The organism is Planococcus sp. SE5232, assembly GCF_050686535.1.
GTDB lineage: Bacteria > Bacillota > Bacilli > Bacillales_A > Planococcaceae > Planococcus.
In genome coordinates this window covers 1,730,148-1,845,062 of record NZ_JBOGCP010000001.1, presented here as the reverse complement: position 1 = coordinate 1,845,062, position 114,915 = coordinate 1,730,148, and the positions used below count along the sequence as shown (strand labels likewise).

Below are 114,915 nucleotides of genomic sequence, written 5' to 3'. Positions count from 1 at the left end.
GTAGTAGCAACCCAATCCGCCATCAGCTCGATCATTGATGACACACTTACATACGTCGGCTACGATATCGATGACTTGGCCGTTAACGCAAGCTTTGAAGAAGTGATCTACCTGCTTTGGCACCAGCGCCTGCCAAAAGCGGATGAACTGGCGGAACTGAAGCAGCAATTGGCGGACAACATGGCCGTGCCACAAGCTGTGCTGGATCATTTCAAGACATATGACATCAAGAACGTCCACCCGATGGCGGCTCTTCGCACCGCGGTGTCCATGCTCGGCTTGTTCGACGAACAGGCGGAAGTGATGGAACCGGAAGCGAATTACAACAAAGCCATCAAAATCCAGGCGAAGATTTCGACGCTGGTGACGGCCTTCGGCCGCATCCGCAACGGCCAGGAACCGGTCGCACCGAAAACGGACCTGAGCTTCGCAGCCAACTTCCTGTACATGCTGTCCGGCGAATTGCCGGAAGCGATCGAAGAGGAAGCCTTCAACAAAGCCCTTGTGCTCCACGCCGACCACGAATTGAACGCTTCGACGTTCACGGCGCGTGTCGCAGTGGCGACGCTGTCTGACGTCTATTCCGGCGTGACAGCGGCCATCGGCGCATTGAAAGGCCCGCTTCACGGCGGCGCCAACGAACAAGTGATGAAGATGCTCACGGAAATCGGCTCGGTCGACAACGTAGAGAAGGTCATCACCGAAAAATTGGCGAACAAAGAGAAAATCATGGGCTTCGGCCACCGCGTCTACCGCAAGGGCGACCCGCGTGCGAAGCATCTGCGTGAAATGTCCCAGAAACTGACGAAGATCCGCGGCGAAGAAAAATGGTACGACATGTCGGTGAAAATCGACGACATCGTCACAGGCCAGAAAAACCTTCCGCCGAACGTGGATTTCTACTCGGCTTCGGTCTACCACAGCCTGAACATCGAACATGACCTGTTCACGCCGATCTTTGCGGTTTCCCGCACATCCGGCTGGCTGGCGCATATCCTTGAGCAGTACGCAGACAACCGCCTGATCCGCCCGCGCGCGGAATACATCGGGCCTGGCATGCAGACGTATGTGCCGGTTGAAGAAAGATAAAAGCTAACATATCCGTTCCATTCTTTGTAGGGACAATAGCGACTTTTCAACTTAACAACAACCCCAAAAGGCGATTCCTGTGTATACAGGAATCGCCTTTTTCATGTTCAAATGGATTATCCGCCGATATACGACATGCCGATTTTATTGCGGTTTTTCGCTGTCAATTCCGTGCGTTCGTCCGAGTAGCGGTCATCCCGGCGCTCCCAAACAGCCGAAATTTTCTCCAATAGCTCTTCATCGCTCAAGCCACTCCGTATCAACTCACGGATATCAAAATGGCCGGTAGCGAATAAACATGTATAGAATTTGCCGTCTGATGAAAGACGGGCACGTGTACAGGAGGAACAGAAGGATTCCGAAACGGAGGTGATGAATCCGACTTGAGCATTCCCTTCTTCAAAACGATAGCGCTTAGCCACCTCGCCGTAATAATCCTTATCGACAGGATCCAGCTTGTAGACTGTCTGGAGCTTCTCAAGAATCTGTTTTTTCGTTACGACTTTCTTGAAGCTCCAGCCATTATCATTGCCGACATCCATGAATTCGATGAAGCGCAGCGTAATGCCCCGCTCTTTGAAGTACGCTGTCATCGGAAGGATTTCGTGTTCATTGACATCTTTTTGGACGACCATATTCACTTTGATTTCAAAGCCAACCTGTTGGGCAAAGTCAATTTGCTTCAGGATATGCGATGGATCGACCCCTCTGCCGTTCAGCTTGCCGAAAAGCTCAGGATCAAGTGCATCCAGGCTGATGTTCAAGCGCCGCAGACCTGCATCGTAAAGTGCCTGCGCCTGATTACCCAAAAGCAGGCCATTCGTCGTCAAGCCGATATCCTCCACCCCATCCACCGACAGGATTTTCCCAACGAGTTCAGGCAATCCCCGGCGCATGAGCGGCTCACCGCCTGTCAGGCGAATCTTTTTGACCCCCATCTCCACAAAAACCTTGGTCAAACGATGGATTTCTTCAAACGACAATAATTCCTGTTTTGGCAAAAACGCATAATCATCACCGAAAACTTCTTTTGGCATGCAATAGGAACAACGGAAATTGCAGCGATCGGTAACCGAAATCCGCAGATCCCGTATTGGACGTTGAAATTGGTCCTCTATTGGTTTAATGGCCATTACGCCACCCCCTCTTTTAGTCATCGGGCTGATTCAGGTTGCGAAAAACGAGAGGATCTTCATGAATCTGTGAGGAATCAATCCACTCGGTAGTTACTTGTTCCATAAACTTCATGACGCGCAATTGGCCAGCCTCCAACTCCTGCTGCAACTGCTCTTTGACTCGAATATCCCAAATGCTGAACAACGGGATTTTTTCATCTGAATTCTTTACAGCTGTAATGTCGACGGAACTGTCTGCCAACGCCATCAGCTTAGCCGTTTCATCAGGCCCTACAAAAGGCATATCACAAGGCAGCACCACATACTTCCGGGCGCGTCTTGCAGACATTCCTGATAGGATTCCAGCTAAAGGCCCCTCTCCTGCAATCCAGTCGAGATCTGCGACGACATCCACTTCAGGCGGAAAACGCAGCATCAGCTCGGGCCTGGAAATGATGACCACATGGTCACAGACACCGGCCAACGCCTTGTATGCACGTTCATAGAACAACTCGCCTTCAACGGACGCAAAGGCTTTGGGTGAACCATACCGGCGTGATAGTCCGCCAGCCAGCAGGATGCCTACTGTCGCATTCATCCCCCGCTTACCGGTGGAATGAACGCCACGATATCTCCAGCTTCCAAAACATCCGTCGGCAATGCGTATTCTTCATTGACCGCCACGCGTGCAGCTCCTGAAAGGAAATCCGGGTATTTTTCAGTTGCCCACTGCCAAAGTTCCTCTACTGTCCGTCCAGCCATCTCCACTTGTTCCTCGGTAATTCCGGTCTGTTCCCGGAGTCCAGCAAAATAACGCAAGCTGATCATGTCAATTCCCCTTCCGGTTTTTTCTTTTGGTCGCCGATCCATTCTTCGCCGTCTTCCCATATTTCTTTTTTCCAGATTGGCACAATTTCTTTTATGCGTTCAATGGCGTATTCATTCGCCTCGTAAGCTGTTTTCCGGTGCGGTGACGAAACTGCGATGACGACCGCGATGTCGCTGATCTGCAGCTCTCCAATCCGGTGGGCAATCGCCACTTTCGTCCCTTCCCAGCGCTCTTCGATTTCTTCGCCGATCTGAGCCAGTTTCTTCTCTGCCATCGGCACATAGGCTTCATACGATAAATGCAGCGTTCGTACTCCTTTTGTCCATTCACGGACATGACCCGTAAACAAAGTGACGGCCCCCGCTTCAGGCCGCAGCACTAAATCTGCATAAGTTTGAGGATTGATCGCTTCTGTCACTATTTCATAGGCTTTCATTTCTGTCACCATCCATCCAATTAGTAAACCAAGATTGCACTTGCTTACTGTCATTCTGCAGAACCATTGGAATCTTGTCCAGTCCCAATATTTCCGGCGTGACCACTAATGCGATCTGTTTTAACTGCTGAAGCTCCACCCAATCTTCGGCTGAGCGCAGCAAAACGATTTTTTCATAATCAGCTTCTTTGAAGCCTTCCACTAATATCAAGTCCGGATTTCCCATTGATGCAAGAGCAATCAGTTCATCCAGAGTCGCTTCTTGTTTTCGCTGATGCAGTTGAACGACTCCTCCGCCATAAGCGATGGAACAATCAGCCCCTGCTTCAAATGACCGCATGCTGTCGGTTTCCGCGGCCGGCAGCTCAAGTGAACCTCCGTGGCCGTGATGCTTAATGGTAGAAACTTTTTTGCCTTTGTATTTCGCCTGTTTCAACAAATTCAATGTAAGAGTCGTTTTACCGCTGTTCTTGAAGCCGACCACCTGCAATATTTTTACAGCTGCCATTTGTCAGCCCCTTCTTCCATGCCTAGAAGCAGCACGTCGACTGCATCGCCCGATTGGAAACCGCGTGTGCCACCCGGAAGGACGATCAATGCATTGCCTCGTGCGATAGATGATACAGCATTCGACTTATTGAATCCAGCCGGTGTTGCTGTTTCCCCGTCATAAGAGGCACGGATAAAACGGGTAAATGGATTGGCTTTGGTGAAATCTTCTCCCAATACCGCTGTCGTGTGCGGCAAGTAAAGCTTGCCAGCCCCCATCATCTTCAAAAGCGCCGGACGAACAAACAGTTCAAATCCTGTGAAACAAGCGGATGGGTTGCCGGACAAACCGAACAGATAGCGGCCGTTCGCCACCGCGACGGTCGTCACACTTCCAGGGCGCATCGCCACTTTATTGAACAACACCTCGGCTCCGAGCCGTTCGTAGATGGCGGGCAGAAAATCGAAATCGCCGACGGAAACCCCTCCTGTAGTGATCAGGCAATCGGTCTCTTCGGCTGCTTGTTTGACCACTTCATAGCTTTCATCCAATCGGTCGATTGACATGCCGTACATTTTGCAGCGGAAGCCCATCCGCCTCAACTGCGCCACAATCATCGGTCCATTGCTGTTGCGTATTTTTCCAGGCACCAGTGCATCTCCAACCTCCAGTAATTCGGTTCCGGTGGACAAGATGCCCACAATCGGCTGTTTAGCCACTGATACCTGTGGATAGCCGAAAGTTGCAAGTAGCGCGATGGTTCCAGGGTTGATCAAGCTGCCGCTGTCGATGACCATTTCGTCTTGCCGAAGATCCTCCCCCTGCAAAGAAACATTTTCCAATGCTTCAAACGGCTTGCGGATGGTGATGCTGCCCGGTGACTCCACTGTCTGTTCGAACATCACGACTGCATCAGCGCCTTCTGGCAGCTGCGCTCCGGTCATGATGCGGATTGCTTCACCTGCACCCAACTTTTTGGTCGATACTTCTCCCGCTCCGATATGATCGATCACGGTGAAGGCGACCCGGTTATCTCCTGACGCTCCGCCGGAATCCACAGAACGGATTGCGTAGCCATCATAAGGAGACCGGTTGAACGGCGGCACATCACTGGAAGCAACGATCGGTTCAGCCAAGATGCGGCCATAGCTTTCTTCCAACTCCACCGTTTCAGTCCCCAGCGGAAAAGCATGATGCAATACTTTCTTGACCGCTTCGGCAACGGGAATCGGATTGCGTTTCTTAACCATTGTAGTCCATCTCCTTCAAGTTCGTTTTACTCTCCAAAAAAGCGTGAGTTTTTCCTATGTATATTTTCATGCGCCATCTGTCTGTCTTTCTCTTCTTAAGTATAGTCCTTATCGTATTAAACTTATACAAACCTAAGTAGGCTGTCAAACCGCCGTTTAGGAATAAAACAAAAAAAGCCTTGAAAAATGACGCTTTCAAGGCTGTTTCAGGAATTGTGTCCATCTTTTACTTATTGAAGGAATTGTTTCCCCATTCAATTGGCCGTTCCACTTTAATCGCTGACGACTTCAGGTGAAAGAGGTACTTTGATTTCTGCATTCTTGGCCCGGATCCGGCGGATATCGAGACGAATGACCAAAGAAATAACCAAGGCTATAACAAATAGGCCGGCGAAGAACAGCAGGCTGCTTTCATAGCTTCCGGTTTTATCCTTCATGAATGCAGCGAATAACGGTCCAGCCAGTCCCGCTGCTGCCCAGGCAGTCAGGATATAGCCGTGAATTGCTCCGAGCTGCTTGGTACCGAAAATATCTGCGATATATGCTGGAATCGAAGCGAACCCACCGCCGTAGCAAGTGTAGATAATGGCCAGCATGACTTGGAAGAAAATGGCATTGGTCGTGAATGGCAATAACGCGAATAACGCGATCTGGATCACGAAGAAGGCAGTATAGGTATTCGGGCGCCCGATATAATCGGAAATTGCAGCCCAGCCTAGACGGCCAAGGCCGTTAAAGATTCCAAGGACACCGACTAGCGCTGCGGCTTGAACAGTGGTCATGCCGATGCTGTCGATAGCCATTGGTTTTGCGGCCGATAAGATTGCGATGCCGCAAGTTACGTTGATGAACAGCATGAACCATAGATAATAAAAGCGCTTTGTTTTAACCGCTTCATTGGCTGTCAGCTGGGACAAATCGATTTTCCGTTCCGCTTTGCCACTGTTGACCTTTTCTTCAAAGCCTGCAGGCGCCCAGCCTTCTTCCGGTTTTTCCAGGTACAGAGATGACAGGACCATAATGGTTAAATAGGCAGCACCTAGAATATAAAAGGTCTGTTCCACTCCGACAGAAGTGATGAGCATTTCCATGATTGGGCTGCTGATGGCTGCAGCGAACCCAAAGCCCATGATCGCAAGACCAGTAGCTAAGCCGCGGCGGTCCGGGAACCATTTCACCAGGGTTGAAACCGGTGCAATATAGCCGATTCCAAGCCCGATTCCGCCGAGCGCTCCGTAAAAAACATAGAGCAGCGGCAAAGAGGAAGCGCTTACAGCAAACCCCGAGCCGATAATTCCAATCCCAAAGAAAAATGCGGCTACAAGTCCAGCTTTTCGCGGTCCATACTTTTCAACAAAGCTGCCGAAAAAGGCAGCAGACAATCCCAGGAACAGGATGGCGATACTGAACGTCAATTGCACTTGGCTGGTGGACCATCCAAACTGGTCGATCAATGGATTCGTAAAATTGCTCCATGCATACACAGAACCGATTGAAATATGTATCCCAACTGCAGATAACGCTATCAACCATCTGTTTTTCGGCTTCTTTTTCATCTTCCCCTAACCTCCTATTGTCGTTAATAAAAGCATATATAAAATGATTCCAGGCTTCGAAACCATTAGTTTTATTTTTTCCGGCTAATATTTGCCATGTGAAGAAGGGGGAAATTCCGGATTTAAACGTCGGAAAGATCGCTTAAATCCAGTCATCTTAATTTGGGAATATTAGGGAATATGATCATATCAGCTTACTGAATAGTAAGACGATTAGAAGCATAGCACCCATCCCTTTTTTTGTCACCTGATTTTATTTTTCATCAAACCGGAAGTTTCTTCCGTGACAATCCGCTCAGGGTGTGTATACAGATTAAACGATCCGCCGCGGATAAAGCCGACTGCCGTGATTCCCAGTTCATCAGCCAGCGTCAATGCCAATTCTGTCGGAGCCGATTTTGACAGAACGATTTCACAACCGATCTTTGCGACCTTGAGTAGAATTTCAGAAGAAATGCGACCGCTGAAAACGATGACTTTGTCCCGGACGTCGATCTTGTTCATCAAGCAATGCCCATAGATTTTGTCCAATGCGTTATGCCTGCCGATATCCATCCGCGAAACAATGATGCCGTTTGCATCACAGAGCGCCGCATTGTGGACGCCGCCCGTCTGCTTGAACATCTCCGCTGAAGCTGACATGTCATCCATCAGCTGAAAACAGTTTTGCGGTGTCAGGGTCACCCGGACATCGGACATTTTCTTGGCGATCATGGCGTCATGCGCAAAGACAAATCCCTGGCGGCTCATGCCGCAACAGGAACTGATGAACCGTTTATTCTGGAGCTGCTCGAAAAACGGATAGACTTTTTCAGCGGTAACATGAACCGTACCAGTCTTTTCATCCACCCGGATTTCCTGGATGTCCCGGTAATTGGGGATGATACGCTCAGAAACCAAAAAACCGATTGCCATCTCTTCCATGTGTTCAGGAGAACAGACGATGGTGATGAATTCCTTGCCGTTGATTTTGATGGTGGCCGGCTGTTCGACAACCACTCGGTCCTCTTTTTCAGTAAATGCCCCCTTCTCGTAGCGGAGGATTTTCCGTGTTTTATCTTGCTGCATCCGATTTGCCTCCCCCTTCGCCACTCTTATCGATTGGCCGGTCGAAAAGAAAGACAGATACTGCGATATCATCTTCAACTTTGATATCCGAAAACAGATGGACGAATTTCGCGCCGACCAGTTTCTCCATACCTTCAGGAGCAGCTGTGGCATAGACGCTCTGGATCATCCGCGTCCGTGCAGCGTGCACCATCTCCCTGCCTTCCGGTGTTCTGGCGATAAATTGTTCTGAAGGACTCAGGTTTCCATACAAAGTCGCGATGGCCATGTCATTTACAAAGATCGTCTGGATGCGCTCCGGCCCTTTACCGAAAAGGTTTTTCCGCAGCTTTCGAATGATGTCATTAAACTCATGGATCTGTCTGGACATATGGATCTTCTCCTCTTTCGGACTCGTTTTTTTGACTATTTGAACTTCTAGTTGTGCATCTCCATTTTACTGTTTATAATAATAGCATATGTTGGTCTTGCCGTACTTTGATGCGGCAGCGCTTTCACTTTACCCTATACGGTCGGATTGGTCATTTAACAAGTCCTGTTAAGACACTATTCCACTATGAAACAGATGCACTTGTCAAGTGTGCTCTTCATAGTGGATTTTTTTATTCCAAAAAGGAGGTTTTGACATGTCCATCAAAATTAACGGCTCCCCTGTCGAATTCGAACAGGGGAAAACCATTTTACAGGTGCTGAACGAAGAAAAAATTCTTCACCCGCAAATCTGTTATATGCCTGAAGTCGATCCGATCGAGACCTGCGATACGTGCATCGTCGAAGTTGACGGAAAGCTTGTCCGCGCCTGCTCGACTCCGGCAACCGCCGGAATGGAAGTTCAACTGGCTTCTCCTCGTGCCAAGGAAGCGCAGACAGAAGCCATGGACCGGATTCTCGAAAACCACTTGCTGTACTGCACAGTCTGCGACAATAACAACGGCAATTGCAAAGTCCATAATACCGTCGACATGATGGAAATCGAGCATCAAAAATATCCGTTTGAACCGAAATGTTCGGTCGACGAAGTCGACTTGACCAATCCCTTCTACCGCTACGATCCGAACCAGTGCATCGCCTGTGGCCAATGCGTAGAAGTCTGCCAGAACCTGCAGGTCAATGAAACACTGACAATGGACTGGTCGCGCGACCGGCCCATCGTCCTATGGGATGGCGGCGCCAAAATCAATGATTCTTCTTGCGTCAGCTGCGGCCAATGCGTAACCGCCTGCCCATGCAACGCCTTGATGGAAACGTCGATGCTCGGAGAAGCAGGCTTCATGACTGCCATTCCCGAAAAGATCCTGCAGCCAATGATCGATTTAGTGAAAGATGTTGAACCTGGATACAGCGGCATCATGGCGGTATCGGATGCCGAAGCGAAGATGCGTGAGACACGCACGAAAAAAACCAAAACGGTTTGTACGTTCTGCGGCGTCGGCTGTTCATTTGAAATTTGGACAAAAGACCGGGAAATCCTCAAGATCCAGCCGGTTTCAGAAGCTCCGGCAAATGCGATTTCCACATGCGTCAAAGGCAAGTTCGGCTGGGATTTCGTCAACAGCGAAGAACGCATCACCACTCCCCTGATCCGTAAAAATGGCGAGTTTGTCGAAGCCAGCTGGGAAGAGGCGCTTGATCTGGTCGCTTCGAAGTTCAAAACGATCAAAGAAGAGAACGGCAAAGATTCCATCGGCGTCATCTCGTCTTCAAAAATCACCAATGAAGACAATTACATCATCCAAAAGCTGAGCCGACAGGTATTTGAAACGAATAACGTCGACAATTGCTCGCGCTACTGCCAATCACCTGCGACGGACGGATTGTTCCGCACAGTCGGAATGGGCGGCGATGCCGGTACGATCAAAGACATCGCGAGCGCCGGACTTGTTATCATCGTAGGAGCCAATCCTGCAGAAGGCCATCCCGTATTAGCGACTCGCGTCAAACGCGCCCATAAATTGCACGGCCAGAAATTGATTGTGGCCGATATGCGGAAAAATGAAATGGCTGAACGCTCGGATATATTCATTACACCGAAACAAGGCACGGACCAGGTTTGGTTGATGGCGGTCACGAAATACATGATCGACCAGGGCTGGCACGATCAGCAATTCATCGATGACAATGTCAATTATTTCAATGACTTTAAAGAAGTGCTCGACCAATACACATTGGAATATGCCGAACAACGCAGCGGCGTGTCGAAAGAAACCCTGATCCGTACAGCTGAAATGATCCGTGATGCGGATGGCACCTGTATCCTTTGGGGAATGGGCGTCACGCAAAACACCGGCGGCTCAGATACTTCCGCAGCAATTTCCAATCTGTTGCTGGCAACAGGAAACTATCGCCGTCCGGGTGCAGGCGCTTACCCGCTTCGCGGCCATAATAACGTGCAAGGTGCCTGCGACATGGGTTCATTGCCAGGGTGGCTGCCAGGTTATCAGCATGTGACCGATGACAATGCCCGCCAGAAATTTGAACAAGCATACGGTGTGAAGATCGATGACAAGCCGGGTATGGACAATATCCAGATGCTGCAAGCCGTTGATGAAGGCATCATGAAAGCGATGTATGTGGTCGGTGAAGATATGGCTTTGGTGGATTCCAACGCCAACCATGTAGATGAGGTGTTGTCGAAACTCGACTTTTTCGTCGTGCAAGACATCTTCTTCTCGCGGACCGCACAGTATGCAGATGTCATTCTTCCCGCAGCGCCATCGCTTGAAAAAGACGGCACTTTCACCAATACAGAACGCCGCGTCCAGCGTCTATACAAAGCGCTTCCGGAACTAGGCCAGTCAAAAGCGGACTGGTGGATAGTCCAGGAAATCGCCAATCGTCTGGGTGCAGGCTGGAACTACAGCCATCCAAGTGAAATTTTTGCGGAAATGGCCAGTCTGTCTCCCTTGTTCGCGAAAGCGGATTACGCTTCTATGGAAGGCTGGAACAGCTTCCTTTGGGGCAGCCTCGAAGGAGAAAGCACGCCGCTCCTGTATGTCGATGGCTTTAATTTCCCGGATAAAAAAGCACGCTTCGCCTTATCCGATTGGGTGGAACCCGTTGTCTTCCCAGAAGAATATGATCTTCATATCAATAACGGACGCCTGTTGGAACATTTCCATGAAGGCAATATGACCGATAAATCCAGAGGCATCATTTCGAAACTGCCAGAGACCTTCGTTGAAGTATCTCCGCAACTGGCAAAAGAACGCGGGCTTGAAGACGGATCAACTGTCCGACTTGTCTCCCCTTACGGCGCATTGAAACTGCCGGTCATTGTAACCAAACGAGTGAAAGGAAACGAACTGTTCCTTCCGATGAACTCGACGAAAAAAGAAACGGCCATCAATTTCCTGACAGGCCCTGCCGTCGATCAACGGACCAATACGCCGGCCTACAAGCAGACCAAAGTCCGTATGGAAGTGCTGAAGGATCATGTTAAACGCCCGTTGCCAAAATCGAATCCGCGGGATAAGAAACGGACGCCAGTATCCGGCATTGAAGTGGAACGCAAATGGGCACGTGAAGGCTATGTGCATTTGACAGATCAACGATAGAAAGGTGATGTCCTATGGCAAGTCCAATAACGCAGATCAAGAAGAAGGAATGGACCGCTGAAGAAATCCGTCAGCAAAAGCTTTATGAACTGGAAACATTGATTGCCGAACAGGATCAGGCACTCAATAAACTGTTAGCCATCACGGGGGATTTGGACGATGCAGGCGTTCTCGATGCGATTCTAGCGATGGTCAAAGCAAAAGAAGGCATTGCTGAAGTGGTGATGGAACAAGCGACGCGTGAACCGGTGACCAATCTCATCAATAACATGATGAGTGCTGCCGGTGCATTGACGGCAATTGACCCCGCGTCAACGGGCAAACTGGCTTCAAGTGTCGTGAACGGCTTGAAAGAAGCGGAAACGCAGAATCAGAACGGCAAAAAACTCGGCGTGTTTCAGCTGTTGAAGGCCTTTAGAGATCCTGATATCAACCGCACCATCAAGTTCGGCCTTAACTTCCTGAAAGGCATGGGAAAAGGATTGGATCGTTAAGAATTTCGAAATGCATATTTATCTATAGAAACAGCCGCAGCTTTGAAGAAAGCCGCGGCTGTTTTTTACTTTCTACTGGTGAATCAAACAGCAACCTCAAAACGCCTCTATTATATAGAAGGAACTGTATAGAGTTTGTGGGTGATTCCCCTCTTCCCTCCAGCCTAAGCATAGGATTCATCTGCCGCTATTTTTGTGTTCCTTCTATATATAACTCTGTAGGTTTATTGCTCGTGTATAACAACTCTTTCCCCTACATAACTTTCTATGGGTGTTTTAGAAAATTAGATTGCAACAACCTGTCAGAATACTCGAACTCCTTTGTCGCTGAATATGTGCTTTTATCATCAAATACTCGCTTTTATCCATTTTTCAAGACAACTCTCCCTTTCTGTTATATATTAATTAACAAGAAAACAAACTGTATTAATACAGATTGTTAATTAATTTCTCAAATCAGAAAGGGATGGATGACATGACAACAAACAAACAACAACAAATCGAGGAACTGAATAAAAGCTGGGAACAGGACGAACGCTGGAACGGCATTGAACGTTCGTATACAGCTGAGGAAGTTGTAAAACTTCGCGGTTCGATCCAGATAGAACATACATTGGCGAGAAAAGGCGCTGAACGATTGTTTAAATCGATTCATGAAGAAGATTTTGTAAATGCTTTGGGTGCTCTAACTGGTAACCAGGCAGTTCAACAGGTTAAGGCAGGCTTAAAAGCAATCTACCTGAGCGGCTGGCAAGTAGCTGCAGATGCTAACTCTGCAGGCCAAATGTACCCAGACCAAAGTTTGTACCCTGTCAATTCAGTACCAGATGTAGTAAAGAAAATTAACCAAGCGCTTCAACGTGCAGATCAAATCGACGGCGTTGAAGGTACAGAAGGTTTTGACTGGTTCGCACCAATCGTAGCAGATGCTGAAGCTGGCTTTGGCGGACCGTTGAATGTCTACGAATTGATGAAAGCGATGATCGAAGCAGGCGCTGCTGGCGTACACTTTGAAGACCAATTGGCTTCCGAGAAAAAATGCGGACATTTGGGCGGCAAGGTATTGCTTCCAACTCAAAATGCGATTAGAAATTTGGTTTCTGCTCGATTGGCGTCTGATGTACTTGGCGTACCGACCATCATCATCGCGCGTACGGATGCAGATGCAGCTGACTTGATCACAAGCGACATCGATCCACGCGACCATGCCTTCATCACAGGCGAACGCACACCAGAAGGCTTCTACCGTACGAACGCTGGTATCGACCAAGCTATTGCACGCGGCCTGGCATACGCACCTTATGCGGATCTTGTCTGGTGTGAGACTTCTCACCCGAACCTGGAAGAAGCTCAACAATTCGCGGATGCGATCCATGCAGAATTCCCAGGCAAATTGCTTGCTTACAACTGCTCGCCTTCATTCAACTGGAAAGCAAAGCTTGATGAAGAAACAATTGCGAAATACCAGGTTGAACTTGGCAAGATGGGCTACAAGTTCCAGTTCGTTACACTGGCTGGCTTCCACTCATTGAACCACAGCATGTTCGAACTTGCTCACGATTACAAAGACAACGGCATGGCGGCATACTCGAAACTGCAGCAAGCTGAATTCGCCAACGAATCGAAAGGCTACACAGCAACACGTCACCAGCGTGAAGTTGGGACAAGCTACTTCGATGAGATCTCACAGATCGTATCTGGTGGAACAAGCTCAACTACAGCTATGAAGGGCTCGACTGAAACAGCTCAATTCACAACAACTAAGTAAGCGAACAATACCTGTCGATTAGCATCCATTCCTACGCCACGGCATTCAAACCAAACTAACCTATTGGAGGAGATCATTATGAAAACGACTAAAACATATGAGACACGCTCAATGAAAGAATGCCGCGAGTGCGGATGCGAAATCAAGGAGCAGCACCAGTCAATCATTTACGAATGCGAACGCTGCATGTGCAAGCAAGACGAATAGAACTTACAAAACCCACTCGGCAGATCGAGTGGGTTTTGTTTTGCCTTTTTACTTTTTAAGTGCCTTCAAGATCAGGAAATTCGGGCTTTTCATCAGCCTGCCGTATTGTTCGGGTGCCAGTTCCTTGAATAGCTGTGTGGGTTTCGGCTCTGTTACATGTTCAATTGAAAATTCAACAAGCAAATTGTTGAGGACCTCACTCAACGGCCTTCTGTAAAATGGCACATGATAGGTCTTTCCAGCTTTATTCCATTGATCGACAATCAGCTCGGTGGAAAAATACTGTGATTCCTCCAAAAGCTGAAGATCTGTCAACGGATGATGGATCGACAACAAAAAGCTCCCGCCCCGCTTCAATACCCGACTGAGTTCAGCAAAAACAGCCGGCCAGTCCTTCAAGTAATGCAGTGTCAGCGAACTGACGATAAAATCAAAGCTGTGGTCCTCAAATGGCAAGGGTTCTTCCAAGTCCAGACAGTGCACATCAGCATTTTCACCCATCAGCTTTTTAGTGGAAGCGATCATTTCAGGACTCATGTCAACGCTCGTCACTTGCGCCCCTCTGTCGGCTAATTGCCGGGAATACCAACCTGCCGAACAACCCGCGTCGAGTACACGTTGCCCGCCCAGATCAACCGGAATATGCTGCATCATTGCAGGTCTTTCATATTGCGTATTGTACAGGTTGTTCGCGTCTTCCATCGTTTCATAGACGCCTGCCAATTCGTTGAATGTCTCCAGCACTTGCTTTTTCATCGTTCATCCCCCTGAGTCATCAATTTTTCCGCTTCTTGTCTGTTGATTTTGTACAGCACATGCTTTTTCAACGGACTCTCTTGCCCCAGCTTCGGATGCTCGAACTCGCCTATTTTTGTCATTCCAATCCGCTTCATGACGGTTTCAGAGGGTTGGTTGATCACCGAAGTGAACGAATAGACTTGAGTCATGCCCAGCGGACCGAACGCATAGGTTAAACAGGCTCTCGCCCCTTCGACAGCGTAGCCCTGTTTCCAAAAGCGTTTCTCCAGCCGCCATCCGATTTCCGCTGCTCCCTGTCCTTCAATCGGCATTGTTATTTCAAGCAGCCCGATAAAGCCGATAAACACTCCATCTTCTTTCCGATCCACTGCCCACATTGTATAGCCTTTTTCCTCCATATGCGTTTCGAATCGCCCAATCAACCGGGCAGCTTCTTCTTTTGCCAACGGCTTCGGAAAATACTGCATCACTTCCGGATCCGCAGTCATAACTGCGAACGGATTCCGGTCCCTTTCTTTCCAGCACCTAAAACCCAGCCGCTGTGATTCAAAAAGATATTTTGTGCCCATTCGCTTCCCCCTTTCTTCCAGTGGTATCTCCTTTTCCTTTAATTATATTTTACCAGAAACAGTCATTTCCGAAAGCTGTACACGCCATTGTCACTTTCAAGGCTCTAATTCAGCAAAAACTCGTATTAAGTTCAAAATTTAAAAAATAAAGATTGCAAAATGCATTATTTTTTTGCATTATTATAGATAGAGATAATTATTAATGCAAAAATATTTTGCGGTAACTTTTTTCTCCTTAATTTATACCTTCATTTCCATCCTTTCAACAATTTGTTCCGTTAAAAAATACAGAGAAGATTGGGGCAATAAAAAAATGATCGTTAAAAATTTCTTCATCCACCTATCAGAAAACCAACTCTTAAATAAAGCAGCACAAAACTACGGCTTCAAGCTGGGCGCCCACAGTGTCGTAGCCGGAACCAATATCGAAGAAGCTATTGACAGCATCAAGGAATTGAATGCACAAGGCATCAGCTGCACCATCGATAATCTAGGGGAATTTGTCCACGACAAAGCAGAAGCACTGGAAGCTAAAAATCAGATCCTGGGTGTCGTGGATGCCATCCATAACCATCAAGTGGATGCGCACATTTCCTTAAAGCCGTCACAACTCGGATTGGATATCGATTATGATTTTTGCTTGGAAAACATTAAAGAAATTGTCGCTAAATCAGCCGACTATGGTATTTTCATCAATTTTGATATGGAAAACTATGCGCGCCTTCAACCTTCATTTGACTTATTGGATGAATTGTCGAAAGACTTCAATAATATTGGGACGGTCATTCAATCCTATTTCATCAGAGCTGAAGAAGATATCAAGAAATACAGCAATTACCGGTTGCGCATTGTCAAAGGCGCATACAAAGAGCCGGAAGAAGTGGCATATCAAAGCAAAGAAGAAATCGATGCCAACTTCATTGAATTGATCGAATACCACTTAGTGAATGGCAAATTCACCTCTATTGCGACACATGACCATAACGTCATCGAACATGTGAAGCAATTTGTGGTTGACCACAACATTCCAAACGAAAAATTTGAATTCCAGATGCTTTACGGCTTCCGTAAGGAAATGCAGTTGGAGCTTGCCAAACAGGGCTATAATTTCTGTACATATATTCCTTTCGGGACAGACTGGTATGGCTATTTCATGCGCAGACTGGCAGAACGTCCACAGAACTTGAACTTGGTCGTAAAGCAGGTATTCACCAAAAAGACCAATGCAGCGATTGGCATGGTTGCCGGAGCATTCCTGCTCGGCCGTCTGGTTGGGAAGAAATCGTAAGCCACATTCTGAGGTCAAATCCGCTTTGACGGAGATTACCACGGACCGATGAACCTATGAAATGAAAAAAACCTGCAGGCCTTCAAAAGGCTTGCAGGTTTTTTCAATAGGTGGATTCATTTCGGATTCTCTTTATCCATCTGCAGGATAAGTGACTGTACCATCCTTATCCACAACTGCCTCTGCTCCCCACATGCCCACTTTGTGCTCAACAATATCAACGGTTCCATTTTTTCCATCGATGATGTGCAAAACACGGTGACCATTCGCGGTCAGGTAATTGCTGATCAGCAACCGGTGGCAGCGTGCAGGGTGACGTTCCGAACAGCAGTAAGCCGTCCGTTTGACAGCTGCTTTCTCCAGCAGTTCTTCAATGCCTTCTTGAAATTCTTCCGTCAACGTATAATCCGCATAGTTGTGAAAAGACTGGTTGCGCCAGCCTGCATTGCGGTCTTCCTGTCCGTCTTTCGATTTCCGGCGTCTGCCGCCAAGTTTCGGAAGGTGTTCATAAGTGATTCCTTCAGCTTCAAGCCAGACAGGAAATTCATCTTTGGAAAACTGCGGCCATTTGCGGCTTCCTGGAAACGCCCGGACATCTCCCAGGAGTTCGATGCCCGTTTCTTTCAGCATAGCATCGAACACTTCCCGTGAGTGGCTTGAATGGCCGATGGTATAGATATCCATTTAGAAAAACCGCCTCCCCAATTCGTTCTTTCTTTCCTATTCCTTCGAATAGAAGCAATTAAACATGGAGAAGAGAGGCGATGCATCAGATTTCGATGACTTTTATCGTAGAACCGATTTCTTCCTGTGCGGAATCATGAACCCATTCATGCGGAAAATAGCCAAGTGGATTACAGATGCAGTCGATGCCTTTGTACTCCTCATGATACCGGGTGTGGATATGCCCGAAAATCAATTTTTTCACGCCATATTTTTCAGCCAGCTCCCCGACGCCCTTATTTCCCATCATGGCATTGAAGAAATCCCAAGCAGGGTCGTTTTTTACTTGGACAAAATGGGCAAATGGCACAAAATGACTGACCAGGATGATGTTCTTTTTCTGATTGGCCATCAGCCAGTTTTCCAGCTTCTTCAAATACTTTCCGGTGATTGCCGCATCATTCTCCCGCCAATGGGCATGAATTTTGTCGGGCCAAGTAGAATTGTTGAATTGCCCGGTGGAAAACTGTTCATCTGTAAACTCTTCCATACCGAATGTATAGTCGTACCACCCGCCATCACCGATTACAACCCATTCTTCGTTCAAGTCGACCGGCCCATTGCCAAGATTGCCACCAAACTGCAGCAGCTGATGATAGGCATCAAGCAGCATCCTCGTGATATACATCGTGGTTACCGTGGACGTAAAGGACCCGGGTCTTGGAAAGGCTGCTTTGCAGGCGATTTAACAGAGCCAGACTCTTTTCGGGGCCTGAAGTCATATCACCACTGATGATAAATACATCAGGTTCATGCCGATCCAGCCATTCCTGCAACAACCCGAAAACATCAGCGCCGGACCTTTTACGGTTCAAACCTTCGTGTATATCAGATAAGATGGCGATCTTCATTTGTCATTCCCCCTTCAACCGATTAACGAAAGCGTTTCATCCACTGCTCGAAATTATCAACTACTGTATCCAAGAAAGCTACAGTCGCTTCATCTGTGATATTCCCTGCTTCATCCATTTTCGTATGAACTGCACCGATATAGACTTCATTGCCGATCAGTACAGGCGATTGCAGCCCTGGCGCGAAAAGGATATCACGCAAATGCATCTGGGCTTTGACCGTCCCTAAATTGCCCATAGAAGCGCCCATGATCCACGAAGGTTTGCCGATCATCACTTTATCGACGCGCGACAGCCAATCGATGGCATTGCCCAGCACACCCGGAATGGTCGAGTTGTATTCAGGCGTCACCCACAACACAGCATCCGCTTTTTTTACAGTGGTCTTGAAATCTGTGATTTCCTTCGGCTCATTGTTCTCGATATCCTGGCTGTATAACGGCAAGACGCTCAAATCCAGGATCTTCATCTCAAAACGGCTGCCATAGCGCTTCTGGACAAACTCCGCTAATTTTCTGTTGAACGAATCTTTCCGTACGCTTCCTACGATTACTGCAACTTTCATATACTTTTCCTCCTCATTGGCTTTTATAAATATCCGCATCAGCCTCCAGTATAGACTATTCAGTCAATACTGGCAGAGAAAAAGCATTCCATAATCACGTGTCACTCCCGCGTCATTTCTTATTCCGATAAAGATACATCGTGAGCGGTGCAAAAATAGCCGTCATGATAGCCGAAACCAGCAGAACACCGGCCACTTGCTGCCAGGTTCCCGTTCCATGCATAAATCCACGGACCGCTGTTGCCAGAATTGAAATGGGGTTGCTGTTTACAAATCCCTGAAGCCACGTGGGAAGCGTATCCGGTTCCACAAAGACATTGCTGATGAAAGTCAGCGGCATCAAGACAAGGAAACTGATCATCATCAATGATTTTTCCGAACGTACGATTAAACCGAAAGTCGTCCAAATCCATGAAAGGCTGAATGAAAAAATCAGCACCAGCACAATGGCAAAGCCGACACCCCATAGACCGCCCTCCGGCCGAAAGCCAAGCATCAATCCAAGTGCAATCATAATGATAGAAGCCATCGAGTAGCGGATAACATCCACCAGCAAAGCACCGATTAAGGCAGACGGCAGCCAAATCGGCAACGTCCGGAACCTGTCAAAGATGCCTTTTCGTATGTCGTTGTTCAGATCGATTCCTGTGTACATCGTAATTTGGGCAACAGTCATGACCAGTATGCCCGGCAGAAGAAACTGCAGATAGTCAGTGGTCGAGCCTGCGATGGCACCCCCGAAAAGATACGTGAACATCAGCAGGAATATGATCGGAAATACGGTGACATCAAACATCTGTTCAGGAACATGTTTGATACGCAATAAAGCACGCGATGCAAAAGCCATCGTCGAAGACCAGGCATTCGGCGGCTCGGGCCTTGCACCTGAAGCAATCGCCTGCAGCAGCCGCTCATCGGTGCCTGTATCGGTCTCCGTCGACTCGCGTGTTTGCAGATGTACAGTCATAAGATCTCCTCCCCGGAATCTTGTTGTTGCTCAGCAGACTGGCCTGTCAACGTCAGGAACACTTCGTCAAGGCTTGGACGTCCCAGTGAAAAATCACTGACTTCAATATGCTGTCGAGCAAATTCGGCCAGTGATTCTGCTACTAGTGCAGAATCATCAGCTTGAGCTGTCAATGAGGTGGAATCCGCACCCAGGCGAACGGATGCATCCAGCTTTTCTTCAAGTATCGTTCTGGCCCGGTGCTGGTCTTCGGCATGGACAAGTTGGACATTCAAAGTGCCACGGCCGACCGATGCCTTCAACTCACTGCTGGTACCTTCTGCGATGATTTTGCCGTGATGGATCACGCCGATCTGGTCCGCCAGCTGATCGGCTTCCTCCAAGTATTGCGTTGTCAGCAAAACCGTCGTCCCCGCACGGACCAGCGCACGGATGATATCCCAGACCTGGTTGCGGCTGCGGGGGTCGAGTCCGGTAGTCGGTTCATCCAAAAACAGTAAATCCGGTGTCACCACAATACTGGCCGCAATATCGATGCGCCGACGCATCCCACCTGAATAGTTTTTCACCTGACGTTTTGCCGCATGGTCCAGTCCAAAAGCTTCTAATAATTCAATTGCCCTGACCTTTGCCTGTCTGCGTGTATAGCCCATCAACCGGGCAATCAGCATCAGGTTCTCGATACCGGTCAAATCTTCATCGATCGAGGCGTACTGTCCTGTAAGACTTATGCGCCTCCTGATGGCAGCACTGTCAGAAACCAAATCATGGCCAAAAACCCGGGCGCTGCCGGCATCAACCGGAAGCAGTGTTGCCAGCATCCGGATGGTGGTGGTTTTACCGGCTCCGTTCGGGCCAAGAAAGCCATAGACTGTCCCTTTTTGGATCGCCAGATCGACGCCATCGACCGCGCGCTCTTTGCCAAATACTTTCACCAACCCAGTCGCTTCAATGGCCCAGTCATTGCTTTGCAGGAACTTTTTGTCTTTCTTCAAAATCCTCACCTTCTTCTCTTGATTTAGGGTTACGTTATAGAATGGATTTTAAAGCGATTCCCCAGAAAAAATGATTATGTACGAACTGAATGACAGATATGCCTCTCCTCTCCACTCTACTTATTTCGTTTTCCTTTTGCCGCACCTGATTTCATATGACCTATTATACCAAACATTTGTTCTTATTAATAGTGGGAATAGTCAGTTATTTTTAAGTTAAGGGATTTTCGCAGCACTTCAACTTCTGTTACACAAAGTACCCATAACAAAAAGGCCAAATGCAAGTATTTTTGCATTTGGCCTTGAAGAAATTATTTATTAATTTGGAACGAGCGATTCATTCTGTATCGGGGCATTCTTCAACGAAATACCGACAACATCACCTGTATTAAACCGTGAGGCAAAAACCGATTCGTGGATGGTCCACGTCTCTTCCCCGACCTCTACCGTATAATGGATTTCATGGCCCTGATACTGGACAAAAGACACTACACCCTGCAGGCCATCATTTTCTGCAGACATCAGCAAAAACTGTTCCGGCCGAACAGGATAGATGCCGCTTTTCTTGAAGCTGTCTGCCACACCGAGGTCCGGCCAGACATTTTTCGGATCGATGGCCGGTACGAATCGGTCATTTTGCCATTTTCCTTTCACCAAATTGCATTTGCCGACAAACGTCGCAACGAATTCCGTCTCGGGGCGTGTATAAAGGACTTCCGGGGGCGCTATCTGCTCAATCCTGCCCTGGTTCATGACGACGATCTTATCCGCGATGGCCAGCGCTTCTCCCTGGTCATGCGTCACAAAAACGATGGAAGCTTCCGTTTCCCGGTGCAGTTTTTGGATTTCCTTGCGCATCTCCATGCGCAGCTCGACATCCAGCGCACTCAGCGGCTCGTCCATCAGCAGCAGATTCGGCAGCGGAGCAATGGCTCGCGCCAGTGCAACACGCTGCTTTTGGCCGCCTGAGAGCTCTGACGGGTAACGGTCGGCCAGCGCATCCAACCCGACCAGCTTCAATACATCTCCAATCCGCTCTTGAAGTTCTTTCTTGCCTTCCCTGATTTTATTCGGATGGTAGCTGAGCGGAAATTTGACATGTTCCGCCACTGTCATATGTGGCCACAAGGCGAACGATTGGAACACCATGCCGATATTGCGCTTTTCTGGCGGCAGCACTCGTTTTGTCGATGCCAGAATTTTATCGTCCATTTCGATGGTCCCGTCAGTCGGCCCCATAAAGCCTGCCAACAACTTCAATAAGGTCGTTTTGCCGCATCCGGAAGGACCCAGCACCGCAATAAACTCACCATCCTTGATTTCCAGATCGATCGAATGGAGTGCAGTGAATGAACCATATTTTTTTGATACATTATTCACTTTAATCATTTGGTTTTCAGCACCTTTCTGTCCCAAAGCTTGCCAAGCAGCATAAACAATCCACCACCGAGCAGAATAGCCAGTACCAATACGGTTGAAAACGCGGTGGAATAGGTGGAATAGCCCGCCTGCTCGTAGCCGAAGATCACAACACCGACCGTTTCAGAGCCGGATGACCACAACAAACTGGAGACCGTCAATTCAGTGAGCGCCATCAGAAACACCAGCAACGCCCCGCTGAGAATGCCCGGAAACAGCAATGGCAATAAAATCCGACGCCATTTCACCCAGCCGACTGCGCCTGAAGTCCTCGCCGCCTCTTCCATGGAAGGGTCTATCTGAAGAAATGCAGTATAGCTCCCTCTGACTTGCAGCACCAGGAAACGAGTGGCATAAGCGATGAATAAGATCCATACGGTGCCATAAATTCCTGGATTCCATCCCGGAACCGGCTCCAACCACATAAAGATCATACAAAGTGCAAACACCGTACCAGGCAACGCAAACGGAACGGTCATAAAAAGCTCTGCGGCTTTCGTGCTCCAGTCCGGATGTTTAAAACGCAAATACGCCATTGCCGTCCCAAGCACCAAACACACCAGCATGGTGAAAAAAGCCAACTGCAGGCTATTCGATAATGCCGATAAAGGCTTGGAATCCGTCAAAAAGACGTACTCATAATTCCGCAACGATAAATTCTCCAGATTGAATGGTACGCCGTAAGCCGAGATGAGCGATAAAGCCCCCATCGTGATCAGCGGCATCAAACTCGTTACCAACAGAAAAGTCCACAAGGAGATTTCCAACAACTTTTGCTTGCCGGCTGATAAATGGATGCGCGGCGTCGAATCACTTCTATTCGTCTCATTGACGCGGCTGCGGCGCAGCAGAAACCATTGGAATACCGTCCCGACCAACGCAATGACGCCTAGAATAACAGACAACACAGCCGCCCGCGAAAATGCGGAAGGGCCGAATCCGACAACCTGCTCGTAAATATAAGTGCTTAAGACCCGGATGTTCGCAGGTGTCCCGAGAAATGCAGGTATCCCGAAGTTATCCAGGTTCGACAGGAACGCAATCAACCCACCACTGGCAATGCCGGGTAGCGCCAAGGGCAGAACGACTTTCCATAACGCACGTTTTTTCGAAAGGCCGCTAGTTGCAGCTGCTTCTTCCAGTTCACGCGGAATTTTCCGGAATACGTTGACGGTAAACAAATATACAAGTGGATAATGCGATATTCCAAGCAGCAGGATGATTCCGCCAATGCTGTACAAGTTCGGTGCTTCCAAACTGCCTGGAAGCCAGGACAGCATCGCGTTCACCGGGCCCGAAGCGCTGAAAAATTGTGTCCAGGCCAACGTTGTAATATAGGACGGAATGATGAACGGCAGGAAGATAAAAAGCTGCATCGCCCTTTTTCCGCTCAGCTGGACATAAGCGACAATCCAGGAAAATAAGACGCCAAGCGCCAGTGCCAGGATTGTCGATCCCGCTACGATGACCAAGGTATTCTGCACCGTCTTCCAGGTCGCAGGCTCTCTCAGGATTTCCGTGTAATAGTGCAGCGTCAGCGAACCGTCATCTACAAAACTTAAAAAGACGAGCCGCAGCACCGGCAGCAGGAAAAACACGAAAATCACCAGCAGACCGATCACTTTATAGATGCTATTTTTTTGAAAAAAGAGAGAAAAAGAGGAATCCCTCTTCTTTCTCTCTTCAACCATTGGCTGTTTTGCTGTCATATCGGTAACTCCTCGCATCGAAATTCAAGTTATTCTATTGTCCAAAAATCTGTCCGAATTCCGCTTTATCTTCATCACGCGTTTCCAACAATTCAACTGCTTCTGCATCCAGAATGGTCATCTCATCCAATGTCTTCAAGCCTTCTGGTGCTTCAATACCTTCACGGATCGGTGTATAGCCCAAGTCTGAAGCCAATTGCTGGCCTTCCTCCGAAAGAATGAAATCTACAAACGCTTTGGCTGCTTCTTCATTTTCAGTATTGGCCATGATGCCCACCGGTTCTGTAATGACCGGGACGCCTTCTTCTGGATATACCAATTCGACTGGAGAACCGTCACTCTTAGCGCGTGCCGCCAAATAATCGACGATCATGCCGTAATTCTTCTCGCCTGTCGCAACGCTTTCCAGCACTGCTCCATTGCCTTGCGTAATCGTAATATCGTTGCCACGAAGTGATTCATAGAATTCCCAACCGAGGCCGTCCTGGCGCGTCATTACACCCAGGTTATAAGCGGCTGCACCGGAGTACAATGGACTTGGCATGACTGCCTGTCCGCTGGTCGCTTCATCAGTCAGGATGCTCCAGCTGGTCGGAAGATCTGTCACTTCATTGGTGTTGACGATCAGGCCTGTTGCCATAATTTTGGTGCCGGCATAAGTGCCGTCCGGATCGACGAATGCTTCGTCGATGGCTTCTGCTTCCGGCGATTCATATGCCAGCAGCAGCTCTTCTGCCTTGAAATTCTCGAAAGTCACTGAATCGGCCACCAATAGAACATCCGCTTGTATATTGCCGCCTTGGTTCTCCGCTTGGATCTTTGAGACGACTTCTTCAGTACCTGAACGGAAAATGCTGACATCCACTTCCGGATTCTGTTCTTTAAAAGCATCCACCAAAGCCTGTGCATCCGCGTCCGGCTGAGACGTATAGAAATCAAGGGTACCGGAGACACCCTCTCCATTTTCTGCAGGTGCCGTTTCCGTCGCGATGTCATCTCCGCCGCACGCTGCTAAAAATGCTGCCAGGCACAATGATGCCGAACCAAAAAAGATTTTCTTCATATCAATTCCCCCTCATTTTTGTAACGGCCTTTTGTATTTATTATGTAAAGACTCTCTATCAGTATAGGGCTGAATTATGAAGCCTTTGTTAAGCTGATATTAAGAAATATTATTTCGTGCTGGTAGAGCGCTTTCATTTCACATGATGCAGTACACACTCCTATTAATTCTGCTAGTTATTGCCTTATATAGCAACTATAATTTGTCCAGCTAGCGAGGTCAAATATAAGTTGAAGTATTATTCGGTTTACGTCTGAAATACATTTCCTGTTCCTTAGATGGCTTATCCATACTTTTCTTCCAATTAAGAAACAATGCCCGTTATTTCTCATTTCTAAAATCATACTTTTCATTAGGGAAGGTTAGTGGACACCCGTTAATCACAAGACCGAATAAGCCACGGCTGCGCCGCAATGATTGTAAAACTTCCAGCCGCTATCAAAATGCCACTTTTCATACCCAATACCCCACTAAATACAACGCTGTAAAATGAAAGAAGTTCACTTTCTTCCATTATATATATTTCCGAAATTAATATAGATGAATTTTTCACCTGTAAAAAGCACAAAAAAATAGCACCTCTTCCGCTTTTGCAGGTGTCAAACACCTTGCGGAAGGGGGCTATTTCTGTGTTTCCCACTAAAATATTAGACTACTTGACTGTTTCTTTCTTGGCGTTCAATTGAGCCGATAGCTCCTGGAACCATTCTTTATCGTCGGTAGCGAGTGCCAAATCGATCAGGAAGCCCAATTGTGCAGCGTCTTTCGTATCCGACTCCGGAATGCTTTCCACTTGGTGCACTGACATAGGAATGGTCATACCGATCATTTCTACATTATCGCTTTCCACCACCGTGACGTTCACGGCTTCTTTAAGGACATTCATGGAATCGATGAAACCGATAATCAGCTCGTCGTGGCGGGATTTGCCTTTCACCCAATCACTTGTTTTCAAAATCGTTTTATTCGTACCCATATCTATGCACCTTCTTTGTATTATTTATCAATCATTGATAGCGTTCCAAATCCATTAGTACGGCTTACTCTCCCTGTTTCCCTAAACTATCAACGGCAAACACAATCTGTAGAATTTCCAAAGCTTTTCCTTGTAGCATTTGCTTCAGCTGGTTTCATACTTGAAGGGAAATGCTGGTGACATAACCTTGAAAACTTGCTGCTAAGTCCAATTCTACGGTTCTGTATCCGCTATTACAATTTATTTGCCTCAAATTCGAGATAATTGAGATTCAGGTATATTGTGAAAATTATTAGGAGTCTCCCAGGCACATTTACTCAATGATCAAACAAATCTTTCTTTATCAAAGCAGCAAAAAACACCTCCACATTGCCATTATAAAATCAGCAGGCTGTAGAGGTGTTTTTGATTGCCTTCTTCCATTTTTTCACCATGGGATACGAAGGTCAAATCGACCAATTGACCAGCATACCCGCATGCGTCAAACCGCCGCCAAATCCATAGAGCAACAATTTATCACCGGATTTGATTTTGCCTTCCCGTACCCCTTTATCCAACGACAAAGGAATCGAAGCGGCAGACGTGTTGCCGTAATATTCAAGGCTGTAGATTGTCCGTTCCAGTGGAAGTGCATTTCTGCTGCAGATCGACTCGATAATCCGCAGATTGGCGCTGTGCGGTACAAACCAATCCACCTGATCGGTTTCAAATCCGGCCTTTTCCATCAATGCCTTCATCCCTTTTGGAACGGTATTGACCGCCCATTTGTAGACTTCGCGTCCATTTTGATTAACAAAGCCGTTTACGGCCAATTCGGTTCCGAACATGCTGGTGGAAAGATCCGTGCAGTACAGATTATGAGCCAATTCTCCATTCGTTCCCATATGGTATTCGATAAAGCTTGGTTTTTCTTCATCGTATTCCACAAGAACCGCTCCGCCACCGTCGCCAAATAAAATACAGGTCGACCGGTCGCTGTAATCCAGGATCTTGGAAAAGGTTTCTGCTCCGATCACCAAAATCTTTTTGTTCAAACCGGCTGTGATCAAGCCATTTGCCATATGAAGCCCGTAGGTAAATCCGGAGCAAGCCGCATTCAAGTCGATGGCTCCGGTGTTTTTTATGCCGAGCTTTGCCTGGACAAGCGCAGAGACACTCGGCGTCTTAAAATCGGGTGTCATCGTACAGACGATGATCATATCCACATCGTCAAGCGACTTCCCATAGCGTTCCATTAAGTTTTCGGCAGCTTTAATGCTGATATCACTGGTGAATTCAGTATCCGCAGCGATCCGACGTTCTCTTATCCCGGTTCGTTGGACAATCCACTCATCGTTGGTTTCAACTAATTCCTCTAAACGGCGATTGGTCAGCCTCTTTTCAGGTACATATGATCCGATGGCTGTAATTCTGGCTTTTGAAATGTTCATGTGTATCGCCCCTTCATGATGTTCTCGCCCTATTCTACCATCAACTATTAGTATTAGGTACTAATTTAGATGGTTTAAGAAGTTTTTTTAAAAAGATTAAGCTTTTTGTCATCAGCAGAGGATAAAAATTAAATTCTCATTTACTAAAGCAAAAGTTTAGTAATTCTTAAGCCAAATTAATAATTAGCATGTAGAAAAAAAAGCCAAAAAGTATGGTCACCAGGCACAATTTGATATTCTGCAAGCCATTCAACCGACTGTTGCCGGTCAGTCAACCTTTGCGGAAATCGGATTGGAAGCTTTCTGTTTGTACTGTGTTCAAGTAAAAACTTTATTGCAAGATCCGGTCCTCTGTTGTCACGACTTTCCTCCCTTGTTCTGTTCAACACCGGCAATCGAGGCTGATTCTTCGTATATTTCTTCTGGCTGAAAGGATATAATGGAACCTGCTACGAGAAAATTGCGAGGTGAAAAAGTTGAGAAGTGGAAATCCAAGTTTGAAAGCTGACTCATTCAAAAATTACAAAGACACTGATACCGGACGGAGAATGACCATTCAAGGCACGGTCAACAAGACATTCATTTTGCTTTTGTTGCTGCTCGTGACATTCGTCTATTCCTGGAATCAGTTCGTCGAAAGTCCGGGCAGCGTATTGCCGTTGATCCTAGTTGGAGCAATCGGAGGCCTTCTCATTGGCTTGATCACAATTTTCGTACCGAAAATTTCACCTTTTACAGCGCCGATCTATGCGCTGCTGCAGGGATTATTTCTCGGTGCGGTGTCCGCCCAGTATGAAGCCCAATACGGCGGCATTGTCTTCCAAGCTGTGCTGATCACGATTGGTGTATTGCTGAGTTTATTGCTCATTTATAAATCCGGCCTCATCAAAGTGACGCAAAACTTCAGGCTCGGCGTTGCCGCTGCCACAGGTGCCATCTTCGTGGTATACCTGATTTCTTTTGTGGGCAGATTTTTCGGTTTTGAAATCCCGCACCTCCATGAGTCGACACCGCTTGGCATTGGTATCAGTGTGGTCATTGTCATTGTTGCCGCGCTGAATCTGGTATTGGATTTCGACTTTATCGAGAATGCAGCCGAAAGGCAGGTACCGAAATACTTCGAATGGTATGGAGCATTCGGCTTGCTGGTGACATTGGTCTGGCTTTATCTCGAAATTCTCCGCCTATTGTCCAAAATACGCAGCAGATGACCAGGAACGTCCTTCGGGGCGTTTTTTTAGTTACATGACAAAAAACCGCATCCTGAAAACCGGAGCGGTTTCAGGATGCGGCTGTTTCACCTATTGTTATTTTAAAGCATTGCGTGTCTTGTCCGTTTTAATGGCGGCCTGTTTTTCCATTTTATATTCCTTGTAGCCATTGATAAACTCCTCATAAACTTCCAAATACGTTTTTGTAGTACGGTCCATTCTTTTTTCTTCCTTCATCATTACAGTCATCTCATTCATCCTCCTTGGTAGTGTTCTTCCTCATCATGGTTTGTATGCGTGCAGTCCTAAGACGTTGAGCAAAGCTTCTTTTCCTTTTTTGTTCTTCATGATTCTTCAGGGTATGAATTTCTCACTGGTGGATTCCCGGTGATAAGGCGTGATGTAAAAAAGGTCCTTCGGACTCCATTTGGATATGTGGTACAGGTTTTGGAAAACTTCTGGCGTAATTTCATAGCGCTGCAGGCCATTCGGCAACGCTTGGGCTTTATCAGGTGCCTGCTCCAGCTTCATCTCGTCGATATCAACCCATACCGTCTCAATTTCCGTCTGTTCGCCATTTTCTTTTTTGACGGAAACTTCTTTTGTCAGACGAGCAAACAGGGTGATAAAAGCCGTTTCTTCTTCAATATGCACGTCTTTGGATCTGAGAAAAAAATACTCAATCGCCTGTTCTGTCAATTGTACTTTCTGCCCCACACTCACTTCTCTCCTTTAAGCCAAGAAATAGCCCGAATTCCCCTAATTCCTTACTCTTTCTCAAGTGCGCCAAGTGCTCCGGAAAGCCGCTCAGCAAAATCTTCGAGAGGTTCCTGTGAGGCTAATCGAAGGCAATGTATCCCACGTTCCATGGACAGTTTCTGTGAATAGCTTGTCGGAAATGAAATCGGATGCCCGATAAATGCCTTCATGAAAATAGGCAGTTCCCCGTGAAGCAAATAGACTTCCGCCTGATTAAATGCTTCCCGATCATCGCTTGATAGTCGGCTAAAAACATTCAGGTCCAGTGACCAACTGACATATACGTCAGGTCTTTTCTCCACTTGGATCGTCCGTTTCTTTGCCAACTGCCAAGCACCGTCCAAGAATTCCATTTCCGAACCTAAAATTTTTTTTGCTTTCTTATTTTTTAATGCCAGTGAATCTGTTCCAATCATTTTAAACACCCCTTAAACTCTTTTCAACTAATCTTCTGGCTAATTAGACAGTGACCTCAATTACAATGATCTTTTGCTTTTAACTGCTGACGGTCTCGGAAATAAGCAACGTTGGTTTGTTGCATAAATTTTCACTCCAATAAAAAGAGAGATAAAAGTATTCTGAATATTAAATATATAATATTCAACTATATTGCTTACTAGTTCAGTTTTATTCTTCTTTAAAACTAAAAAATACAACCAAATCGCTTATTTCCAATACAATTAGACTAGTTTATACTCCAAAAGATGTAAAGCCTTTTACAATATTCTTTTAATTCAGAAAATAATAATGCTATTCTTATATATTTTATTTTTTATTTAAATGTATTAAAATTAATTTAAGTGCATGAACACTCTTATCTTTGTACTTAATGAAGGCAGTTTTCACTTTTGAAAAATGCATCACTCTAAACGAAAATTCACATGAGAAAACAGAAATAAATTACTTTGCTTCGCTCTTGTTACAGAGAGAAAGGTCTTCAATAAAATATCGACCTGAGTTTTTCAATGCAAAAAAGAGAGGATCTCCTAGCTTTGGCATCCTCTCTTTTTAAAAATCCATGATTCAGTTTGCACTTCTTCAATAATTATTACCATGAGATAAGTTTTCCATATCCGCAATGTTTTACTAAAATAAGGAAGATGCCAAATTATTTTTATTGATTTCACCTGTTTTTTTCATTTTGAGCGTCCAGCAGATTTTATCCTAAAGGCGCCTCCCCATATAATTTCCACAACAGCGGAAATTTCTGTCGCAGAGTTTCCTTACCTTCTTCCCAGTCCGGCTGATCATCATCGTCCCCTGACATCTCCCAATACAAATCCAGGTATGTGTCTTGATCCGAACCGGTCTTTTCTTCAAACGCCAAACTGGCAGCATACAGCAAATCTTCAAATTCCGGTACGTCCTCCTCCAGTTCGTCCAAATACGGAATCAAGCTTTCTGGATTGCGAATGGCTTCTACATACGCTTCTTTTCCCAGATACAGGAGCCACGCCCGGAAATAGTCGAAAGAATCATTTGAACAACTGCCCATGATGATAAAGGCTGCCGCCCATAAATCCGACGTATAGGATTTAGCATACTGTTGGTTGAAATGGGTACTAAACCGGATAATGTCCTCCACCGATTTTCTAGCCAACTTGCCAACCAGCCATTCCATCTGCTGCTCCAAACCGTCTCTTTTGTAATGCGCCATGTCCAGCAGTCCCCAAAACTGCCCTTCTGTCATCCCGCTTCCTTGCAGTTCTTCTTCCTGCTTCTCAACTTCCTGATAGCCTTTCTTCAACTTTGATTCAATCAGCCTGTTCGCTTCCTTCAGACAATGCTCTTCAGAAGAGAATTCTTTTGTGTTTACGGAGCCGCCAGTTCCGATCTTCCCGTACGAAACGATAAAAATAGTGCCTTGCGCTTTTATTTTCCAGAATTTATTGGAGTAGGCGGTAATGCAAACCAGTGATTTTTCCATTTTGAGTTCCCTCTTTTACCTGAATTTTCGTCGATGCTTTTACTCCACTTAAATGACTAATAATTTAGTATTATTACAAAAATCATTCTATTTACTTTATACTAGTACACATGGCAATTATAGATGCTCTATTCAACACTTAAGAAAGGAGGCTGGTTTTTCTTCCGATAAAAGCATTTATTTCTTCCATGATTTATTATTTTAACCCTTCACATGTACATATGTATCGAAATTCCCTTGATTTTTAGCTGTTCAGACGGTTTTACATTCAACTAAGCAGTCCAATCCACAACAAGGAGTGATTCAATGAATTTAAGATCTCTAACATTATTATTAATCGTTTCCACCATGCTTCCACTCTTCTTGGCAGCCTGTTCAAGTGAAGATTCCAGCGACGCAGAATCTTCCAGCGCTCAAGATACCCTCATTTTCGCCCGGGGCGGTGACGCAGTATCTTTAGACCCGTCAGAAGTGACGGATAACGAATCTGAAAACGTCGCTCAAAGCATCTTGGAGACATTGACGACTTTCGCGGAAGGAGAAACGGTGGTGGAACCGATGCTGGCGACCGAATGGACCGAATCGGAAGACGGCCTCACTTATACGTTTACCCTTCAAGATGGGGTTAAGTTCCATGACGGCACGGACTTCAACGCGGACGCTGTTGCCTTCAATTTTACTAGATGGATGAATGGCGGCGGAGATAAGTTCCCGATGTACGGAACCGTATTCGGCGGCTATCAAGGGGATGAAGCCCATAATATCGCAGCCGTTACTGCAGTGGATGAATCCACAGTGGAAATCAACTTGAACAATCCTCAGCCGACGCTGTTGAAGGACCTTGCGCTTACTCCCCTCTCTATTTCGAGTCCGGCAGCGATTGAAGAGGCGGGTGAAGAGTATAGAAGCAATCCGGTCGGCACAGGCCCCTTCATCTTCCAGGAATGGCAGCCGAACGAACGGATTGTTTTGGAGAAAAATGACGATTACCGGATAGATGGGCTTCCTAAACTCGAACATGTGATTTTCCGGACGATTCCGGATAATTCCTCACGCCTCAATGCACTGTTGAGCGGTGAAGTAGATCTCATTACTGGCCTGGATTCCGAGTCCTATGCACAAGTTGAAGAAGATCCGGAGCTAGAGCTGTTTTCGCGTCCTCCCCTTAACCTTGGCTATCTGGGCATGACGTTGACGCACGAGCCATTCGACGATCCGCTAGTCCGCCAGGCACTCAGTCATGCGGTGAATAAAGAGGCGATGGTCGAAGCATTCTTCGGTGAAGGGGCGATTGCTGCAAAAAATGTAATCCCTCCAGCTGTCGAAGGGTATAACGACGACATCGAACCGTATGCATATGATCCAAAAAGAGCTAAAGAGCTGCTTGCAGAAGCAGGACTCCCAGACGGTTTTGAAATGGAGCTTTATGCCATGCCTGTATCCCGCCCGTATATGCCGGACGGCGCAAAAGTGGCGGAATATCTTCAGTCCAATTTTGCGGAAATCGGCGTCGAAGCGGAAATCGTCACCTTTGAATGGGCGACCTATATCGAAAAAGCGATCAACGGTGAAGCCGACGCGTTCCTGCTCGGATGGACCGGTATGAACGGTGACGCCGATAACTTCATCTATACATTGTTACACGGAGACAATGTGGGATCGACCAACTCGACGCAATACGATAATCCCGAGCTGAATGCGATTCTGGATGAAGCAAGAACCATCACCGACCAAGAAGCACGTAATGAACTATACAGAGAAGCGCAGGTTATCCTGCACGAAGATCCACCGATCATTCCGCTCGTCCATACGTCACCGTCGCTTGCAGGCAAAGAGAACATCACAGGCTTTGATCCGCATCCGACCGGACGTGTAATTACAACGGAAATTGAATTCGAATAAGATAAATGATTAACAAACTGAATGATTTAAGATGGCCCCATTTCAAGCGATGAAGTGGGGCCATCTTTTTTTCCGAGCTACTTCCTTACCAATTTAAAAATATTCAATTATTTCATCACAGTACCTTGCATTGAACACTAGCTAATGATATATTGTTCATTAACTACTACTGTTCATTAAACAATAGTTAAGAAAGGAGAGGTGAGTCGTGAATATCCAATTTAAAAAAGGCGCACTGAATTTATGCGTACTGGTGCTGCTGGATAAACAGGACCGCTACGGCTATGAGCTGGTGCAGAAAATTTCAAACCAGATCTCCATTTCGGAAGGTGCTGTCTATCCCCTTCTTCGCCGGCTGACAAAGGAAGGCTATTTTAACACTTATTTACAGGAGTCGAGCGAAGGGCCTCCAAGGAAGTACTATTCGCTCACCGAACTCGGAAGGACATACCTGCAGGAACAACTCCGCGAATGGAAAAGCTTCACGGATGGAGTCAATAAACTAATTGAAGAGGGTGTGCAAAATGACTGAAAACCAATTTCTCCACGAACTCGAAACGGCTTTGAAACAGCTTCCGCAAGAAGAGCGCAACGATATTCTCCAAGACATCAGAGAGTATTTTGCGAACGGCAAGGCAGATGGCAAGACGGACAATGAAATCGCAGCGGAACTCGGCTCACCCGAAGCTATCGCGAACGAACTGATCGAGTCTTTTGATTTCAGCAAAACGGACTCCCCTTCAACTACCAACGATCTGACAGAAGATGAATTCGATAAAGTCGACATCCAACTCGACAATGGCACCCTGTTCATCTCACCTTCGGAAGACGGCAAAATGCATACAGAGATCACCGATAAAAGCTACCGGCAACAACTGTCCGTCGATATCCTCGACCGTACACTGGTCATTACGTTAAAAGAAGAACCAAGAAAATGGGGCATCTTCAGTTTTACGGCGAACATGAAGTCCCCGACACTCAAGGTACAGCTGCCGGATAAATTCTACGAAAGTATCGATATTGCATCAGACCATGGCAGCATCAACGGGAATCACCTCCAAAGCACGCAGATCCACGCGGAAACCGATAATGGCCGCATTACACTTGAACACATGAGCGCGGGTGAATGCGTTGTCCAATCAGACAACGGGGATATTAACTTGCAGTCCATCCAAGCCAAAAAACTGAGAGCCAAAACCGATAATGGCCAGCTCAAGCTGAAAGAGATCCAGGTAAACGAAGTGCATGCCACATCCGATAACGGCGCCATCGTCATGAAAGAAATCGAAGGGGATGTGCGCGCAAAAACCGACAACGGACGCATCCACCTTTTGACTGCCGATGTCGAGCGGAATATTGCGCTTGAAACCGACAATGGCTCCATTCTCCTTGAAACGCAGGTTGAGCCAAAAAATGCGACAATCCGGGCTGAAGTGGATTGGGGATCGGTATCCGTATTCGGCGTGAAGAACAGAAAAAGCATTTTTGGAAATGGAGATCATGTGATTGACCTGCAATCGGATAACGGCAGCATTACCGTACAATTGGCGAATTGAAAAGTCAGTTCGGCAAGGAACTGACTGTGGTACAACAATTAGTTGCAACGAGTTATAAGCTCAAACAAAAAGGACCGATTCGGTCCTTTTTGTTTGAGCTTAATTCTTTTGCTCTCTTTTTAGATCTGGTGTAAAAGGATTTCAGAACCCCTTTCCCTTAACGTGCAGTATTAGCCGTATCGCTTTATTTCAACCTAGAATTTCGATGCCGTATTTCTTTGCGGTTGCCACAAATTTGTCCATATCAAATTCAACAGGATCCGTCGGCAATTCATACTCAATTGCTGGTTCGCCCATCTCAATGAAAAATTGTTCCACTCCTGCAGGCGTGAACATAAACAGCACTTTAGCGGGCAAGGACCCTTCGACTTTAAATTTGTGCTTAATGTGGCGGGGCACATAAATAAACGTACCTGGATTTCCGATGATTGTTTTTTCCCCGACGGTGAATGTCAGTTCGCCTTCCAATACATAATACATGTCTTCTTCATTGCTTTTGACATGCAACGGCGTTTCGTACTCTGGCGGCAAGAGTCCTTCAATCAAACTGAAAACACCATTCGTTTCTTCGCCGCTTGCTTTTACTTCCATTAACGTGCCGTTAAACCAATAGGCATCCCCTTCTCCGTGTGCAAACGAAAAAGCGTTACTCATTTGCTGTACCACTTTCATCACCCTCCCCATTTTTGGAGTTTAATAAAGCATACGGCAATTTCCATACGGATCGGTAAAGAGACTCTGTATACAGGTTATCCCAACAGTTCGATGCCATATTTCTGGGAAGCTGCCATCATTTTCTCGATATCCGGCTTCAGCGTATCCGGCGGCAATTTGTGTTCATTCGCTGCCACACCTGATTCAATGTAAAATTGTTCTCCTCCAGCAGGCGTTAACAGATTCAATGTTCTAGCCGGCTCTGCGCTTACCACTTTAAACTTATGCGGCATGTTGCGCGGCGCGTGAATGATGGTTCCAACTTTTCCTGTCACCGTTTTATCGCCGATGGTGTAGATCACTTCACCTTCTAAAATATACATCGTTTCTTCTTCATTTCGATGAAGATGCAGCGGCGTTTCATAACCTGCTGGATGCACTCCTTCAATTAAGCAAAAAACATCATTTGTTTCTTCACCGGATGCTTTGATTTCCACAAGATTGCCGTCAAACCAATAGGCTTTTCCTTCTTTATGGGCAAACGAAAAAACATGATTTAATTGCGGTTCCATTTTTTCAACCCCCTAAAGTTATTTCCAGTAAACTAAGTGTCAGACTAATTTCGTCCGATAAGTTTTTTGGACATAAACCCAATAGGCAATAGGCAGTAGGCAGTAGGCAGCGCATGATAAAAGAAGCAGCAGCTTGTTTTGGTGGGTTTAATGCAATTAACTCAGTTTTCCCTCCTCTCTCTATACAATGTTTTGAAAAAAACAAAAGCCGTTCCTTCTATATATATGTATACATCCATTTTTCACTTTGCATTATACGCTCTCATAAGGTGAATTTCTATTTTTCTGTTATATATTCGACAAATAAATCAACCTTATTTCATCACTGAAAACATGAGGATTGCGTTATACCGTTTATCACCTGACTCTCGGCAAATTCACCAACGAAGTTCGAGGATGGGTTACAAGAAGATACTCAGCAGTTCGTCAGTTAAAACTTTCCATGGCTAAATTTCATCCGAGATGTTGGAGAAATGAAAACTCAGTGGGTTTTTCAACCCCACTGAGCAAAGTTTGCCTTTATGCACCGGGCCGCAATTCCTGGCGGTTCACCCACTCACGGACCGTCTCCACATATGCTTCCGGTTCTTCTATTCCCGGCATATGGGAACTGTTTTCAAACACATGGAATTCACCATCTTGAACCAGTCCCGCATAATACTCCGTCGCTTCAGGACTGGCTGCATCCAATCGGCCACATGAGAACAGGGCCGGTATTTTGATTTCAGACAAGCGCCCCATCACATTGAAGTTCTTTAACGTTCCGGTGACGGTAAAGTCAGAATCCCCCCACATAAAGTTGTAAATTTGATGATTCAGCTGTTTCATATCTTCTTCCATCTCTTTTGGCCACGGATCAACGCGGCACATATGGCGTTTATAATAAGCCATTATCGCCTGTCCATACTCTTTCGTTTCCATCGTTCGGTTCCGCTCGCTCTTTTCAATCGTCTCTTGGATTTCTTGCGGGAATTGCTTTAAGTAATTCCGCTGGTCCTGCTCCCATCTCTGCGCATCTAACACCGGTCCGGAAAAAATAACGCTGCGGACGCCTTTAGGTTTTTTGAACAAATAAGAAGCGGCCAGCATGGTCCCCCACGAATGGCCCAGCAAATGAAACTCTTTCAGTTCAAGCGCCTGAATAACTTGTTCCAACTCCTCCACAAAACGCTCCACTGTCCATAAAGCGGTATCTGTGGGGCGATCCGATTTGCCGCATCCAAGCTGGTCGTAATGGATCACCGGCCGGTCTGTTCCCAATTGGCGGAGCGGATCACTATCACTGCTTTTCGATCCCGGTCCCCCGTGCAGCACCACTAACGGGATGCCGGGGCCATTTCCGCTGATCCGGTACCAGACATTTCCCCCAGTAACAGGGATAAATCCTTCTTTGGCATTGTCCATAATTACCTTCCTCCTCTATTTGAAAGCTATATAACTACTATTTCCTTTCCCGACAAATAAACTCCTCTTTTAGAGAAATAACAGAAAGCTACGCAAATCCTTTTTTCACCGGAACTATTTTTCCACTCAAACGTACATACTGTTATCCGATTAAAGGAGGAATTCTTATGTCCAAATACTCCATTCACCAGTTTGTACAGAAAACACAGCAAGACGAAAGCGCACGTGAATTTTTTGAACTTGAGACGGATCGACTTTTGGAAGTGAACTTGAACGGCTTGGTCTGGGCTAAAGCCGGGTCCATGATTTCTTATGAAGGAAACATCAAATTTGAGCGGGAAGGCATGCTTGAGCATGGGCTGGGGAAATTCGTCAAAAAAGCCTTCAGTGGCGAAGGCGCACAGCTGATGAAGGCAAATGGAAACGGGAAACTTTATATTGCGGATCGGGGCAAGAAAATCACCATTCTGGATCTGGAAGGCGAAAGCATCTACATTAACGGAAACGACCTGCTCGCATTCCAGGACGGCCTGAATTGGGACATCAAACTCATGCGCCGCGTAGCCGGGATGATGGCAGGTGGCCTGTTCAATGTCCGCCTGGAAGGACATGGACTTGTCGCGTTCACTTCCCATTACGAGCCGCTTACTTTGCTCGTCACGCCTGACAGACCCGTGTTCACTGACCCCAACGCGACGGTCGCCTGGTCGGGCAGCCTGGAACCTGATTTCGTGACCGATATCCAGCTGAAAAGCCTGTTTGGGAGAGGCAGCGGAGAGTCGGTGCAGATGAAGTTCTCGGGGAACGGCTTTGTGGTCGTACAGCCTTTTGAGGAAGTTTATCAAGCGCAACAGAACTGATTTCAAGGTAAACGCTCCGCCAGTTATCATGGTCAGGCAACTGGCGGGCTTTTTCACTCATCATTGAATGCAAATTGTTTATAAGACGATAAAACAAAAAGGATGGGATTAGTATGAGCAATAAAGACTTATACCGAAAGTGGTTGGAAGCTTGGAACACCGATATCTCTTTAATCAATGAAATCGCACACAACGAATGTACAGTACATCAGGCAAGAACTGATGGGAAGGATTCAAAAAGACAGAGGGGTCCGGAAGCATTGAAAGATGTTGTTTTGTCAGGAACTTATTTTTTTGATGATTATCGAATGTCATTAATTGTTGAACCGATTGAAGAAGGAGCCTATATTGCTGCTCGCTGGAATTTCACGGGAAAATACAATGGGAAAATGGATGGAGTAACTGTTGATAAAGGGAAAGAGATTTCATTTGATGGTACTGATATTTTTTATATAGAAAATGAAAAAATCAAAGACTATTGGGTTTCTTCTGATGGAGTTGATTTTATGAAGCAATTAGAACTTATATAGATAATCAATTCTGTTGAACAAAAATAAAGTGAAATGAACTAACAGAACAGCTTATTGAATTTAACATTTTTTAGTGGAATCATTTTGTGATTAAGCTACTTCTAAAGTGAGATTTTTTCATAAAAAAGAAGCCAATAACTGACTCCGCTTTCTTGCTATAGTTGCTGATAAATTGACCAAAACAGAATTCAACGTAAAATCTTTTCAAGGATAGCCAGATTTTCTTGGAGAAACGAAGCATTTTTTTCAACACCTCGACGTTTGCTCCACCCTATACTATTAAAGGCATCTACAAATCGATAAAAAGGCAATACAACTTCCAAGTCAATCAGAGGTCTAATGCTGTTATAACCGTCTTGAAAAGCGTTATATAAAGTGGAATCAAAGCGTAGAAAATCACGATATAATTTAGTGAAATCAACTTCTGTTGAACCGAATCGTACACTTTCAAAGTCGATCATGCCTGAAACCTGTTCCCCATCTACAATGATGTTGGCAGGCCGAAAATCCATATGGACAAAGCTTGGACCGTCTGGAGAAGGAAGCTGGGTTTTCATGTCGTTAAATTTCTCTATGCTTTGATCATACAAATCTTTATCCAAAATCTCTCTCACGTCTTCTGCAAAACTGTAGAATTGATTCTCGATAAATTTTATCCAGTTGGAAAATTCATTTTTTATACTCGCTGTTTCTGTTTTAGCAGCCGGCTGAATGCTGTGCAGCGTAGCCTGTAAAACCCCGACTTGAAATGCAACTGCCGGTGAAGACTTCTGCGTCAATGGCTTTCCTTTCAACTCTGACAGCAAAAAAGCGCCTGGACATTCTTCATTACCCGACCAAAAGTCTAACATCTTCGGAACTAAAACTTTGCCTTCTAAGATTTTATAAGCTTCTAATTCACGTTGATATTTCAGTTTTGTATAAGGAATTTTCACATAGACATTCTTACCATTAAGCAATTCACATTTATACACCGTTGAACTAAAGGAATCTTCAACTTCATAAATTGCTGCTGTTTGGATACCGAACTGTTCGAGAACATCATTTAACATATAATCCTCTACTTTCACATCACATTATTTCGTTTTCTAATCATCATTCTTTCGTGTATCAGACCTTTATTTCACCTATATTCTGTACAAAAAGCAACCTCAAGCAAATACTCCAATTCACCTTAATTAAACTCTTCTGCCACAAATACGATGTTATTAAAATCAGGATCGGCTGTTGAAGTGAGGACAAAACTTTTAGGTCATTGTATTTACTTTGAACCCTCAAGGTTCCTTTTAGTAGATAAGTAAATACCAATAGTTTCTTTTATTGCTAAGTCTATATAATCCAATACTTGTTTCAATGTATATACTTCCAACTCTTCTTTTAAACTTTCTGCAGTGTATTCAAAATCCTGTATCGCTTCTTCTTTAAATTTCTGCAGATTCTCCGACTCGATTTCAATTATGTTGTTTTTAGGAATCGGAACATTTTTCAATTCATTCTCAAGGTTCCCACACTCAAACCATTCAATCAATTGACCGTTTAACTTCCTAAAATCGTTATGCCATCTATCAAGCAGGCCAGGATCCGCATCTACGCGGTTCTTGAAATTGTTTTTAAAATATACCTCTTTCATCCAAACATTGTCGGAAATCAAATGCGTTAAATATCATAGTGCATAGTCACTTTGAATTACTGAACGGTATTTTTCGGTGAAACGATTATAGTTCACTCGTCTTGTTCCATTCTCTAAACTTCCCTCTAAAAAATGGGATTCTGTTTTCCTTTCTCTTGTTAAAGCCGCATCCGGTGCAATTCCTCCTAAAAGGAAAGTCTGCTTATTTTCAATTGACAGATTTTTGGAAACTTGATCTGCAATGATTAAATGCATGATTCGTGATCCCAACAGGATTTCGTCCTCTCTAACTTAAAGCTATTATAATAATCCTTCTTGCAACTTGATGGTCCAAAACTACAGATCAAATTTCTTTTTGATCATTTCGGCAACTACTTCAGCGCTCAGGTTGGTGTTATCGATTCTAAAGTAATGATCCTTTTGAATTTCCCCTTCTTCAGAATTTAATCTCAAAGTGTCCATAGACATCAATAAATTTTCTTCAGATTGCTTTAGATTTCTTTTAGTTGGTTTTTGTTCCAACCTATTAGGTGTTTTATTTCGTTTAAGCCTTACTTCCACATCTGCTGACAATTCTACAAAATAGCACTGGGCTCCTTGAGCATTAAATATACTGCACATATTTTCGACCCTTTCCCAATCCTCTTTTTGGTTGAAGGCCCATACAAAAGTAAATACCATTCCATATTCATCACTTTTGGAAAAAGACCGAAATATCTCTTCGCGGAAGATGTTCGACAACCTCCACATTTCCGGACTAAACCCAAAAAAGGGTTCCAATAAATCAATGGTCATATGGTTGTGGAATAGTTTCAAGCTCGTGATTTTCGATAATTCTTGCCCTACTGTCATTTTCCCGACTGCTTGGGGACCAAATAGTAAAACAACTTTCATTTCAAGTCCCTCCTGCATTTTATTTAACATGATCACTTAATAAGAAAATAGCTAAGTAACCATTTCCAATATGTTTTGGAAGTGTTTTTCGTCGGCATTCATGCCTGTCTTTTCACTTAGACGCCGATTCAATCTAAGGATTTCAGGAATCATGGATGTGACTGTTACCAGGAGTTCATCCGACTCTCTCCTGCATCTCCACTCCTCTAATACAGATAGCTGCCTACTATTCAGGATGCTTCTTTTTCCTTCAACTTTTGACCAACTGCCATAAGAAGCATCAAAATGTTCATCCATTTCCATATACCAGCCAGAAACAACTAGCCAACGCATCCTATCCAAATTAAATTCAGCGTGAAGCATTTCCTCCCTCATCACGGCACGATACGTTTCATGAGCAAACGCAAGAATCTTCCCTTTCCAGAACTCCACTTCATCGATCGAAATTTTATAAGTGATCTCGGATGACTCTTTTATAACCGGACATATTAGGCGGTTGGGATCGTAAAGTACTTTTACTCCTTTTAGCCAGATAGACGGCATAATTTCACCCAGAGCATGATACCAGCTATCCACTTTGACAAAACAATTATAATGTGTCACCACCACAGGACCTCTCGGATTGGCATTTTCATGAAACAGCACATGGCCCCATTTCTCTGCCCTGATACATTTTTTCTCAATAAATGCATTTTTCTTCTCAGGCTTTACGATTATATGCAGGTCTATATCTGAGTAGTTGTCAAAGTTCTGTTTCGCCAAAGATCCTGCCAGGTAAATAGCGAGGACATCCACATCTGTCATTAAATCCTTCAGAGCGTTCTGCAATAGAACTTTTGGTGTTTTGGCAAAGAGGCATCTCTTTTTAACTGTCTATCTTCAGATTCCAAGCACAACAACCCATTTCTTATATTTTCTCTTGCCTTCCAACATCATACTTTCGCTATCCATTAAAAAACTCCTCTTTTTTATTTGCCATACAAGGCTCTCGCCCAGCTTGAGATTTTAAATCGTTTGCGATATGGCTTTATGTAATAACGGATACGTTCAGGCCATACTCTTTATAAAAGCAAAACTATACGCGGGAAACGATTGTTCTTTTCTCTACAACCTTTTTCAAACTTCATACTAAGCTTCAATATTAGTTTTTCTGATCCATAGTTTGCTTCGAAACATAAATTTGCCATAGAAAAACTGCATTTCCGTCGTCAGCAGTGCCAAACAACGAAAATGCAGTTCAAAATGGATTTCTTTTAAAAATCTCACATCGCTTTTTTATTAATCCATAATGGCCCAGTAGGCTGGTTTCACTTTATAATCACGTCCAAAAACAAATGGCGCGTCCACACCGACGCCATCATTGTATTCTTCAGCACGATCATTCAACCAGGTATGGTCATCTGCAATGCCCCAGAATGTGACGCTGCTGATTTTGTCATCCAGTCTTTCATATAATTCAAACAAGTCATTGTAGCGTTCTGCCTGCGCTTGGAAGCGGTCTTCAGGGATTTCGCCATAAGTTGGATAAGCCGGTCTTGGCGGCCAGCCGTAAAGACTGATATCCAATTCCGTAATTTGATTGTCCAATCCAAGGCTCGCAAACATGTTGATGGAATCCTCAGTTTCCTGAAGGGAAGGCCAGCCTAATTGAATGTGCCCCTGATGTCCTACTCCATCAATCGGTACTCCATCAGCCAATAAGTCTTTAACCAGATTGTATAAATCTGTCCGTTTTGGTTCTACTTCGGTATTGTAATCGTTGATGTAAAGCTTAGCATCTTTGCCGGCATATCTTCTGGCAGTCTCAAAAGCGACTTTGATATAATCAGTTCCCGTCAATTGGTACCATTGAGATTCTCGAAGGCCGCCTCCGTCATCGATGGTTTCATTGACCACATCCCATGAATCGATGTCATTCTTATAGCGTTTGACTATTTCTTTCACGTGCTTTTCCACACGTTTAAGAACAATTTTTTTGTTTTTCTCACGCTTCTTGGCATCCGTTTCATCAACCATCGGCTTGCCGTTATCGTCTAGGAAGAACCACTCGGGGACTTGGCTATGCCAAATTAGCGTATGGAAACGGACCTCCATGTTATTTTCTTTCGCGAACTTGACGATTTTATCTGCTTCTTCAAAATTGAATTTACCTTCTTCAGGTTGGATTGAAATCGGCTTCATCACGTTTTCAGCCACAATGCTGTTGTAATGATGCTTCAGCACTTCTCCGCTTTTGCCTTCAAGCTGAAATGGCTCGACCGCTGCGCCGATCGCAAAGGAATCCTCGTATCGTTCATGGATTGGATCAACGTCCAAAGCCGTGAGGGAATCTTCAGCATTCGCGGAACTATTCAGTCCTGCAGGTAATAAGAGGGTCAAAGCTAGACCAGTGATCATAGGTTTACGTAGAACTTTCAGCATTTCTATCTCTCCTTTTTACTTCGTTTTTTTAAAAAAGGTCTTCAGAAATCTCCACTCCTACCTCCTGTCTATCGTTTTAAGAATGCAATTCACAACGAAGAAAGCGTTTTCATTTGCAAACTTAACGTGATTATACCAATGAAATGTTAGTTTGTGCATTACATAAACTAAGTTTTCAGAGTAATTAATCAAAAGGGTTATATAGTAACGGAAAACTGAAAATGGAATTTTAAAAATCAATTGACTATATAGTTCGAAAATACTGTTATAGGAATATAAACCCACTTGATTAAGAAAATCAAAAACGACTCAAACTTTCACCATGTAATTTATGTAGACCAAACAGATTTTACAGCAAAGCGCAGCTGCCTTTCGGCCAATTTTTTTGAATGATACAGCTATAATCACCGTACACCATCCGAATTTCAATAAAAAATGGGAACTTGTTTTCAACAAGTTCCCATTTTTTATATAGAATTTAATAGTTTATTTTCAGAACCGGTTTAATGACTGACCCATTCTCCGATTCTTCAAAAGCCTTATTGATTTCATCAAATTCAAAGAATTTTACCATTCGATCGTAAGGAAATTGCCCATTCTTATAGTAAGAAATCATTTCCGGAATGAATGTTTGTGGACTTGCATCACCTTGACTAGTTCCTGTAATACTTCCGCCTTTTAATGCCAATGCTTCCAACGGGATAGAAAGGTTAAAATCAGTAACGACAGTAACTATTTTCCCAAAAGTATCCAATGAGTCGATTGCCTGTGCAATCACTATATCGACTCCGGTCGTATCAAGAACGTGCTGTACTCCTGACCCAGTAATTTCTTTAATCTTTTCTGCAACATCGACACCCTTGCCACTTTTTATAGTAGCTGTTGCACCTAACTCTTCAGCCAGTTCTAGGCGATTTTCATGAAGGTCAATTCCAATAATGTTTTTACAACCTGCAATTTTAGCAGCCATGATCGCACTTAATCCTACGGCTCCGACACCAAATACCGCAATTGAACTGCCTGCTTCTGGCTTCAGCACATTCAAAACACTACTAGCTCCGGTTTGCAGGCCACAACCTAGTGGAGCCGCCAAAGCTAAATCCATATCCTTATCAATTTTCACAACATTCCTTTGGTTGACGAGTGAGTATGTTGCAAATGAAGACTGACCAAAGAACCTGGAAACCAACGTATTGGTATCTTGATCTATGTGGCTATTGAGATTAAGTTCACCATAATACCTGCAATGTGCAGGGTGACCGCCTATGCAATTATCACATTTTCCACAACTTGCAAATGAAACAACCACATGATCCCCTTTTTGAAGTTCAGTGACTTCAGACCCGATCTCTTCAACAATTCCGGCGCCTTCGTGGCCCAGAACTGCGGGTGGATCGACCATGCCGGTGTCTCTCCCTGAAACATCTGTATGGCATATTCCGGAGGCTGCTACTTTTATTAAAACATCTCCCGAACCCAGTTCCGGCAATTCAATATCAGTGATTTCAAACGCTTGCCCCGTTTTTGGCGTGACTGCAGCTTTAATTTTCGTCATACTATCCTCTCCTTTTATAAGGTTTGTCTACGGTTAATACACATAAGCCTGAGCCCTGTTTTGTTTGTAGTATTCGCAGAAGCACAGGAATCAAGTAAAATAAGTATCAGCTCCAGCTCCTTCTCTTCCCGCCATCCTCACTATTCAAACGTTCTATAAGTTAAATACCGCATCGGTTTGCCTTTTAATAGGCCTAGGATTGTTCAATTTCATAATTATTAGATTGAGTCTCAGCAATAATAGATGATGGTATACTAACTAAAAAACATATCATTTTGAAATCGTAAATACTGGAAATTTTATTGATAAAAAGCGATACGATGGCAAGCAACAGCTGTTTTCATGAATTAGTGAAGGCTAAAAAAGTTCAAATAAATTGGTGGTGATGAACGTGTTCATGAATCATAAAACACAGATAAACACATTTTCTGATAAAGATATTTCTACTTTTTGGTTTCCAGGGCGCTGGGTCGGTGGCCTTTCCTTAATTATTGGGCCGCTCCTAACCCTTGGACATGCATTGAGAACTGTAGAAATCATTTTGACCGAGGGGGAGGGGCATGAACTACTTCTGTGAAATCATGATCTGCGAACTGTTTTTTCTTACGATTAGTCAATAGATCTCCAAGTAGAAAACACGTAATTAATCCAGGGCATCTCGGAAAGTCCAAAAAGGCGCGGACAGTTATTATTACTCTTTCATAACTAATACCGAGACATCTTTCCAACCATAAGCTACATCGTTAACTATTTTTCCTCCAAACTCGCTCGTCTTACGAAGGTATTCCTTTCCTCCGATCCGTTCATAGAAACCAAGTCCGGATTCATTTTGTTCCATTACCCACACGATTATGGAATCAATGCCTCTTTCAATAAAATGCTTCGCAATAGTTGAAACAAGTTGTCTTCCTATGCCTAATCCTCTGCACTCCGATAATAGATAAAGTGAATATAATTCTCCATTAAAATTTTCATCATCAAGACTTTTACCTGATGCAAAACCAATAATTTTTTCTGCATCATTCACTGCAACAAAAATAAAAGGATCTTCTTCACTGTTTAAAAAATCAAGCCACTTTTGTTCTGTTTTTTCATAAGATAAATTGTCCAAGTAACTGTCTGGGACTAATCCTTGATAAGTCGTCTTCCAACTATCAACGTAAACTCTTGCTATATCTTTACTATCTTCTTCATTTGCTTTTTTAATCTTCAAACTATTACCTCCAGTAATGCACAACGTAACTATTTTACCTATTTTGACGCAATATACTTGCGGAAACAAGAGCAACAACCATTTTAAGAATTGAAGTCTACGCAAAAAAGGCTCCGGATCAATTACCGGAACCTTCTTCTTCGTCCTATAAGAATGACACCTTATTTCCCTGGCAAAATCGCTTTAGCAGAAACCAACCCAGTCTCCACCAGCTCTTCCCAAAAAGCAGCGGGAATAGATGCCTTCATTGCCTGCAAATCTTCCTTGATGCGGTCCGGCCGTGTCGAACCCGTTACCACTGCTTTCACTGCAGGATGTGCTGTCGAAAACTGCAGTGCGGCATCTTTCAAGTTTACGCCGTGATTGTTTGCCACATCATTGAATCGTTCGACTCTTTTTTTGATGTCAGGCGTGATTTCCTGGTAATCGAAATAATCGCCGCCGAGCAATGCACCTGAATTGAATGCTGATCCGATTACGAGTCCGCCAGCTTTTTCCTGTGCCAGACGCATCATCCGCTCCAAGGCACGCTCGTGTTGAAGCAGCGTGTATTGCGTAGCTGACAAACTAAGGTCCGGGTGCGCCTCTTCCAATTCAAGCGCTACTTCAATCGGGGTAGTTGTGTTGACACCAAGTCCCCACGCTTTGATTACGCCTTCGTCTCTGAGGCGATCCAGCACTTTAAAAGCGCCTTTTCGCGCTTCATCGAACTTCGTGATCCATTCATCCCCGAGAAAATCAGGCGAGAGGTCATGCACAAAAACCATATCCAAACGGTCTGTTTTCAAACGTTTCAGGCTGTCTTCAATCGATTGGAGCGTACCTGCTTCCGTGTAATCCGTTTGGATCTTATTCTTGCGGCCATGCTCAAACAGCCCCTCTTTTTCTTCCTCTTCGTCCAGTATAATCCGGCCGACCTTCGAACTCAGCAGGAAATCATCGCGTTTATAGGAAGACAATACTTCACCAAGCCGAATTTCAGCCAATCCTGCTCCGTAGAACGGCGCCGTATCAAAATAGCGGATGCCTTCTTCCCATGCCGACTGGATCGTCTGCATCGCTTCGTCTTCCGGAACCGCCCTGAACATATTGCCAAGCGGCGCTGTGCCAAGTCCCAGTTTGTTTTTTATAGTCAGTTCGTTTTTCATTTATGGACACCTCTTCTGAAATAGATTTAGTACATATCATCTATAAGTATCTACCCGCTGGGAAATCGGCTAAACTGGCACAGTGCTTTTGCACGTCAAATCAAAAAATAGCCCCTGTGAGTCTTCACTTTACAGGGGCTATTCCAAAAGTTCCCTAGTTCTTTTTCATGATCCAATGACTCTACATTAGCGGACCAGATTTTTCAGAATGCTTTGCCACCCTTGGCGCTGAAGGTGCAAATCGTTTTGCCGTTCTGCCTCGAAGCGTTCTTCAATCAAGCAGCCATAAGGTTTCTCAAAGATATCGATTCGCACATTGCGCCCGTCACCCAATACAAAATACAATTTTTTGCCTGGTTCAATTTCTGTATAAGTACCCCCAAAATCAAAAGACTCACTGCCGTCCTTAGCAGCCATTTCGTAGTGAAATTCGCCTCCGATTGCTAAAGTATTTTCAGCGTTTGGACAATGCCAATCATCGCTGGCATAATTCCAAGACATAACTTTTTCAGGGGTGACAAGCTTTTCCCAAATTACCTCTGGACGATTGCGCGACTTTTCGCGAAGGGTTATGACCTTCCCTAAATCTCCACTAGTTTCAAGCCGAGTCGCCATGCGGTCAAAAGATTTTTCCCAGTTTTCCTTAAACTCTTCTGCTTGTTCTTCCGGCAAATCTTGCTCAACTTCAAAAACACATGTGCTATCTGACTGCGGGATAAATCGATAATTCTCGAAGGCCCCTGACCATTCCTGAGCCAAAGGGGAATCATAGTCATCGGCGCCATCCATCACCACGCCCACGTGCTTGATCGAAATAAACTCCGGCCATTGACTTTCTGCAATTTCTGATAACATACCATTTTCCATCCCATTTTCATCTTCCGCCACAAAACGAATAGCGCTGCCCTTAGTCCACTCCCCATAAAAGGTTGAGCCTTCAGAGAATGTTTCTGTCCAAAAACGATAATGATCCGGATCAACCACAAGTTCCCAAAGCAGTTCTGGACCAACATCAAAAGCCCGTTCAAGGTGAATTCTAATCATGATTTTCTCCCTTCTTTCTCATGGTAATTGCACATTTGGCTTTTTCATGACAACACTTCCTCAATTGTTGGTTCATTGCAGTCCAGATCTCTATTTATCATTTGCCCTATGTCAAAGAGACGTTCACTTCTATGCACCGTAAGCGGCATATCATTTCGAGAACTTGGATTTTAGTAACTTTAATTATGCTTTAAAAATGAGTGTCCGATACGATTCCTTAAGCTCAATTATACTACGGAGAAAAAATAATTTACAGACTGCTTACCCAGAATGCCTGCCGTATACAGTTACATAAGAAGGGAAGGAAAATGGTGAAGACATTCAGAAAAGGAAAAGCGATTATGATGGCTGTTGTTAAAAAGTTAAGTAATTTATAAGAAACAAAAAAGGACCTTGATTGGTCCTTTTTCATTTACGCAAAACTTTTGACATCTATTGATTGCCTTTAATCTGCTTCACGCACTTGAATTCTAGGATGAAGCCAAAACAACCTCCCTCTCTTTGTCGTCTATTTTTTGGTCTTCCTTATCCATAGACACCAATACTTTATTGAAGCGAAGGCTCCGATCAGCCATTCCCCGAATGTATTCACCAACTTCATCAATGGTGATTTTATGGGAAATCATAGATTTGAATTCAAGTTCTCCTTTCGCCATAAAATCCAAGCTGGCCTTCCATGCAATCCCTGGATAAGGAGCTGAGTAGGAATTCCAGGATCCTTGAATCTTAAGTTCTCCCCGCATAATGTGATCCATCGTTTTTTCTTCCAGGTCTATACCGGTATGAGTGATCCCTAAAAAAATCACTCTCCCTTTTTTCTTAGCTGATAAGATGGATTGTTGTTGAGTGATGGCGCTGCCTGCAGTTTCAATTACGACATCTGCACCTAATCCCGTATTTCCAATGATTTCTTCCACGGGATTACATAATTTAGCGTTGAATGTAAAGTTCGCACCGAGCTCTTGGGCCTTAACAAGCTTTTCTTCAAAAATATCCACAGCAATAATCTTAGCTGCGCCAAATATTCTGGCCCATTGTATGGTCAACTGTCCGATGGGTCCACACCCCATCACGACCACTGTCTCACCGGGTTGGATGGCAGCTTTTTGCACCCCATGATAAGCAATTGTTGCCGGTTCTATCCCAGCAGCCGTTTCAAAATCTATACGATCATCGATTTGCAGCACATGATTTTTAGGCGCTTTTACGTATTCTGCAAATGCGCCATTGCTGCCGGTACCAATAATAGTGTAATCATCGCAAAGTCCATAATTGCTTGATAAACAGTATTCACATTTATTGCATGGAATGAGCGGTGCAACTACGACGCGGTCTCCAATTGCAAGGTGGCCAACATTTGCGCCTTTCTTTTCCACTACCCCAGCGAACTCATGCCCCAATATAAGTGGATATTTCCGTGCACCATGTGACATAGCGCGTGGAACATCTGAACCGCAAATTCCACAATACTTCACTTTTATCAAGACTTCATCCTCATTTATTGAAGGGATATCTACAAGTTCGGTGTGAAATTCACCAAGTGAATGCAATACTGCCGCTTCCATCTTCCCTTCCATTAAATCCCATCCTTTTCGTCAAGGGTCTGAAAAACTATATGATTACCTCACTTCTATAGAAGCAATTATTTTCCGATTTGTCAGAAGCTCTGTTTGTCCAGGAAAGCCAAAAACGGGAGTTCCTTCTTCGCTCCAAAGTAATTGTTGTACACGGGCATGACGGTTATGGTCATACAGTGGATTGCCTTGGATTTCTTTGTAAGGGCGGGCGTGATAGACAAGCAAATCAGTTTCTCCGTCTTCTGCTACCGTAAAACTATTATGGCCAGGACCATATTCTTCGGTTTCCTTATTAGATGTAAACACAGGTTCAGTCGATTTTGTCCATGATGCTGGATCCAACAAATCACTATCAGCATCAGCCGTTAAAAGCCCCATTACATACCGGTCATCCGTCGCACTTCCCGAATAGGAAATGAATACTTTACCGGTTCTACGGATAAAAGCCGCACCTTCGTTTACAAAAAAGCCTTCCTGCTCCCATTCAAACTCTGGGGTTGATAAAAGCACCTGGTTGTTCTTTATCGACCATGGATTGCTCATTTCGGCAATGTATAAATTTGAAATGGTGTCTTCTGAAACTTTTTGGGCCCAAACCAGATACCGTTTCCCATTATGCGCAAACGTCGTCGCATCCAATGAAAAACTGTTAAAGTCCGTATTGACTTGGCCTTTTTCGCTCCATTCACCTTCAAGCGGGTTCTCATTCTCACACTCTAATACATATGGCCTGATTGCCCATATATCATCAATGTCTCCAGCGGCATAATGGATGTACCATTTTCCATCAATATAATGAATTTCCGGCGCCCATATATGCAGAGACATGATGCCTTTTTCTCGTTTGGTCCATATAACCGTTTCTTCTGCTTCCGCCAGGCCTTCAATTGACTTCGATCGCCTTAAAACAATGCGGTCATATTCGGGATAAGAACCTGTAAAATAATAATATCCGTCCGTATGTTTATAAATATAAGGATCAGCTCTTTGTTCAACGAGGGGATTAGGATATTTTAAAAGCTGTAGTTGTCCATGGACTTGGAACTTACCGGCTTCCTTGTAATAATCCGTTAAAGACTCCTCCCATTTCACTGGAACTGATGCCTTATCACCGCTTTCAAATTCCACTAGGATATTTTCAGGTAAAACTGGTTCACTCCCGATTCGGGTTGTTATAACCGGTTCTTCAATCTTCAGCATCTGCAATCGCTCCTGTTTTTATAATCTACTTCTTTTCACTTTCTAGCCAAGTAAAGATCATATTCGAGCTTTACGTTTTTACTTGTAACTTATTCAAAACTTGGGACGCTAACCAGTACCACATGCAAATAAATAAACTGATCGAGAAAAAAGGAATAATCCCTGGGTATGTGAGTGTCAGGTAGACTATTGAAAACATGACAGAATAAATGGCGATCGTATAGTGAATTTTAACCAACCCGATGATTAACGCACTTTTCAGATGTTTAAACCATTGATTTTCAAATTGAATAAACAAAGGAAATGTCCAAGCGACAATAATAAGGTAAAAAAAAGTAATGAAATAGAAACCGAAAATCGTTCCAATCCATACACCATCACCAGTGCCTTCGATAATCTTATAGTTAAGGAACAAGACCGCTCCGATTGAGGACAATGTCCATCCGATTTTGTTGGCATCTTTAAAGACTTCTTTATAATATTGCTTAAATAATTGCCTGGCAGGAATATCATGATCTCCATCAAGCCATTTCTTCATCACCCTCAAAGCTGCAGCTGTTGCCGGGAATATTCCAAGTACAACGAACCCACGGGCTGTATAGAAAAACCAGACCAAGTTTAAAACCACAAACCTGGTTACCCACTGAAGGATCGAATCTAGTGATGTGACTATCCCTTTGCCATTCATACTGCCACTCTCCAAGTTAAGAAATTCTTTCTATCCTTTAACGCCACCAACTGCCAATCCAGAAATAAAGAAGCGCTGGAAGTATATAAATAACACGACGATCGGAAGAATCGTCATGACAGACCCTGCAATCAATACATCGTAATTATTGCCGTAGGGCGTGAGCAATGTCGCAAGTCCAACCGGCAACGTAAACATACTGTCCGACCTCAAAACCAAAAGCGGCCAAAGGAAGTTATTCCAGCTGTTCAACCCTTGTAAAATCGCCATAGCCGCAAAAGACGGCAGCATCAAAGGCATCATAATTTTAAAGAAGATACCGTACTCTGTAGTCCCATCCATTCGGGCAGCGTCCATCAATTCTTTCGGCAGTCCTAATGCATATTGCCTGAAGAAGAACACAGCGATCGGTGCCACAATCAATGGTAGCATGACCGCAAAGTAGGTATCGATAAGCTGCAACGTGATCATCAATTTATATAACGGCAACATCAAAATTTCAAAAGGCACCATGATGATGAATAGCACGAGTGTGAATATGAAGTTCTTTCCTTTGAAATCATACATCGCCAATGCGTATCCCACCATCGAGGAAAAGAAGAGGGACAAGAAAATCACAAGTGACGAAACGATCAAGCTGTTGGCATACCACTGCCAGTAGGAATCGGCTTGAGTAAAAATGAAAATATAGTTGCTTAAGCTTAAATCGCCTAGATCAAACGTCAAGCTCATCCCGCTCCGCATCAAATCTGATGATGGTCGAAAAGAGGATACAATCAAACCGAAGACCGGGAAAAGGGCTATAAAAGAGATAAAGACAAAACTTAAATTGACGATCCATTTCAAGGCTTTATTTTTTTTCTTCTTCATCTATTCATCGCTCCTTTTAAAGGCTCCGGTAAGTATGAGTTGGATAAAGCTGACTGCAAAGATGATCAACATCAATACAATCCCGATAGCTGCTCCAAAGCCCATATCATTCTGTTGAATGCCTTCTTGATAGATATAGCCAATCACTGAAAGACCGATGTTGCCTGGTGAACTGGTTTCCCAGAAGACAAAGCTTTCTTCAAACATCCGGAAGCCGTTGATAATCGAAATGGTGACCACGAATATAGTAATCGGCTTCAAAAATGGCAATGTCACGTAGCGGAATTTCTTAAAGACATTGGCACCGTCAATATCTGCCGATTCGTATAATTCTTTAGGTACACTTTGCAATGCCGCCAAGAAGTATAGTACATTGACCCCCATCCAACGCCATGAAGCAAGGGTCACCATCAGGAACATCGCTGACCATGAGTTGTACCGCCAGTCGATGGCTTCCAGTCCAAAAAATGTAACAACCTGATTTGCTACTGCTGTGTCTGATTCCCCGAACATCATACGGAAAATCGTACCTGCGACAATAATTGAAGTTAGAGATGGAATGAATAAAGATGCTCTGAAAATCGTTTTAAATCTCACTAGCTTGGAATCTAAAAACACCGCTAACAGAATCGGAATGACCACTAAGATCACGACCGTAAAGATAACGTACAAAGTGGTATTTTTTAATGCTAGGAAAAACGTGGGGTTAAAAATGCGTTCATAATTGCTCAACCCGATAAATTCAACATTTCCTGGCAGTACTCGCTGGAAACTCATGATGAATGCCTGGATTGTCGGGTAAAGAGTCAATAGTAAGAAGGATAAAATAAAAGGTGAAATAAATACATAAGGTGCCACTTTTTTTGAATTTAAAAACGCCAGTTTGCTTGGCTTTTTATAAACCCGTTCACTCGGTGCTTCTTCCAGCTTATTCGTTATAGGATCGTTTACCATTTTCAATCCTCCTTTTCTGTACTCAAGATTTTTGTCCGTTCTCACTCAGTTACATAGAAAACCTATGACTGCCATACGAATATGACAGTCCAGGCTTCAATTGTACTTATTCTAATTTAATCTGACTGCCTGCTTTTTACTGCCTCTGCAGCAGCCGTCAAAGCTTCTTGAGGTGTTTGCTTCTGTTCAACCAATACATTGTATAAAACAGTGCTTTCTACTTCTTGCTGCGCACTGCTATATTCCGGTGTGTAATAAATCGGTGCAATTTCTTCGCGTATTTCTGACAGCATATCAAAGATGCCGGTATGGAAGTAATCGTAGTATTTGTTATCCGCTTTCATTTCTTCGTTATCCCAAACATCGAATCTTGGTGGATCGAACCCAAGCACTGTCCATAATTTAACGTTTGCTTCTTCAGTTAATTTTGTATAAGCAAGGAACTCTTTTGCAAGATCAGCAGATTCGCTTTGGTTCGTCACTACAGTGGCAGTACCACCGATTCCTGCTGTTCTGTTCCCGCCTTCTTCCCAAACTGGAAGAGGTCTGATCTGCATTTTACCTTCAAGGTCTGGCATATAATCAATGAATCTGCCCATATACCAGATCGGCATCATAAGAGATGCAGCTCCACCGTCGTTCATGAACCCGTAATATTCTTCAGAATGGTGGAAACCACCTGGTGCGGCTACTGCAATTTCATCTTTGTAAATCATATCTTGAAGGAATTGCAAAGTTTCAACGTTCACATCATTGTCCATGATCACTTCGCCATTTTCGTCAAAATAATTTGATTCTCTTTGGCTGATCAGTGGAAACAGAGAGAATTGCTCCGTTGTTTCAATTGTAGTCATCGATTTGCCCGTTTTCTCTGTAACTTGTTTACCAGCTTCTACATAATCGTCCCAAGTTACAATTGAATCGATATCGACGCCAGCTTCGTCCATGATTTCCTGGTTATAGTACATCACAGTAGCTCCTACATGATAGTCGATGCCATAATAATTGCCGTCTTTCTCATATAGGTTAAAACGTTCCTCAACATTATTCTTAAGTTCAGGTTCCACGTACTCATTTAAAGGCTCTAATTGAACATCACCTTTTAAGAAGTTGGAAAATTGTCTGATTTCAATATCGGCTAAATCCGGTGCCCCTGTGCCAGACTGCAAGGCCAACGACAAATTATTGTGCATTTGATCAAACGGATAAGTCTGTGCATTCAGCTTGATTGGCTTGTCAGGATTTTCTTCATTCCACTGCGTCGCAGAATCTTCGAATAGATCCATGTGCAGCTCATTGAATGTCCAAAAGCTTAATTCAGTAGCGCCTTCTATATCATCACCGACTGAAATTGCAGCATCTGCTTCACCGGCATCGCTTGAAGAGTCTCCGCCTCCACCACAAGCCGCAAGTATCAATACAAAAATCAATAGCATAAAACCAGTTAGTTTCTTCAAATTAAATCCCCCTTATGATTTTGAGTTTTGAGCATTCCCCTAAGCGCTCAAGGCTACTTCACAAATAATTTAAAAGATTAAAAAGCCACCTCCTTTAAATTCTATTTTAGTTTATTAATTCCTTTTAAACGGATTACATTCCATGAAGTCTTCGATAAATTTACTTCCAGCAGACCTTCAGTCAACGTTGCGCTTCCGTTATTGTGCGGAAAAACCGTTTGATGACTCGCTGTATTAACTGCTTTTAAGTCTTCATTTTCGAGGACTATATGTTCCACGAGCTGGTACCCATCAAAACTCTTAACATTGCAGCTTATCGGAATGGCCTCGTGTAGATGCTTATTCACCATGAAAATGGTTACTTCTTCCGCCTCTTCGTTGTATACCGCCGCACAGTCAATATACGGAACATCCGTAAAGTCCTTGCTGTCGTATTTAGGAGAGTTTAAGATCGGTTGAAGCGAGATCCCTCTTCCGAATACCGACGCATGCATATATGGATAAAAAATTGTTTGCTTCCATGAGCGGCCATTGTTTTCAGTCATGATCGGTGCGATGACATTCACTAATTGTGCGAGGCAGGCCATCTTCACTCGATCTGCATGCTGCAGGAACGTAATCAACATACTGCCAACCAATAATGAATCTTCAAAGTTATAATGGTCTTCCAGTTGTGGAGGTGCAATTGACCACGGCTCAATTTTTTGATCATTTTCTTTGGAATGGTACCAGACGTTCCACTCGTCGAAACTTAAATACATTGTTTTTTTACTCCGTTTTTTTGCCTTGATGTAATCACAAGTCGAAATGACTGTATTGATGAAATAATCCATGTCCATATTTTTGGCTAGATAGTTTGCCGGATCGTTTGAGTAGTTTCCATAGTATTGATGAAGCGAGATGTAATCGACTTCTTCGTAAGTATGGTCTAAGGTAGTTGCTTCATATTCCGGAAACGTCGGCATATCTGAACTTGAACTGCCGCACGCGACCAATTCAATAGTCGGGTCAACCAGCCGCATGGCTTTGGCAGTTTCTTTCGCTAATCTTCCATATTCGTGCGCAGTTTTTTGGCCTACTTGCCATGGCCCATCCATTTCATTTCCTAAACACCAGGTTTTGATATTGTGTGGCGCTTCGTAACCGTGCGACTTTCTTAAATCACTCCAATATGTACCACCGGGATGATTCGTATATTCAATCAGGTTCCTGGCTGCGTCAATTCCCCGTGTCCCTAAATTGACTGCCATCATCACTTCAGAGTTCGTTTTTTTAGACCAATCAGCAAATTCGTTTGTTCCCATTTCATTGGTTTCAATCGTTCGCCAAGCTAATTCTAAACGCCGTGGACGATCTTCCACCGGGCCCACGCCATCTTCCCAGTTATAGGAAGACAACATATTTCCGCCTGGATATCTGATGATCGGTACATTCAACTCTTTTACCAATTCAATAACATCCTTACGGAATCCTTGCTCATCCGCCAGCGGATGGCCGGGTTCATAAATCCCACCATATACTGCTCTTCCTAAATGTTCGATGAATGACCCATAAATGCGTTCATCCACCTTCGCAATTTGATGGCTCTTATCCAATATAACCGTCGCTTTTAACGCTTCTGCCATAGCCCATCTCTCCTTTTCATCCAAATCGCCTTACTGTTGCTTTACAATATGTCTTTTGCTGCCTTGAGAGAGCGCTTTCATTACTGCTGAAAAAATAATCGGAGAGCGCTAACTCCAACACGTTCGTATATCATGTTCAAATAATTCATCTTGTACGTACAATTAACTATAATACGAAACAAGACATTTTGCAACGGAATTTTCTGATTATTTTTAATTAAAAACAAAAAAACAGCATTTCTGTTTGATGGTATACATCAAATAGAAATACCGTTTTAAGCTCTTAAGATACGGTTATACCTTCTCCAACAATTCCAAATTTTTAGTCGAACTCCTAACGACAAGTTCTGGATCATAAATCATCGAACTGGCATTGTAATTACTGGTTTTATCATGTTTAGAATCAATAAGCGCAATAATAGCATTGGCAGCCAGCTCTCCCATTTCGCTTTTTGGATGGACTATTGAAGTTAATTTCACTTCTGATATTTCAGCCAACATCGAGTCGTCGTGTCCCACAATCGAAATATCTTCCGGAACTTTTATATTCTTGTTCCGCAATAACTCCAAAAGCATCATTGCAAGCTCGTCATTGTAGCAGACCAGGCCCGTAATGGCACCATCGCTTGATGCAAGAAGCTTCTCCAGTTCTTCCAAGGGTTTCGTCTGTTTCTCCTCTGTATTGTAGGTGATGATATGTGTTTCTCTTACGGGGATATTATTTTGGCGGTGTGCTTTTAAAAAACCTTTCATCCGCTTGATGCCTTGCCTGTCATCTGTTTTAAAACAACCGACTATGTTTTTGTGGCCGAGCTTGATCAAATGTTCCGTCTGCAAAAATCCTCCTTTTTCATCATCCATAACGATGCTGATGGGCTCTAACTCATCATAGAAAGCATTGATCATAATATACGGAATATCAAGTTGCTCTAATTTTAAATAGAAAGAGATATTGGGGTTTGAAGAGCCGCTTTTTGTCGGTTCGACAATGACGCCATCAAACTGCTGGGACAGTATTTTTTCCAAAACGCCGCGTTCCATCTCGTGAGTATTGTTTGTGCTGAAAATACTGACTTGATAGCCTTCTTCGCTTAGTTTTGACTCTGCTCCCCTGATGATGGAAGGGAAAATATAATCTGAAAGGTACGTAGTTACGATTGCGATGCTTTTTTGGGAGTTCGTATTGTCGTTGCTTTTTAGGAGGCTTCTATCTGCACAAAACGTACCTGAACCCTGTTCACGATACAGCCAACCCGCTGATACTAGATCGCCGATCGCTAATCTGACCGTATGGCGGCTCACTCCAAATTCCTTCATCAATTCACTTTCTGAACTGATTTTTTGATTGGGCGTATAGATTCCATCGATTATGCGTGATTTAACCGCCCGCTTCACCATATTGTATTTAGTCGTCATATTGTCACCTCTTTTATAGGATCCAAATTAATGGACTGAACTTATTCGTATATGTTAAACATAGCATAATTAAAACGTAAATCAAATGAAGTCTTCTTTTAAAGATAAAGACTTGCCGATGTCGATTCGGCAAGTCTTTATAAGTAAGGCATTATTTCCACACAACCTGGCCGAGCTTCAATTCATTTCTCAACTGTCTGACAGACGTGTTTTCATCAATGATCACGCATTCGATGCCGGTCATATTGGCAAATTCGTATAATTGATCTGTCGTAACTTCAAGGGAGAAAACACTATGGTGCGCTCCGCCTGCATAGATCCACGATTCAGTCGCTTCACTTAATGAAGGCTCAGGCTTCCACAGGACCTTTGCAACAGGCAAGTTTGGCGTGTCTTCAGTTGGCTGCTCTGCTAGCACTTCATTGACGACAAGACGATACCTGCCTCGCAGTTCCACTAACGAAGCAACAACTGCCTTCCCTCCTTGTCCGTCAAAAACAAGTCGGGCCGGATCTTCTTTTTCGCCGATTCCAAGCGGATGCACAATGATTTTCGGTTTATTCGCAGCAATCGTCGGACAGATTTCGAGCATATGGGAACCTAAGATCATTTCGTTTCCTGGCTCTAGATGGTACGTATAATCTTCCATAAAGGATGTTCCTTTGTTTCCTGAGACGATTTTCATCGTGCGCAACAATGCCGCGGTCTTCCAGTCGCCTTCTCCAGCAAAGCCATAGCCTTGCGCCATCAGACGCTGTGCTGCGAGTCCTGGAAGCTGTTTCATGCCATGGAGATCTTCAAAATTCGTTGTAAAGGCGTTATAATTCCGGTCAGACAGGAACTTCTTCAATCCCAATTCGATTCGGGCTTGCTCCATGATTGCTTCCCTAACCGCTCCCTGTTCTTCGGCTTCAGCAGGCAACTCATACAATTGCTCGTATTCTGCATATAAATTTTCGAGCTCTTCATCTGTGACCTTGTCCATTTCTTCAACTAAATCGCCGATCCCATAATAATCTACGGTCCACCCGAATTTAATCTGTGCTTCCACTTTATTGCCGTCTGTGACCGCGACATTCCGCATATTGTCACCAAAGCGGGCAACTCTGATGTTAAATCCTTCGGTAACTGCCACTGACGTTTTCATCCAACCGCTGATGTCATGGATGACTTGGTCCTTTTCCCAATGCCCAACGACCACTTTTCGGGCGATGTCCATTCTAGTGGCCATAAAACCGTACTCGCGATCGCCATGTGCTGATTGGTTCAAATTCATGAAGTCCATATCAATTTCCTGCCATGGAATATCCCGGTTAAACTGAGTCCCGAAATGAAGCAAAGGTTTTTGAAGTGCAGCAAGACCGGAAATCCACATTTTAGCCGGAGAAAAGGTATGCATCCACGTAATGATGCCTGCACAGTTTTCATCACTATTCGCTTCCATGATAATTTTACGGATATCATTTGAATTGGTTAGGACTGATTTGAAAACGATTTTATATGGAATATTTTTATTGCTGTCCAACCCTTCGGCAATCGCCTTTGAATTATTCTCTACTTCTTCGAGTGCCTCTTTGCCATAAAGGTGCTGACTTCCTGTTAAAAACCAAAATTCATAATCCCTGACTTCCAGCATAGTATTGCTTCCCCCTTATTATACGAATGCATTTTCTTGTTTTGCCATAAACCGAATCGCACGCATTCTTTTCATCATATCGTTTTCCCCACGCCCAAAATAATCATGGAGAATGGAATATTCCTTGTACAAACTCTCGTAAACCACCACATTCTCCGGAATCGGTGTGATGACTTTGTCTTTGATCCTTGCCATTTTACTCGTTGCTTCAAGAATCGAATCGAATCCGCCATTTGCTGAACCCGCAGCAAGCGCTCCGAACATGGCCGCACCCAAAGCCGGTGTCTGGTAGGAATCGGCAATTTTAATCACGCGATTCGTCACATCCGCATAGATTTGCATCAACAATTGATTTTTATGCGGCAAACCGCCGCAAACATAGATTTCGTTCACTGCCAGGCCATTGGCTGTAAAGGCATCGACAATTTTGCGCGTCCCAAATGCCGTCGATTCAAGCAAAGCCCGGTAAATCTCTTCAGGCTTTGTTTTTAAAGACATGCCGATCATCAACCCGCTCAGATCCGTATCGACCAATACAGACCGATTGCCGTTCCACCAGTCAAGCGCCAATAATCCCGTTTCACCCGGTCTGTACGCCACCGCTTTTTTCTCCAGTAATTGATGGAGAGTCAAGCCTTCTTGGATAGCATCGTTTTCAACGGAACTCGATACCGCGTTGTCCACAAACCACGCAAACAGATCCCCGACTGCGGGTTGCCCGGCTTCATATCCAAACAACCCGGGAATGATGCCGTCTTCAACCACGCCGCACATGCCTTCCACTTCAACTTCCTTATCCCCTAAAAGCAAAGAACAAATGGAAGTACCCATGGTCATCACGAGTTTTCCGGGTTCAGTCACGCCCATAGCCGGGACTGATACATGCGCATCCACATTTCCGACAGCTACGGCTATGCCTGCTTTTAATCCAGTGGCTTGCGCCATCGCTTCAGTCAACTCTCCAGCTTTTGTACCGATAGGAACCACGTCTCCGCGAAGTTTTGTCGCAACCAGGTTCTCCAAGCGCGGATCCAAGGCTTTGAAGAATTCGTTCGACGGGTAGCCATCCTGTTTATGCCAGATCGATTTATACCCCGCAGTGCAGCTGTTGCGAATTAAATTCCCGGTCAATTGTGAAGTTACCCAGTCTGTCGCTTCCACAAAACGGTCTGTTTTTTCATATATATCAGGAGCTTCGTTTAGAATTTGCCAGATTTTAGCGATCATCCATTCCGAGGAGATCTTTCCGCCATAACGGGCAAGGAACTTCTCTCCCCGCTGTTCCGCGATTTCATTTAATTGATTGGCTTCATCTTGTGCGGCATGATGCTTCCATAACTTCACCCAGCTATGGGGATTGTTTTTCAGTTCCGGATGATCGGACAAGGGCTCGCCCTCTGCGTCAATCGGCAGCATCGTACATGCTGTAAAGTCGATGCCGAGGCCAATGACTTGTTCAGGGTCTACTCCGGATTTCTGCAATACGTGAGGAATCGAGTTTTTCAACACCTCGATATAGTCCTGAGGATGCTGCAGCGCCCACTCATCTTCGAGCGGGATTCTCGTATTCGGCAAAATTTTGTCTATCACGCCGTGGCGGTAAGGTGTTACATGATCGGCAATTTCCTTGCCGGTTTCCAAAGAAACAAGGACAGCGCGGCCAGATTCCGTTCCATAATCGACTCCAATTGCATAATTCGTATTCATCCCATTAACCCCCTATTGTACTTTGGCCATAATATGCTGCCGCACCGTGTTTTCGTAAATAATGCTTATCCAGCAATCGCTGATCCATACTGGATACATCCGGATTCAGTTGATACGTCTGCAACGCCATTTTCGCCACTTCTTCCAACACAACCGCATTATGGACGGCTTCATTTGGGTCTTTGCCCCATGAAAACGGCGCGTGGTTATGTACGAAGACACTTGGAATTTCATTTGGATTCTTGTCTTTGAACGTCTCGATGATGACTTTGCCTGTTTCAAGTTCATAAGCTCCATTAATTTCCGCTTCCGTCATTGCCCGTGTGCAGGGAATAGTTCCATAAAAATAGTCCGCATGCGTAGTCCCCAAAGCCGGTAAACTTCTGCCGGATTGGGCCCAGCTTGTTGAGCACGGAGCATGGGTATGGACCACCCCTCCTATTTCCGGGAAATTCTGATACAAATAGATGTGCGTAGGTGTATCGGATGACGGTTTCAGATCTCCCTCTACAATATTGCCGGCTAAATCGACAACCACCATATCTTCTGCCGTCATTTCTTCATAGGAAACACCGCTTGGCTTAATGACGACAAGCCCTTCTTCCCGGCTGATACCGCTTACATTTCCCCACGTGAATGTCACCAGATTATGTTTCGGCAAGGCTAAGTTCGCTTCCAGTACTTGTTTTTTCAGATCAGTTAACATTTAGTCATCCTCCTCCATATATACGTACAAGTAGTTTATTTATTCAATATTAACCTAAGATGTACGTATAATCAATAATGTATTTGTATTTTCAGAAAATAATTTAAAGGAATACAAAAAAACAGTGTAATTTCTGGATCGCGCTGCTGAACTTGAAGATAAAAAATAGGTAGAGAATTCCCTTTAGAATCCTCTACCCAGCTTTCCACTATTAAGTTATGAATTTTTTATCGGGTGGCAGTAAGAATCCCATTCCTGTTTGTTAAGCCGTTGAATTGACTTCGATATTTTACTGAAAGCCCTTTTTTGGTATATGTAAAAGAAATTACAGATAGTAAGTCATTGAAAAAGACCTGCTGTAAAACGGCAGGTCTTAAATACACACATCATTTCAATTTTGCTAATAGGTTTCAATATCCCACGAATGCTGGATGTCCACTGCTCCTTTAAGCGTTTGTGCTACAGGACAACCTTTATCAAAGACAGACAAAGCCCGTTCTGCCGCATCTTGTTTCCCATCCGGCACTTTCACATGATAGTGGGCTGTGATTTTTGTTACTTTCAATACGCCTTCTGGAGCTTCGATTGTCCCTTGAACATTTGCATGCACTTTATCTGGTGAAGTTGGTATATGACGCGCTTCCAGCGCGCCGGATAATGTCCCGACCAGTCAACCACCGGCAGCTGCCACAAGATGATCCAGTGTTGATGGATATTCCGGATCGGTCTCAACTCCATAAAACGCTTTTACTCCTCCGTGTACACCATACAAAACAGGTTCTTCAAAATCACCAATATACGCTTCACGTATTTTATTGGCTGTATCTTTTTGGATAATGGTTATTTTCGTCAACTCGATGGGTTCACTCACTTAATCATCTCCTTTTTCAAAGAATATCAATCAACTGACTTTGCTGCAAAAGACAACCTAAATACAATTTTATATTACCCTGCACAGCCAAACAGAAAACATTCCCAATTCTGCTAAACCGAAGCACCTAGAATAGCTTGGAGAAGCTGGGTGCCGAATTCCACTGAAGCGTAATCCTTGTCTCTGGTGATCAATGAGATAAAACTTCTTCCGATGCCAGGCCGAAAAGATTTTCTGATTTTCACAATTGGTCAGTACGTCCCTCGCTGGATATTGAATTGCGGATTGGAACATAGGAGCTGGTCTTATCGACTTAACCCAGATGCTTGTCGAATTCATACAAGGTTAAATAAAACAGGTAGAGAATTCAATCAAGATTCTCTACCTGTGCTTCCCATATTAAATTACGAATTTTTTACCGGGTGATGGTAAACGTGCTCCGGGTAATCGGTAATGATGCCATCTACATTCAAATCGAATAGCCGCAAAGCTTGTTCTTGTGAACGTGAAGTGTATGGATAGATGTCCATCCCCGCTTCATGGACATCGCTAACCAGTTCATCCGTAACAATGTTCATCGTTGGGTTGAAATAATCGGCGTAAGTCGCAAATTGGGCTAATTGTTCTTCCGTTACATCTGCCCAGCTGCCACCTGTCAAAACGCCATGAGAAAGATTGGGTAAAAGCTCTTTCGATTTTTCCATGGATTTGTGGTTAAAGGATTGGATGATGATTTTATTATGATTCGGCTTACTCATATTTCGTTCGATCAATGCATCCGCCATCTTCTCTTCCACTCCCGGATAAAGTTCCGGTGCTTTCAATTCGATCAGGATACCGACTTTCCCGCGAAACGCATCCAACACTTCTTCGAAAGTGGGAACAGCCTCGCCCGCATAGGCTTCACCGAACCAGCTGCCTGCGTCCAATTGTTTAATTTCCGCTAAGGTTAAGTCACCCACTTTGCCGGTACCATTTGTTGTGCGGTTTACCGTAGTGTCGTGGATAACGACAAGCTCTCCATCTTTTGTCATTTGGACATCGATTTCGATATAGTCCGACTTCATTTCAACTCCTTTTCGGAAAGCTTCCATCGTATTCTCTGGTGCATGTCCCGAAGCTCCGCGATGTGCGATGTTCACCATTTCCTGCTGTTCCTGTTTGGATATCGTTTTGCCCGCTTCTCCCTGTTCAGCTGCAAATGCAGGCCCGGTAAAGGCTGTCAACGCTAGGCTTGCTGCTAAAATAGTCATCATTCGTTTCAACTAACCACTCCTTTTCTATTGATAACTTAAGTATAAGAAGTGAATATGTTGTAGGTATTAATAGAGCATTAAGAAAGGTTAAATAATGTAAATTAACGGAAATATTTTACTTCTTACCACATTGAAGGGATTTTAGGGGCAAAGCACTTATAGACAAACAAAAAAGGACTTTTCAAAGTCCTTTTTTGTTTTAACGATAAATATATTGTTTAATTATTTCGCTGCTGTCACATGTTGAAAATGATAGTTCAGCTTTTCTTCCATAGCATCTTTGTTTTCGGCGAATTGTTTATGGCGATGGCCATTGCCCCCTGATGGATGCGGGAACCCTGAAAGGATATTTCCAGATGCAACCAATCCTTGATCCACCAGGTAATTCAAAGCGTTCGAAACGTTTACGCCCAGCGGAATGATCAAGGCGTCACTCAAAGTCTCCAGTTCTGTCGCGAAGTTTTCTGTAAGGTATTTTTTCAATATCTCGTTCTTCAATAGATTCGGCGTTGACCCGCTGTAGTTTTTGCCATTGTGAAAAACAGGATACGCCAGAACCGAAGTCGTATGCACCAGGTGGCTGGCTTCTTCAAACAGCTCTAAACTGGTGGACAAGCCCAGATGCCCGTTCAACCCGAGTTCATCCAGCATCTTGACCAAATTCTTTCGCATGGTCCCTTCAAAACTGGAGTTGTTCTTTACTTGGCGAAGAATTTCTTCATCGTCCCTTTCTTTCCCGACTGCATCAATTACAGTCGAAAAGGATCTTTTCATCTGGTGCATGCCCGGTGTGATGCCGACAATCACCACTTTTGCCTCTTCATTTACATATTCAAACGGCGCGTAGTAAATCTCCAGTTTTTTCTTATCGTCTCGATCCAGTAAAAATGTCTCATTGATCAATGACTCGTCTGTATACGAAGATCGTATGGATTGGATGGATTCTTTGTACTGCTGGAACTTTGCGTATTTTGCGATTGTCATGGATAAAACTCCTTTTATTGAATGAAATTTAGATTTTTTGTCATTTCGTACTCTTCGATTTGATAGCCATGCTCTTCAGCAGTGGCTTCGATCCTCGTATTGATTTTAGTGATATTGTCTTCTAATTTCTTGCTTTTGATTAACTTATGTACGGCTTCCTGCACCTTTTTAATGCTCGACCAGTCGGCAACTTACAATGCTATGAGTATGCTATTTCAATTTGATATATTTCTCACTGCAGCTTTAAAACGGTATTGACAAGCATCGCAATTACCATCAACAGAAAAAAGTAATCGCTCTCTCCCTGGCAGGATTATGGGCGATTACTCCTTAAGTTAAACATTCTCATAATTTGGACGGCGGCTCTTATGCGGCATGTACTGCGCTGATCGGGTGTAACAGCACTCCGTCTTTATTATATCCATAATATAGCATACTACTTTTAAGGGAAGAAGCAGAATGCTATGAACAGAGAGAGTGAAGGTGTATTAAAGACCTTGGAGTCCGGGTCAATCTAAGTAGAGGCTATTCAACTTTTATATGAGCGACCTGATCAATTTTCGGCTTGACGTTTACACACGGTTTCCCTCCTTCTATCGTCAAAGCTGAAGATGTAGAGCGCTTAACATATATCCAAACGTTTGAAACAGCTAGCATACAAAGAAATACTTAGCCCATTGTTGAATTGATTGCGCAGTATGTTGAAGAAAGTTTAACGACCTATTTAAAAGCGATATGGTAAGTATGATGTCTTTAACTTATTTATTTTCTGGAAAAAGTCCTCACTACGGCTATATATTCGCTTAATTAAGATTTTGCGAACATATAACGTCTAAAGTTGGATAGATGCCTTTTTGTCGGAAAGTATCTCCTCTTCTTCTATTTCTAAAATGTATCCGCTCACGGCAGTGTTTCCTAAGGAGCGGGTTGATAAAATCGACTATTTCATTAATTCAAATAAATAATTAGATATCAGCTAAAATTGGATTTAGCGTAAAATTTACTATCCTTGACTTTGATCCTATCTTTACAATGGATATTAAACTAAACAAGAAATATAGGCCGTTTTCTAATGTCTCCCCCAACAAGAAAGACTATTTAGCTAAACAGCACATTGAGCAGCCCTTAAAGGATATGCCCTTCTATGTAGTAGAATATTTACGTGCAAAGAAACGAGCCTCCTATTCTGTACCCAAGTTGAGCGGCTACCTGTACGATTACTAGCGCTTCTTCAACTTGGTTACGCCAAGAAGGCTTTATGGATGTGGAAACGACTGCTGCCATCCTCTATACTGTCCTGAAATTGTTAAGAATAAAGACATGGAACTGTTTTTTGGGAGGTTGACGGAGAAAAAGATTGAGAAGCGAGAAGGCATCTTTATTACCCGCTCGGTGGATAGCACCATTTGCTCAAGTTCCTGTTCAATTATTTGACAACCGAAAGCGAGGACGACGAAGGCAAATGTTACTTCTACCGGAATGTCATTTCCAAAAACAAATCACCAATTTCCTGAATTTTTTCCAGAAGAACTATGTCTTGATTTTAACTTCCCGACACGCTGCACGATTTGGGCTCAAACGCCTTTAGGACATCGCCATCTTTTTCCCTGTTCTCCGGGAGCGGAATGCGGCTCAACGAAGTGGCTGGCCTGTTGATTCCGGTTATCGACCTGATTCACGGGTTTGTGCATGCTCTGTGCAAAGGCAATAAGCTCGATACCGTTAGCATCACCGATACCTCGATGAAAGAACTGAAGAACTACCTGGACGAACGGGAGCGGCTTTACAAACCGGACAAGAAGAATCAATTCGTTTTCTTGACAAAATACCGTAGCAAAGCCAACCCAATTTCAGTGGAGTCCATTGAGAAGCTTGTGAAGAAGTATTCGGAGCATTCATGGCGGAAACGATTGAACCCTCCTTAGCTCAGTCAATCCTTCGCTAAAGGCTTTCTGGATGAAAGTGGTTTACTTGTCGCATTGAGCGATCAGCTCGGCCATAACCCTATCGAAACCACTTTCCTCTATACAAATCTTAATAAAGAAGAGCGACGGAAGGATAATAAAGAAGAAAAACAAATAAGCTGAAGTGAGACTTCTTAGAGCGTCTCCTTCCGCTTTATACACCTGATTTACTTTGTAGAACATTTATATGATTGATGTTTGTAATTTAGCGTCCCAATGAATTTCTGGAAAGGTAAAAGCAAAATTCACGATACCTTTTTGCTTCTATCCTCTGTTATTAAGTTTCCCTACATCTATATGGCCTCTTATATTAAATAGACATTGACCAGTTTATACACAATTACTTGAGGTGTTGAATTTTTTCATCACTATTATAGGCTCTTCTCTTTATTCATTCTTAATCTTGTTCTAATGAAATATACATCTGTATTCCAAGTACCATCATTACTGTTATTGACAATATCTAAGCAATATCAAGGGAGAAGATTAACTCGACCATAATTCAATTGAGACCACATTTCTCTACACCAACCTTAATCAGGAAGAACAAAGAGCGATTCAGCGGCGTAAGAGTAATAATGTAGAAAGAAATTTGAGAAAAAAAACTATGATCAACTTGTTTGGGTGATTCTCAAAGGTTTTCTAATGATTTCACAAAGATCTATTTAAAAGTAAAAAAGCGTAAAAGTCCTTTTAGATACGGTCTTTTACGCTTTTTCGTTTTTCTCGTTACACTAATTAATTTTTATATTAATTCGTGCACCCCGATTTTCATATCGAATTTTAAAATATTTTATCTATTAACTGTTAAAGATTTCTTCTTTTTCTTCAGACGTTAAATCTCTAAAAAACACTTTATGAACCCTAAGATATTTGTGAGGTTTTGGAAAGACCTTTTCAGCCCACGTAACTGCCATAGGAGTACCTGCAGGTTGAGAATTAATACTTGAAAGAAATTCTTCATATTCCTTAATTATTTCTTCATTCAACCCCTGTAAGTCTAATCCTCTGCTATTATAATCTTTTTCGGCAAGTTCTTTTGCAGTAATAGGAGAATCTAATTCCTTGACCACTCCAAATTCAGACGGTTGTCTATTATGATTCAGTGTGACAAAATAATGAGAATCTGAACGAAGTTTACTTAAACCCTTTTTTTTATCTTTATCATCTGCAATGAAGAGAAATTCATTTTTTGGTCCATAGCAATTCAATTCAGGTTGGCTTATCGCTAATAACATCTTCTTATATTTTTTCATTCAACTCTTCCCCTTTCATATTTTTCTCTTCTTTTAATAATTTTCCAATTCTTCTTCTATATCTTTTTTTAAAGTATTCCAATCTACTTCTCTATAGTCATCACCATTATACATTACAGCATACTTCATTTGCTCTAACGATTCCATAGAGTATTCTGCATTCAAAAAATCATCCAACTCCATCGATTTAGACGAAAAATCAGGAAAGCAAAGCTCTTTTACTTTTTCTGCATATTCTCGTTTTGCCCATACCAAAGTTAAACTTTTTCCTTCAGTATTAGAAATTGTGGCATATTCCAATTTTTGAAGGCTCCATATTTCCTCGAAATCTGCTACTTTCTTAATGAAGTAAGAATATCTTTCAGTTGGTGTAAGAGCAAATACTTTATCTATCTCTTTACTAGTCACCGGCTTCTCCTTCCTACTACCTTTTTCCTCTACCGTTTCGATCATATTTGTGTTGAGTTCTATGGCTTCTAATAGTCTGTAAATCAGAGTATTTATACCCGTAGCCCTTTCTTGCCTCAAAACCTCTTCTATGAGCTAAATGATGTCCTTGTGGCACTCTGATATTTTTCCGCTTGCCTCTTTTTATCTCATTAATGTCTCTCTTTATAGCGCCTCGTAATGATTTAGAGACTTTTGGGTCATTTGCCAATTCACGTAAGCGAGCTTGTTTCCCTGTGCGCCCTTTTGCAATTCCTACAATACGCCCTACTTTTTTAAGATGCCCTACTCTTGCAAAACTGCTTCCAGATGCCCAAGCGACGGAGCCAGCCAATGCCCAGCCGCGTTTGCCTTTAGCTCTTCCTGCTTTATAGGCTTTATATCCGTCATATGCTGCAAATCCGGCGTTGACAGCCAGCCAGAAGTAATTGCCATCTGGATCTGTATACATGACTGGGTTGCTACTCGCGTAGGCATATCCGTTCTGCGTTTTTGGATCATCTGTATCTCCACCTTCTGGATCTACAGATAAAAAGACTCCTTCATTAGGCTGATAATAACGTGCAATCAGGTAGTATAACTTCGTTTCATCATCGTACCGGTAGCCTTTGTAACGGATTGGATTGGCCGCTGCCATCGAGCCGCTCTGCGACAGGATATTGCCCCATGCATCGTATGTGTAAGTTGCCACAACTGTCCCCGAGGCATTGGTCAGACCGGTGATTTCCTTCAACATGTTGTACGTGTAGTAATAATTCTGGCCGCCTTTAGACATGACCAGTGGGTAGCCTTCTGGATCATAGATGTATTCCGCAGTAATGGTTCCGGCAGCATCGGTTTCGAACAATACGTTGATGCCTTCTCCGTAATGGTAGTTGGTCGTCTGGCCGCCGGTTGCCTTGCTCGTCCGTCGTCCTTGATCATCGTACTGGTACGTGGCTACGGTGCTGCCTGCCAATGTCTTGGTGGAAATCAGTTGGTCAAATTTGTTGTAGCCGTAACTGTACTTCCCGTCTTTCGTCCGGTTACCGTTTGCATCATAACTATAAGTCAGCCCATCTACCGTCTTCAGCCGGTTATTGCCATCATAACTATAGGTAGTGTCGGTCGTCAATCCATTCTGCGTTGCAGAGCGGTTCAAGCGGTTTCCAGCTTCGTCGTACGTATACGTCTCGGTCAGTTGGGCTGCAACGATGTCCTGGAAGAGAAGCTGATTCCCCTTGTCATAGCGGAACGACTTATTTCCAGCCGATGATGTAACCGATTCAATCAGACCGATGGCATCATAGCCGAGCTTTTCCTCCAGTAGGACCGCCGTTCCTTTGACAACTTTCAACGTATCCATCTGCTGATTCGTATCGTACGTGTAGTTGGTATGCACACCGTTCACATACCGGCGTTGCAGCGGTTCGCCCGTCGGGTAATAATCATAGGCCCCGATGACCGAGCCATTCCGGTGGATCGTCTTCAGCTGGTCTGCTGAATCGAAACCGAAGCGCTGGGAGAAGGAAACAGCGTTCGAGGTCCCTTTGATGTCCGTCAACGTTTCCGTCAGGGAATAGCCGTATTCTACTTTTTGTCCTCCGTTGGTCACAGACTTAAGCTTATCCGTCACATCGTAGGTAAAACTGGTAACGGCATTGGTCTCCCCGTTCGTAATGGAGGTCATATTCCCATTCACATCGTATTTGTAATTCCATTTCAAGTAATTATTGATTCGAATATTTGTTAATTGGCCTACGGCATCGTACTCATTTTTTATGACGCTGCCATTCGGCATCGTTTCGAATTCCAAGTTGCCGAGCGCATCATAACTGAAGCTCGTCACTTGCCCCATTGGTTCCGTTCTTGACACTAACTCGTCCTGTGCATTGTAACTAAATGTTGTAGCAAATTTCCTCGGATTTTGAAGCGACTTCAAATTTCCGTTTGTGTCGTATTCATAAGACGTTCTGTTTCCATTTTCATCGATCATAGCTTTCAATTGCTCAAGTTCATTGTATTCAAAAGCGACTTTATTGCCTTTCGGATCCGTCACTTCCTTAGCATTTCCGTATTTGTCATTGATTGTAGAGGTTTTTCGGCCCAGTGCATCGGCAAACGACGTCTGGTAGTTCTGCATGGCATCGTATGCGTATTCTTCCGGTACGCCGCCAGGCGGTGTCATGCTCTTCAGGTTTCCGTAGGGCTCATAATACGTATAACTGGTCGCTTCCCCAAGCGAATTGGTTTCGGTGATCACGTCGCCATAAGCATTGTACTTATAGGTTGTTGTTCCATCCGCATCTGTGACAGTCAACGGCTGGCTAAAGTTGTTATATGTGTAGGAAACAAAATTGCCCAGCACATCCGTAGTCTTTATAAGATTTCCTTTGGTGTCATACTCGTTTACAGTCTTACTGCCGTTTGGTGCAACTTCGTTCAAAATATTGTAGTTTGCATCGTAAGTGAACGAGGATATGGATCCTAAGGGATCCTTAACGGACTTGATAATGTAGTTGTTGTTCAGCTGATAGACCGTTTCCGCTCCATTTGCATCGAATTCACTGGCAGTGAAGTTTCCAATGTCATAGGTGTAGGTCGTACTAGACGCTTTATCAGCAATCGCCGGCTGGATCACGCGCTCTAAGAATCCAGCATTATACTCGTATTGGGTCAGCTGGCTCTTAGAATCAATAATTCCTGTCAATTCCTGGTTTGCATTGTAATTATAAGTCGTCGTCGAACCCGTCGTGGCATCCGCAAAGACGGTCGAAGTCTTCAATCTTCCTTCTGGAGTATAAGTAAAGGCAAATTTTTTCACTCCGGCAAATGTACCGGATTCGATGCGGCCATTCACGTAATTAAGCGTCAAGGTCCGCCCGGTTGCATCCGTGATGCCGCTCAGTCTTCCGTTCGCATCCCGAACATAGGACACTTTGTTTTTGTTCCGGTCTTCCGCATAATCGATGGGGTAAATGCGGGAATCGACCTCCGGATTATTGATCAAATCCCGATAGACAATGCGGTTTCCGTTAAAATCAGTTAAGACAAATGCGTCTGCATTGGCTTTTGTCAGTGTCAAATACGTACCTGCAGGAGCCGTATAGGTTCCGGTCGTCGCATTGTACGTAAAGAGTTGGACGGTTCCATCACTGTCCTGGTAAATGACGTCTCGATTTGGGAATTCAGAGACGCTTTCGCTTCCGACAAAGGACCAACCGTAACCGATTGGCGAGTCTTCGACCGCTTTGGAGTTATAGGTGCGGGAGAACGAGAAGCCCGAATTCCCGCGGCCTATGACCGAAAAATCCGTCGCTTCAAGTACCAGATTTCCAGTTCCCAAGTTGACGTACCCTTGACCGTCGGAAAGTCCGTGTTCAGCATAAGACCAATAGCTTTCCAAGCCCAACCGGCTGATGGGATAGTACGTAATCGTCAGTTTCGGCGAGTAGTTGAGCATGCCGCCGGCATCGCCCGAATAGAATTTCTTATACGTTGCGAGTGTCTCGTTCGATCCTTTCAACATTAACCCGAGATTCTGAGATGGTGTATCCATCCATTTTTGGACTGTTTCCGCTTTGATTGGCCATTTAAAGAGCGGCGGTTCTGTTGCAGCGGTGTCTAACGCCCCAATGGTTTGGCTGGAAAGCAAGGTTGGAGTGTAATCGCCCCCCTTGTTTGTCCATAAGGAGCTGAGTGTACGGCGGTTCCAGGTTGCTCGGTTCTCTTCCCAAGCATTGCTTGTTTCATAAAGCTGAACAGATGTCGCTGTGTCATTCCAGACCGAAGACAGACGCAGGTTCAGCTGTGCATTCATGATTTTGGCACCGCGAGGTAGAGACCCCATGTCGAATTGGAGAAGGGAGCGGACCACGTTATTGGTGGTGCTATTCTTGTATAAACCGGCCCCTAGCTCATGATCCGCGCCGCCGGTTGTATCGGGTAACGCGCTACGGATCGTCGTGTCATTCAAAGCGTAGTTTGGCTGATACACTTTTACCGTCGGATCCAAGATCACTGGGTAAACCCGGTTCGGATCCTGCAGCCAACTCATGTCCGGTTTCAATGTCAGTGTCAATTGGTCGCCGGTTTGTTGGGCTTCCACTTTGATGGCATCGGTCCAAGCACCTTCCGGAATTGGATTCGGCAGGTTGGAGACAAATCCTTCGGGCGTCGAGGAATCCATCATGAACGGCTTTTCGATGGCGAACAGGCGGTCTTTCGTCACGGTATCGACCAAGTATAGGTACCCGTCCGAAGTCCGTTCTAATGTCATTCCCGTGATCTGAAAATCAAACGAATACGAAAGTGGCTCGGTTCCGATCGGCTTTTCTTTGAGGACGATGTCCTCTTTGATTTTGGTGTTTCCGACGGTATAGACCAGATCCGTATTCGGATAGATTTCTTCGTAGGTCACCTGGTTCTCTTCTGTTACAGCGTCAACTGCCGCGGCTTCTTTCCCTTTTTGTTTGATAGTTTCAATTTCGACGGTCTTTCCTTGCTGCTTGAGTGAAACCAATGGTTCGTCACTCGCAGTTTCTGCCGCAAAAGAAGCGTCAAAGTTGTTTTTTGCATTGTGGTGGCGGCCGCTCTGCTTCTCAACTAGTGTATTATCAATCGGCACCCATTTTTTTGTCTTTTGATCCTGCACATGGATGGGCTCCGGCGAGATTTCCATGCGGTGCGCCCCATCCTCCTGCTGGAAGACCTGCGTGGTTGCGGTGCGTTCTTCTATGAGTTCAATTTCCTTTTGAAAGGAAGCGGTTTTAGCTTTTTGGACCGGAAGCGCTTCCGATGGAGTAGTGGAGTTCGTATCCGCTTCTACAGGTTGAAGCGGTGAAACAAGGCTGATGCACATCACAATTGCCATAAGCGATAAAAAGTATTTTTTCAATTTCTTTCCTCCTTTTAATTGGTTCTAAAATAGTATATAAGACCTTCCAGAACAAAAAATAGGTATTTTTAATCATTTTGTAATATATTTGTAATCTAATCGAAATATTCCTTTTCCTTTAACCTAAAAAAAGATCAGTCCCTCTTTATTTGAGAGGAACTGATCTTTTTAAGACATAATGTCAACTTAACTTTTATACCCCTCATTCCAGAATGCTATTAAGAAGAGGCTGAATTACGGGATTTAAAAACAATGTTCATTTGTTAGATAAATTTAAGAGTAAGTTATGAGTAAGTTATGAGTAGTGGACAGTAATCACAATCGTTAATCGCTTAAAAGAGTTTTTTAATATGATCGTTAAGGTAAGATTTTTGAACATCTAGAATCTGGGAAAGAAAAGTGACCGGTTTACGTAGTTACCTTCCCTTCCTCTGTACTATTAAGTTTTGGGTTAGCTTATGTTGTCTTAGGAACAATCAGATGACAATGCATGATACTTACTTAACAGTTTTACTTCCCTAAACACAGATTGCTACGTTGGTCTTTAAAAGGAGGTAGTCAACCTGTTTTAAAACTTACTTAAAATTTGTGTAACCCAGTAATAAAACCACCCTAATCCTGCACATGCCACTCCAATTCTTACAATGAAGAAAGGCATTCTTATGATTTTTAGTATTCCACCTACCAACATGGGTATAAGCAAACATCCTATAGCCAATATTCCGAGAAACAGAGCCATTCTGTTGATGACACTGGTGTCTATTTGTGAAAAATCTATTTGCATTTTCTTAACCTCCCATTTATTAATATCGGAAGGATTATTCTACTTCTTTAACCAGATTTTTATCGAGAGTAACTTTAATTTGAAATAAATTGACGGTCAATTAAAGTTTATAGTGTGAATCCTTCTAAACTCTTTTCGATTCTTGGATAGTCCACATTAGGTGATGGAATTTCGAGTTAGGTCGTACTTAATCCTTTACAGATTCTCCATTTTCTTCGGAAGCCAGAGAATGGGTACTTCCTGATTTTCGATTCAGCAGATTTAAATGCAATTTCGTTTCTTGCTGATCAAACGAACTAAACCATCGATATTTGGACCCATCAATGATTCGATAATGCTGACTCACCAAGTTTTGTTGCATGGTAAATTCTCCTTTTTGTTTTAGGTTTTTCCACCACAATTTTCCGCCCATTGTTTTTATGGAAGCCTGCTCGATGTTATTAAAAGCAATCAGTTTGACGACTTCAAGCGGTTCATCGCCCAAGCCGTTTTGTAAGTTCTCGCTTTGTTCAAACAATGCTACGCATGTGACCAATACAGACCAAGGTATATCCACTCTTCCTTTTTCAATTTGAATCAATGTCTTTTTAGAAATCCCCAAGTATTTAGCCATTTCCTCTTGAGAAAGTTCCTGCTCTAGCCGGATTAACCGCAGTCTACTGGACACAATATTGGTTAACTCTAGTTTTTCCATCGTATGCCTCCAAGTCCAAAATCTTTTTTAGTGCAATATTACACTACACGTTTGTTTGAGACAACTTCTTTACAATTTTATAGCATTACCCGTCTTCTCCTACAATTGATGAAGTGACTAATTTTCTAAGCGAGAGTGGTATTTTATTTTACGTATCTATACAAAAAAAGAGTGGAACAAATTAGGTATTGTTAACTTCTTTTATATCTAACATTTTAAGGGAAATAAATATTTAGAATGTCTTGCTTCCTGAATTAACGGGGTGTAAAATTACACCAAGTGTTACATTTAATTAGTTTGGGAGGCATGATAATTATAAAATAAAATTAAGATCAGTAAGTTTTAGCAACTTCTCAAAAAATTATTATCGATGAAATTTAGTTGGAAATTAAAAGCGTTTCTTCTATAGAAGCCAACTCATCAGGAAATTATGAAATTAAAAGACAAACATACCCAAGAACACGAACTTACATTGATATGAATTTCTTAGGAGGAACAGCATGAAAATATTTTTAAAGTTATTTACATCCGCATTTCTATCCGCTCTTTTGTTTGGTGTCTGTGAGGGGATATTTAGTATGATTGAAAACTATTATGAAATCAGTGCTTTTGATAATTTTGTCCTAGGATTTACTATAGGAAGCCTTGTAAGTTTTCTATTCTATTTAACGATAGGCATATTGTTTTTCTATTTAAACTTTAAAGTTACAAATAAAGTTAAGCCCAATAACCCCTATGCCTTTGGTCTGTTCATGTATTCATTGCTGGGTTTATTAGTAGGATGTGCTTTACTTTACTCATCACAAGCTTACTTTTATTTTATGGACACGTTATACTTCATCGGAACAGGTTTGCTTGTTTCTAATATATTTTATCATGTATTACATTTAATGAATGTATTAGCAAAACGGAAAGCAGTTTAGCAATTAACATTAACTGAAATAAGAATCTACATTGGCCAGCTCCCTAAATTACTACTACGGTAACGTGACTCGCAGCGACTAGTATCGTTTCCACTGACTTTTTCTAAACAGAATTAAAAAACCGCTTTGAGAGAATTAATCAAAGCGGCTTCTTGGTTCATAAGTCGATAAACGGTCTAGTTAAATTTCACTTCAGATAACCTTAGGATATGTAAACTGGTTTTTTATTTCCTTTCATTCCGATCACTTTTCGTAATAGAAATTTCAACGTGTTTTGTTCTCAGTGAAAGTAAAGCTGCTTAGGCAAAATACTTCTTGATAAGCTCCATTTGCACATCAGGATTCACAGTGTGCTCGTCAGCTTCATCAATAAACACCTTTGCCTGAAGTTCCTTCATATAATAAACCGTAGTGAACCCGATATCATCCGCAACATAGCCTCTTATTTTTCTCATTGCCTGATTATAACTTTCTCAATCCTCTTCTGAAGTGCTGTCTCCTCCATCTTCTCTTAAAGTGTAGTCAATCATACCAATCAGCGCTTTTATGCCTGCTAGTATCATGGCCATTTCTTCTGTTTCATCGCTCTTGATCTCTACCTGTACGGCATAGTCCCCTTTATTAGTTAATCGGGACTGGATTATGTAATCATTTTTTTCATTTTTGTGCGCATCCCTTTGGTTATGACTTGTGTAACAGCAGTCTTCTGCTACTACATTCTACCACCTACCAGAAAGTTTAAAAAAGAGATTTAGCTGCCAATTCACTGCTTGGGATAGTCACTAAACACCTACGGATGGGATTTCCATAAACCGAGCTTCCCAATTAAGATGGTGCTGTATAATGACTGTAGAAGAAAAGATTGCCTAGAAAACTTACTTTGAAAGCGGGTGCCAGATGTTTGTTGTCGATGATTATATCACTTCAGTATCCAGTAATTTAGAAAAGAAGGATGACCTTTTGCTCGCGTACCTTCGCAAGGTTAGTGAGCTGAAAATTTCGCCGGATGTAAAGAATCTCCTGTTTACCCTCTTAATCGAACCTTTCAGATTCGAACTCACTTTTGTTCTCTTTACGTATGATAACCACGCAAATGAGTTAATGGGACTCACGGAAGGTGGAAATCTTTTCAGTAGTGTCTCTTCACAAGAGATCCCTTACCTTTCCCTGTCCAACTCCGAATTCAAGGAGTATGAGGATTTTTATGAAGAACACGAATGGGAAATTGACACCAAACAGCAGGAAGTCTTTTTTAGCTGGTTTCTTGCCAAGTGGAAAGTTGGCGGACAGGCCCAACATCCGATGCCGATATACTTGTAAATCTACGATGAAGAACGGACGCTGGACCTAAAACAGGAAAAATGGATTTCTTGCGAGAAAATCTGGAAACGATAATTCCTTTGATGAAAGAACCATTCGTAAAAGTACACTTATCCAAATAAAAGGAAGGAAAGAAGCCCAATCTATCAATTCTTCCCTTCCTATAAACTGATTATTTTTAGATCTAGATTCTTTTAAATTCAAGTAGCTAAAATAAGCTTTTGAATATATCTTTTTTCTAGTAAAAACAGTTATGCTGATTTTTCTGATGAAGTCAATGATTTCAAGGTTCTGAATGTAACATAATTAGGATTAAGTTACATTCAAACTGGAATAAAACAAGTGCTGCTAATCCTGAAAATCTGTTACTCTTCAGTGTCACTATTCTCTAAATCAAGTGAGTAATCTGCCGATATGTATGGCGTAACTTTTTTGGGTGAGTTGTATGTTTTATTCTTTGTAAATATTGTAAGGCCGACCTCATGTACATCAATGAATGTCTCGACTTTATCAAAATCAAGGTTTTTGAATTCAGTCGGGCTATCCCAATTTCTTGTTGGGACTAGATCTACTTCAGAAATATCTTCTCCAAAGAAAATAAAAACTTCCAATCCATTTAAAACTAATTCAACCGTATTAGTACAAACCCATTCTAATATGTCAGCCGAATCAATTTTGATGATATAACCGTCCGAAGAAAATTTATAGGGAGAGATATTCTTCTCGGATATACTCATTTCTATATGTTCAAAAAACACAGATTCCAGTACGAAAAAAACTGGGAAGCTACTGATGTTTTTGATCAGCATAAAAAGAAAATCAGTTTCCATGTCCCTAATTTCAACTGCAATTGATTCAAACCTGCCTTTCGGAAGAACAAAATCATTGATCAAACTGGCATCTGAATATTGAACACAATATTGCTTTTTCAATTGCTTCCCTCCTACTTAGACTTCTAAGCGAATGCAACTTACTTCACATTAAGTTGCATTCAAAAACAGAATAAATGCCTTTAAGTGTCTCTTATAGAGCATCTTTATTTTCTTTTAGAACTGCGTATTTTTCTAAAAAAATCAGTTGCATGGCTTTTTAAGTCATTTTGGTGTTCCAGCATAGGGAATTCTGCCAGCACTTCATCCAGTTCCTTAACTAATTGATTTAAATAGCTCTGATCCGAACCAAATGCAAAAGTGAGAACAGCTCCTGTACTGATCGGATAACGAGTGCTCACTTCCCAATAAATTCCGCCTAAAGAATCCATCACTGCTTTCGCTTCAATAGCATTCTCTATTGAAATTAAGGAGGCCGGCCCCTCTAAATTTTGATTCATGGCAGCTAATTGATCACGGAATTCTTTAAATTCTTCAGTTCTTAAATCGGCAAGAAAATTAGCAGAATATCCAGGGATTTCAACTCTTATGACCGCCTTAACCCAGTCCCCTTCCCATGAACCAATTGATTCAGGATAAAGTCTTTCCAATATCTTAATCTCGATTTTGGTTTCTGACCCTAAAATATCTAGTTTTTTCATGAGGCACCCTCTTTTTTTAAAACATTACTTTATCTTTTAATCCCATTAATCTTTTATCTCAATGTAACTTAACTGCACATAAGTTACATTCAAAACCTAGTCTTTGCACCAAAACCTCCACCTGGATTTTGCCGGGGCTTTTTTCAATTCAACCAAATTACTAAGCAGATGGACAGGGCAAATTTAAAATTCTGAGTTATTTTATATTGTTCATCATATAGGGCAATTCAGTTAATAAAGTATAGAACTCGTTATTTCAATAAGAATTCTTCTTCTACTTTTCTAAAATCAGCCCATAATTCCTGATCGTTAACAATGTATTTCTCCTTTTTCAATCGTATTAACATCAAATCCAGGGCATCCTTAAGTTGGTTTATAAGGTACTTTTTAATATCTATGGAATCGACACCTTCCCATTTAGAGCGAGGCATACCTATATGAATTTCAATATACCGATGTTTTTTACTTAATCGTAACCTTTTAAGTCCTTCAAACTTCCAATACCATATGTCTCCATCTACAAATATAGCTGGAGCTATTTCATCCACCTCGTTGCAATATACTTTATTACAATGCTTATTAAGCAGCTGACTAATTTGAGTAATAAATTGACCGACAGCTTTGTCAGCTTTTGGGTCTCCAAGCTGTGCACCAAAAGTAATGTATTGTGACTTCATTAAACATACCCACTTCCATTCTTTCATGAAAACACTAAATTTATTCTTTATTTCAAGTATATTAATACAAACTAGAGTTAGCTAGCTAATTTTGGAAATAAAACCGTTCGTAAAAGTACACGTTTACAGACAAAAAAGAGAGAGATTATGTGCTTGACCAGCCTCTCTCCCTCTTTGTATACCATCTACTTTTAATAATCCCTCATATGTTAACTTATATGCTTTTGAAATTCTGCTTTTAAAGCGTTACGCAACAGCCTATTGAATGTATCATTTTTTCTAACAAATTCACTTTTCTTTCTTGCTCTTCAAAGTTCATTGAAATAAGGGTTTTGAATGTAACTTAATTACACTTAAGTTACATTCAAATCCAATAAAAATAACCTTTCGATTTAAAGAGCGTTTCTTAAATATAATCTATTAATTTTTTATATTTTTGTGTTCATTCATAAATTTAAAAATAGATAACACTACAAATGTTATTCCTATCAAAATTGTAATGGAAAAAAAGATCCAAATAAAATTTATGGGCATCCCATTGCCAATTGGGCCGACTCTTGGAGCTAATAAATTGTATAGAGCTAAGAGTGATAAAAGTATTATCATAATTCCGCCATACAACAACACTTGTTTCTTCATTTTTTTACCCCCGTTGTTAGTCTCGCTAAATTAACACATATTGATTAACTGTTCCTCTAAAAATTATAGAGTTGGGAATTCTGGATCTGAATGTAACTTAATTCACATTAAGTTACATTCAGACTCCGCATCTAACTATCTCAATCGATTTACAAGTAACCTGACAATCCATCATGGGAATAACCATTTTAACTTGATAAAGAGGAACACCTTCCACGACAATTTCTCTAATCGAAATGTCATGAAAATAGAAAGCCGCGTCATTGGGCGATTGTGGAATATCTGCCTCTGCCCCTTCCAACCAGGTATTGAAGATGGCGGAAAAACATTCCTTAAACAGAACGGTATATTCTCTATCTTCTACTTCATCATCTCTTGAGCCCATATACTTCATTGTCACTAAGTGATTGCTGTTGTCATAATATAATTCCTTCAACTCTGTATCAATATAGTTCGTTGCCATTAATTTCTCTTCGACAGCTTGCCCACTTAATCTCACTATTGTGCCCTCCATTTCGAAACTTTAGTTGAAAACACATTAAAATACGAATGTGAATGTAACTTAACTGCACTTAAGTTACATTAACTTTCGCTAAGATAGCGCCTTTCATTTGTTTTCTATATTAGCTCATAAACATCTAGTAAAATCCCCCCTACCATTCCCGCCATTCTTCTGTAATATCTTCCTCTGTCTCTAAACCAGCGTTTAGCGCTTTTTCTAGGATGAAATCACAAAGTTCTTCCCGTTCCAGTGTCTCGATGAAGGAATCATATTTTTCATTTAATGCATTTAAACGAAGGATCGTTTCCTTTACTTTCCGAAGGATTTCTTCGTCACTCGGGTTTTGAAGAGAAGAAAGACCTTCACTATACTCTTGGAGCACTTTCTCTGCTGCTGCTAGATTTTCATCTGTAAACAGGTCGTCTCCTTCGTCCATCCGAATTTTCCAAGCTTGCGTAGGTAAAGGCTGCTCCAACTGATTTGCGTTTTGCTGGATTATTTCAGCGTCTTGCGGTAATGATTTTTCTTTAAAAAGGGGGCGGCCACTGAGACTATCCCCTTCTATCAGCTTGTGAGAATAATGTTTCTTATTCGTAAAATAAACGTATTCCAGCTCGAGGCACGGTGAGACGTCTCCATCTACTACCGTGGAATCCCAAAATTTCATGCTTTCTAAATGAGGGAGGTGTTTTATGAAACGGATGGATGGAATCATTCCACAGTTATTTAAAGCTAAATCTTCAAGCGACCAGACCTTGCCTATAGGAGAAAAATCTTCTATTTTTTTCGCAGACTCTATTTCGAGATCCTTTAAATTTTCCGGCAGGTGCTGTATCGTGCTGATGTCCATCAAGGTTCTCATTCTGAACAATCCTAGCCGAATCAACTTCTTCAATCCTTGAATCCCCTCCAAGGAAGTAATGTTCGAGCTGATAAGCTCGAGATCTTCGAGCGCTTTCAGGTCTGTGAACTCCTTCAGGTTTTTCTCTTTTGATTTATAGCCCCAAACCTGCATTTTCTTCAAGTTGATCAGGCTGCCGATGGCCACGGCTTTCGGAGGCAGTGTGCCGTAGATCTCTTCCAATGTGGTTAATTGGCTAAAATCGATCACCAAGGAAGGAGCAGTATCATTGATTGACAAAGATTTAAGCCCCTTCAAGTGATAGAGTCCACTTAAATTCTTCACGTTAGGACCTTCCAGGGAAAAAGATTCGATGGTTGGGCATTCACTAAGAAAATCGATTTGGGATTCTTCATAGGAATAGGTAATCTCTGCACTTTTAATTTGGTGTGTTTGGATATACAGAATGGATTCTTGTACGTTATTTTTACCAATTAACACCGTGATTCCAGCCTCGTCGTTTCTTGTACGAATTTTACTTTGTTCCATAAATCCTCCTTAGTTATCTATTTAGCATTGGAATCAAAACTCTTATGTTAAATATACTTAGAACTAAAATTAATTGCTAGATAATTTTGGAAATCAAAGCGTTCGTAAACGTGTCAAATGACTTTACGAACGTTCGCGAAATTGCATACACTTTTACGAACGGTTTTCAGGTATAATGAGAGGAAACAATCGTTTATAGAGGTGAATTATGGAACATCGCAAATTTGGCTACATAAGAGTCAGCAGCAAGGATCAAAACGAAGGCCGTCAATTGGAAGCCATGCGGAAAATGGGCATCACTGATCGGGACGTTTATTTGGATAAGCAAAGCGGCAAAAACTTTGAACGCGCAAACTATCAATTACTGAAACGGGTTATCCGGAAAGGCGACATTTTGTATATCCACTCGCTGGATCGGTTTGTATGCTTGTGCTCTATAACATAGAATCGATTCATCTATTAAGGATTCCGTTCTTTCAGATATGTTTCCATCTTTTTTTATCCCATTTTCAAAGTGTAATCTCAACATGGCACTTCCTTCATTTATCAATCTTTATATTCATCATGACACAAAGTGTTGATATTTAATATTTTTCTTCAAACCTTTGATAGATATATATATAATCCTCTATTATCAAAACTTAATCTATTTGAAACCCCCTTCAACTTTTCTCATTTATTAATATAATTATAAGTCCCTTTTTTACTAGTACCCCTTTTCTGATTCGACTGGCCTCCAGCGCCAAAGGTCGTGCAACTATGCATGAAAGAAAGGTATATATTTTGATACAGACAATATTCCGTCTTATAAAAATCTTAGTTTGTCACTTTGAATAATATGAAATAAAGTAGGAAAGGCAGCAGAAATTTATATATTCCGCTACCTTTCCTTAAAAAATATGAAAAAATTTTTCACTCGATATTCTTCAGCGTTTGACAAGCATGACAACCAAAGGGATTGCTATAAAAATCATTGTGTATTTCAAATAGGGTTGAATTTTTGTTTGAAAGCTTTGTATCGTTTGGAAAGAATCTTCTAGAGATACTCCTAAAAGAAGGTTTAGTAGAATAAATCCCACGCCACCTATAAAGGCAATTCCAATGGGAACGGCTAGAGCCGAGAGAGCGATCAGGGACAACTTTTTTAACATCTTAAGGTCTTCCTTCCTTTTATGCAACTAGGTTCTTGGAAAAACTTTTTTTGTAAATCTGATATATTCCTAAACTTATTATGAAGGTAAGGATACCGACGCCAAAGATGAGAAGATACATCTGTGTAGCGAATTCATCCACCAGAAAGCCAAATAGTACTTGGCCGATAGGAACGGCAATGGTTCCAGCAGTAATTTGAATCGCCATGACCTTTCCAAGTAGGTTGCTTGGTGTTTCTTGTTGGATTTTTGTGTTTATAAAGATATTAACAACAGTTAATGCAAACATGACGAGCATAGAACTTATTGTCACGATAAGGTACATGATAATAGGACTCGCGATCACTCCTCTTATACCAGCTGCCATGGCAAAGTAAACCCCGGCACAGCCCAAAATCCATACATACAAATTGCTAACCGTGATTTTCCCTTTTAACTTCCCGATGGTCATAGCGGAAAATATGATGCTTAAGGCAATGCCTGACTGCGTAAAACCAAAGAAAACGTCCGGCATTTCAAACAGAATTTTCACCATATAAGGCAAGCCGATAAAAAACATAGGAGCAATAAACAAGCTCACAATAAAAGTGATGAAAATACTCTTCAAAATGAATCGATTATCATAGACAATATACAAAAGCCCTTCTTTAATATCAGTTACCACCATTTTAACTAGTGGCTGAGGAGGTCTCTTCTCAAAAGGAATTTTCATGAAAACTTCCATCAAAGCAGCTAAAAAGAAACAAATTGCACTAACAATGACAATCACTTCTATGCTCACGAAGCTATATAGGACCCCTCCAACAATTGGACCAATGAAGTTTGAAATTGACATGACGCCAGAAATGATGCCATTGCTTTTCATTAATAATTCTTTTGGAACGAGTACCGGAATGCTCGATTGCACAGCAGGTTGATACATGGCACTGATTAATGTTAAGGCCGTCATCATGATGCCAATAGAGATGATATTTACATTATTGCTCAGGAGAACGATAGCGAAAACGGTAATGAGAATTCCGTTAATTACATCAAGCGCTACCATCATCTTTTTCTTATCAAAGCGGTCTGCAATCGCTCCTCCAATAGGTGAAATAAAGATGGTTGGCACAATAGACAGCGCTAGTATGGTCCCGAAAATAGTGGCTGATCCCGTCAAATCCAAAATATAAAGAGATAGGGCGAATCGAAGGACAGATGCACCGAACATGGAGATAACCTGCCCGACTACCATCAGCTTGAAATTACGATTGAATTCTTTCATATTATTTCCCCATTAATATATTCTGGAGTGCAGTTGATAATATGCGAATTTGCTGGTTGATTTTTTTCGTCACCTCGTCAGATGGCTGAAATGAGAGGTCTGGATGATGAATCAGGCCCATCATGTACACTTCAACCAGCGTTAACACATCTTCCTTTTGCATCGTTGGCTGAAAATTCCCGTTCTCTACCTGTTCTATTAAAAACGCAGCGAACGACTGCTGCAAATATTGAAGATTAGAGACTTCTTCCAGTTGACCCTTCACTGTTTTAAACCGTTCTGGATCTTTGGAATAAAGGGAAACAAGCTCGAACACTATGGACCCGTCCGTTTTGATGGATGCTTCTATGTGATCGCCGATGACGCGAAGAAATTGGTCAAGCTTTTCAAGAGGCTCGGCTTGTTCTTGATAAATGGCATCTACTTTTTCCTTTATGGAAGAAGACAAGGTTTCTTGGTTTAATATCGTAACAAATACTTCATCAATATTCGCGAAATATTTATAAACGCCTCCTTGGCTCATTCCAGCTTCTACCACAATATCCCTCATTGCCACCTCGTAGACAGGCATTCGGCTGCACACGCGCTTTGCAGCTTCAACTATTTCTGCTTTTTTTCGTTCTGCATGTTCTGGTTTAACTTTTGGCATGATTCAACATCTCCTTTTGTGAAGGGTGATAATTCTTTAGGGTTTCGACGATCAGTTCCGCTGCTTTTTGGGCACCTCGTTCAGATTTTACCTTCATACCCAATTGCTTTGCCTTTTCTTGAACAGCAGCTGTCTGGGTAAAGCGGATGGCATCTGAAAGTTTCTCCTCAGTCAGTTCCTTCCTTGGAACAGCTTTCGCACCCACTCCCAGTTCATTCATCCGTCTGCCCCAAGCAAACTGATCATTGCCAAACGGGATAATCACTTGAGGAACTCCTGAACGCAAGGCCGCAGCGGTCGTGCCGGCTCCCCCATGGTGGACGACTGCAGACATATAGGGAAAGAGCCATTCATGTGGAACACTCTTTACAAAGAAGGCCTCTTTCGTATTTTGTCTTTCTTCCATCCCACTGCCTGCATTGATAATGGCCCGTTTCCCCGTTTCGTTTAATGCTTTAAGCACCATGTCTGTAGATTCTTCCGCCCGCTTTTTATCACCTACGCTGCCAAACCCCACATAGATTGGCGCGTCACCGGCGTCTAAGAATTGTTGCAACTCCTCCGAAGGCTGGTAGCCGCTTTGGTCTTCTATGAACCAATAGCCAAAAGAATGCACGTTCTCCGGCCAATCCTTGGGAATAGGAAAAACGCTAGGGCTCAAAGATACAATGGTAGGGTGATTCTTTGTTCGCTGTTTGGGATAAGGATTAGTGAATCCTTTTGGCAGCTCACCGTTCTTTTCTATCCAATACCGCTTAAACCCTGAATTGGCCATCTTCCAAAATCCCTTCTCAAATATCAGGTGTGTCAGCTTGTTGGAAAGTTTCCCAAGCCTTACCTTGTCATAAAAAATAATCGCTGGATATTCATTGGTCGGGACCATAGGAAATGGGGAGGCAAGTATGCATGGAATGCCCATTTCTTTTGCCACAAAATAACCAAGTATTGAGCCCGGGTGATATACAATCGCATCCGACCCCTCGCACGCTTTATGCTGATCTTCCTGAGCGCCTACCATTAAATCCATTAGGTCATCATTCTTTAAGCTTGAAAAAAATTTAAATGGATTATCTGCCTCCTTCACCACGCCACTTTCAATGATTTTAGCCACATCCCCTCGAATCGGCGCATAATCAAAGCCATAGCTCTCGACAAGCCCTCGATAAGACTCGGATGCGGCGATCCGAACCTCCATTCCACGCTTTTTCAACTCTATTCCAAGTGCAATATATGGCTGAGTATCTCCGCGAGTCCCACTCGCTAACATTGTAACTATCATGTATAAAAACCTCCTGTTATGAATCAGATTTAAAAACGACAGTGTTGTCTTTTTTATTCTATAACTAATTATATTCGAAGTCAACAAAAAAACGACAGTTCCGTCGTTTTAAAAAAGAAGGTCCATGACTCTTTTTTCTTTTAGATACTAATTAGGTGTTAAGGAGAATAGAATGTGGAGATATAGGTTAAATAATTCCTCTATTGTCTATATCAATATTTTAGAACATAAAAAAACCATCCTCCAAAGAAGATGGCTTTCCTTTTTCCGACTCCTGTATCCTCGGTTCCTCATATATTAATGAAGCAATTATTTATTCTTGCCGTGTTAATATCATTGGAACCTAGTTGGATTTTCTTTTCACCAATCCAAATTTCATCTATTTCACTAAAGTGATGCATCTTTAATACGTTACGTACTTGTAATACTGTTTTAAAAGATTCAATTTATTGCTTATATGCTTTCAACTTAGGCTCAATAAATAGAGTTGAGTAATTAATTTTCGATTTCAAGAATAGCCTCGATTTCTTCTTGAATCTCTCTATTCACCAAAAGAGAACGTTTTTTTCTCAATTCAAGATCCATTTCTTGGTCAATGAAATCATTCGTATGTTTATCAAAACAATTAAAACAAATAGAGTAAAAGTCTTTTTTCTCTTTCTTTAAAAAATTAAATTCCCACGTTTCAAGTTCCAAATAACTTACTTTATCTTTCGTTTCTTTTTCACATAATTCGCAAGTTGTTTTCATTATAAAAAACCCTTTCATACATCTACCTTTTATTTTTTTCCTGGCGATCTTTAATTCTTTTTAAGCGCCCATGATATTTCATTATATTCGCTTGTGATTGTTTGGCATCTTCGCTAGTAGGTTGCAAGTTGGCAATATCCCAGTATTTAATAACTACATCTAATACTTGGTCAAAGTATTGTAGTGGTCCATAATTCGTATCTATTGCAATGGTTTTCATTCTATCGCTAAAGTCTGGCATAACGGCACCTGGCATAGAGAAATTAATAATTACCTTCTCAAAATAAACAATGAAATTCGGATCAAGTTCAAGATGTGCTTTCACTGTGTCGCGATAGAATGCATAATGAAGTGCTTCGTCTTTCGCTACACGTCGAAGTAATGTTGCTAAATCTTTGTCGTAAAGACCCGCTACCTTAGCTACATTATTATAAAAGACTAGGGTAGCTAACTCTTGCAAAGAAGTATAGGCCATTGTTGCTAGAGGATTAGTGAAATCTGGAAACCAACCACTTTCAACAACTCGTTTTCGTAATGCATGCAATCTTACGGGATCTACGTTTCGTGTCACCAATAAATACGTTTCAAGTAAGTTAGAGTGCTGGTCTTCTTCAGCTGTCCAAGTGCGTACGAAATCATTTATTACTTCCATTGAATTTTTAAATGTATAATCCAAATGCGAAGTATACCAAGGTAAATTTACTTCTGTAAGTAATGCTGTTTCTACCGCAATAATTACACCCTCTGGAAGAGTTACTTGACTTTCATCCCAAGGAACTCGTTTAAAGGACATGGCCTTGTCCCATGGAATAAATTCGTGATAGCTCCAGTCAATATTTGCAGAACGTTCCTTATGTAATTGATATAATTCTTTAATGCGTGGTTCTAAGCGTATATCCAAATCTGAGTTTAACATTATCTTTTCTCCTTTAGGTGTTTTTCTAACTTTAAACCATTTGAATTTTTTTAACAATTATTAATGTTAGAACGTTGGTGTAACCGTCAAGTAGGATAGATCCATTTTTCACAAATTATGTATAGTTCAACTTAGTTGTAAGTCGACGATTTTGATAAGTTATCATTCATTCTAAAATCACCATTTCCCACTTTGTCTACGCCCCTTAATATGGCTCCTCATGCCAATTTTAAAATTGCTGTGGTCTATTTTCTACACTTAGTATTACTTAGTTCTTAAGAAAGAGTGTTAAGCCCAATGTAAAAAAGTCTACTTAGCTTACATCGACCTTAACACATTCCGTAATATACTAGGAAGTCCTCTTAAAGAAAAGCCGCCCATTACATGGACGGCTAATTATTTCATGTATATATGGATAACACCCCGTTGATATTACTTCAAGCTTTCCAAGGCTTAACCTCAATAACTCTATCCACATTAGCAACTTCCTTCTCATCAGCCGATTTCTTCGACCAGATCGTCGCAAGGATCGGTCCGGAAATGTTATGCCAAATTGCACCCCAGACGCTTGGAAGTGCAGCGAGCGGGCTGAAATGGGCTGTGGCCAAGGCGACGCCTAAGCCGGAATTCTGCATGCCCACTTCGAGCGAGATGGCGCGACGGTCCGTTTCATTGAGCCCCATCGCCATAGCTGTCAGATAGCCCAGCAATAAGCCGAAGCCATTATGCAAAAAGACGGCCAGGAATACGATGAAGCCTGAACTGATGACATTTTGCGCATTGGCAGCTGTGACTGCCGACACAATGATCAAGATGGCTGCAACGGAAATGAGCGGCACGATGGAAATGCTCTTGGCGACTGCTTTCGGGAAAAACCGTTGAACCAGAATGCCGAGTGCGATCGGGATGATGATCACTTGAACGATCGACAAGAACATCGACACCGGATTTACCGGAAGCCATTGGCCCGCCAGCAGCAATAGCAAAAGCGGCGTCATGATGGGTGCCATCAAGGTCGATAACGAGGTCATCGCAACGGATAGCGCCAGATTTCCTTTGGCCAGGTAGACCATGACATTGGATGCCGTCCCGCCTGGAACGCTTCCAAGGAGCACAAGGCCTGCCGCCAGTTCAGCTGGCAGTTTCAATAGATACGCGATGCCGAATGCTACAAGCGGCATGATCAAAAACTGCGCCGCTACCCCGATGATGACTGGGAGCGGACTTTTGAAGATGATTTTGAAATCGACGGGTTTCAGCGTCAAGCCCATTCCGAACATGACGACACCCAGGAGAATCGTAATATAGCTGCCGAAGCCCAGGAATGCTGCTGGGAAGAAAAAAGCCAATAACGCGATCAGGATGACCCAAAAAGCAAAGTATTTTCCAGCGATTGCACTAATTGACTGCATTATTTTCATCGGGTCGTCTCCTTCTTGTCCACATTGATGTTTTTTCCGGGATTCAATAAATTATTCGGATCCAGCGCTGCTTTTATTTTTTTCATAACGTTCAGTGCTGCTCCGTGTTCTTGTTGCTGGTATTTTTTCTTGCCGATGCCGACACCGTGTTCACCGGTGCAGGTACCGCCGCGTTCAAGCGCGTAGATTACGATGCGTTCATTGAACTCCTGGGCTTTAGCCACTTCTTCGGGGTTGTTCATATCCATCATGATGAGCGCATGGAAGTTGCCGTCGCCGACATGCCCCACGATACCACCCGGCAAACCGAGTTCCATCAAATTTTCCCGTGCATGATTGACCGCTCCTGCCAGTTCAGAAATGGGCAGGCAGACATCCGTCACCATCATTTTTTTGCCGGGATAGCCGTGGATATATGCATAGGCCAGGGTATGGCGTGCTTCCCATAGCAAGATACGCGCTGCCGTATCGGTTTCAAATGCCACCTCTTCACATGCATGCCCTTGGACGATTTCCTGCATAAATTCCACGTCTTGGCGCAGTCCCGCTTCATTGCCGTGAAACTCCAGAAACAGCGTAGGCCCCTCCGTATAAGCGGTATCATTGTATTTATTCACTTGCTTCATGGATTGCTCATCTACGAGTTCAACGCGGGCGATCGGAATGCCCGCCTGCAAAATCGATACGACCGCTTCCACAGCATCTTTGACTGTTGGAAATGACGCGCGGGCTGCTGTAATAAATTCAGGTATGCCATAAACACGAAGCGTCATTTCAGTAAAGCAGCCGAGCGTTCCTTCTGAACCGACAAACAACCCATTCAAGTGAAGGCCCGATGAAGATTTTGCTGCCTTGTTTCCGGTATGGATGAGGGTCCCATCAGCCAACACCACTTCCAAATCCCGTACTTGGTCACGCATAACCCCGTATTTAACAGACGTGGTGCCACTGGCATTGGTGGCGGCCATTCCGCCAAGTGTCGCATCCGCTCCCGGATCTACAGTGAAAAACAAACCGTACTTCTTCAATTCCTTATTCAGCTGGGTCCGTGTGACTCCAGGCTGTACCGTCACGAGAAAGTCCTCTTCAAAAACCTCCAGCACTTTGTTCATCAATGAAAAATCGATGGTGATGCCTCCGCTTTGCGGGATGACATGTCCCTCTAAACTGGAGCCGAGACCGAACGGGATAACGGGAATCTGATAATGCGTCGAAATCTTCATGATTTCAGAAACCTGTTCTTTGGTTTCTGGGAAAACGACAATATCCGGCAGCTCCATTTTATGATAAGATTCGTCTTTGCCATGCAATTCCTTAACGGTTTCATTTATGCTGATCTGCTCTAATTTCAAGTGTTCCTTTAAGCTTTCAAGGATCTTTTCTTGATTGTCGATTGCCATGTTGTATCGCTCCTTTAGTGATTTTTAATCTAATAAAATATGAAATTAATTTCCACGTCAAATTGGTCCAACCAATTAACCTAATTATACATAATACTCTGAAAAGTACAATGTGTATTTTCAGACATTTGCGAACATATTCTGTATGATAATGGAAAGCTAAAAAACAAGTAGGCGGGGAGAGAATCTTTTTGAATCCTAAGAAACGAATTTATGAATTGATTGTGGAACAGATCAACATGATCTGCCTGGAACAGAACTTGCAGCCCGGCGATCGGCTTCCTTCCGAACGGGACTTGGCCAGTCGATTTGGTGTCAGCCGAAATTCAGTCAGAGAAGCGTTGAAAGACCTGGAAAGTAAAGGCGTCATCGAAACCCGACAAGGCGGCGGAAGCTTTCTTGCACCGTCCAAACGGGATGTGCTCGGTACTGAGCTTCGCACCCACATCGACGAGACCCATACCCAGTTGATCGACGAAATGCTTGAACTGCGGAGGGCTTTCGAAGTCGAAGCCGTTTCCCTCGCAGCACAGCGGGCCACTGCAGAAAATTTGGAAGCCATCAGACGTGTGCTGTCCCAAATGGCCGAAGCTGTAGACGATCCGGAAATGGGCGTTCAGGCAGATTTGGATTTTCATCTGCAGGTGGCCTATGCGACCAAAAACCAATTATTGATCGATTTGATGGAAACCCTCGCCAAGCGGATGGAAGAAAATATCCGGGCAACCCGCAGCCAGCGGTTTACCGATAAGGGCCGCCATCAGGATACTCTCAAAGAGCACGAAGAGATTTACCGCGCCATCGCAGAGGGCAACAGCGATTTAGCGAAGCAATTGATGGAGAAGCATATTTCCCGGATTCGATTGGAGCTGCATAGAGCTACTTAATATACGATTGAGATGTCTCCCTCAATCCTACCCAATATAAAAAAGCGTCGATTTCTAGTGAAATCGACGCTTGAGCTTGTAGATAAAAGAATATTGATGTCATTTAAAGAATGTATATACATTTCATCCTGTTTATACCGGATCCTGCGCTTCAGGCGGACGCTTTCCACGGGCTCGCGCCGAACTAACTCGGACTGGCGCCCGAGTGGATTTCGGCACTTCGTCGCTTCGCTGCTCCCGCAGGAGTCGCCGCCTGGTGCTACGGATCCTTGAGTGAAGAGTTTACAAGATTTGCAGGGATTACATTTACTGATATTGACTAGTAAGCTTCTCTCTTTGATTGAAGCAACACGCTTCCAAGCGGGCTGGCCATGAAGACTCCTGTGGGACAGCGAGAGCTGAAGACCCCGCAGGAACGCAGTGACGAGGAGGCTGAAGCTGAGCCCATGGAAAGCGAAGTGGCCGGACCGCTTGGAGATTATGCACTGCTATACATTTTGGTCAGGCTTTGTCTACAGTCTGAAGCGTCGATTTCTAGTGAAATCGACGCTTTTCAGCATACACTTATGTGAATATCTTATTTCAATCTTTCCAAAAACTCTTCTTCATTTTCAGCGCCCATATGATCTATGGCACTTAAACCATCCGGTCCTGGCAAAGCAGGGTCGGCTCCGTTTTCCACCAGCACCAGCGCCATGTCATCGTCTCCATACATAACGGCTGACCCTAAAACGGTCGAATAGTCATCCGTCGAGTTGGGATCTGCTCCAGCATCCAGCAAAGCTGTAACGATGGCCGGATCTCCAGAATAAATGGCATACATCAAGGCGTCCGATCCTTCGGAATCCGTGGCATGGATATCTTCTCCGTCTGCGAGGGCTTGTTCGACGCCTGCCAGATCCCCCATGGAAGCAGCTGTTATGAGTGCTGTTTCATTTTCTACGCCAAAATCTTCTTCATAGAAGCTTTCATCTATATCCGTTGCGAATTGCGAAAAGGCGAAGGCGCCCCCAGCAAAAAGAGCGACTGTCAGGAAGTAAGCTCCTCCCAGCACACCCACCATCAACGCAGCGCCAAGGACGATTTTGCCGTGGTCCGGCTCATAGAATTTCATATCACTATTGTCGAATTGCCCAATCGCCTGTACGCGCTTCGGCAGGCGCGGATGCGTCGACAAGACTTCGCTCAACCAGACTACCGCGTTGGATTCCGTCGCAATCTGTTCAAGATAAGCATCTTCGTTCACTTCCATATACGTCTTCTTGCCGATTCCAAGAAGCGTCAATGCCCGCTTCGCCGCTGACGCGTTCTGGATGGTGAAAGCAGCATGACGGTCGCATGTATATTCACATGACCGGCTATACGCTTGGCTGAGGAATGGAATAAACCCAGCCGGCAGGATCAACAGGTTTTTCCAAACGTGGCGCCGCTTCACATGGGCCAGTTCGTGGGCGATGATAAAGTCCAGTTCCTCCTGCCCCTGCTCACGCGCCAGTTCAAATACTTCGGAATACAAGACGACCATATCGCGACCGAAGAAACGGGTAGCAAAAGCATTCAATGCCCCTTCTGATTGGATGACAAAAACATCCGGCACTTTCTTCAACTCCATTTGTTTCGCCAATATCTGTACGCGTTCATAGACATCCGGAAATTGCCGCTCGTGGACACGGACCCCATTGCCACGGATCGAACCGAGCATAACGGCGTTTGCGAACAGCATAACGACAAAAATTGTAATGGCGATCGCAATACCGATGATGGATACGACTGCTGCTGCATAGATAAGAATGCTGAAAAATAAACTAATGAAAAAATATACGTTTTCTCTGTGTGATTGAATAGCTGTTTTATCCATCTCTTACTTCCTCTCAATTTGGAATATCTTACATATAATAGCACATGATACCCATTTAAAAATGGTGAATTTTCGTAAATACTCATTTTATTTTCCCGGCTAAGTCACGCTCGAATTGGAGGCGTTAAACAGACAACCACCCCCTTCACTTGCGAAGGGGGTGGTTGATACCTTTTCTTTATTTAGCTCAGAATAGCTAGGCATTCTCCTGTTTTAAGCTTTCAATAATAGTGTCGTTTTTGATTTTGGCGGTTGCATAAAGCATCGCTGCTCCGACAATCAGGAATATCATCAAGACCACAAAGAGGATGCTCATCCAAGGAAGCGTAAAGCCGTATTGGAATGTATAGCCGAGTGACCAGTGCATGGCGAACATGACGGCAATACTCAGCGGCAGTCCGATCGCCAATGCTTTCACACCATAAAAAAGGCTTTCGTAGCGGATCATCTTCGTAAAGCCTTTCGGCGTCATCCCGACCGACCTCAACATCGCAAACTCCCGTTTCCGGAGCGAAATGCTCGTGGAGATGGTATTAAAGATATTGGCGATGGAAATGAGCGAGATCAAGGTGATGAAGCCGTATGTGAAAACGGACATCAGCAAAATCATCTGCTCTTCCTGCCGGCGCTGCCGGTAGACGTTTTGGACTTGGATCGTCATGTCATTCTGTTCTTCAATCGCTTCTTGTGTCGCGATTGGATCGGTGCTTATGGCATAAATCGAATGCATGAATTGATCGTCCGTGAGCTTCAGTTGTTCAAAGGCTTTTTCAGGGATGATGACATTCAATCCTCCTAGAAGCGCCGTCTCTACACCCATCGGAACTTCATTGGTCAATGCTGCAATTTCAAATGTACTTAACCGTTCTTTTTCAGCTGGCTCGCCTGCCTCGTCATAAGGTTGGCTATACAAGTCAATTGCATCCCCAACATCACTCAGGATGGTTTTGGTTTGAACGAATTGGCCGGACGCGGCATCTTCATAAGACACTTGATCAATGACGATTGCTTTCAGACTGCCCTGGCCGAAAGTTTCCGCATTCATCCCGAGCTTTTTCGCATAAGCTTCAAAACTGGCATCGTCCAGGCCGTGGATATCGACATAGTATCGGAACTTTCCATCTTCAAGTGCTACTTCGCCGGTTTCCAATTGCGCAGCCAAACGTTCTGGCAGCCGTTCTGGTTCAATTAGCGCTTCTGCCCATGTGCTTTTGATCATTGTGGCTTCGGTGACATGCTGTAATTGGCGGTATTTGGGCAGGTCGCTTTCTCCGACACCATTTCCGCTGATCTGCAGGTCGTATCGGGAATCACCGCGCACCATTTCCATGGATTTTTTCAAGCCGTCGGTAAAATACGTCACCGACAAAAATAGGACGATGCTGATGACCAGTGAAAACACAAGGGCTAAGTAGCGTTTGCGGTTGCGCTTGGCATTCTTCAAGCCGATTTCCGCTTCCAGGCCAAAAATTTTCCGCACCCACTTGGATGTTTTAAGATTTTTCCCGGACAATTTGATGTCTTCTGTTTGGCGGATGGCATCGATGGCGGAAATTTTCGCTGCTTTTTTTGCAGGGAGATAAGTCGAAATGAAAATGGTCAAAATCGAAATGCCACAAGAGAGCAGCAATGAAGATGGCGTGACGACCAACTCAAGCTTTTCAGAAATATTGAGTGCGTCTTCAATGAACGTATTGATGAAGACAAAAGTCAGGCTAATGCCACCAAAACCTGCCAACAATCCGATGGGTATACTGATCGCCCCAATCACCGCTCCTTCAAAAAAGACGGAATTGCGCTTTTGCTTTTTCGTTGCTCCAACGCTCGACAGCATGCCCAGATGCCTTGCACGCTCAGAAACACTGATGGCGAAAGCATTATAGATCAATGCCACCGAACCGATAAGAATGACCGCCATGATGATTGTTGCCAATGAAAACAGCGTAAGCCGCAAACGATCATTGCCGGTCACGCCATAATAGCGCAGCAGGTCCGAATTGAATTCAACCTTTTCAATGCCGTTATCATCTGCGAAAGTTTTTGCATGGTCATACAGTCCTGTTTTGAGCTTGGAGACGACAACGAAAGCGTCGAATGTTTCGCTTTCATCTAGTTTGTTTTTGTCTATAAAACCGACCACCGTATAGCCGGGCGACCAAGCCGGTTCCCACTCCGGGCGATCGAGTATTCCTGTAATCGTCACCGTTTTCGTTTCCAGGTTGTCGAGTTTTTCGAAGGACTGGCCATCGCTGAACTGCAGTGAGTCGGTTTGTGTCAACACTTTCCCTTCGACCTCGTGGATTCGTTGACCTATTTCAACCGTCAGTTGGTCTCCGATTTGAACAGGCATTTCAATATTTTCCTGGATCACTGATGAGATGGCGACTTCTTCTTCAGAAGCCGGCAATCGTCCTTCCGAAACCGTCATCGGAAATTGTGCCAAGCCCTGTTCATCATAGTTTTGGAAATACAGGTAGGGCTTGTAAGCATTCGTTGAACCTTCCAGGGTTGCATAGCCACCGCTAGAGAGGATTACCTTTTCGGTATCGCCATCTTGTTCGATGGCCTGGATTTGTTGTTTATTCACATGTTCATATTGGACATGCCATTCCCCGTTTTTTGAAATCTCCTGGCGGACCATGAGATCCAGAAACGATACACCGAGCGTGGTCACCGCTGCAATCATTGAAACGGAAATGATAACGCCGATGATGGTCACAAGTGAGCGGCGTTTGTTCTGCCGCATATGCCGGATGGTTACTTTGTTGATGATGTTCATGGCCGGATGACCTCATCTTTTGCAATTTTTCCATCTACGATGGATATGATTCGGTCAGCTTGCAACGCGATGCGTTCATCGTGGGTGATGACAATCAAGGTCTGCTTGTACATCTTGTTGAACAGCTTCAGCAATTCCATGATTTCTTCGCTGTTTTTACTGTCAAGGTTGCCGGTCGGCTCGTCCGCCAGCATAATCGCGGGGTTGCTGATAAGTGCACGCCCAATCGAGACGCGCTGCTGTTGTCCGCCGGAGAGCTGGTTCGGCAAATGGGACAGCCGTTTGTCTAGCCCCAGCACTTCAATGATTCTGTCAAAATGCTTCGGATCCACTTGTTGTTCGTCCAACAGCATCGGCAAGGTGACATTTTCTTCAACCGTTAAAATCGGGATCAAATTATAGAATTGGTAGATCAAACCGATTTGCCGGCGCCTGAAAATGGCCAGCTGTGTTTCATCCAAGTTGTAAATGTCCGTTTGGTCGATCCATACGCTTCCGCTTGTTGGCCGATCGACACCGCCCAGCATATGGAGCAAAGTCGATTTGCCGGAACCGGACGGGCCGATGATGCAGATGAATTCGCCTTTGTTCACCGTAAACGATACGTCGTCCAGTGCCATCACCGCCGTCTCGCCTGTACCGTATATTTTTGATAAATTTTTCACTTCAACAATTGTCATGCGATAAACCTCCCTAAATTCTATTTCTAAGTTTAGTATAGATAGGCCACATGACTGCCCGGTGACTCGCAAGTGACAATCCAGTCACTTAAGAAAACAAGAGAAAAAGCAGGCAATGGGCTAAATCACCTGCTTGTAGAATTTAATGTGAAATGAGGTACCCATGTCCGGCTCACTTTTCACTTCGATGTCACCCTGTTGGCTGGAGATGATGCTGTATGCCATCGCAAGTCCGATGCCGACACTGTCATCTCCTGCATTTTTGCCTTTATAAAAGCGTTTGAAAACATGGGGCAAGTCCTGTTTCAGGATGCCGCAGCCATTGTCAGCTATCGTAATTTCGGTATAAAGTGCGTTTTCTGTGTAACCGATCGACAGCTTCCCTCCCATTGGAGTATGTTCGACACAGTTTTTCAAGATATTGATCAGCGCTTCGGCGGTCCAGTTCAGATCCCCTGAAAAAGCAGTTTGGGGGTTTCCTTCTATCTCCACCTGCAACCCTTTAATATCCAGCGGCACGAGCAGCGGTTCAATCGCTTTGTCAATAAGAAGCGGCACGGCTATCTGTTCTTTTTTGAACGCAATGGTACCGGCATCGATTTTCGAAAGCTTGAGCAGCGACGACACGAGCCAATCCATCCGCTCCAGCTGAACACGCAGATTGCGGGTGAATTCAGCACGCTTGTCTTCTTCGAGCCGGCTATCGTGCAATAAATCTGACATCACCATCATGGATGTCAGCGGGGTTTTCAATTGATGGGAAATATCCGAAATGGCATCCGTCAACTTTTCTTTGTCTTCACGGAGAAGCGTGCCGTGTTCGGAAAGCTTATTCGTCACTTTGTAGATTTGGCTTTTCAGCAAACTCAATTCACCTTCTGTGTTGTCACGGACATCCAGTTGGAAATCGCCATTGCTGATTTTTTGCAGGTACCCCGACAGCTTGTCGATTTCCCGGTAGCGCCACCACGTAAAAACGACGGCCGTCATGATCAATAAAAAAGATACGATGGCAATGCACCAGGCTGCCGCGGCAGATATGAAAACAGCGGTTATCATCGCGGCTGAGGCGCTGATGACAAGGAGTACCATCAGGAATAATTGGATTTCCCGGTTGCGCAGCATTTCAGTCACCCACCTTATAGCCCATGCCCCGCACGGTCTTAATCAGGGTTGGCTGTTGTGGGTCGTCTTCCAGTTTTTCGCGCAGCCGCTTGATATAGACCGTCAGCGTATTGTCGTTGACGAAATCCCCACCGACATCCCAAATCCGGTCGAGCAACTGTGCTCTTGTAAGAACCTGGCCAAGATGATTGGCGAAGATCAGCAGCAGCCGGTATTCCAAAGCTGTCAATAGAACTTCATCGGATCCTTTACGGACTTTTCCGTTTGCCGTGTCCACTTGGACGTCCCCGATTCGGATGGCCGTTTTCGGCTGCTTCTCCCGCTTGTAGCGGCGCAGCACCGAATTGATACGTGACTGAAGTTCACGGACCCGGAACGGCTTGGTGATGTAATCATCCGCTCCCATATCCAACCCCATCACGACATTCACTTCATCATCGAACGCCGTCAAAAAAATGACCGGTATGTCGCCTTGTTCTTTCACCAGTGCGCATAAATCATAGCCACTGCCGTCCGGCAACGACAGATCGAGCAAACACAAACCAATGTCCTTATGCTGTTCTCTGATGACTTTCTCAGCATCTGCCGCTGTGTGGCACAGGACGGTTCCGTAGCCTTCCTGCTGCAGGGAATACGTCAATCCGGATGCGATGGTGCGATCGTCTTCGACCACTAAAATGTTCATATGGTTTCCCCTATCATCTAATTTATCTTGTTTTTCAGTTAACCGGCTGAAATGAATCCGAGCTTGTAGACAAAAGAATATTGCTGTCATTTAAAGAATGAATACACATATTATCACGTTTATACCGGGTCCTGCGCTTCAGGCGGACGCTTTCCACGGGCTCGCGCCGAACTAACTCGGACTGGCGCCCGAGTGGATTTCGGCACTTCGTCGCTTCGCTGCTCCCGCAGGAAGCGAGTCGGGCTGTGCCTGACCCGTTTGCGACGAAGCTAGCGCAGCGATGCAGGAGCATATCTTTGCCCTTCGCCGCCTTGTGCTCCGGATCCTTGAGTGAAGGGTTTTCTAGATTTGTTAGGACTATTTTTTCTAGAACAGACTAGCAAGCTTCTCTCTTTGATTGAAGCAACATGCCCCCAACCGGGCTGGCCACGAAGACTCCTGTGGGACAGCGAAAGCTGAAGACCCCGCAGGAAAGGCATTGGCCGAAACTTGTGAGGTCAAGCCTTTGCGACGAAGCTAGCGCAGCGATGCAGGAGCATGGGTTTTCCAGTGACGAGGAGGCTGAAGCTGAGCCCATGGAAAGCGAAGTGGCCGGACCGGTTGGGGATTATGCGCTGCTATAAATTTTGGTCAGACTTTGTCTACACTCTGTCCTTCTGAATCTACGATACAGGCTTTTGCATTCCATGACCAGAGACTGGTTGAAATTTACAGCAAGGTTGATCCGGCTTATGGGTTAGTTTCTTTGCCTTGGGATTGGTACTTTTTGTGATGACTTGCAGAAACGGATTGGCTGTAGTAAGATTTCTAAAGTAAATATCCATCAATCCCCATCTGTATAACCTTAAGAATATGGCTTAAGGGTCTCTACCAGGAACCGCAAAATCCTGATTACAGAAAACGATCCGTTCGTTTTTTGTAATCAGGATTTTTTTGTGTTTTCTGACAGGGATCTTTAGAGCCATTTTTTTATTCTATTTTCGAAAGGAAGCGTATGAGCACATGAATTTTAAAGTCTATATTTTAGCACTCGCCACAGTCGCTGTCGGACTCGTGGAACTTATTGTAGGAGGCATCTTGCCGACGATCGCAGAGGAGTTCGGCGTCTCGTTAAGTTCAGCCGGACAGTTGATCACCGTATTTGCGTTGATCTACGCCATTGCCGGACCTGTTTTACTGGTGGCGACCAGCCGATTTGAACGAAAGAAAGTTTATTTGATTTCCTTGTTCATCTTTTTCCTCGGCAATATCCTGACATTTTTCAGTCCTGACTTTACGTGGATGATGATTGCGCGTGTATTGACTGCAGCGAGTACCGCACTCATTGTCGTCTTGTCATTGACCATTGCGGCAAAAATCGTCGAACCGCCTTACCGTGCGAAAGCGATCGGTCTGATTTTTATGGGGATCAGTTCGTCACTCGTCCTCGGAGTTCCGCTTGGCATCCTTATTTCCGATGCTTTCGGATGGCGTGTGATTTTCCTCGGGATTGCGGCGTTGTCCGTCGGCTCGATGGCACTTATCGCCCGTTATATCCAGCCCATTCCCGGAAGCGTAGCTGTCCCCCTGTCGCAGCAATTGAAAGCAGTGGCGAGTGCCAAAATCGGTACGGCGCATCTTGCGACGATGTTCATGCTTGCAGGACATTACACCGTTTACGCCTACTTCACGCCATTTCTTGAGACCAACCTACAGCTGAGCTCGTTCTGGGTCAGCGTCTGTTACCTGGTGTTCGGAATCGCAGCAGTCAGCGGCGGAGCAATCGGCGGCACGATGTCCGATTCGATCGGCTCGAAAAAGAGCATCATCATCGTCATTTCAGCGTTTGCGGCTGTGTTATTCCTGCTTCCGCTGACAACGTTCTCGCTAATCATTTTCCTTCCGGTGATGATCATTTGGGCAGCACTGAGCTGGAGCCTCGCTCCGCCTCAGCAAAGCTATTTGATCGAAACCGACCCGGCCACGTCGGATATTCAGCAAAGCTTCAATAACTCCGCCTTGCAGATCGGCATCGCCTTAGGTTCTGCCATCGGCGGCATCACCTTGACCCAAACCGGTTCGGTATCCAGCACCGCTTGGGTTGGTGCTGTAATCGTGCTGATCGCTCTTGCCTGTGCCGTCTTTTCACTGACGCGCCCTGCAATTGACCGGAATGCCGATGGAGCTGACAAAGGGAAATTCAGTGCAGGTTATGGACAAAATTAACGTGCTTTCAGAGAGTGGAACATTAGTAAGATACACAAATAGCACACCACACGAAATGAATCCATGTCACTTTAAAAAATAAATTGCATCAATTTCAAGCTTTATTTTGCACAGAATTTAAGAAAAACCAGTAACCTTAATACAGAGGTTACTGGTTTTTAAATTAGAAATTAAATTATAAAATTACTTAAATCTCTCATATTTTAATTTGGTTTGTTATTGAAACGCAGAGCTTTGGAGTACAATTTTGTTCAGAACTCTAACCTCACTAGGATATTCCTCTTTGTGCGTTCACCATTCGGGTTCAGTTCAGTGTTTTGATTTTGTGGCTTTTCTTTAGAGATCATCTCACCATGTTCTATATGAAAGATCCCATCCGATTTCTTTTAGGAAATCATCGAATGGAGGAAGTTTTTTCTTCAATTGCCGGTTTGGCAGAAGAATCTCTTGCCGGAATTTCCCGAATAGGATGGGGGCTATTTCCGGGAATTCCTGATCCAGTCCAAATTTACTTCTTTCATCAATAGCGCCTAGAGAATCGACAGTATAGGCTGTCATGACCGGAAACTCTTGCTGGAGGATACTGAAATTAGAATAAAAAGCACTGATGTAGCCATGTAGCTCAAAATGAGGTTCAGATGGATTGTACTCACCTGAATACTTTCGTTCATGCTGCGGCATGAACGCTTGGGCACTCCCGATCTCCCAAACACCGACCATGATAGCAAAAGCCGCGACTGCTGCTCGCCGGGCTTCATCATTCGAATCCGTGAAATGAAGGTCATATCGATCAAACTCGAATACCCACGCGCCGTGGAAATAGGTCGGTTCAAAGACTTTCAATACCGCCTCTACTTTTTCTACAATCGTTTTCCCATCTTCTGAGAGTTCAACTTCATTAGGAACATCGGGAACAAAACCGCCTGCAATATTTTGAACATCCAGATTGCTTCCGACATAACGAATCACTCGTTGGTTCAAGAAGATTTCCTGATCTTCGGCGGAATCCAAAAGAGCATGTGTCATCCAACGCATCGCCTCTCCTGGGTTCCCCAAGTCGTACATGGTAAACGCATAAAAGACTTTTAGAAGACCGACGTCCCAAAATCGCAGCATCCCTTCCATTAAAATCTTTTCAGATTCCGTAAACTGGCCGAGCTGTCGGTACAATGAGCCGATTTGAACATAGGAATTTACCGCTTCCTTTTTGGGCAAACCAAGCTCGAGTGCCCGTTGGTATACAGAAATTGCATCCTCTTCTTGCTTTAAAATATCGTAGCTCCATGCGCATTCATAATGCAGCACTGCATGTTCCGGATGCTGTAAAACAAGTTCCTTAAGAAGCCGGTTTGACTCCAGCAGGTTACCATCCCGACGAAGCTCCAAAGCAGCTTTCAGCGATTCTTCCATTCGGCTCAATCCCTTCATCGTACCTGAGAACTTCTGTATATTATACACAATTCCCATTGCAATCTTAGCCGCTTATATTCAGTTCGTAAGTAGCATATATCTAAAAGACCGATTATATAGAAATTAAAATTGTATGTTAACAACTTTTTCTTGATAACCATAAAAGCACACGATTACAGACAAAATGGAGAGAAGAAAGGCAATGATTAACTTCTCTTCTCTCCATTCGTATATGAATTGCTTCCGATAACGGTTATGCTATGTAAACTGATAATTCTTTAAAGCAGTAATATACACAAAATACTTCGCCGCCATTGAATATCTCGCGTTAAAAGGCATCGGAACCATCTATTCCGATGCCTTTCTTCACCTTCTTTCACCTCCTATTTAGCGTTTACATATGAAATTTGATGCCGTACTCCTCGGCAACCGAAAGCATATGCTGCATTTCATCTGGACTAGGTGATTGAATGGCACCCGTATAGTTTTCAGGTACTGGTACACTCATTTTCTTAAAAAACTTCTCTAACCCAGCCGGGCAAATAAAAGCCAGAACTTTCGCCTTGTCGGTTTTTACAGAAAAGGCATGCTGCACTCCTCGAGGAATGTGTATATACGTGCCTGGCGATGCATGGATTACTTCATCGCTCACGACATATGTTACTTCCCCTTCGAGCAGGAAAAAGTATTCATCCTCATTCGTATGCAAATGAGGCGGTGGCTCCAACCCTTTTATTTTTTCAATTAACATTACTGCATACTGGCCACCTGTGTTTTCACCATCAATTAAAAAAGAAAATTTTGCTCCACTGAACAATAACGTATTCTCTGCTGACGGGTAATTAGCAGTCGGCTTGTTAACCATTGCATATCCTCCGTTCAATTTCGATAATGGGAGATCCATTAACAGAGGAGTGTTTGTCGGATTTTCACAAAATGCCTCAATACTATTTCTAATAATTTGCAATGGGTCAATCTGTAAGGGAGTGTGCTATTGCCTGAAACGTCATTTGGGAGAATGAAAAGCACCTCTTTTCTCTTTGACACCTTCTGTTGTCTATAGTATATTTTTTTTATTTTTTAAAAAAAGAATCAGCTTGAAAGTTTTAATAATTTTTAATGTCCACCGTAAAATCAATAACTCCACAATGGCCTACAATATGATTACATTCGAGTATAATTTAGTATGCGCTTAGTCGATATCCAGTACAGTTTCAACTATATGGAGGATGACTGCCTACTCCTTTCAAGTTGCTGACGATACTGATGTACACAATGTCCTTTCCTCCTAGACATTCATTGATCATCACTCTCCGGATATGCTTTCTGTGGTGGACCTTTTCCGTTTTGTCAATTTGATTTTCTTTGTCCGCTACAGCTTACGCTACGCCATTGTCCCCATCGCTTTTACCGCTTGTTTCAATGCCTAAAGTGTCAAACCAAATATTTTTTCAATGTTGATCATCACTGATGCCTAGAAAGAGCTCTTGTTAAAAGATTAAGCCGTTCTTAAAAGTACACTTACACGAACGGAAAAAGGGAGCTTTCACCAGTTTTTTTGCTACTCTATTATATCTTTCTATTATGTTCCGCCCAAAGAGCGTACCCTAACCAAATTAGCGCTATTCCCATCGGTATCGCAAATATTCGATCAAATGGATGCGGGACGATAGAAGCACCGATAGTCGCCACAGCACTGAAGGCAAGAAGAGCACCCCCTAAGCGTGACAGGACTTTAGCGCGAAATATGGCAATGCCGAATAAGAACCCTCCAAGGATATACATTACCCCGGCCAATGAACCTATAGTCGGAAGAATCCCAAGATCGACCTCACTAACGAATCCGCCAAAAATTCCTATGAACCCTTCTACAAACTGTGGAGCCATTGTTGTAAGTAGCGGCAAAACAAAAGCTTCAATGAAACTGAAAACCGCTGCCGATAACCAAAAAAGACTAAACATGAGAAAACCAATTAACCCAAGCCAACCGCTTTCCTTCACTTGTCTTGTGTAAATTCCCGTAATGCCTATTAAGTTAAAGATGGCTATTGCCATCGTTAAGCACGCCACAATAACCCATAAGTTTGTATCCACAGAAGATATATCATCAGATGGGTGAATGAATTGAATCACAATATATAGAATTCCTGCCGTGATTGCGAACAAACCAGTCCACCGAGTAATTACTGTTGTTGTCAGCCACTTTTTACTATCCTTTATATTATGCTTGTTATTCATGTTTATGCCTCCATTCATCAATCACATTAGATTATCTTCTACATCGACTTAATCACCAGTTTGCGAAGAATAATTTTATAATTTGTGAAAAATCTTAGGAGTATTCCTGACTGAAAATAATTGCATGCAGGTTTTAAATTTCCACACCTCAAATTCCTAAAAAAATGTTAGTCAGGGTATAAGATGAACTTCAATCCAAAAACTCTGCGGCAACAAAAATAGAAAATGCTGATTCAATAACGTGGATCATGAACAATATTTTCTTTCATTTTGTTACTTCTTCAACCAGTATATTCGACTACGCATTTCCAACAAGTTTTTCCAAGGTTATTACAACGTTCCCACGTTTATGTCCTGTTTCAACATAGCTATGAGCTGCAGCGACTTGATCTAAGGAATAACTTCGATCTATCACAGACTTAACCTTTCCTGCCTCAATCAACTCCTTTAAGAAAAGCAAATCTTCTTTGCGCATTGATGCTACTCCAACTTTCAATTTCTTGCTGCCTTTAATAGATGTCGTTATCATCCGCGCAAACTGCGGCAGTCCTGCTACTGCCGCAAGGTAAATTCCATTCCCCTTCAAGGATTTTCTACATTTTGAATACGTAGTCTTGCCCACCGTGTCAAAAATAAGATCGTATGATTTACCCGATTTGGTAAAATCCTCTTGGGTGTAATCAATAACGTAATCAGCACCCAATGACTTCACAAGTTCAATATTTTTTTTGCTGCAGACAGCTGTAACTTCTGTATCGTAACTTTTAGCCAATTGCACTGCATAAGTGCCTAATGCACCCGAAGCACCGTAAATCAGCACTTTTTGACCTTTTTTAATATGCCCCTTATCTCGAAGAAAAAATAAGGATGTAGTGCCACCAAAAGGGACAGAAGCTGCCTCTTCAAATGTCATATTGTCCGGTTTTATAGCAATTGCCCCTTTTTCTTTAATACATACGTATTCAGCGTTTGCCCCTAGATTTCCTCCTGTTCCGCAAAATACAAAATCCCCTTCTTTAAATGACTGGACATCTTTTCCAGTCGCTTCTACTTCCCCGGATAGCTCTGAACCCAAAATCCCGATTTTAGGTTTTTTTAGGCCATAGAAAAACCTGACAGCAAACGGATCTGCCCTCCGGACTTTGCAGTCTCCGGAAGTTGCAGTAGTTGCATGAACCTTTATCAGAACTTCGTCATTTTTAGGGACGGGCTTTTCCACTTCCCTAAGTTCCATAACTTCTGGAGGTCCGTAGGTTTTGTGAACACTGGCTTTCATAAAGAAACACTCCCTTCAATACTTGGTTTCACGGGTATCATTTCAGGTATTTTCTTACCTTTAACCAACAACCATATAGCCAACGCCAATTCTCCTATCTCCCGGGGATCGCTACGATCAATAAAAAAAGGGTCGCATAATCGCTGTAATTGGAAAGCAAAACCTATGCAAAGTTATCAATCAGATAACCAAGCCCCGCAAGCATTACCAAAACTCCAATAGTTTTAGGCATGAAATCTGATTTGAAAACCAAATAACCAATAAAAAGCAACTGAAAGCCAAAGAAAACGAGGCCAATTAGCCACCCATTATTAAAGGCATCAATCAGCAACATAACCTGAGCTTGCAATTGGCTTGTTTCCATCACCCCCAACTACATTTCTCCTCCTATCAATTGTAAAACGCTTAAAAAATTGAACATGGCTGCTGCAAAAATGGCTGTAAAAACCAATCTGAATCCAGCTGCCAGCAACGAAAAGTTTTTATTTACTTGTCTTAATAGAATGTAAAGTGACCAGGACACAACGACATTCAGAAGAAGCACGATAATGAAATCCGCAATGCCAAAACGGAACAACAAGTCATCGGTAAGAAGGTTCTCCACGGTTGCTGCTGCATTTTCAGGTACGACCAGGCTTTCAAACACAAAAAAATTAGCGAAGAGGGCGATGATTGCCATCAGCAGCAAACTGAACCCTGTAATTCGCGCATAATAAAGTTATGATTTTTCTGGCCTAACGCTCTTCATTTTAATCTCTTTAACTCTTCGTTTCGACTTCACAAAATGAATAAAATAATAAAATCATAAGAGTTTTCCAGACTTATGATGCTATTTTTGAAAACATCGTATGTAAATTCCTACTAGTATAAAATCAATCCTTCTTCTCAACTACATTTCGAGTATAAGTTCCTACATTATTGTATGCTTTACGCACTCTCCTAATTTCTTTGAATGAGTCGTCCCCAGGCCTTAGCTTAGAGTAATCAAGTAGTAATAACTACTGTAGTAATAACTACTGTTGTATTTTGAGTTCTTAAGAAAGATTGTTCTTTCCTATGTAGTTGAGGAGAAATATAACGTTTAGCTCATAAACTCCTGCTACCTCTTCACTTCTCGTTCTTCCTTTTTTAAAAATGCGGCTAAAACAGTAAAATACATTTCACGACTCTTTTATACTTTCCGAAAGATGATATTAGGAATTATACTCTTATCGAGACTACTAATGATATTAAAACACAAAATTAAGAATTTTCACATTTTTTCATTTCAACCCTAGACCTCTAATCAATTGTTAACAATTCCAAATACCTTTCTTTTTTTCAAACAGCGATTTAATTCAACGCCAATGTAAAAAAGAAACTCTTTTAGCTTTGCTAATAATTTTCTTTACATAGCATCAACACCAGGACTTCCTTCATTTCAATCCGGTCGTAAAAGTAAACTTTTACGAACGCATTGAAAACAGCTGAAAATGACCTAAAACGGTGTTCGTAAACATGTTAAAACACTTTACGAATGTTCGCGAATTTACATGTATTTTTACGAACGTTTTCCAGGCATATTTAAGGGAAATGGGTATTTTAAAGGTAAACTATGGAACATCTTAAATTTGGTTGCATACGTGTAAGCAGCAAAATCAAAATGAAGCCGCCAAAAGAAGCCATGCAAAAAATGGGCATCAATAAATAACGGGATATCTATCTGGACAAGCAAAGTGGAAAGAATTTTGAACGAGCAAACTATCAATTGTTGAAACAGATATTGTCGTACTGGATATCCCATTACTCGATACAATGCAAAACAAAGATAGCATAGGAACGTTTATTGCCGATTTGGTTCTGCAGGTTCAATCCTGGATGACAGAAGAGGATTGTGGACGCATTCGAAAGCGGCAGTGGAAGGAATCGATCTGGCGTTACAAAATGACGTTCAGTTTGGAAGGTCTACCGCTTTTGTTGCAGAAGAATTTAGAGAAGCTGATTAAAATGAGGGACGGAGATATTATGTGAAAAATAACGGTGAAAGTCACAAATATATTTCATTGGGCGCTATATGTGTATATATTCTCCCATCAACTTACTAAGCACCGGCGCGTCTCAAGGCTCGGCGGAGCAATAAGACGAATTCTCTTTTTCAACTTAGTGCTTGAGCCAATGAGGAGCCAGGCGTTCCTGGGGCCTCATTGGCGACGAGCTTGCGCAGGAGCAATCGTCTTTGCCCTATCCAAAGCGACCGATACGATTCCAGCACATCAATCCAAACTGCCACTTCGCACATCTTTCCAATCTTCCTCTTTACATCTCCTACCACTTCCTCTACACTAAACCCATCGGGAACAACCCGAACACAAAAACCGCATACCGTTTACTGCACTAGGGGTGCCCATTATGGCTGAGATGCAAGCGCAAGCTTCGATCCCTTAAGACTCGATCAGGATAATACCTGCGTGAGGAAGTGTGGCGTATTTCTGAAATAATTCCTTTTGATTATTTGTAGATTATGGCTGCATCTTCGCGGATGCAGCCTTTTTTGTGCAAATTTTTAGGAGGAATGTCGATATGGAACCATTGCAATGCGGGACCAGCCCGATAGTCGGATTTCGCTTCTCGCTGCATCCGATGACCGGCGGTTTCATCAAAGTCATCAAAGGAGCCTTGAACGAAACGGACACGTCGAACGTCTGGATGCACACCGATGACGTCTCAACCGTCATTCGCGGCAAACAGAATCACGTCTTCAACGTCGCGAAAGCACTGGCGTTGCATACTGCAAAAACCGGAGAGCACGTCGCATTGTCCGGCACCTTCTCGATCGGCTGCCCCGGCGATTCATCCGGGGACGTCTATTTGGAAAAAGACGATGTGCTGTTGAACACCGACGACACGAAGCAATACGTCTCTTCCCAGTTTGCGCTGTACCCGATGAACAATCCGGATTACATGGCGGTCATCTACCGGGAAGTGGACCGCGCTAAAAAGCAGGGCGTCTTCAACGACTCAATGCATTACGCAAGCGGCATCCATGGCGATATCCATGACGTCTTCGCCTTTTACGAAGAAGCATTCACCAATGCGCGTTCCGAAGAACACCGCCACTTGGTGATGACGGTATCGATGAGCATCAACAGCCCGTCCCACGGAGGTGCGTAAGATGCTGAAATCGTGGAAATTAAAAGAAGTGGTGTTGATGTCCCTGTTTGCGGTCGTTTTCGGTATCATCTACTTGCTGTTTGTCCATGCAGCCAACATATGGGCTGCAGTCATCGGCCCTCTCGCCTATGAATGGATGTTCGGCATCTGGTTCATCGTATCGATCATCTGCATGTACATCATCCGCAAACCGGGCGCTGCCTTTATGTCCGAAACGATGGCCGCTGCAATCGAAGTATTGATCGGCAATGCCATGGGCCCCCGCCTGATTCTTTCCGGCGTCATTCAAGGGCTCGGTGCTGAAGCCGCGTTCGCATTGACCGGCTATAAGCATTTCAACATCCTGGTGCTGATGCTTGCCGGCATCGGTTCAGCCGTCTTCAGCTTCGTCTACGGATATTTCATCTCGGGCTATGCAGCACTCGATCCTTCTTTTGTCGCGTTGATGTTCACTATCCGAGTCCTCAGCGGCGCCATCATCGCAGGAATCGGCGGCAAGTATATCGGAGATGCTTTACTTGCGACCGGTTCCCTGCGTGGCTATGCAATTGCACGTGCGAAAAAAGGTGATATTAATGCCTGATGAAATCTTCTCTTTAAATGGTCTATCGTTCCGCTTTCCGGAAGATGAAGCGAAGACCTTGACCGGCATAACCTTTTCGGTCTACCGGGGCGAGCGGCTGGTCTTAACCGGCCCAAGCGGCTGCGGAAAAAGTACCTTGTTGTATTTGCTGAATCGTTTATATCCGGAGAACTGCGACGGTCTGGTCGATGGTGAGATTTTATTGTTCGGAAAGCCTGCAGCTGACTATGCCGCCGGGGAAATCAATCACCGCGTGGCAACTGTTTTCCAGGATCCGGATTCACAGTTCTGCATGCCGACCGTGGAAGAAGAGCTTGCATTCACGCTGGAAAATCTGCAGACATCATATGATGAAATGGACCCGCGCATCCAGGCAGTTTTGGAGCTGACCCAATTGACGCACCTGCGGCATACTATTATCCAATCCTTGTCCGGAGGGATGAAACAGCGCGTCGCTACTGCTTGTGCGCTGATCATGGATCCCGAGGTTCTATTGCTTGATGAGCCGTTGTCTCACCTAGATCCGTATACCGCCAAACAATTCGTCCAGTGGCTCGAACAGCTGCAGCAACAAGCCAATTTGACCATCGTTGCAGTCGAACACCGGCTGGACAGCTGGGGTTCGTTTTTCGGACGTGAAATTCAAATGGGCGGTGACGGAAATATCGTCGCCGATCAGAAATTCACAACACGGCCGTCGGTTCTGTTTCCTGTACGGCAACCCGCAGTCCAACCGGAAACTGCGTTACATGCTGCAGAACTCTCAGTAACAATCAAGAATAAGCAACTGCTCTCTCCATCAACGTTTTCCGCCCACCGAGGCGAAGTTGTGGTCATCGCCGGACCGAATGGCAGCGGCAAGTCGACTCTCATGAAGTTACTTTGCGGCATCTATAAAAAGACGACTGGAACAATCGAGTCCGACGGAACAGGCTACGTGCCGCAGTCTCCAGAATACCTGTTCCTGACACAACGTGTCGACCAGGAAGTGGCGTATTCTGGTGCTTCGACCCACGACCAGCTTCATGAATTGATGGTCAATCTGCGGCTGGAGGAAATAAAAAAGGCACATCCTTTCGCCGTCAGCCACGGCCAAAAACGGCGTGTCGCAATAGCCGCCATGCTCGCCGATAAACGGCCGGTACTGCTGATGGATGAACCGACTTCGGGGCAGGATACCGCCGCGCTGCTCGAACTTTACGGTTTGATTGACCAGCGCTCCAAAGAAGGCACGACTTTTTTGATTGTCACGCATGACATGGAGTTTGCGGCGAGCCTTGCCGATTCGGTACTGCTCATCAAAGACGGCCAAATGACCGGCAAGTTCGACGCAAAAGATGTATGGCATGACGAAGAGCTGCTGGCGTCGCATCATTTATTGGCGCCGAAAGGAGTGGCCCGCCTTGCGGAATCTTTTGCATGAAATGAATCCGTCCGTCAAATTCCTCCTGATCACTCTGTCGATGCTGGCCATCGCGTTCTTTTTCAATCCATGGACGCCCTTGTTGTTCTGGGCAGGTATCATCCTGCTGCAACTCACGATGAGCCGCATCAACTGGAAACTTTGGCTCCTGTTCATGCTGCCTTTTTTTATCGGCGCTTTCGGGTATTTATGGACCACGGTCGTTTTTGGCGCAGACACTGGCGGAACCGTTATCTGGTCATTTGCCGGAATCGATGTGACAGACGAACAATGGGCACGCGCCTTGTCTCTGGCTTTCCGAGTCATGGCATTTTCCACACTATCCCTCCTGTTCGCCTTCACCACCGATCCTGTAAAATTCATCTTGAGCCTCATGCAGCAGCTCAAATTGTCGCCGAAATTAGCCTATGGTATCATGGTCGGCTACCAGTTCCTGCCGGTCATGAAAGATGAATTCACACAGATTCAGCAAGCTCATAGGCTGCGCGGTGCAGAAATGAAAAAGCGCAGCTGGCAGCGTTTGCTGGAAATGCGCCGCGTATTGATCCCCATGCTCGCGGGCGCTGTCCGGAAAGCCGAACGGTCGGCATTCGCCATGGAAGCGCGCGGCTTTACCGGAGAACCGAGAAGCGCGTATTACCGGCCAGTCCGGATCGGCCGCATTGATTTCCTGATGTCTGGTGTGTTTTTTATCATCCTGCTCATCAGTTGTGTTGGCGGCAGCTGGTTAAGCTGAAAATATGGTAAGATGGTCTACACAAAATCTTACTGGGAGTGATGGAAGTGGAAGCACGAATTACGGTATTGACGCTCGGCGTCGAGGACTTGGAAACTTCCTTGGCATTTTATCGCGACGGGCTGGGTTTTCCTTCTGATGGAATCATTGGCACTGAATTCGAGCACGGAGCAGTCGCCTTTTTTAAATTGCAACCGGGATTGCAGCTGGCCATCTGGAAGAGCCAAGATATTGCGCATGACGCTCAACTACAACTATCTCCTCCAAGCCCCACCAATATGACTATTGGACACAATGTCGGGAGCAAACAGGAAGTTGACAATGTTCTAGAGCTAGCCCATAACAGTGGAGCAGTCGTCACAGTTTCTGGCCATGATACATTCTGGGGTGGCTATTCTGGCTATTTTCAAGATCCTGACGGCCATTTATGGGAAATTGTCTGGAATCCGCATATGGATAAACTTGATTGAGCTAAACGGCCAAATGTTCAATTGCGAAGAAAGAAACCTTTATTAAGGTTCCTTTCTTTTTTTATTTAGCCGGTCTTCAGTTCTTATTACTTGTTTTGAATTTTCTCGTTTAGCCTTATGTAGTATTTTACATGTACAAATGATAACACCATTTGTTTCCAGTGCTGCTATCGATTATAATGAAAGCAGTTACATATTTAATATGAACGGGGAGGAATTGCTGTGAATGGATTTCAGTTGCTCGACGAACAGGACAGCCGGATCTACTTTGTTTTCACACCTTGTCATCCGCATTCGTTTCTATTGTTTGAACAACATCTGGAAACCGTCTTGGAACATTTCGAATCCATCGTCCCCTCTACTCAGTCGAATAGCTGGATTCTGAAGAAAATCGCAATCTTCTGCGAAGACAAAATCAGTTATTTCCCAGACAATGAATTATTGATTGAACCGGATTCATTTATGGACGCTTCTATTCAAGAAGGTTACATAATACTATTATTTATTAAAAGTTCCCCTTCCGCTCCTTTTGAATTTCAACCTGCCGAAAAAATAGAGAATCACCAAAACTTTGAAGATGCCCAAAAAACAGCGACCGAACAAATGGCCAGCCTGAAAAAAGCATTTCCCACTATCGAAATTAAAGCTCTCGGCGCCAAAATGATATACGACATCCCGCTATGACACCATCTATAAATAAATCCGTTATTTCACCTCAGCAATAAAACCATTGCCCAAGCACGCCTTTTAAGCGCACGCTTGAACAATGGTTTTTTATGTATTTTATTCTAGGTAGACGGTCAGAGACTGGAAATCAGTAGCTAGGCTAATCGATATCGTGCCGCTTACTCTTGTTGATCCAGTAAACCAGAAAAGCGACACCTAGTACAATAATGGCTGTTTTCCAATCGACCTGTCCTGCATCTTCGTCGATGTCCGCTTTCACCACTACGCGTTTCCTTTGGTCCGAGGACATTCCAGCGAGCTTTGTCTCGATTCTCATGGTTTGAGTTGCCGGCACTGCTTCAAATAGGAGAGCCGGTGGCAAGACGCGATCCGCCTCATTTCCATTTTCGCGGGAATCACCGGACACGCCAGTTTGGATTCCACTAGAGAGAAGCAGGCAAAAGAACAGCAAGCGTATTGTTTTCTTCATCTGCCTCCACTCCTATTATCGGTGATTTGGATATTCGGTGTTGCAGCGAACTTGCCAGCCGCCTCCCCAAAAGCAAAATGAGACAAATAAATAAAGGCTTTCTGGCAACAATTACTGTTCCATAGATGCTGAGCAGAGCACCTGCGAACAATGATTGCACCGGAGCCTTCATTTAACTAGTTGCTAACTGATGATTTCAGGCCCAACGGAATTGCTGTAAATTATTCCGACTCAAAAGCGAAAGCGATCACGTCAACAAACTTGGTACTATTCCTCAACTCGTCTGAACCACATTCACAGGGTCACGGCCTGTTCCTGCAGATGAACCAGTTGGTCATTCCTATTCCAGCAACCCGGCATCATTTCGATGGTCTGTGGGGGTCCTTCTTTTTGCGCTAAATTTCTTAGCTGTTGTACTTAATTAGCTTAACATAACTGATAATGATTATCAATATCATTAAGATGACCTTTCTACTCCCTCTATTCGAAACCCAACCGCCCCTTGTATCTAAATGTCTATGGCGTAAAAATGCAAAAAAAGAGAGCTGAAATTCAGCTCTCCAGTGTTCCATATGTGATTTCATCTTCGTCTCTTGCATTGACCCCATTTTTCACGTGGACAATCGTCCGCAAGATCAATTTGGCTTTCGGATGTTCCAGTACCCAACGCTCGTCGGGAACGATTTCAAACTGCTGCATGACCGTATCTTTTGATTTGACGGATCCTGCAAACTCCATCGATTGTTTGGCAATGACGGTTTCATAAAAATCAAAATCGCTGTCATCGCGCGTATCTTCGACAAGCCTCACGACATTCAACTCGATGAAATCAATGGTTTGTTCTCCATCTCCACCATCTAGGTAAATCGTACCGTTCAACGTTTCGCCTTCTTCGAGATGTGGCCTTTCAACCACCGTATTCACTTTCAATGAACCGATGCCTATTGATGATAAAAAATCCTTGAACTTCATAACCTCGAAACCCCCAACTTTTGTTAGTCCTTGTATACCACAAGTTTGTTCT

107 protein-coding genes, 2 pseudogenes and 2 riboswitches are annotated in these 114,915 nt (G+C 43.6%); of the genes and pseudogenes, 24 read left to right on the top strand and 85 right to left on the bottom strand.

The annotated features are described in order from the left end of the window. The coding region (gene citZ / locus ACRC6Q_RS08810; RefSeq protein ID WP_431466303.1) for a citrate synthase at window positions 1–1,089 on the top strand (1,089 nt) is incomplete at its 5' end. Window positions 1,090–1,205: 116 nt separating this feature from the next. Here the strand turns inward: citZ and moaA are convergent. From moaA to ACRC6Q_RS08765, 9 genes are all read right to left on the bottom strand, one after another. Continuing rightward, on the bottom strand, window positions 1,206–2,222 hold the full coding sequence (moaA, locus tag ACRC6Q_RS08805) for a GTP 3',8-cyclase MoaA (RefSeq protein ID WP_431466302.1): 1,017 nt from the start codon (window positions 2,220–2,222) through the stop codon (window positions 1,206–1,208). Window positions 2,223–2,238: 16 nt separating this feature from the next. Next, the gene (locus ACRC6Q_RS08800) at window positions 2,239–2,802 is read right to left on the bottom strand and encodes a molybdenum cofactor guanylyltransferase (protein WP_431466301.1); all 564 of its coding nucleotides are present in this window, start codon (window positions 2,800–2,802) and stop codon (window positions 2,239–2,241) included. Next, a complete protein-coding gene (gene moaD, locus ACRC6Q_RS08795; protein WP_431466300.1) occupies window positions 2,799–3,032 on the bottom strand; it encodes a molybdopterin converting factor subunit 1 in 234 nt (77 codons plus the stop codon). Before moaD ends, ACRC6Q_RS08800 begins: the two co-directional genes overlap by 4 nt. Further along, a complete protein-coding gene (locus tag ACRC6Q_RS08790; RefSeq protein ID WP_431466299.1) occupies window positions 3,029–3,469 on the bottom strand; it encodes a molybdenum cofactor biosynthesis protein MoaE in 441 nt (146 codons plus the stop codon). Before ACRC6Q_RS08790 ends, moaD begins: the two co-directional genes overlap by 4 nt. Continuing rightward, window positions 3,456–3,977, bottom strand: coding sequence for a molybdopterin-guanine dinucleotide biosynthesis protein B (gene mobB / locus ACRC6Q_RS08785; RefSeq protein ID WP_431466298.1), 522 nt, complete (start codon window positions 3,975–3,977; stop codon window positions 3,456–3,458). Before mobB ends, ACRC6Q_RS08790 begins: the two co-directional genes overlap by 14 nt. Continuing rightward, a complete protein-coding gene (locus tag ACRC6Q_RS08780) occupies window positions 3,965–5,209 on the bottom strand; it encodes a molybdopterin molybdotransferase MoeA (RefSeq protein WP_431466297.1) in 1,245 nt (414 codons plus the stop codon). The genes mobB and ACRC6Q_RS08780 overlap by 13 nt, the downstream gene beginning before the upstream one ends. Before the next feature lie 272 nt (window positions 5,210–5,481). Then, window positions 5,482–6,765: an L-lactate MFS transporter gene (locus tag ACRC6Q_RS08775; protein WP_431466296.1), complete on the bottom strand. Its 1,284-nt coding sequence runs from the start codon at window positions 6,763–6,765 to the stop codon at window positions 5,482–5,484. A 243-nt stretch (window positions 6,766–7,008) separates the two neighbouring features. Further along, the gene (gene fdhD / locus ACRC6Q_RS08770; protein ID WP_431466295.1) at window positions 7,009–7,833 is read right to left on the bottom strand and encodes a formate dehydrogenase accessory sulfurtransferase FdhD; all 825 of its coding nucleotides are present in this window, start codon (window positions 7,831–7,833) and stop codon (window positions 7,009–7,011) included. Beyond that, window positions 7,820–8,203, bottom strand: coding sequence for a DUF2294 domain-containing protein (locus ACRC6Q_RS08765; RefSeq protein WP_223642966.1), 384 nt, complete (start codon window positions 8,201–8,203; stop codon window positions 7,820–7,822). The genes fdhD and ACRC6Q_RS08765 overlap by 14 nt, the downstream gene beginning before the upstream one ends. 256 nt (window positions 8,204–8,459) lie before the next feature. On the opposite strand from ACRC6Q_RS08765, the gene fdhF reads away from it, so the two are divergent. The 3 genes from fdhF (at window position 8,460) to aceA (ending at window position 13,649) form a co-directional block, all read left to right on the top strand. After that, a complete protein-coding gene (gene fdhF / locus ACRC6Q_RS08760) occupies window positions 8,460–11,387 on the top strand; it encodes a formate dehydrogenase subunit alpha (RefSeq protein WP_431466294.1) in 2,928 nt (975 codons plus the stop codon). 14 nt (window positions 11,388–11,401) lie between these two features. Next, the gene (locus tag ACRC6Q_RS08755) at window positions 11,402–11,881 is read left to right on the top strand and encodes a DUF1641 domain-containing protein (RefSeq protein ID WP_431466293.1); all 480 of its coding nucleotides are present in this window, start codon (window positions 11,402–11,404) and stop codon (window positions 11,879–11,881) included. Window positions 11,882–12,356: 475 nt separating this feature from the next. Beyond that, window positions 12,357–13,649 (top strand): isocitrate lyase, encoded by a 1,293-nt coding sequence (gene aceA, locus ACRC6Q_RS08750; protein WP_223642972.1) that lies wholly within the window; start codon window positions 12,357–12,359, stop codon window positions 13,647–13,649. A gap of 255 nt (window positions 13,650–13,904) precedes the next feature. Here the strand turns inward: aceA and ACRC6Q_RS08745 are convergent, their stop codons facing one another. After that, the gene (locus tag ACRC6Q_RS08745) at window positions 13,905–14,612 is read right to left on the bottom strand and encodes a class I SAM-dependent methyltransferase (RefSeq protein WP_223642976.1); all 708 of its coding nucleotides are present in this window, start codon (window positions 14,610–14,612) and stop codon (window positions 13,905–13,907) included. Further along, on the bottom strand, window positions 14,609–15,184 hold the full coding sequence (locus tag ACRC6Q_RS08740; protein WP_431466292.1) for a GNAT family N-acetyltransferase: 576 nt from the start codon (window positions 15,182–15,184) through the stop codon (window positions 14,609–14,611). The genes ACRC6Q_RS08745 and ACRC6Q_RS08740 overlap by 4 nt, the downstream gene beginning before the upstream one ends. Before the next feature lie 313 nt (window positions 15,185–15,497). On the opposite strand from ACRC6Q_RS08740, the gene ACRC6Q_RS08735 reads away from it, so the two are divergent. Then, window positions 15,498–16,472: a proline dehydrogenase family protein gene (locus ACRC6Q_RS08735; protein ID WP_223642980.1), complete on the top strand. Its 975-nt coding sequence runs from the start codon at window positions 15,498–15,500 to the stop codon at window positions 16,470–16,472. Between the two features lie 132 nt (window positions 16,473–16,604). Here the strand turns inward: ACRC6Q_RS08735 and ACRC6Q_RS08730 are convergent, their stop codons facing one another. The 11 genes from ACRC6Q_RS08730 to ACRC6Q_RS08680 form a co-directional block, all read right to left on the bottom strand. Further along, window positions 16,605–17,156 (bottom strand): DUF488 domain-containing protein, encoded by a 552-nt coding sequence (locus ACRC6Q_RS08730; RefSeq protein WP_223642982.1) that lies wholly within the window; start codon window positions 17,154–17,156, stop codon window positions 16,605–16,607. Between the two features lie 85 nt (window positions 17,157–17,241). After that, a complete protein-coding gene (locus ACRC6Q_RS08725; protein ID WP_431466291.1) occupies window positions 17,242–17,823 on the bottom strand; it encodes a metallophosphoesterase in 582 nt (193 codons plus the stop codon). Then, entirely contained in the window at window positions 17,798–18,046 is a 249-nt protein-coding gene (locus ACRC6Q_RS08720; RefSeq protein ID WP_431466290.1) for a metallophosphoesterase family protein, read from the bottom strand. The genes ACRC6Q_RS08725 and ACRC6Q_RS08720 overlap by 26 nt, the downstream gene beginning before the upstream one ends. A 22-nt stretch (window positions 18,047–18,068) precedes the next feature. Further along, window positions 18,069–18,611, bottom strand: coding sequence for an NADPH-dependent FMN reductase (locus ACRC6Q_RS08715; RefSeq protein ID WP_431466289.1), 543 nt, complete (start codon window positions 18,609–18,611; stop codon window positions 18,069–18,071). 112 nt (window positions 18,612–18,723) lie between these two features. Continuing rightward, window positions 18,724–19,578 carry an ABC transporter permease gene (locus tag ACRC6Q_RS08710; protein WP_431466288.1) on the bottom strand — a complete coding sequence of 285 codons (855 nt, stop codon included), beginning with the start codon at window positions 19,576–19,578 and terminating at the stop codon, window positions 18,724–18,726. Continuing rightward, window positions 19,575–20,573, bottom strand: coding sequence for an ATP-binding cassette domain-containing protein (locus ACRC6Q_RS08705; protein WP_263298723.1), 999 nt, complete (start codon window positions 20,571–20,573; stop codon window positions 19,575–19,577). The genes ACRC6Q_RS08710 and ACRC6Q_RS08705 overlap by 4 nt, the downstream gene beginning before the upstream one ends. A 318-nt stretch (window positions 20,574–20,891) precedes the next feature. Further along, a complete protein-coding gene (locus tag ACRC6Q_RS08700) occupies window positions 20,892–21,962 on the bottom strand; it encodes an ABC transporter ATP-binding protein (protein ID WP_298827399.1) in 1,071 nt (356 codons plus the stop codon). Continuing rightward, on the bottom strand, window positions 21,959–23,701 hold the full coding sequence (locus ACRC6Q_RS08695) for an ABC transporter permease (protein ID WP_298827402.1): 1,743 nt from the start codon (window positions 23,699–23,701) through the stop codon (window positions 21,959–21,961). The genes ACRC6Q_RS08700 and ACRC6Q_RS08695 overlap by 4 nt, the downstream gene beginning before the upstream one ends. 34 nt (window positions 23,702–23,735) lie before the next feature. Further along, window positions 23,736–24,764, bottom strand: a complete 1,029-nt coding sequence (locus ACRC6Q_RS08690) for an ABC transporter substrate-binding protein (protein ID WP_298827405.1) — start codon at window positions 24,762–24,764, stop codon at window positions 23,736–23,738. Between the two features lie 652 nt (window positions 24,765–25,416). Beyond that, window positions 25,417–25,740 carry an IDEAL domain-containing protein gene (locus ACRC6Q_RS08685; RefSeq protein ID WP_431466287.1) on the bottom strand — a complete coding sequence of 108 codons (324 nt, stop codon included), beginning with the start codon at window positions 25,738–25,740 and terminating at the stop codon, window positions 25,417–25,419. A gap of 446 nt (window positions 25,741–26,186) precedes the next feature. Then, window positions 26,187–27,170 carry a ketoacyl-ACP synthase III gene (locus tag ACRC6Q_RS08680; RefSeq protein ID WP_431466286.1) on the bottom strand — a complete coding sequence of 328 codons (984 nt, stop codon included), beginning with the start codon at window positions 27,168–27,170 and terminating at the stop codon, window positions 26,187–26,189. A gap of 476 nt (window positions 27,171–27,646) precedes the next feature. Between ACRC6Q_RS08680 and ACRC6Q_RS08675 the strand changes: the two genes are divergently transcribed. Beyond that, on the top strand, window positions 27,647–28,381 hold the full coding sequence (locus tag ACRC6Q_RS08675; protein ID WP_223643104.1) for a Bax inhibitor-1/YccA family protein: 735 nt from the start codon (window positions 27,647–27,649) through the stop codon (window positions 28,379–28,381). A gap of 96 nt (window positions 28,382–28,477) precedes the next feature. Here the strand turns inward: ACRC6Q_RS08675 and ACRC6Q_RS08670 are convergent, their stop codons facing one another. The 4 genes from ACRC6Q_RS08670 to ACRC6Q_RS08655 form a co-directional block, all read right to left on the bottom strand. After that, entirely contained in the window at window positions 28,478–28,630 is a 153-nt protein-coding gene (locus ACRC6Q_RS08670) for a hypothetical protein (RefSeq protein WP_223643014.1), read from the bottom strand. Between the two features lie 105 nt (window positions 28,631–28,735). After that, complete coding sequence (locus ACRC6Q_RS08665) at window positions 28,736–29,098, bottom strand: hypothetical protein (RefSeq protein ID WP_223643016.1); 363 nt, start codon at window positions 29,096–29,098, stop codon at window positions 28,736–28,738. Between the two features lie 50 nt (window positions 29,099–29,148). Next, window positions 29,149–29,556, bottom strand: a complete 408-nt coding sequence (locus ACRC6Q_RS08660; RefSeq protein ID WP_223643018.1) for a hypothetical protein — start codon at window positions 29,554–29,556, stop codon at window positions 29,149–29,151. 743 nt (window positions 29,557–30,299) lie between these two features. Further along, window positions 30,300–31,067 carry a DUF4240 domain-containing protein gene (locus ACRC6Q_RS08655; protein WP_223643020.1) on the bottom strand — a complete coding sequence of 256 codons (768 nt, stop codon included), beginning with the start codon at window positions 31,065–31,067 and terminating at the stop codon, window positions 30,300–30,302. Window positions 31,068–31,373: 306 nt separating this feature from the next. Between ACRC6Q_RS08655 and ACRC6Q_RS08650 the strand changes: the two genes are divergently transcribed. The 3 genes from ACRC6Q_RS08650 (at window position 31,374) to ACRC6Q_RS08640 (ending at window position 34,525) form a co-directional block, all read left to right on the top strand. Beyond that, entirely contained in the window at window positions 31,374–32,969 is a 1,596-nt protein-coding gene (locus tag ACRC6Q_RS08650; protein WP_431466285.1) for an ABC transporter substrate-binding protein, read from the top strand. A 208-nt stretch (window positions 32,970–33,177) separates the two neighbouring features. Beyond that, a complete protein-coding gene (locus ACRC6Q_RS08645; RefSeq protein ID WP_431466284.1) occupies window positions 33,178–33,501 on the top strand; it encodes a PadR family transcriptional regulator in 324 nt (107 codons plus the stop codon). Next, the gene (locus ACRC6Q_RS08640; protein WP_431466283.1) at window positions 33,494–34,525 is read left to right on the top strand and encodes a DUF4097 family beta strand repeat-containing protein; all 1,032 of its coding nucleotides are present in this window, start codon (window positions 33,494–33,496) and stop codon (window positions 34,523–34,525) included. The genes ACRC6Q_RS08645 and ACRC6Q_RS08640 overlap by 8 nt, the downstream gene beginning before the upstream one ends. Window positions 34,526–34,714: 189 nt before the next feature. Here ACRC6Q_RS08640 and ACRC6Q_RS08635 read toward each other — a convergent pair whose 3' ends face one another. The 3 genes from ACRC6Q_RS08635 to ACRC6Q_RS08625 form a co-directional block, all read right to left on the bottom strand. Further along, entirely contained in the window at window positions 34,715–35,191 is a 477-nt protein-coding gene (locus ACRC6Q_RS08635; protein ID WP_223643027.1) for a cupin domain-containing protein, read from the bottom strand. 83 nt (window positions 35,192–35,274) lie between these two features. Next, the gene (locus tag ACRC6Q_RS08630; RefSeq protein ID WP_223643029.1) at window positions 35,275–35,751 is read right to left on the bottom strand and encodes a cupin domain-containing protein; all 477 of its coding nucleotides are present in this window, start codon (window positions 35,749–35,751) and stop codon (window positions 35,275–35,277) included. Between the two features lie 519 nt (window positions 35,752–36,270). Further along, the gene (locus ACRC6Q_RS08625) at window positions 36,271–37,155 is read right to left on the bottom strand and encodes a proline iminopeptidase-family hydrolase (protein ID WP_431466282.1); all 885 of its coding nucleotides are present in this window, start codon (window positions 37,153–37,155) and stop codon (window positions 36,271–36,273) included. Window positions 37,156–37,322: 167 nt separating this feature from the next. On the opposite strand from ACRC6Q_RS08625, the gene ACRC6Q_RS08620 reads away from it, so the two are divergent. Continuing rightward, window positions 37,323–38,015, top strand: a complete 693-nt coding sequence (locus ACRC6Q_RS08620; RefSeq protein ID WP_431466281.1) for an AIM24 family protein — start codon at window positions 37,323–37,325, stop codon at window positions 38,013–38,015. Window positions 38,016–38,128: 113 nt separating this feature from the next. Then, window positions 38,129–38,545: an ester cyclase gene (locus ACRC6Q_RS08615; protein WP_431466280.1), complete on the top strand. Its 417-nt coding sequence runs from the start codon at window positions 38,129–38,131 to the stop codon at window positions 38,543–38,545. 188 nt (window positions 38,546–38,733) lie between these two features. Here ACRC6Q_RS08615 and ACRC6Q_RS08610 read toward each other — a convergent pair whose 3' ends face one another. The 25 genes from ACRC6Q_RS08610 to ACRC6Q_RS08490 all read right to left on the bottom strand — a co-directional run bounded on the left by ACRC6Q_RS08610 (window position 38,734) and on the right by ACRC6Q_RS08490 (window position 65,397). Further along, window positions 38,734–39,597 carry an aminoglycoside phosphotransferase family protein gene (locus tag ACRC6Q_RS08610; RefSeq protein WP_431466279.1) on the bottom strand — a complete coding sequence of 288 codons (864 nt, stop codon included), beginning with the start codon at window positions 39,595–39,597 and terminating at the stop codon, window positions 38,734–38,736. A 209-nt stretch (window positions 39,598–39,806) separates the two neighbouring features. Next, a complete protein-coding gene (locus ACRC6Q_RS08605; RefSeq protein ID WP_431466278.1) occupies window positions 39,807–40,196 on the bottom strand; it encodes a hypothetical protein in 390 nt (129 codons plus the stop codon). A 12-nt stretch (window positions 40,197–40,208) separates the two neighbouring features. After that, the gene (locus ACRC6Q_RS08600; RefSeq protein WP_431466277.1) at window positions 40,209–40,430 is read right to left on the bottom strand and encodes a hypothetical protein; all 222 of its coding nucleotides are present in this window, start codon (window positions 40,428–40,430) and stop codon (window positions 40,209–40,211) included. Between the two features lie 81 nt (window positions 40,431–40,511). Further along, on the bottom strand, window positions 40,512–41,069 hold the full coding sequence (locus ACRC6Q_RS08595) for a shikimate kinase (RefSeq protein ID WP_431466276.1): 558 nt from the start codon (window positions 41,067–41,069) through the stop codon (window positions 40,512–40,514). A gap of 51 nt (window positions 41,070–41,120) precedes the next feature. Further along, the gene (locus ACRC6Q_RS08590; RefSeq protein ID WP_431466275.1) at window positions 41,121–41,873 is read right to left on the bottom strand and encodes a nucleotidyltransferase domain-containing protein; all 753 of its coding nucleotides are present in this window, start codon (window positions 41,871–41,873) and stop codon (window positions 41,121–41,123) included. 474 nt (window positions 41,874–42,347) lie between these two features. Next, window positions 42,348–43,490: an endo-1,4-beta-xylanase gene (locus tag ACRC6Q_RS08585; protein ID WP_431466274.1), complete on the bottom strand. Its 1,143-nt coding sequence runs from the start codon at window positions 43,488–43,490 to the stop codon at window positions 42,348–42,350. 478 nt (window positions 43,491–43,968) lie between these two features. Then, window positions 43,969–45,045, bottom strand: coding sequence for an NAD(P)-dependent alcohol dehydrogenase (locus ACRC6Q_RS08580; RefSeq protein WP_431466273.1), 1,077 nt, complete (start codon window positions 45,043–45,045; stop codon window positions 43,969–43,971). Window positions 45,046–45,736: 691 nt separating this feature from the next. After that, window positions 45,737–46,258, bottom strand: coding sequence for an N-acetyltransferase family protein (locus ACRC6Q_RS08575; protein ID WP_431466272.1), 522 nt, complete (start codon window positions 46,256–46,258; stop codon window positions 45,737–45,739). Window positions 46,259–46,419: 161 nt separating this feature from the next. Continuing rightward, complete coding sequence (locus ACRC6Q_RS08570) at window positions 46,420–47,406, bottom strand: aldo/keto reductase (protein ID WP_431466271.1); 987 nt, start codon at window positions 47,404–47,406, stop codon at window positions 46,420–46,422. 186 nt (window positions 47,407–47,592) lie between these two features. Next, window positions 47,593–48,450: an SRPBCC domain-containing protein gene (locus tag ACRC6Q_RS08565; RefSeq protein ID WP_431466270.1), complete on the bottom strand. Its 858-nt coding sequence runs from the start codon at window positions 48,448–48,450 to the stop codon at window positions 47,593–47,595. Between the two features lie 470 nt (window positions 48,451–48,920). Further along, a complete protein-coding gene (locus ACRC6Q_RS08560; protein ID WP_431466269.1) occupies window positions 48,921–50,015 on the bottom strand; it encodes a galactitol-1-phosphate 5-dehydrogenase in 1,095 nt (364 codons plus the stop codon). Window positions 50,016–50,069: 54 nt separating this feature from the next. Continuing rightward, the gene (locus tag ACRC6Q_RS08555; protein WP_431466268.1) at window positions 50,070–51,233 is read right to left on the bottom strand and encodes a family 43 glycosylhydrolase; all 1,164 of its coding nucleotides are present in this window, start codon (window positions 51,231–51,233) and stop codon (window positions 50,070–50,072) included. A 64-nt stretch (window positions 51,234–51,297) separates the two neighbouring features. Next, entirely contained in the window at window positions 51,298–51,915 is a 618-nt protein-coding gene (locus tag ACRC6Q_RS08550) for a YesL family protein (protein WP_431466267.1), read from the bottom strand. A 30-nt stretch (window positions 51,916–51,945) separates the two neighbouring features. Continuing rightward, the gene (locus ACRC6Q_RS08545) at window positions 51,946–52,785 is read right to left on the bottom strand and encodes a carbohydrate ABC transporter permease (RefSeq protein ID WP_298827477.1); all 840 of its coding nucleotides are present in this window, start codon (window positions 52,783–52,785) and stop codon (window positions 51,946–51,948) included. Continuing rightward, window positions 52,786–53,739, bottom strand: a complete 954-nt coding sequence (locus tag ACRC6Q_RS08540) for a carbohydrate ABC transporter permease (protein WP_431466266.1) — start codon at window positions 53,737–53,739, stop codon at window positions 52,786–52,788. A 116-nt stretch (window positions 53,740–53,855) separates the two neighbouring features. Further along, window positions 53,856–55,196 (bottom strand): ABC transporter substrate-binding protein, encoded by a 1,341-nt coding sequence (locus ACRC6Q_RS08535; RefSeq protein WP_431466265.1) that lies wholly within the window; start codon window positions 55,194–55,196, stop codon window positions 53,856–53,858. A gap of 101 nt (window positions 55,197–55,297) precedes the next feature. Continuing rightward, window positions 55,298–56,821 (bottom strand): alpha-N-arabinofuranosidase, encoded by a 1,524-nt coding sequence (locus tag ACRC6Q_RS08530; RefSeq protein WP_431466264.1) that lies wholly within the window; start codon window positions 56,819–56,821, stop codon window positions 55,298–55,300. Window positions 56,822–57,115: 294 nt separating this feature from the next. Further along, window positions 57,116–58,237: a GntR family transcriptional regulator gene (locus ACRC6Q_RS08525; protein ID WP_431466263.1), complete on the bottom strand. Its 1,122-nt coding sequence runs from the start codon at window positions 58,235–58,237 to the stop codon at window positions 57,116–57,118. 151 nt (window positions 58,238–58,388) lie between these two features. After that, window positions 58,389–59,873, bottom strand: coding sequence for an L-arabinose isomerase (gene araA / locus ACRC6Q_RS08520; protein WP_431466262.1), 1,485 nt, complete (start codon window positions 59,871–59,873; stop codon window positions 58,389–58,391). A gap of 18 nt (window positions 59,874–59,891) precedes the next feature. Then, the gene (locus ACRC6Q_RS08515) at window positions 59,892–61,580 is read right to left on the bottom strand and encodes a ribulokinase (RefSeq protein ID WP_431466261.1); all 1,689 of its coding nucleotides are present in this window, start codon (window positions 61,578–61,580) and stop codon (window positions 59,892–59,894) included. 4 nt (window positions 61,581–61,584) lie between these two features. Next, window positions 61,585–62,286 carry an L-ribulose-5-phosphate 4-epimerase gene (araD, locus tag ACRC6Q_RS08510; RefSeq protein WP_431466260.1) on the bottom strand — a complete coding sequence of 234 codons (702 nt, stop codon included), beginning with the start codon at window positions 62,284–62,286 and terminating at the stop codon, window positions 61,585–61,587. Window positions 62,287–62,686: 400 nt separating this feature from the next. Next, window positions 62,687–62,956, bottom strand: coding sequence for an OsmC family protein (locus ACRC6Q_RS08505; protein WP_431466330.1), 270 nt, complete (start codon window positions 62,954–62,956; stop codon window positions 62,687–62,689). Beyond that, entirely contained in the window at window positions 62,957–63,157 is a 201-nt protein-coding gene (locus tag ACRC6Q_RS08500) for a hypothetical protein (protein ID WP_223643076.1), read from the bottom strand. Window positions 63,158–63,561: 404 nt separating this feature from the next. After that, on the bottom strand, window positions 63,562–64,413 hold the full coding sequence (locus tag ACRC6Q_RS08495) for a glycerophosphodiester phosphodiesterase (RefSeq protein ID WP_431466329.1): 852 nt from the start codon (window positions 64,411–64,413) through the stop codon (window positions 63,562–63,564). Between the two features lie 222 nt (window positions 64,414–64,635). Further along, window positions 64,636–65,397: a hypothetical protein gene (locus ACRC6Q_RS08490; RefSeq protein WP_431466259.1), complete on the bottom strand. Its 762-nt coding sequence runs from the start codon at window positions 65,395–65,397 to the stop codon at window positions 64,636–64,638. A 1,568-nt stretch (window positions 65,398–66,965) separates the two neighbouring features. Here ACRC6Q_RS08490 and ACRC6Q_RS08485 point away from each other — a divergent pair. Next, window positions 66,966–67,322, top strand: coding sequence for a tyrosine-type recombinase/integrase (locus ACRC6Q_RS08485; protein ID WP_431466258.1), 357 nt, complete (start codon window positions 66,966–66,968; stop codon window positions 67,320–67,322). Window positions 67,323–68,161: 839 nt separating this feature from the next. On the opposite strand, the gene ACRC6Q_RS08480 is transcribed toward ACRC6Q_RS08485, so the two are convergent. The 4 genes from ACRC6Q_RS08480 to ACRC6Q_RS08465 form a co-directional block, all read right to left on the bottom strand. Then, window positions 68,162–68,617, bottom strand: coding sequence for a hypothetical protein (locus tag ACRC6Q_RS08480; protein WP_431466257.1), 456 nt, complete (start codon window positions 68,615–68,617; stop codon window positions 68,162–68,164). A 33-nt stretch (window positions 68,618–68,650) separates the two neighbouring features. Continuing rightward, window positions 68,651–69,025, bottom strand: coding sequence for a DUF2750 domain-containing protein (locus ACRC6Q_RS08475; RefSeq protein ID WP_431466256.1), 375 nt, complete (start codon window positions 69,023–69,025; stop codon window positions 68,651–68,653). A 16-nt stretch (window positions 69,026–69,041) separates the two neighbouring features. Then, window positions 69,042–73,940 (bottom strand): polymorphic toxin type 8 domain-containing protein, encoded by a 4,899-nt coding sequence (locus ACRC6Q_RS08470; RefSeq protein ID WP_431466255.1) that lies wholly within the window; start codon window positions 73,938–73,940, stop codon window positions 69,042–69,044. Between the two features lie 971 nt (window positions 73,941–74,911). Next, a complete protein-coding gene (locus ACRC6Q_RS08465) occupies window positions 74,912–75,418 on the bottom strand; it encodes a helix-turn-helix domain-containing protein (RefSeq protein WP_431466254.1) in 507 nt (168 codons plus the stop codon). Between the two features lie 500 nt (window positions 75,419–75,918). On the opposite strand from ACRC6Q_RS08465, the gene ACRC6Q_RS08460 reads away from it, so the two are divergent. After that, the gene (locus ACRC6Q_RS08460; RefSeq protein WP_431466253.1) at window positions 75,919–76,341 is read left to right on the top strand and encodes a hypothetical protein; all 423 of its coding nucleotides are present in this window, start codon (window positions 75,919–75,921) and stop codon (window positions 76,339–76,341) included. Between the two features lie 299 nt (window positions 76,342–76,640). Here ACRC6Q_RS08460 and ACRC6Q_RS08455 read toward each other — a convergent pair whose 3' ends face one another. Further along, window positions 76,641–76,796 (bottom strand): hypothetical protein, encoded by a 156-nt coding sequence (locus ACRC6Q_RS08455; protein WP_431466252.1) that lies wholly within the window; start codon window positions 76,794–76,796, stop codon window positions 76,641–76,643. A gap of 442 nt (window positions 76,797–77,238) precedes the next feature. On the opposite strand from ACRC6Q_RS08455, the gene ACRC6Q_RS08450 reads away from it, so the two are divergent. Then, window positions 77,239–77,661: a hypothetical protein gene (locus ACRC6Q_RS08450; RefSeq protein ID WP_431466251.1), complete on the top strand. Its 423-nt coding sequence runs from the start codon at window positions 77,239–77,241 to the stop codon at window positions 77,659–77,661. Between the two features lie 365 nt (window positions 77,662–78,026). Here ACRC6Q_RS08450 and ACRC6Q_RS08445 read toward each other — a convergent pair whose 3' ends face one another. The 6 genes from ACRC6Q_RS08445 to ACRC6Q_RS08420 form a co-directional block, all read right to left on the bottom strand. Continuing rightward, window positions 78,027–78,593, bottom strand: a complete 567-nt coding sequence (locus ACRC6Q_RS08445; protein ID WP_431466250.1) for a hypothetical protein — start codon at window positions 78,591–78,593, stop codon at window positions 78,027–78,029. 104 nt (window positions 78,594–78,697) lie between these two features. Beyond that, window positions 78,698–79,192 carry a WapI family immunity protein gene (locus ACRC6Q_RS08440; protein WP_431466249.1) on the bottom strand — a complete coding sequence of 165 codons (495 nt, stop codon included), beginning with the start codon at window positions 79,190–79,192 and terminating at the stop codon, window positions 78,698–78,700. A 251-nt stretch (window positions 79,193–79,443) separates the two neighbouring features. Then, the gene (locus ACRC6Q_RS08435) at window positions 79,444–79,869 is read right to left on the bottom strand and encodes a hypothetical protein (protein ID WP_431466248.1); all 426 of its coding nucleotides are present in this window, start codon (window positions 79,867–79,869) and stop codon (window positions 79,444–79,446) included. A 420-nt stretch (window positions 79,870–80,289) separates the two neighbouring features. Continuing rightward, on the bottom strand, window positions 80,290–80,508 hold the full coding sequence (locus ACRC6Q_RS08430) for a hypothetical protein (RefSeq protein ID WP_431466247.1): 219 nt from the start codon (window positions 80,506–80,508) through the stop codon (window positions 80,290–80,292). Window positions 80,509–80,626: 118 nt separating this feature from the next. Further along, window positions 80,627–81,007, bottom strand: coding sequence for a hypothetical protein (locus ACRC6Q_RS08425; RefSeq protein WP_431466246.1), 381 nt, complete (start codon window positions 81,005–81,007; stop codon window positions 80,627–80,629). 154 nt (window positions 81,008–81,161) lie between these two features. After that, the gene (locus tag ACRC6Q_RS08420) at window positions 81,162–82,400 is read right to left on the bottom strand and encodes a hypothetical protein (RefSeq protein WP_431466245.1); all 1,239 of its coding nucleotides are present in this window, start codon (window positions 82,398–82,400) and stop codon (window positions 81,162–81,164) included. 208 nt (window positions 82,401–82,608) lie between these two features. Between ACRC6Q_RS08420 and ACRC6Q_RS08415 the strand changes: the two are divergent. After that, window positions 82,609–82,821: pseudogene (locus ACRC6Q_RS08415) on the top strand (recombinase family protein); the annotation flags it as partial. A 505-nt stretch (window positions 82,822–83,326) separates the two neighbouring features. Here ACRC6Q_RS08415 and ACRC6Q_RS08410 read toward each other — a convergent pair. The 8 genes from ACRC6Q_RS08410 to ACRC6Q_RS08375 all read right to left on the bottom strand — a co-directional run bounded on the left by ACRC6Q_RS08410 (window position 83,327) and on the right by ACRC6Q_RS08375 (window position 91,230). Next, the gene (locus ACRC6Q_RS08410; protein ID WP_431466244.1) at window positions 83,327–83,551 is read right to left on the bottom strand and encodes a hypothetical protein; all 225 of its coding nucleotides are present in this window, start codon (window positions 83,549–83,551) and stop codon (window positions 83,327–83,329) included. A 19-nt stretch (window positions 83,552–83,570) separates the two neighbouring features. Then, window positions 83,571–84,815 (bottom strand): MFS transporter, encoded by a 1,245-nt coding sequence (locus ACRC6Q_RS08405; RefSeq protein ID WP_431466243.1) that lies wholly within the window; start codon window positions 84,813–84,815, stop codon window positions 83,571–83,573. A gap of 1 nt (window position 84,816) precedes the next feature. Further along, window positions 84,817–85,464 carry a TetR/AcrR family transcriptional regulator gene (locus tag ACRC6Q_RS08400; protein WP_431466242.1) on the bottom strand — a complete coding sequence of 216 codons (648 nt, stop codon included), beginning with the start codon at window positions 85,462–85,464 and terminating at the stop codon, window positions 84,817–84,819. Next, a complete protein-coding gene (locus ACRC6Q_RS08395; RefSeq protein ID WP_431466241.1) occupies window positions 85,451–86,743 on the bottom strand; it encodes a glycosyltransferase in 1,293 nt (430 codons plus the stop codon). Before ACRC6Q_RS08395 ends, ACRC6Q_RS08400 begins: the two co-directional genes overlap by 14 nt. Before the next feature lie 495 nt (window positions 86,744–87,238). Further along, entirely contained in the window at window positions 87,239–87,493 is a 255-nt protein-coding gene (locus ACRC6Q_RS08390; RefSeq protein WP_431466240.1) for a hypothetical protein, read from the bottom strand. A gap of 22 nt (window positions 87,494–87,515) precedes the next feature. Beyond that, window positions 87,516–88,409 carry an acyl-ACP desaturase gene (locus ACRC6Q_RS08385; RefSeq protein WP_431466239.1) on the bottom strand — a complete coding sequence of 298 codons (894 nt, stop codon included), beginning with the start codon at window positions 88,407–88,409 and terminating at the stop codon, window positions 87,516–87,518. Window positions 88,410–88,846: 437 nt separating this feature from the next. Then, entirely contained in the window at window positions 88,847–89,830 is a 984-nt protein-coding gene (locus ACRC6Q_RS08380) for a bile acid:sodium symporter family protein (RefSeq protein ID WP_431466238.1), read from the bottom strand. Further along, window positions 89,827–91,230, bottom strand: a complete 1,404-nt coding sequence (locus ACRC6Q_RS08375; protein ID WP_431466237.1) for an FAD-binding oxidoreductase — start codon at window positions 91,228–91,230, stop codon at window positions 89,827–89,829. The genes ACRC6Q_RS08380 and ACRC6Q_RS08375 overlap by 4 nt, the downstream gene beginning before the upstream one ends. A 191-nt stretch (window positions 91,231–91,421) precedes the next feature. Between ACRC6Q_RS08375 and ACRC6Q_RS08370 the strand changes: the two genes are divergently transcribed. Both ACRC6Q_RS08370 and ACRC6Q_RS08365 read left to right on the top strand, forming a co-directional pair. Beyond that, window positions 91,422–92,117, top strand: a complete 696-nt coding sequence (locus ACRC6Q_RS08370; RefSeq protein WP_431466236.1) for a FadR/GntR family transcriptional regulator — start codon at window positions 91,422–91,424, stop codon at window positions 92,115–92,117. A 371-nt stretch (window positions 92,118–92,488) separates the two neighbouring features. After that, complete coding sequence (locus ACRC6Q_RS08365; protein ID WP_431466235.1) at window positions 92,489–92,689, top strand: hypothetical protein; 201 nt, start codon at window positions 92,489–92,491, stop codon at window positions 92,687–92,689. Between the two features lie 5 nt (window positions 92,690–92,694). On the opposite strand, the gene ACRC6Q_RS08360 is transcribed toward ACRC6Q_RS08365, so the two are convergent. The 5 genes from ACRC6Q_RS08360 to ACRC6Q_RS08340 all read right to left on the bottom strand — a co-directional run bounded on the left by ACRC6Q_RS08360 (window position 92,695) and on the right by ACRC6Q_RS08340 (window position 99,244). Next, a complete protein-coding gene (locus ACRC6Q_RS08360; RefSeq protein ID WP_431466234.1) occupies window positions 92,695–93,975 on the bottom strand; it encodes a M48 family metallopeptidase in 1,281 nt (426 codons plus the stop codon). Window positions 93,976–94,171: 196 nt separating this feature from the next. Further along, entirely contained in the window at window positions 94,172–96,754 is a 2,583-nt protein-coding gene (locus ACRC6Q_RS08355) for an ABC transporter permease (protein ID WP_431466233.1), read from the bottom strand. After that, complete coding sequence (locus ACRC6Q_RS08350; RefSeq protein ID WP_431466232.1) at window positions 96,751–97,434, bottom strand: ABC transporter ATP-binding protein; 684 nt, start codon at window positions 97,432–97,434, stop codon at window positions 96,751–96,753. The genes ACRC6Q_RS08355 and ACRC6Q_RS08350 overlap by 4 nt, the downstream gene beginning before the upstream one ends. A 120-nt stretch (window positions 97,435–97,554) precedes the next feature. Beyond that, window positions 97,555–98,559 (bottom strand): sensor histidine kinase, encoded by a 1,005-nt coding sequence (locus ACRC6Q_RS08345; protein WP_431466231.1) that lies wholly within the window; start codon window positions 98,557–98,559, stop codon window positions 97,555–97,557. A gap of 1 nt (window position 98,560) precedes the next feature. Beyond that, complete coding sequence (locus ACRC6Q_RS08340) at window positions 98,561–99,244, bottom strand: response regulator transcription factor (RefSeq protein ID WP_431466230.1); 684 nt, start codon at window positions 99,242–99,244, stop codon at window positions 98,561–98,563. Between the two features lie 814 nt (window positions 99,245–100,058). Next, window positions 100,059–100,158, top strand: a riboswitch (purine riboswitch). Window positions 100,159–100,246: 88 nt separating this feature from the next. Here ACRC6Q_RS08340 and ACRC6Q_RS08335 point away from each other — a divergent pair. Further along, the gene (locus tag ACRC6Q_RS08335; RefSeq protein ID WP_431466229.1) at window positions 100,247–101,449 is read left to right on the top strand and encodes an MFS transporter; all 1,203 of its coding nucleotides are present in this window, start codon (window positions 100,247–100,249) and stop codon (window positions 101,447–101,449) included. Between the two features lie 348 nt (window positions 101,450–101,797). Here the strand turns inward: ACRC6Q_RS08335 and ACRC6Q_RS08330 are convergent, their stop codons facing one another. The 5 genes and pseudogenes from ACRC6Q_RS08330 to ACRC6Q_RS08310 all read right to left on the bottom strand — a co-directional run bounded on the left by ACRC6Q_RS08330 (window position 101,798) and on the right by ACRC6Q_RS08310 (window position 107,052). Next, on the bottom strand, window positions 101,798–102,916 hold the full coding sequence (locus ACRC6Q_RS08330) for a tetratricopeptide repeat protein (RefSeq protein ID WP_431466228.1): 1,119 nt from the start codon (window positions 102,914–102,916) through the stop codon (window positions 101,798–101,800). A 337-nt stretch (window positions 102,917–103,253) separates the two neighbouring features. Beyond that, window positions 103,254–103,724: a cupin domain-containing protein gene (locus ACRC6Q_RS08325; protein ID WP_431466227.1), complete on the bottom strand. Its 471-nt coding sequence runs from the start codon at window positions 103,722–103,724 to the stop codon at window positions 103,254–103,256. A gap of 704 nt (window positions 103,725–104,428) precedes the next feature. Further along, a complete protein-coding gene (locus ACRC6Q_RS08320; RefSeq protein WP_431466226.1) occupies window positions 104,429–105,097 on the bottom strand; it encodes a hypothetical protein in 669 nt (222 codons plus the stop codon). Window positions 105,098–105,395: 298 nt separating this feature from the next. Further along, window positions 105,396–106,373, bottom strand: coding sequence for an NAD(P)-dependent alcohol dehydrogenase (locus ACRC6Q_RS08315; protein ID WP_431466225.1), 978 nt, complete (start codon window positions 106,371–106,373; stop codon window positions 105,396–105,398). Window positions 106,374–106,536: 163 nt separating this feature from the next. Next, window positions 106,537–107,052 (bottom strand): annotated as a pseudogene (locus ACRC6Q_RS08310) (DUF4386 domain-containing protein). A gap of 1,686 nt (window positions 107,053–108,738) precedes the next feature. Then, window positions 108,739–108,844, top strand: a riboswitch (TPP riboswitch). Between the two features lie 88 nt (window positions 108,845–108,932). Between ACRC6Q_RS08310 and ACRC6Q_RS08305 the strand changes: the two are divergent. The 6 genes from ACRC6Q_RS08305 (at window position 108,933) to ACRC6Q_RS08280 (ending at window position 113,419) form a co-directional block, all read left to right on the top strand. Further along, the gene (locus tag ACRC6Q_RS08305) at window positions 108,933–109,523 is read left to right on the top strand and encodes a YkoF family thiamine/hydroxymethylpyrimidine-binding protein (protein ID WP_431466224.1); all 591 of its coding nucleotides are present in this window, start codon (window positions 108,933–108,935) and stop codon (window positions 109,521–109,523) included. A gap of 1 nt (window position 109,524) precedes the next feature. Continuing rightward, on the top strand, window positions 109,525–110,106 hold the full coding sequence (locus tag ACRC6Q_RS08300) for an ECF transporter S component (protein ID WP_431466223.1): 582 nt from the start codon (window positions 109,525–109,527) through the stop codon (window positions 110,104–110,106). Beyond that, window positions 110,099–111,529, top strand: coding sequence for an ABC transporter ATP-binding protein (locus ACRC6Q_RS08295; protein ID WP_431466222.1), 1,431 nt, complete (start codon window positions 110,099–110,101; stop codon window positions 111,527–111,529). Before ACRC6Q_RS08300 ends, ACRC6Q_RS08295 begins: the two co-directional genes overlap by 8 nt. Further along, window positions 111,510–112,265 (top strand): energy-coupling factor transporter transmembrane component T family protein, encoded by a 756-nt coding sequence (locus ACRC6Q_RS08290; protein WP_431466221.1) that lies wholly within the window; start codon window positions 111,510–111,512, stop codon window positions 112,263–112,265. Before ACRC6Q_RS08295 ends, ACRC6Q_RS08290 begins: the two co-directional genes overlap by 20 nt. A gap of 47 nt (window positions 112,266–112,312) precedes the next feature. Further along, a complete protein-coding gene (locus ACRC6Q_RS08285) occupies window positions 112,313–112,735 on the top strand; it encodes a VOC family protein (protein WP_431466220.1) in 423 nt (140 codons plus the stop codon). Between the two features lie 222 nt (window positions 112,736–112,957). After that, window positions 112,958–113,419, top strand: a complete 462-nt coding sequence (locus ACRC6Q_RS08280; RefSeq protein ID WP_431466219.1) for a hypothetical protein — start codon at window positions 112,958–112,960, stop codon at window positions 113,417–113,419. Between the two features lie 142 nt (window positions 113,420–113,561). Here the strand turns inward: ACRC6Q_RS08280 and ACRC6Q_RS08275 are convergent, their stop codons facing one another. Further along, entirely contained in the window at window positions 113,562–113,891 is a 330-nt protein-coding gene (locus ACRC6Q_RS08275; RefSeq protein WP_431466218.1) for a hypothetical protein, read from the bottom strand. Window positions 113,892–114,443: 552 nt separating this feature from the next. Further along, window positions 114,444–114,863, bottom strand: a complete 420-nt coding sequence (locus ACRC6Q_RS08270) for a sporulation protein (RefSeq protein ID WP_223632391.1) — start codon at window positions 114,861–114,863, stop codon at window positions 114,444–114,446. Window positions 114,864–114,915 lie beyond the last annotated feature (52 nt).

What these genes read in the sequence shown, in the direction of transcription:
- moaA (WP_431466302.1), bottom strand. Translation starts at nt 2,222, where the DNA reads ATGGCCATTAAACCAATAGAGGACCAATTTCAACGTCCAATACGGGAT.
- ACRC6Q_RS08800 (WP_431466301.1), bottom strand. Translation starts at nt 2,802, where the DNA reads ATGAATGCGACAGTAGGCATCCTGCTGGCTGGCGGACTATCACGCCGG.
- moaD (WP_431466300.1), bottom strand. Translation starts at nt 3,032, where the DNA reads ATGATCAGCTTGCGTTATTTTGCTGGACTCCGGGAACAGACCGGAATT.
- ACRC6Q_RS08790 (WP_431466299.1), bottom strand. Translation starts at nt 3,469, where the DNA reads ATGAAAGCCTATGAAATAGTGACAGAAGCGATCAATCCTCAAACTTAT.
- mobB (WP_431466298.1), bottom strand. Translation starts at nt 3,977, where the DNA reads ATGGCAGCTGTAAAAATATTGCAGGTGGTCGGCTTCAAGAACAGCGGT.
- ACRC6Q_RS08780 (WP_431466297.1), bottom strand. Translation starts at nt 5,209, where the DNA reads ATGGTTAAGAAACGCAATCCGATTCCCGTTGCCGAAGCGGTCAAGAAA.
- ACRC6Q_RS08775 (WP_431466296.1), bottom strand. Translation starts at nt 6,765, where the DNA reads ATGAAAAAGAAGCCGAAAAACAGATGGTTGATAGCGTTATCTGCAGTT.
- fdhD (WP_431466295.1), bottom strand. Translation starts at nt 7,833, where the DNA reads ATGCAGCAAGATAAAACACGGAAAATCCTCCGCTACGAGAAGGGGGCA.
- ACRC6Q_RS08765 (WP_223642966.1), bottom strand. Translation starts at nt 8,203, where the DNA reads ATGTCCAGACAGATCCATGAGTTTAATGACATCATTCGAAAGCTGCGG.
- fdhF (WP_431466294.1), top strand. Translation starts at nt 8,460, where the DNA reads ATGTCCATCAAAATTAACGGCTCCCCTGTCGAATTCGAACAGGGGAAA.
- ACRC6Q_RS08755 (WP_431466293.1), top strand. Translation starts at nt 11,402, where the DNA reads ATGGCAAGTCCAATAACGCAGATCAAGAAGAAGGAATGGACCGCTGAA.
- aceA (WP_223642972.1), top strand. Translation starts at nt 12,357, where the DNA reads ATGACAACAAACAAACAACAACAAATCGAGGAACTGAATAAAAGCTGG.
- ACRC6Q_RS08745 (WP_223642976.1), bottom strand. Translation starts at nt 14,612, where the DNA reads ATGAAAAAGCAAGTGCTGGAGACATTCAACGAATTGGCAGGCGTCTAT.
- ACRC6Q_RS08740 (WP_431466292.1), bottom strand. Translation starts at nt 15,184, where the DNA reads ATGGGCACAAAATATCTTTTTGAATCACAGCGGCTGGGTTTTAGGTGC.
- ACRC6Q_RS08735 (WP_223642980.1), top strand. Translation starts at nt 15,498, where the DNA reads ATGATCGTTAAAAATTTCTTCATCCACCTATCAGAAAACCAACTCTTA.
- ACRC6Q_RS08730 (WP_223642982.1), bottom strand. Translation starts at nt 17,156, where the DNA reads ATGGATATCTATACCATCGGCCATTCAAGCCACTCACGGGAAGTGTTC.
- ACRC6Q_RS08725 (WP_431466291.1), bottom strand. Translation starts at nt 17,823, where the DNA reads ATGTATATCACGAGGATGCTGCTTGATGCCTATCATCAGCTGCTGCAG.
- ACRC6Q_RS08720 (WP_431466290.1), bottom strand. Translation starts at nt 18,046, where the DNA reads ATGAAGATCGCCATCTTATCTGATATACACGAAGGTTTGAACCGTAAA.
- ACRC6Q_RS08715 (WP_431466289.1), bottom strand. Translation starts at nt 18,611, where the DNA reads ATGAAAGTTGCAGTAATCGTAGGAAGCGTACGGAAAGATTCGTTCAAC.
- ACRC6Q_RS08710 (WP_431466288.1), bottom strand. Translation starts at nt 19,578, where the DNA reads ATGACTGTACATCTGCAAACACGCGAGTCGACGGAGACCGATACAGGC.
- ACRC6Q_RS08700 (WP_298827399.1), bottom strand. Translation starts at nt 21,962, where the DNA reads ATGATTAAAGTGAATAATGTATCAAAAAAATATGGTTCATTCACTGCA.
- ACRC6Q_RS08695 (WP_298827402.1), bottom strand. Translation starts at nt 23,701, where the DNA reads ATGACAGCAAAACAGCCAATGGTTGAAGAGAGAAAGAAGAGGGATTCC.
- ACRC6Q_RS08690 (WP_298827405.1), bottom strand. Translation starts at nt 24,764, where the DNA reads ATGAAGAAAATCTTTTTTGGTTCGGCATCATTGTGCCTGGCAGCATTT.
- ACRC6Q_RS08685 (WP_431466287.1), bottom strand. Translation starts at nt 25,740, where the DNA reads ATGGGTACGAATAAAACGATTTTGAAAACAAGTGATTGGGTGAAAGGC.
- ACRC6Q_RS08680 (WP_431466286.1), bottom strand. Translation starts at nt 27,170, where the DNA reads ATGAACATTTCAAAAGCCAGAATTACAGCCATCGGATCATATGTACCT.
- ACRC6Q_RS08670 (WP_223643014.1), bottom strand. Translation starts at nt 28,630, where the DNA reads ATGACTGTAATGATGAAGGAAGAAAAAAGAATGGACCGTACTACAAAA.
- ACRC6Q_RS08660 (WP_223643018.1), bottom strand. Translation starts at nt 29,556, where the DNA reads ATGATTGGAACAGATTCACTGGCATTAAAAAATAAGAAAGCAAAAAAA.
- ACRC6Q_RS08655 (WP_223643020.1), bottom strand. Translation starts at nt 31,067, where the DNA reads ATGGAAAAATCACTGGTTTGCATTACCGCCTACTCCAATAAATTCTGG.
- ACRC6Q_RS08650 (WP_431466285.1), top strand. Translation starts at nt 31,374, where the DNA reads ATGAATTTAAGATCTCTAACATTATTATTAATCGTTTCCACCATGCTT.
- ACRC6Q_RS08640 (WP_431466283.1), top strand. Translation starts at nt 33,494, where the DNA reads ATGACTGAAAACCAATTTCTCCACGAACTCGAAACGGCTTTGAAACAG.
- ACRC6Q_RS08630 (WP_223643029.1), bottom strand. Translation starts at nt 35,751, where the DNA reads ATGGAACCGCAATTAAATCATGTTTTTTCGTTTGCCCATAAAGAAGGA.
- ACRC6Q_RS08625 (WP_431466282.1), bottom strand. Translation starts at nt 37,155, where the DNA reads ATGGACAATGCCAAAGAAGGATTTATCCCTGTTACTGGGGGAAATGTC.
- ACRC6Q_RS08620 (WP_431466281.1), top strand. Translation starts at nt 37,323, where the DNA reads ATGTCCAAATACTCCATTCACCAGTTTGTACAGAAAACACAGCAAGAC.
- ACRC6Q_RS08615 (WP_431466280.1), top strand. Translation starts at nt 38,129, where the DNA reads ATGAGCAATAAAGACTTATACCGAAAGTGGTTGGAAGCTTGGAACACC.
- ACRC6Q_RS08610 (WP_431466279.1), bottom strand. Translation starts at nt 39,597, where the DNA reads ATGTTAAATGATGTTCTCGAACAGTTCGGTATCCAAACAGCAGCAATT.
- ACRC6Q_RS08600 (WP_431466277.1), bottom strand. Translation starts at nt 40,430, where the DNA reads ATGCATTTAATCATTGCAGATCAAGTTTCCAAAAATCTGTCAATTGAA.
- ACRC6Q_RS08595 (WP_431466276.1), bottom strand. Translation starts at nt 41,069, where the DNA reads ATGAAAGTTGTTTTACTATTTGGTCCCCAAGCAGTCGGGAAAATGACA.
- ACRC6Q_RS08590 (WP_431466275.1), bottom strand. Translation starts at nt 41,873, where the DNA reads ATGACAGATGTGGATGTCCTCGCTATTTACCTGGCAGGATCTTTGGCG.
- ACRC6Q_RS08585 (WP_431466274.1), bottom strand. Translation starts at nt 43,490, where the DNA reads ATGCTGAAAGTTCTACGTAAACCTATGATCACTGGTCTAGCTTTGACC.
- ACRC6Q_RS08580 (WP_431466273.1), bottom strand. Translation starts at nt 45,045, where the DNA reads ATGACGAAAATTAAAGCTGCAGTCACGCCAAAAACGGGGCAAGCGTTT.
- ACRC6Q_RS08570 (WP_431466271.1), bottom strand. Translation starts at nt 47,406, where the DNA reads ATGAAAAACGAACTGACTATAAAAAACAAACTGGGACTTGGCACAGCG.
- ACRC6Q_RS08565 (WP_431466270.1), bottom strand. Translation starts at nt 48,450, where the DNA reads ATGATTAGAATTCACCTTGAACGGGCTTTTGATGTTGGTCCAGAACTG.
- ACRC6Q_RS08560 (WP_431466269.1), bottom strand. Translation starts at nt 50,015, where the DNA reads ATGGAAGCGGCAGTATTGCATTCACTTGGTGAATTTCACACCGAACTT.
- ACRC6Q_RS08550 (WP_431466267.1), bottom strand. Translation starts at nt 51,915, where the DNA reads ATGAATGGCAAAGGGATAGTCACATCACTAGATTCGATCCTTCAGTGG.
- ACRC6Q_RS08545 (WP_298827477.1), bottom strand. Translation starts at nt 52,785, where the DNA reads ATGAAGAAGAAAAAAAATAAAGCCTTGAAATGGATCGTCAATTTAAGT.
- ACRC6Q_RS08540 (WP_431466266.1), bottom strand. Translation starts at nt 53,739, where the DNA reads ATGGTAAACGATCCTATAACGAATAAGCTGGAAGAAGCACCGAGTGAA.
- ACRC6Q_RS08530 (WP_431466264.1), bottom strand. Translation starts at nt 56,821, where the DNA reads ATGGCAGAAGCGTTAAAAGCGACGGTTATATTGGATAAGAGCCATCAA.
- ACRC6Q_RS08525 (WP_431466263.1), bottom strand. Translation starts at nt 58,237, where the DNA reads ATGACGACTAAATACAATATGGTGAAGCGGGCGGTTAAATCACGCATA.
- araA (WP_431466262.1), bottom strand. Translation starts at nt 59,873, where the DNA reads ATGCTGGAAGTCAGGGATTATGAATTTTGGTTTTTAACAGGAAGTCAG.
- ACRC6Q_RS08515 (WP_431466261.1), bottom strand. Translation starts at nt 61,580, where the DNA reads ATGAATACGAATTATGCAATTGGAGTCGATTATGGAACGGAATCTGGC.
- araD (WP_431466260.1), bottom strand. Translation starts at nt 62,286, where the DNA reads ATGTTAACTGATCTGAAAAAACAAGTACTGGAAGCGAACTTAGCCTTG.
- ACRC6Q_RS08495 (WP_431466329.1), bottom strand. Translation starts at nt 64,413, where the DNA reads ATGATGACTATTTTAGCAGCAAGCCTAGCGTTGACAGCCTTTACCGGG.
- ACRC6Q_RS08490 (WP_431466259.1), bottom strand. Translation starts at nt 65,397, where the DNA reads ATGACAATCGCAAAATACGCAAAGTTCCAGCAGTACAAAGAATCCATC.
- ACRC6Q_RS08480 (WP_431466257.1), bottom strand. Translation starts at nt 68,617, where the DNA reads ATGAAAAAATATAAGAAGATGTTATTAGCGATAAGCCAACCTGAATTG.
- ACRC6Q_RS08465 (WP_431466254.1), bottom strand. Translation starts at nt 75,418, where the DNA reads ATGGAAAAACTAGAGTTAACCAATATTGTGTCCAGTAGACTGCGGTTA.
- ACRC6Q_RS08460 (WP_431466253.1), top strand. Translation starts at nt 75,919, where the DNA reads ATGAAAATATTTTTAAAGTTATTTACATCCGCATTTCTATCCGCTCTT.
- ACRC6Q_RS08455 (WP_431466252.1), bottom strand. Translation starts at nt 76,796, where the DNA reads ATGAGAAAAATAAGAGGCTATGTTGCGGATGATATCGGGTTCACTACG.
- ACRC6Q_RS08450 (WP_431466251.1), top strand. Translation starts at nt 77,239, where the DNA reads ATGTTTGTTGTCGATGATTATATCACTTCAGTATCCAGTAATTTAGAA.
- ACRC6Q_RS08440 (WP_431466249.1), bottom strand. Translation starts at nt 79,192, where the DNA reads ATGAAAAAACTAGATATTTTAGGGTCAGAAACCAAAATCGAGATTAAG.
- ACRC6Q_RS08435 (WP_431466248.1), bottom strand. Translation starts at nt 79,869, where the DNA reads ATGAAGTCACAATACATTACTTTTGGTGCACAGCTTGGAGACCCAAAA.
- ACRC6Q_RS08430 (WP_431466247.1), bottom strand. Translation starts at nt 80,508, where the DNA reads ATGAAGAAACAAGTGTTGTTGTATGGCGGAATTATGATAATACTTTTA.
- ACRC6Q_RS08420 (WP_431466245.1), bottom strand. Translation starts at nt 82,400, where the DNA reads ATGGAACAAAGTAAAATTCGTACAAGAAACGACGAGGCTGGAATCACG.
- ACRC6Q_RS08410 (WP_431466244.1), bottom strand. Translation starts at nt 83,551, where the DNA reads ATGTTAAAAAAGTTGTCCCTGATCGCTCTCTCGGCTCTAGCCGTTCCC.
- ACRC6Q_RS08405 (WP_431466243.1), bottom strand. Translation starts at nt 84,815, where the DNA reads ATGAAAGAATTCAATCGTAATTTCAAGCTGATGGTAGTCGGGCAGGTT.
- ACRC6Q_RS08400 (WP_431466242.1), bottom strand. Translation starts at nt 85,464, where the DNA reads ATGCCAAAAGTTAAACCAGAACATGCAGAACGAAAAAAAGCAGAAATA.
- ACRC6Q_RS08395 (WP_431466241.1), bottom strand. Translation starts at nt 86,743, where the DNA reads ATGATAGTTACAATGTTAGCGAGTGGGACTCGCGGAGATACTCAGCCA.
- ACRC6Q_RS08390 (WP_431466240.1), bottom strand. Translation starts at nt 87,493, where the DNA reads ATGAAAACAACTTGCGAATTATGTGAAAAAGAAACGAAAGATAAAGTA.
- ACRC6Q_RS08385 (WP_431466239.1), bottom strand. Translation starts at nt 88,409, where the DNA reads ATGTTAAACTCAGATTTGGATATACGCTTAGAACCACGCATTAAAGAA.
- ACRC6Q_RS08380 (WP_431466238.1), bottom strand. Translation starts at nt 89,830, where the DNA reads ATGAAAATAATGCAGTCAATTAGTGCAATCGCTGGAAAATACTTTGCT.
- ACRC6Q_RS08375 (WP_431466237.1), bottom strand. Translation starts at nt 91,230, where the DNA reads ATGGCAATCGACAATCAAGAAAAGATCCTTGAAAGCTTAAAGGAACAC.
- ACRC6Q_RS08365 (WP_431466235.1), top strand. Translation starts at nt 92,489, where the DNA reads ATGAAGACTCCTGTGGGACAGCGAGAGCTGAAGACCCCGCAGGAACGC.
- ACRC6Q_RS08360 (WP_431466234.1), bottom strand. Translation starts at nt 93,975, where the DNA reads ATGGATAAAACAGCTATTCAATCACACAGAGAAAACGTATATTTTTTC.
- ACRC6Q_RS08355 (WP_431466233.1), bottom strand. Translation starts at nt 96,754, where the DNA reads ATGAACATCATCAACAAAGTAACCATCCGGCATATGCGGCAGAACAAA.
- ACRC6Q_RS08350 (WP_431466232.1), bottom strand. Translation starts at nt 97,434, where the DNA reads ATGACAATTGTTGAAGTGAAAAATTTATCAAAAATATACGGTACAGGC.
- ACRC6Q_RS08345 (WP_431466231.1), bottom strand. Translation starts at nt 98,559, where the DNA reads ATGCTGCGCAACCGGGAAATCCAATTATTCCTGATGGTACTCCTTGTC.
- ACRC6Q_RS08340 (WP_431466230.1), bottom strand. Translation starts at nt 99,244, where the DNA reads ATGAACATTTTAGTGGTCGAAGACGATCGCACCATCGCATCCGGATTG.
- ACRC6Q_RS08335 (WP_431466229.1), top strand. Translation starts at nt 100,247, where the DNA reads ATGAATTTTAAAGTCTATATTTTAGCACTCGCCACAGTCGCTGTCGGA.
- ACRC6Q_RS08330 (WP_431466228.1), bottom strand. Translation starts at nt 102,916, where the DNA reads ATGGGAATTGTGTATAATATACAGAAGTTCTCAGGTACGATGAAGGGA.
- ACRC6Q_RS08325 (WP_431466227.1), bottom strand. Translation starts at nt 103,724, where the DNA reads ATGGTTAACAAGCCGACTGCTAATTACCCGTCAGCAGAGAATACGTTA.
- ACRC6Q_RS08320 (WP_431466226.1), bottom strand. Translation starts at nt 105,097, where the DNA reads ATGAATAACAAGCATAATATAAAGGATAGTAAAAAGTGGCTGACAACA.
- ACRC6Q_RS08315 (WP_431466225.1), bottom strand. Translation starts at nt 106,373, where the DNA reads ATGAAAGCCAGTGTTCACAAAACCTACGGACCTCCAGAAGTTATGGAA.
- ACRC6Q_RS08305 (WP_431466224.1), top strand. Translation starts at nt 108,933, where the DNA reads ATGGAACCATTGCAATGCGGGACCAGCCCGATAGTCGGATTTCGCTTC.
- ACRC6Q_RS08300 (WP_431466223.1), top strand. Translation starts at nt 109,525, where the DNA reads ATGCTGAAATCGTGGAAATTAAAAGAAGTGGTGTTGATGTCCCTGTTT.
- ACRC6Q_RS08295 (WP_431466222.1), top strand. Translation starts at nt 110,099, where the DNA reads ATGCCTGATGAAATCTTCTCTTTAAATGGTCTATCGTTCCGCTTTCCG.
- ACRC6Q_RS08275 (WP_431466218.1), bottom strand. Translation starts at nt 113,891, where the DNA reads ATGAAGAAAACAATACGCTTGCTGTTCTTTTGCCTGCTTCTCTCTAGT.
- ACRC6Q_RS08270 (WP_223632391.1), bottom strand. Translation starts at nt 114,863, where the DNA reads ATGAAGTTCAAGGATTTTTTATCATCAATAGGCATCGGTTCATTGAAA.